This window comes from Acetobacteroides hydrogenigenes, assembly GCF_004340205.1.
GTDB classification, from domain to species: Bacteria; Bacteroidota; Bacteroidia; order Bacteroidales; family ZOR0009; genus Acetobacteroides; species Acetobacteroides hydrogenigenes.
In genome coordinates this window covers 1-84149 of record NZ_SLWB01000018.1, presented here as the reverse complement: position 1 = coordinate 84149, position 84149 = coordinate 1, and the positions used below count along the sequence as shown (strand labels likewise).

At 42.9% G+C, this 84149-nt stretch carries 69 protein-coding genes, 1 tRNA gene, 1 CRISPR repeat array and 1 riboswitch; of the genes, 64 read left to right on the top strand and 6 right to left on the bottom strand.

The features are described from left to right. Positions 1–330 precede the first annotated feature (330 nt). Positions 331–684 carry a DUF488 domain-containing protein gene (locus CLV25_RS14610; RefSeq protein WP_131840403.1) on the top strand — a complete coding sequence of 118 codons (354 nt, stop codon included), beginning with the start codon at positions 331–333 and terminating at the stop codon, positions 682–684. A 47-nt stretch (positions 685–731) separates the two neighbouring features. Beyond that, positions 732–1070 carry a carboxymuconolactone decarboxylase family protein gene (locus CLV25_RS14605; protein ID WP_131840402.1) on the top strand — a complete coding sequence of 113 codons (339 nt, stop codon included), beginning with the start codon at positions 732–734 and terminating at the stop codon, positions 1068–1070. A 97-nt stretch (positions 1071–1167) separates the two neighbouring features. Here CLV25_RS14605 and CLV25_RS15970 read toward each other — a convergent pair whose 3' ends face one another. Further along, entirely contained in the window at positions 1168–1323 is a 156-nt protein-coding gene (locus tag CLV25_RS15970) for a hypothetical protein (RefSeq protein ID WP_165877099.1), read from the bottom strand. Positions 1324–1924: 601 nt separating this feature from the next. Here CLV25_RS15970 and CLV25_RS14600 point away from each other — a divergent pair. The 11 genes from CLV25_RS14600 to CLV25_RS14550 all read left to right on the top strand — a co-directional run bounded on the left by CLV25_RS14600 (position 1925) and on the right by CLV25_RS14550 (position 12628). Then, complete coding sequence (locus CLV25_RS14600; protein ID WP_131840401.1) at positions 1925–4084, top strand: ATP-dependent nuclease; 2160 nt, start codon at positions 1925–1927, stop codon at positions 4082–4084. Further along, on the top strand, positions 4069–5760 hold the full coding sequence (locus tag CLV25_RS14595) for a UvrD-helicase domain-containing protein (RefSeq protein WP_207895695.1): 1692 nt from the start codon (positions 4069–4071) through the stop codon (positions 5758–5760). Before CLV25_RS14600 ends, CLV25_RS14595 begins: the two co-directional genes overlap by 16 nt. Positions 5761–5866: 106 nt before the next feature. Further along, positions 5867–6436 carry a 3'-5' exonuclease gene (locus tag CLV25_RS14590; RefSeq protein ID WP_131840400.1) on the top strand — a complete coding sequence of 190 codons (570 nt, stop codon included), beginning with the start codon at positions 5867–5869 and terminating at the stop codon, positions 6434–6436. A gap of 28 nt (positions 6437–6464) precedes the next feature. Next, complete coding sequence (locus tag CLV25_RS14585; protein ID WP_131840399.1) at positions 6465–6926, top strand: DUF3761 domain-containing protein; 462 nt, start codon at positions 6465–6467, stop codon at positions 6924–6926. A gap of 119 nt (positions 6927–7045) precedes the next feature. After that, positions 7046–7186 (top strand): zinc ribbon-containing protein, encoded by a 141-nt coding sequence (locus CLV25_RS16195; RefSeq protein WP_131840398.1) that lies wholly within the window; start codon positions 7046–7048, stop codon positions 7184–7186. Between the two features lie 81 nt (positions 7187–7267). Further along, positions 7268–8374 (top strand): PD-(D/E)XK nuclease family protein, encoded by a 1107-nt coding sequence (locus CLV25_RS14575; protein WP_131840397.1) that lies wholly within the window; start codon positions 7268–7270, stop codon positions 8372–8374. A 157-nt stretch (positions 8375–8531) separates the two neighbouring features. Beyond that, positions 8532–9293 carry a transposase gene (locus CLV25_RS14570; protein ID WP_131840396.1) on the top strand — a complete coding sequence of 254 codons (762 nt, stop codon included), beginning with the start codon at positions 8532–8534 and terminating at the stop codon, positions 9291–9293. A 96-nt stretch (positions 9294–9389) separates the two neighbouring features. Beyond that, positions 9390–9941: a DUF2867 domain-containing protein gene (locus CLV25_RS14565; protein WP_131840395.1), complete on the top strand. Its 552-nt coding sequence runs from the start codon at positions 9390–9392 to the stop codon at positions 9939–9941. Between the two features lie 18 nt (positions 9942–9959). Beyond that, positions 9960–10541 (top strand): hypothetical protein, encoded by a 582-nt coding sequence (locus CLV25_RS14560; RefSeq protein ID WP_131840394.1) that lies wholly within the window; start codon positions 9960–9962, stop codon positions 10539–10541. A gap of 362 nt (positions 10542–10903) precedes the next feature. Next, positions 10904–11989, top strand: a complete 1086-nt coding sequence (locus CLV25_RS14555; RefSeq protein WP_131840393.1) for a DUF362 domain-containing protein — start codon at positions 10904–10906, stop codon at positions 11987–11989. Between the two features lie 66 nt (positions 11990–12055). Next, on the top strand, positions 12056–12628 hold the full coding sequence (locus CLV25_RS14550) for a hypothetical protein (protein WP_131840392.1): 573 nt from the start codon (positions 12056–12058) through the stop codon (positions 12626–12628). A gap of 61 nt (positions 12629–12689) precedes the next feature. On the opposite strand, the gene CLV25_RS14545 is transcribed toward CLV25_RS14550, so the two are convergent. Then, positions 12690–13463: a class I SAM-dependent methyltransferase gene (locus CLV25_RS14545; RefSeq protein WP_131840391.1), complete on the bottom strand. Its 774-nt coding sequence runs from the start codon at positions 13461–13463 to the stop codon at positions 12690–12692. A gap of 288 nt (positions 13464–13751) precedes the next feature. After that, entirely contained in the window at positions 13752–14549 is a 798-nt protein-coding gene (gene truA / locus CLV25_RS14540; protein ID WP_131840390.1) for a tRNA pseudouridine(38-40) synthase TruA, read from the bottom strand. 200 nt (positions 14550–14749) lie between these two features. Here truA and CLV25_RS14535 point away from each other — a divergent pair, with 200 nt between their 5' ends. The 19 genes from CLV25_RS14535 (at position 14750) to CLV25_RS14445 (ending at position 33608) form a co-directional block, all read left to right on the top strand. After that, positions 14750–15745: an AAA family ATPase gene (locus CLV25_RS14535; RefSeq protein WP_131840389.1), complete on the top strand. Its 996-nt coding sequence runs from the start codon at positions 14750–14752 to the stop codon at positions 15743–15745. A 145-nt stretch (positions 15746–15890) separates the two neighbouring features. After that, entirely contained in the window at positions 15891–16775 is an 885-nt protein-coding gene (locus CLV25_RS14530) for a DUF58 domain-containing protein (protein ID WP_131840388.1), read from the top strand. A 3-nt stretch (positions 16776–16778) separates the two neighbouring features. Further along, the gene (locus tag CLV25_RS14525; RefSeq protein WP_131840387.1) at positions 16779–17762 is read left to right on the top strand and encodes a hypothetical protein; all 984 of its coding nucleotides are present in this window, start codon (positions 16779–16781) and stop codon (positions 17760–17762) included. 15 nt (positions 17763–17777) lie between these two features. Beyond that, positions 17778–18761 carry a vWA domain-containing protein gene (locus CLV25_RS14520; RefSeq protein WP_131840407.1) on the top strand — a complete coding sequence of 328 codons (984 nt, stop codon included), beginning with the start codon at positions 17778–17780 and terminating at the stop codon, positions 18759–18761. Positions 18762–18773: 12 nt separating this feature from the next. Then, a complete protein-coding gene (locus tag CLV25_RS14515; RefSeq protein WP_131840386.1) occupies positions 18774–19793 on the top strand; it encodes a VWA domain-containing protein in 1020 nt (339 codons plus the stop codon). Between the two features lie 4 nt (positions 19794–19797). Further along, positions 19798–20520: a tetratricopeptide repeat protein gene (locus tag CLV25_RS14510; RefSeq protein ID WP_131840385.1), complete on the top strand. Its 723-nt coding sequence runs from the start codon at positions 19798–19800 to the stop codon at positions 20518–20520. Positions 20521–20540: 20 nt separating this feature from the next. Beyond that, positions 20541–22346 (top strand): BatD family protein, encoded by a 1806-nt coding sequence (locus CLV25_RS14505; RefSeq protein WP_131840384.1) that lies wholly within the window; start codon positions 20541–20543, stop codon positions 22344–22346. 1 nt (position 22347) lies between these two features. Next, complete coding sequence (locus CLV25_RS14500) at positions 22348–22920, top strand: tetratricopeptide repeat protein (RefSeq protein ID WP_131840383.1); 573 nt, start codon at positions 22348–22350, stop codon at positions 22918–22920. Positions 22921–22930: 10 nt separating this feature from the next. After that, positions 22931–23110, top strand: a complete 180-nt coding sequence (locus tag CLV25_RS15965) for an SH3 domain-containing protein (RefSeq protein ID WP_165877098.1) — start codon at positions 22931–22933, stop codon at positions 23108–23110. A 104-nt stretch (positions 23111–23214) separates the two neighbouring features. Beyond that, positions 23215–23754, top strand: coding sequence for a glutathione peroxidase (locus CLV25_RS14490; protein WP_131840381.1), 540 nt, complete (start codon positions 23215–23217; stop codon positions 23752–23754). A gap of 113 nt (positions 23755–23867) precedes the next feature. Beyond that, positions 23868–24458 (top strand): DUF2179 domain-containing protein, encoded by a 591-nt coding sequence (locus CLV25_RS14485; RefSeq protein WP_131840380.1) that lies wholly within the window; start codon positions 23868–23870, stop codon positions 24456–24458. Between the two features lie 236 nt (positions 24459–24694). Next, positions 24695–25312: a hypothetical protein gene (locus CLV25_RS14480; RefSeq protein ID WP_131840379.1), complete on the top strand. Its 618-nt coding sequence runs from the start codon at positions 24695–24697 to the stop codon at positions 25310–25312. 6 nt (positions 25313–25318) lie between these two features. Continuing rightward, positions 25319–26173 (top strand): DUF2764 family protein, encoded by an 855-nt coding sequence (locus CLV25_RS14475; RefSeq protein WP_131840378.1) that lies wholly within the window; start codon positions 25319–25321, stop codon positions 26171–26173. Positions 26174–26197: 24 nt separating this feature from the next. Beyond that, complete coding sequence (locus tag CLV25_RS14470) at positions 26198–27955, top strand: V-type ATP synthase subunit A (protein WP_131840377.1); 1758 nt, start codon at positions 26198–26200, stop codon at positions 27953–27955. Beyond that, positions 27955–29277: a V-type ATP synthase subunit B gene (locus tag CLV25_RS14465; protein WP_131840376.1), complete on the top strand. Its 1323-nt coding sequence runs from the start codon at positions 27955–27957 to the stop codon at positions 29275–29277. The genes CLV25_RS14470 and CLV25_RS14465 overlap by 1 nt, the downstream gene beginning before the upstream one ends. Before the next feature lie 18 nt (positions 29278–29295). Next, a complete protein-coding gene (locus CLV25_RS14460; RefSeq protein WP_131840375.1) occupies positions 29296–29892 on the top strand; it encodes a V-type ATP synthase subunit D in 597 nt (198 codons plus the stop codon). 8 nt (positions 29893–29900) lie between these two features. Next, positions 29901–31667, top strand: coding sequence for a V-type ATP synthase subunit I (locus tag CLV25_RS14455; protein WP_165877097.1), 1767 nt, complete (start codon positions 29901–29903; stop codon positions 31665–31667). A 40-nt stretch (positions 31668–31707) separates the two neighbouring features. Beyond that, a complete protein-coding gene (locus CLV25_RS14450) occupies positions 31708–32187 on the top strand; it encodes an ATPase (protein WP_131840406.1) in 480 nt (159 codons plus the stop codon). 224 nt (positions 32188–32411) lie between these two features. Continuing rightward, the gene (locus CLV25_RS14445) at positions 32412–33608 is read left to right on the top strand and encodes a hypothetical protein (RefSeq protein WP_131840373.1); all 1197 of its coding nucleotides are present in this window, start codon (positions 32412–32414) and stop codon (positions 33606–33608) included. A gap of 44 nt (positions 33609–33652) precedes the next feature. Here CLV25_RS14445 and CLV25_RS14440 read toward each other — a convergent pair whose 3' ends face one another. After that, positions 33653–34930: a DEAD/DEAH box helicase gene (locus CLV25_RS14440; RefSeq protein ID WP_131840372.1), complete on the bottom strand. Its 1278-nt coding sequence runs from the start codon at positions 34928–34930 to the stop codon at positions 33653–33655. 250 nt (positions 34931–35180) lie between these two features. Between CLV25_RS14440 and CLV25_RS14435 the strand changes: the two genes are divergently transcribed. The 20 genes from CLV25_RS14435 (at position 35181) to CLV25_RS14340 (ending at position 66453) form a co-directional block, all read left to right on the top strand. Next, positions 35181–35651 carry a CYTH domain-containing protein gene (locus CLV25_RS14435; RefSeq protein ID WP_131840371.1) on the top strand — a complete coding sequence of 157 codons (471 nt, stop codon included), beginning with the start codon at positions 35181–35183 and terminating at the stop codon, positions 35649–35651. A gap of 579 nt (positions 35652–36230) precedes the next feature. Next, a complete protein-coding gene (locus CLV25_RS14430; RefSeq protein WP_131840370.1) occupies positions 36231–36611 on the top strand; it encodes an HU family DNA-binding protein in 381 nt (126 codons plus the stop codon). A 651-nt stretch (positions 36612–37262) separates the two neighbouring features. Then, on the top strand, positions 37263–38198 hold the full coding sequence (locus CLV25_RS14425) for a helix-turn-helix transcriptional regulator (RefSeq protein WP_131840369.1): 936 nt from the start codon (positions 37263–37265) through the stop codon (positions 38196–38198). Positions 38199–38237: 39 nt separating this feature from the next. Next, on the top strand, positions 38238–38897 hold the full coding sequence (cas6, locus tag CLV25_RS14420; protein ID WP_131840368.1) for a CRISPR-associated endoribonuclease Cas6: 660 nt from the start codon (positions 38238–38240) through the stop codon (positions 38895–38897). A gap of 55 nt (positions 38898–38952) precedes the next feature. Continuing rightward, positions 38953–39549: a hypothetical protein gene (locus CLV25_RS14415; protein WP_131840367.1), complete on the top strand. Its 597-nt coding sequence runs from the start codon at positions 38953–38955 to the stop codon at positions 39547–39549. Next, a complete protein-coding gene (cas3, locus tag CLV25_RS14410) occupies positions 39546–41714 on the top strand; it encodes a CRISPR-associated helicase Cas3' (RefSeq protein WP_131840366.1) in 2169 nt (722 codons plus the stop codon). The genes CLV25_RS14415 and cas3 overlap by 4 nt, the downstream gene beginning before the upstream one ends. Before the next feature lie 2 nt (positions 41715–41716). Continuing rightward, positions 41717–43111 carry a hypothetical protein gene (locus CLV25_RS14405; protein WP_131840365.1) on the top strand — a complete coding sequence of 465 codons (1395 nt, stop codon included), beginning with the start codon at positions 41717–41719 and terminating at the stop codon, positions 43109–43111. Between the two features lie 17 nt (positions 43112–43128). After that, positions 43129–44190, top strand: coding sequence for a CRISPR-associated protein Cas7 (locus CLV25_RS14400; RefSeq protein WP_131840364.1), 1062 nt, complete (start codon positions 43129–43131; stop codon positions 44188–44190). A gap of 76 nt (positions 44191–44266) precedes the next feature. Then, positions 44267–44893 (top strand): hypothetical protein, encoded by a 627-nt coding sequence (locus CLV25_RS14395; protein ID WP_207895691.1) that lies wholly within the window; start codon positions 44267–44269, stop codon positions 44891–44893. Next, on the top strand, positions 44890–45399 hold the full coding sequence (cas4, locus tag CLV25_RS14390) for a CRISPR-associated protein Cas4 (protein WP_131840363.1): 510 nt from the start codon (positions 44890–44892) through the stop codon (positions 45397–45399). Before CLV25_RS14395 ends, cas4 begins: the two co-directional genes overlap by 4 nt. Before the next feature lie 12 nt (positions 45400–45411). Continuing rightward, on the top strand, positions 45412–46416 hold the full coding sequence (gene cas1b, locus CLV25_RS14385) for a type I-B CRISPR-associated endonuclease Cas1b (protein ID WP_131840362.1): 1005 nt from the start codon (positions 45412–45414) through the stop codon (positions 46414–46416). A gap of 17 nt (positions 46417–46433) precedes the next feature. Further along, positions 46434–46694: a CRISPR-associated endonuclease Cas2 gene (gene cas2, locus CLV25_RS14380; RefSeq protein ID WP_131840361.1), complete on the top strand. Its 261-nt coding sequence runs from the start codon at positions 46434–46436 to the stop codon at positions 46692–46694. 219 nt (positions 46695–46913) lie between these two features. Then, a CRISPR array of direct repeats spans positions 46914–53121; the repeat unit is 30 nt; unit sequence CTCTTAATCGCACCAATGTGGAATTGAAAT. 417 nt (positions 53122–53538) lie between these two features. Next, positions 53539–56247 (top strand): phosphoenolpyruvate carboxylase, encoded by a 2709-nt coding sequence (locus CLV25_RS14375; RefSeq protein WP_131840360.1) that lies wholly within the window; start codon positions 53539–53541, stop codon positions 56245–56247. 383 nt (positions 56248–56630) lie between these two features. Further along, entirely contained in the window at positions 56631–57212 is a 582-nt protein-coding gene (locus tag CLV25_RS14370) for a TetR/AcrR family transcriptional regulator (RefSeq protein ID WP_131840359.1), read from the top strand. 25 nt (positions 57213–57237) lie between these two features. Next, positions 57238–58230 carry an HlyD family secretion protein gene (locus CLV25_RS14365; protein WP_131840358.1) on the top strand — a complete coding sequence of 331 codons (993 nt, stop codon included), beginning with the start codon at positions 57238–57240 and terminating at the stop codon, positions 58228–58230. Positions 58231–58272: 42 nt separating this feature from the next. Next, positions 58273–59442 carry an ABC transporter permease gene (locus CLV25_RS14360; protein WP_165877096.1) on the top strand — a complete coding sequence of 390 codons (1170 nt, stop codon included), beginning with the start codon at positions 58273–58275 and terminating at the stop codon, positions 59440–59442. 1 nt (position 59443) lies between these two features. Continuing rightward, a complete protein-coding gene (locus CLV25_RS14355) occupies positions 59444–60670 on the top strand; it encodes an ABC transporter permease (protein WP_131840356.1) in 1227 nt (408 codons plus the stop codon). Between the two features lie 754 nt (positions 60671–61424). After that, positions 61425–63140: a bifunctional metallophosphatase/5'-nucleotidase gene (locus CLV25_RS14350; RefSeq protein ID WP_243649643.1), complete on the top strand. Its 1716-nt coding sequence runs from the start codon at positions 61425–61427 to the stop codon at positions 63138–63140. Between the two features lie 79 nt (positions 63141–63219). Next, on the top strand, positions 63220–65133 hold the full coding sequence (locus CLV25_RS14345; protein WP_131840355.1) for an OmpA family protein: 1914 nt from the start codon (positions 63220–63222) through the stop codon (positions 65131–65133). Between the two features lie 111 nt (positions 65134–65244). After that, positions 65245–66453 (top strand): C1 family peptidase, encoded by a 1209-nt coding sequence (locus tag CLV25_RS14340; RefSeq protein WP_131840354.1) that lies wholly within the window; start codon positions 65245–65247, stop codon positions 66451–66453. Between the two features lie 74 nt (positions 66454–66527). On the opposite strand, the gene CLV25_RS14335 is transcribed toward CLV25_RS14340, so the two are convergent. Together CLV25_RS14335 and CLV25_RS14330 are read right to left on the bottom strand one after the other, a co-directional pair. Further along, positions 66528–67520, bottom strand: a complete 993-nt coding sequence (locus CLV25_RS14335) for a hypothetical protein (protein WP_131840353.1) — start codon at positions 67518–67520, stop codon at positions 66528–66530. Positions 67521–67600: 80 nt separating this feature from the next. Further along, positions 67601–69922, bottom strand: a complete 2322-nt coding sequence (locus CLV25_RS14330; RefSeq protein WP_165877095.1) for a GAF domain-containing protein — start codon at positions 69920–69922, stop codon at positions 67601–67603. Positions 69923–70074: 152 nt separating this feature from the next. Between CLV25_RS14330 and fabG the strand changes: the two genes are divergently transcribed. The 12 genes from fabG to cobJ all read left to right on the top strand — a co-directional run bounded on the left by fabG (position 70075) and on the right by cobJ (position 83773). Beyond that, the gene (fabG, locus tag CLV25_RS14325; RefSeq protein ID WP_131840351.1) at positions 70075–70821 is read left to right on the top strand and encodes a 3-oxoacyl-[acyl-carrier-protein] reductase; all 747 of its coding nucleotides are present in this window, start codon (positions 70075–70077) and stop codon (positions 70819–70821) included. A gap of 94 nt (positions 70822–70915) precedes the next feature. Beyond that, positions 70916–71878: a DUF6340 family protein gene (locus tag CLV25_RS14320; RefSeq protein ID WP_131840350.1), complete on the top strand. Its 963-nt coding sequence runs from the start codon at positions 70916–70918 to the stop codon at positions 71876–71878. A gap of 27 nt (positions 71879–71905) precedes the next feature. Then, a tRNA-Thr gene (locus tag CLV25_RS14315) sits at positions 71906–71978 on the top strand. A gap of 189 nt (positions 71979–72167) precedes the next feature. Next, positions 72168–72467, top strand: a complete 300-nt coding sequence (locus CLV25_RS14310) for a sirohydrochlorin cobaltochelatase (RefSeq protein WP_131840349.1) — start codon at positions 72168–72170, stop codon at positions 72465–72467. Positions 72468–72575: 108 nt separating this feature from the next. Beyond that, positions 72576–72783: riboswitch (cobalamin riboswitch) on the top strand. A gap of 113 nt (positions 72784–72896) precedes the next feature. Then, the gene (locus CLV25_RS14305) at positions 72897–73781 is read left to right on the top strand and encodes a sirohydrochlorin cobaltochelatase (RefSeq protein ID WP_131840348.1); all 885 of its coding nucleotides are present in this window, start codon (positions 72897–72899) and stop codon (positions 73779–73781) included. Positions 73782–73925: 144 nt separating this feature from the next. Then, positions 73926–76130 (top strand): TonB-dependent receptor, encoded by a 2205-nt coding sequence (locus CLV25_RS14300; protein ID WP_131840347.1) that lies wholly within the window; start codon positions 73926–73928, stop codon positions 76128–76130. A gap of 61 nt (positions 76131–76191) precedes the next feature. Continuing rightward, on the top strand, positions 76192–77646 hold the full coding sequence (locus CLV25_RS14295) for a PepSY domain-containing protein (protein WP_165877094.1): 1455 nt from the start codon (positions 76192–76194) through the stop codon (positions 77644–77646). A gap of 60 nt (positions 77647–77706) precedes the next feature. Continuing rightward, positions 77707–78903, top strand: coding sequence for an ABC transporter substrate-binding protein (locus tag CLV25_RS14290; RefSeq protein WP_131840345.1), 1197 nt, complete (start codon positions 77707–77709; stop codon positions 78901–78903). Then, positions 78903–79961 carry an iron ABC transporter permease gene (locus CLV25_RS14285; protein ID WP_243649642.1) on the top strand — a complete coding sequence of 353 codons (1059 nt, stop codon included), beginning with the start codon at positions 78903–78905 and terminating at the stop codon, positions 79959–79961. Before CLV25_RS14290 ends, CLV25_RS14285 begins: the two co-directional genes overlap by 1 nt. After that, positions 79951–81030, top strand: a complete 1080-nt coding sequence (locus CLV25_RS14280) for an ABC transporter ATP-binding protein (RefSeq protein WP_165877093.1) — start codon at positions 79951–79953, stop codon at positions 81028–81030. Before CLV25_RS14285 ends, CLV25_RS14280 begins: the two co-directional genes overlap by 11 nt. Positions 81031–81227: 197 nt before the next feature. Beyond that, on the top strand, positions 81228–81929 hold the full coding sequence (locus CLV25_RS14275) for a precorrin-2 C(20)-methyltransferase (protein ID WP_131840343.1): 702 nt from the start codon (positions 81228–81230) through the stop codon (positions 81927–81929). Positions 81930–82366: 437 nt separating this feature from the next. Continuing rightward, positions 82367–83773, top strand: coding sequence for a precorrin-3B C(17)-methyltransferase (cobJ, locus tag CLV25_RS14270; protein ID WP_131840342.1), 1407 nt, complete (start codon positions 82367–82369; stop codon positions 83771–83773). The last annotated feature ends 376 nt before the right edge of the window (positions 83774–84149 follow it).

Here is an 84149-nt window from a genome sequence, read left to right as displayed (position 1 = left end):
GGACTTTCGTTCAACCAGTCGGCTGAAGTCCTCCTTCGTCGACCACAAGTTACGTAATTTTTACTCGAAATGCTTGCTTTTTATCACAGTACCTCTTGGGAGGGGTGTTGGGGTGGGTAATGTCTCTTCATCTTTGCCTTTCATTTCTTTGTGCCCAAAGAAACGAAACAAAGAAAGGCTGTCGTGGCTACCCTCGACTCCGCTCGGGTAGCGCTCCGTTTGGGTAGTGCATCATGAAAATGCACGTTGTATTCGAGGTGACCGCTGAGCGAAGTCGAAGAGGTAGGTTGCCTCTGCTTTCGCATAAAATACATGGTAGCATTATCCATTATGAACGAAGTAAAAATTAAGCGAGTGTACTATGCGCCGGATGGTGACGACGGTACCCGTATACTCGTTGATAGGCTTTGGCCACGAGGCTTAACCAAAGAGAGGGCCTGCGTGGATGTATGGCTAAAGGATATTGCGCCCAGTACCGAACTTCGTAAATGGTTTGGGCACGATCCTGCCAAGTGGGAGCAGTTCAGGGAGCGTTACCATCGCGAGCTCGAAGCAAACGTTAATCTGGTTTCCCTTTTAAAGGAAAAGCTGAAAGGGGGAGCGGTAACGCTGCTCTTTGCCGCAAAAGATGCGGAGCATAACGAGGCGGTTGCGCTTCAGGAATGGCTTAACCGCAGGTCCTAAGGTGCGCTTTGCATCGTATCTTACAACGAATAAAAAAATAGCATATCATGAAAAACGATCAGCTTTACCCCGAATCGTCAAGAGAGATGTCCGAAAAGAGAGCCGCCCTTGCGCCCGAGATCTCGGAAGCCTTTGTAGGCTTTAGCAAGGCGGCGTTTAAGGAGGGTGCGCTATCCGAAAAAACAAAACAGCTTATAGCCGTTGCGGTAGCGCATGTAACCCAATGCCCATACTGCATACGCTCGCATACGCGGTTGGCCATGCGTAAGGGTGCCACCAAGGAGGAGATTATGGAGGCCATTTGGGTGGCGGCCGAAATGAGAGCCGGTGCAGCCTTCGCCCACGCAGCCCTAGCCGTCGACGAAATGGATAAGGTGAAGCCTTAACCGCTAGCCTTCGGCTATTCCAACGAATTATGGAACGCAAAAAAGGCAGCCCTAGGGGCTGCCTTTTCGTATGTTTGCGAGCGGTTGGCTCGTGGTGTTACTCCTTGCTTTCGTGGCGTACGCCGATGTCAATAATCTTACGGGCCGACTGGTAGGCGTTGTAGAACTCGGGCTCGCGGCGGCGCATAAGCTCCATTTGATGGTCGATCTGATCGGTGAGCAGCTCCTTGGCCTTACGGATAATCTCGTTCATCGACATTTTAGCCGCAACGCGGGTAGACTCCTCGCTGCGAGGCGTTGCCTATTGGCTTAAATGCGCTGTTAACTAATGTTTTGGATTTAACTGGTAAAGCACATTTGTTTCTATCCGAACCAGCTACAGATGCATCTGAGCAATCTTTAGATGCATCTTTCGAAGTAACAGATGCATCTGAACGATCTTTAGATGCATCTTTCGAAGTAAAAGATGCATGCTTTAGCGGTTAATAGCTAGTCGAATAGCTGTTTTATATCCCCACGAAGCTGCGGGCCGACCCGTAGCCACGCCAAGGTAGCCCGTAGCGGTAGAACATCTACCCGTAAACGAAGGGGCGGCGCCCAGCACCCCATCATGGCTACCCGTTAACCTAACGGCTACAGTTACCGAAATATTTAACCTTTGCCGTACAACCGTAGCGTATTTTAGCTACATTTCGCCCATCTATTTTAAATCGTAAACCTTTAGGTAAATATTATGGTAACTGGTATTTCATTGGCATCCTATTCGGGATGGAGGTTTACGAATTATTAAAGAACGATTGCAAGCGTAACAAATAGAAGAATAGCACTCTTATCATTTCGTTAAACACAACACAATGTATATATCAAAAATTAAAATTGACTCATTCCGTAATTTTAAATCACAGGAGATTGAATTTAGAGAGGGAGTGAATGTGATTATTGGACACAATAATGCAGGAAAATCTAACCTTCTAAGGGCTATTTCTTTAGTCTTAGACAGCAATAGATCACGTAGATTAGATGTAGATGATTTTCATAAAAATGTAACATTTGATGAATTAAAGGCTAAACCCCCGAAAATTTCGATTCAACTTACAATAAGTAAAGGAGAAAAAGAGGAACCTGATGATCTTGCAACAATAGGAAACTGGCTGACAAAGTTAGATGCCTCCTATGAGGCACAGCTTACTTATGAATTCTTTCTTCCTGAACAGGAACGAGAGAAATATATTGAAGAACTGGAGAGAATAACAGAGACAAATAAAGGTAAAGCAAAAGAGTTAGCTTGGAAAACAATTCGAAGAAGTTTTATTCGCTTATATACTTATAAAATATTTGGAGGTGATCTAAAAAACAGAAGTCAGGCAGACGCAGAATCATTACAAAAATTCGATTTTCAATTCTTGGATGCAATTCGCGATGTAGAAAGAGATATGCTGACCGGAAAGAATACACTATTACGAAATGTATTCCAATTTTTTCTTGATTACGATTTAAAAGCAGATATTAATACACAAGGAAATGAAGAGCAACTAAGAAGAAAGGAAGAAATAAGAGCGAGACAAGAAAAATTTGCATGTATTGCTGGTAGTGCGATATCTGAACTGCAAGAACGTATGTCTGGCGGCAAGGATCAAATACTATCGTATGCTAAGGATACTGGTGCATCTTTCAACAATGCAGAGCCAGATTTTGATGGAAGTATTTCCGAGATAGAGATGTTTTCTTCTTTGCAGTTGATAATTAAGTATACTACGGGTATTGATTTAACCATACCTGCTACGCATAACGGATTGGGTTATAACAACCTTATTTTCATGTCGCTACTGCTGGCAAAAATGCAGGTTGATGCAGATGGAGCCTATATGGGAAGTAATGCTAAAGTATTTGCAACATTGGCTATTGAAGAGCCTGAAGCACATTTACATCCTGCAATGCAGTATAAGTTTTTAAAATTCTTAAAAGAAGATAGAAATAAAGCGAGACAGATTTTTGTAACTACACATTCCACGCATATTACTTCTGCTGTTTCTCTTGATGAAATAGTTTGTCTTCATCAAGAAAACGGAGAAACTCATGTAGGTTATCCTCGTCTTGTTTTTCCACCCGATAATAAAAGTAAAAAGTATGTCCAACGATTTTTGGATGCAACTAAGTCGGATATGCTTTTTGCCCAAAAGGTTATACTAGTGGAAGGATTAGCAGAGCAACTATTACTTTCAATCTTTGCAAGATATTATGATTTACAAAGAAAAAGTGAGTACGATCAAACATCCCATGACGCAAGTGAAGTTTATCAACCTGTTAACCTAGAAGATAATCATGTTGCTGTAATTAATGTAGGAGGTCGTTATTTTAATCATTTCCTCTACTTATTTGATTCAAATAATCAGCATACAATAAATAAGAAAATTGCATGTTTGACAGATCGTGATCCTGTCCGTAAATTGAAAAGTGGCAAAGGTTCAACAACTATGAAATGCTATACTTTTGAAACAAATCAGGATAATAGTTCCTACGAGTATAGTAATCATGCTTCATTGCTCATTGATTCTTATAATAAGCATCCTAATATAAGATTCTTTAGCCAAGATGAATTGAAAGGAAAAACCTTTGAATATGATTTGGTAACCTTTAATCCTACATTCAAAGGTTTAGTAACAGAATCAACATCTAATAGTAAAGAGATTAAAGAATTAATGGGATGGTTTGAAGATTCGACAAAATCTGTAGCAGACTTTCTTGATAAACTTCCGAAAGGAACAACAGAGAATCCCAATACACAAAATGTAAGAATTGAAGAAGGTGTAAAAATCTGTAACTGGGCATCTGACGATGATAAGAAAAAAGCAATCATCGCCTCTCGATACCTAAATTCAGTAGGAAAAGGAGAAAATGCCTTAGAATTGGCATTTGCTCTAGAAGAGAATTTAGATAACTATGGTAAGGAATCTTATATACCATTTGAAGTACCAACTTATATCAAGGAGGCTATAGAATGGATATGCAAATAGATTCAAATCATATAGTTTCTAACATAGAACAACATTTTAAGGTCTCTGCAGGGCCTGGTGCTGGGAAAACCCATTGGCTGGTGCAGCATATTAAAAATGTACTGCACAATTCAAAACGGCTGAGTAAAACAAGAAAGATAGCCTGTATAACATATACCAATGTAGCAGTAGAAACAATATTAGACAGATTGGGTAACTATTCCGATCATGTTGAAGTTTCAACTATACATAGTTTTCTTTACAAGCATATAGTAAAGCCTTATGCTGTATTTATTGCAGATGAGTATGGTTTGAATATTGAAATAATGGATGGACATGATGATACAATACTTTCAAATTATTCATTTTTAGAAGAATGGAAAAAGAAGACACGGCAGTTTACAATAAGTGAATACAATGTTGTTCATGATGCATTTAGCAATTTAAAATGGAAATATGATTCAAATATGGATCTGATTTGTAAAACTGATCGTCCATTTAAGGCTGGTAAATATTCAATAAAAAACGATTCATATTTTGAATACAAACTTATGACATGGGAAAGAGGAATTATTCATCATGATGATGTTCTCTTTTTTAGTTATAAGATTATTCATAAGTTTCCTTTTGTATTGGAAGTCTTAAGAGCCAAGTTTCCCTACTTCTTTATTGATGAATTTCAGGATAGTAATCCTATACAGGTTAATATTATACAAAAGATTGGAGAAAGAGAGACTACTATTGGCATTATAGGTGATATTGCTCAGTCAATTTATGGATTTCAAGGGGCTGATCCTTCTCAGTTCTCAAGTTTTACATTAAATGGAATGCAATCTTACGAAATGATTCAAAATCGTAGAAGTACAAATAGTATCATTAATGCATTGAAATTAGTGAGAAAAGATTTGGAGCAAAAACCGTTTAGGAATAAGCAAGGAGAATTACCAAAAATATTATGCGGCGATCGTATCGTTGCATATACACAAGCACAAGTTTATTCTTCGCAAGAGAATGTTATTACTTTATCTAGAAATAATATCACAGCCAATGCTATGAAGCAACATTACAATGGGGGGCAATTGAATAATAAATTGTTTAATGAACTTCAGACCCAAGATACCAATACCGAACGTCGGTTAGTCATAAGTTCTTGTGTAAAAGGTGTTGAAATGGCTAGAGAACGTAAATTCAAGGATGCTATCAAGGAATTGATGGCGATTTATAAAAGAAATGTTCGTGATAAGGAGGATAGGAAAAAGAAAGCATTAAACGATCTACACTTTTTGATGGAACGCTATGATGTGTTTAAAGGAATGTCATTGTTGAATTTTCATTCATTTTTAAAAAGAGAACGATTTAGTGATATTTCAAACTTATCAAAAGGTGGTGCAAAAACATTCTACGAAAACCATAGTTATCAGGACTTAGCATTATGTGTGCGCGTACATGAAGACTTGAGTTCTCATAGAACAATTCATAATGCAAAGGGTGATGAATTTAATAATGTGTTATTGCTCGTAAATGACGAAAAGGATTTGGACTTTCTTAATTCACCAAACTTACAAGTAGACGAAGAACATCGAATTGCCTATGTTGCTTTGAGTAGAGCGAGAGAACGTCTTTTTATTTCAACACCAAGTCTTGATCTAAAAACGAGAAAAAAATTAGAGGGCGTGTTTAGTATAGAGGATGTGTAAACATATCTTTCAAATACAAACTAAGAATACAGACCCACTTAAAGTAATATTATCAAACCCAAGTTTTGTACAATAACATTTCAACAACTAATAAAAAAGAAACACTATGTACCTTTTCTTCGACACAGAAACAACTGGATTACCAAGAAACTGGAAAGCACCTGTAACGGATTTGAACAATTGGCCTAGGCTCGTTCAGTTAGCATTTTTGCTTTACGATAAAGCAGGGAATAAAATTGAAGGCGGAGATTTTATAATAAAACCTGAAGGATTTACAATTCCTGTTGATGCATCGAGTATTCATCGAATCACTACAGAACGAGCACTTCGTGAAGGACAACCATTATCTTCTGTGCTGCTTACTTTTCAGGATCTAATCAGCCAATCTGAAGTACTTGTTGCACACAACATGAGTTTCGACGAAAAGATTGTAGGCGCAGAATTTTTAAGAGCGGGTATGCATAACTCTATACCAGCTAAACATAAAATCTGTACAATGCAAAGCACTACAAATTTTTGTGCTATTAATGGCCCTTATGGTTATAAGTGGCCTAAGCTGTCTGAACTACATTACAAGTTATTCCGAACAGAATTTGAAGAAGCACATAATGCAGCAGCCGATATAAATGCTACTGCAAAATGTTTCTGGGAACTTAAAAGAATTGGGAAGATATAGTCTCCTTTTAACTATTTAATAGACAAACATGAAAAGATTCATCCTTCTTTTAGGCTTACTTTTCTTGACCATCTGTTCGTTTGGTCAAATAATGGTAACAACTGGTAATGTAAATTTTAGGACAACACCTGGGGTAAGTGAAAATAAGATATGTATAATACCTAAGGGTATCACAGTAACTATTGTTCAAGATTCCATTGAATCTGAAAATTGGACTAAAATATCCTATAACGGTAATACGGGATACGTTAGTAATTCATTTTTAAAAAGCATATCCACTTCGTCAAAACGGTATAATTACAGCAATACCTATGGTAGTACAGAAGTAAAGTACTACAAGAATTCAAAGGGAAACAAGGTTCAATCGCCAACATACTATAATACTGTACCTGCAGGTGCAACTGCTGTTTGTAACGATGGAACCTACAGCTTTAGCAACAGCAGAAGAGGCACATGCTCTCATCATGGTGGAGTAAGAAAATGGCTATAAAATAATTTTTACTTTAATACATTCTTTAGATTCAGTTCTAAGGTGTGGAGATTTTGATAAGGATATGCTTTCAGTCCTTTAAGTTGAAAGCATGGTAATAATTACTAACCTATTAACTTATGCCATCAACAGGTCAAAAACCAGGGAAAGGTACTTATAAATGTACCAAATGTGGCGTAGTTATCACATTAGATGATAACACAGACACATTACCTCCATGTCCAAAGTGTCATGGTTCCAATTGGGTAAAAATTGGATAAACTATTGGGGTTGTTCCTCGTTCGACTGAGGCTATAGCCTCAGTCGAACACCATTATATGCCATTTTAAAAAGACGACAAAGTGCAAACAGACTATACTAAATTACTGCTCAATTTTAAATCAATTCCTCAGTATAAGCGAACTAAAACGTTTATGGAAATTTGTGGATATCCACATTATGAAAATGTCTGTAGTAACATTTTACAGTTTTATCTTAACCCAAACAACGACCACGGACTCAGAGATTTAGTTCTTAGTTCGCTTTTAAAACTAATAGACACCGATTTTAAATTCGATAATGACTTTGAAGAAATTAAAGTTTACAGAGAATATAAGACTATAAAAGATAACAGGCTTGACCTGCTTATATTAACCGAAAATTATGCAGTTGGTATTGAAAACAAAATATTTCACCATTTACATAATGACTTAAACGACTACATGAAAACTGTTGAATCATTCTGTTATAATTCAAGAAAACCTATTTGCATAGTTTTATCTTTAAACAAATTGACATCCAAAGAAGATATTGAAAAGTTAAAAATCAATGATTTTATAAATGTTACATATGAGCACCTTTTCAAAAATATCAAGCATAACATCGGAAAGTATCTATCAAACTCTAACATCAGTTATATAAACCACTTTACAGACTTTATAAAATCAATAGAAAACCTAACTCCTAAGACAATGGAAAATAAAGTATTATGGACATTCTTTAAAAACAATTCGGAAGCAATTCAAGATTTGACTGATAGTTTTATTGAATATAAAAATTCTCTAAATCAAAAAATATATCAACTTAACGACACAATATCAAAAAATGAATTTGCTCCATTGGCTGATAAACAATGGATTTATAAAGAACCAAAATTATTGGTATTAGTGCATGACTATACAATTAAATCAAAATATAAAGTATCTATTGACACATATATTGGAATCAATGGATGGGAAATTCAACTATTTGGTCGCAACAATCAATCAACAGACTTTATTTTTAATACGATGTGCAAAGTCAATGATTTTTTGCCAAAACCATTTGAAAATTATGAAAGAAATAACAGACTTATTTATGAAAGATTTGAAACAGATGTTGACCTTTCAGTTATAGCAAAATCATTAACGGACTTATTGACTAGGGTTGAGAATTATAAAAAGCGGACAGATGAGAATAATGACATATAATTGATTGGGTTGCTCTAGCTGTGCGTAGCGTCCTCGCTACGCTTGGTTTAACGAGGCTTTTAGCCTGATAAATACAAACAGTAGCGGAAAGCAATAGAACCATAGAAGAAGTATTCGCTTATGTAGACTAGTAATATATTGATAATAGCTGCAGCCAATGGCAGACCGATTTAGAGATAGCTATCGCATACCTTCAGCCCGCATGCAACGCTGGGACTATGGTTGGAATGCCGCCTACTTTGTCACCATTTGTACGGCGCATCGCGAGCGCTACTTTGGCGAGGTTGTCGCTGGTTTGGATAACGATCAACCGGCAGTGCAGCTATCGGAAATAGGAGAGATTGCCAAACGGTGCTGGCAGGAGATACCTAAACATTTCCCGTTTGTGCTATTGGACGAATACGTGGTAATGCCCAACCATGTGCATGGCATTATCGTTATTAATAGGCAGGAGGGTTCTGTAGAGACGCCCAACCTGGGCGTCTCTAGCAACCTGGGCGTCTCAAACGCGTCACCAAGCCCTAACAATATCGTAAGCGTTGCCGATAATTCCATCGCGGGCATTTTAAATAAAATGTCGAATTCGGATATTGCAAGGAGGGATGTAGATGCGCCCAAATTGGTTCCCGAGACGCCCAGGTTGGGCGTCTCTACACGAAACGTTTCCGTTGATAATGGAACGGGTAATTCCCATTCAGCGGGCGGCAAAAACGACAAATGGGAATCTGGAACGTTGGGGGTTATTATTAACCAGTATAAGCGGGCATGCACCATTAATGCCCGTAAGATCCATGCCGATTTTGCCTGGCAAACGCGCTTTCACGACCATATTATCCGTAACGAGGAATCGTTTCAGCAAATCCGCAGCTACATTGCTGGCAATCCTGCTAGCTGGGAGGTTGATACGCTGTACGGGTAGTTTTGGTTGAGCGTACCATTCTTGCTACACTCAGCTAATCAAGGATGGGCGAAGCCGAAAGGAATATAAAAGTAGAGAGAACTAAATAAAAAAAGAATGAGGGTAGCTAAAGCAAGAATTCCAGAGGAATCAGTACTATACCCCAACTGTAGCACCTACAGCTACACCGATAGCTACGAGGGGATGGTAACCGACGAGCACAATAGGGCGAGCATTGAAGCATTTGGCAGGCTATTCCTAAAGCCAGGTCCTAAATGGGTCGATTGGCTTTTTGTGTTGCGAAATAGAATAGTGTCGGTATTTGGCCTTAAAACGCCCTCGAATAGGATGGATGCAGACTCCCTAAACAAGCTGGAATTTGAGCCGGGTAAGCAGGCGGGGCTTTTTAGGGTGTTCAGCGTTGCCGAAAATGAAATAGTCTTAGGGGAGGATGATAAGCATTTAAAGTTTAGAGTCTCCCTATTTTTAGATGGCGGTAAAAGCAATCAGCAGCAAAAGGTGGTAACGGTAACAACGGCCGTAGTGTTTAACAGCTGGTTTGGGCGTTTATACTTTATTCCTGTTAAGCCATTCCATAAGCTTATAGTTAGGACAGGGCTAAAAAGTAGCCTTAAGCAGCTGGAAGCAGAAGTCGCAGCATACAATTAACCTAAATAGTCAGATAGCATGAATTTTAAAAAATTTAGAATTAACCAGACGTTGCTTATCGAATTTGTTTCGGTATTCCTTGCCGTATTTCTCGGCTTTATGGCCAATCAGTGGCGCGATAGCTACAACAATAGCAAGCTGGCAAAGCAGACCGTAGAGAACATTCAGTTCGAGATCCGCAACAACTCCAAAACGCTTACAGGGATGCTGGCAAATCATAAGGTGCAGCAAAAAAAGATAGACCGGCTAATGGAGATAATCGATGATCCCAAGGCAACGGAAAATATAACGTTAGATTTACAGTTCAAGCTGATTAGCTCCAACTCGTGGGAAACGGCCAAGCTAACACAGGCTGTTGCCTACATGGATGTAAAGCAGGTATCCGATATTGCTGCCGTATACGAAATCCAGGAGTACTACAAGAATTTGGTGGACGATTTTACCAGAAGTACCAATGTCATTTCATCGGATGATGTAAAGGAGGCGAAAATTTCGCTTTTAAAGATAAAGCGAGCCTTAGGTAAAATTGTCCCCATGGAGTCGGATCTGCTGGTATATTATAGGGAGCTGCAGAAGAAGATTGCAAAAAGCGAAGAGTAGTACGACATAGTTAACCTTTGGGGGTAAGCAATGGCCATTGGGTAGAAAATATTAAGCCCCCGTTGAGAGACCTCCAATGCTGCTTGTTCGTAAAATGGGTCAGCACTATTCGGGGCTGTTCGTTAGGAGGGCGTTCCGGTCCCTCGGATGAAATGCGCGAGTATTATGGCTTAGTAACTTTGTAGCATGTTTCTGTTTTTTGGGCTATGCCTCTTCGAGTCTAAAGCAATAGCTGCAGCCTTATTGATGTAGAATTTGTAGATGCAGGGCTTACACACTATCGGTTGATGGTGTATTGCATAATTATTTTTACCTTTAAAAGGTTTAGTAGCAGGTAATCCGTTAATCTAAAATGTGAATCTATGGCTATCAAAAAAGCGTATTTGCTGCTCCTTATTTTGGGGTTTATGCTTGTGGGGAACAAATCGTACTCGCAAGCCGATAAGGAATCGTCTGTAGTTTACTTTACCGAGGATATTTCGCCCGATGGAGTTATGAAAATTTTTCAGCATGTAAAGGATCATGTAAAGGGTAATGTGGGCATTAAGGTGCACTTCGGCGAAGATGGAAACGAGTACTTTGTTCCGGCAACAATGGTAGAGCCGCTTTGCAAGGCGCTAAATGCTACCCTTGTGGAAACAAACGTTGCCTATAGAGGTCGTCGTAGCCAAACGGCTACCCATATCGAGCTGGCGCGCGATCACGGTTTTACGTTTGCGCCAATCGACATCCTAGATGAAGGTGGAATCTTAAGCTTACCAATTAAGGGTGGAACCCACTTTAAAACTGCATTGATAGGGAAGAATATCGAGAAGTACGAAACCATAGTTTACTTTACCCACTTCAAGGGGCACGGTAGTGCTGGTTTTGGTGGTTGTATTAAGAATGTGTCGATGGGTATGGCTGTTCCCCAAGGAAAGCGCGCCATGCACTTCAACAACTTTCCCAAGCCCGATAGCAGCAAGTGTATAGCTTGCGGCGATTGCGTTCGCGACTGTCCTGCAAATGCCATTACGCTGAATCCGTTGAAGATTAATAAGGAGAAGTGTATAGGCTGCGGAAAGTGTATCTCTACGTGCCACAACGGGGCTATTAGTAAGCCCGATGACGAGGAGCAAACAAAGCGCTTCCTCGAAGGGCTGGTTGAGTACGCTAAACCAGTGGTGGAGCTAAAGAACTCGGTTTTCTTCAACATTGTCATCAACGTATCGCCCAGCTGCGATTGCTCCGGCAATCCTAAAACCCCATTTGTTCCGAATATTGGGATTTTGGCTTCTACGGACATAGTTGCCATCGAGGCCGCCGCTCACGATTTGGTAGATAAAGCTCATCACTGCAACGATGCATTCCTAAAGGTCAATTCGGTAAGCGGAAAGCGTCAAATTGAGTACGCTTACCAGCTAGGAATGGGCAATATGAAGTATAAGCTGGTAAATATCGATAAGTGAGATCGTATAACGAAGAGTAAACGATTATATGTGTATTACGTCTAGCCACGTTAAAAAATTATTCAGATGAAAAAGATCAGATTGTTGCTGTTTGTCCTAGTCCTATTCTGCATTAAGGCGCCAGCATTTGCCCAAGGTTTTACACCTCCAGCAGAGTCGAACGCAGTGGTTTACTTTGTGAGGGTCTCGAACTACGGTTATGCCGTTTCGTTTGAGTATTTCGATAACGATAAGTTTATTGGAATATTTAAGGGCAAAAACTACATGCGCTACGAGTGCCCAGCCGGCGAGCGTCTTCTTTGGGCGTCATCGGAGGATAAGGAGTTCTTAAAGTGTAACCTAAAGGCTGGCGAAACCTACATCGTTCTGGTAAATATCGAAATGGGTGCGTGGAAGGCCCGAATAGGCTTAGAGCCAATTACTGCCGACCATAAGGTGTTTGAGCGCGCTAAAGAGCTGGTGCTTGCACAAAAACCGGTAGAAACTCCCGACGATAAGATTCAATCGACACAAAAGAAGCTTGAAGAGAGAGGGTTTATTCAGGAAATACTAAAGCGCTACGAGAACGAATGGAAGAACGCTAAGAACACGAAGGTAATTAGCGAGGATATGTTTATTCCGAAGGATAAGCTGAAGTAAAGCCTTGCCAAACGAAGGGTCGTTCTGCTTATAGAACGACCCTTCTTGGTTAGTTAACTACCTATATCTTCTTTCCGATATAGAAAACGTAGCCGTAGTACTCTTTATACTTGGCGTACAGCAGAGCCTCGTGACGTTGGTTTGCCACGAGATCTTCTGCAGTTCTGTTGCCGGCATACTTTTTCAAAAAGGCTTCCTGCATGGCTGCTTGGTGAACGTAGAAATGTTCAGTCCAGCAGTTCTCTGGTAGAATAAACGTTGCAATAGGCATATATCCGGCCTTTTGCAGCTGTGCTACCTTGTTCGAAATCGTATCGATTTCGGGATAGGCATCCATCCAAAACTCGTTGATCTCGACAGGGCGCTCTTCGGTAAACCATGATGCTTCGGTAACGGCAATATAGCCTCCTGTTTTCAGGAATCTACGCCACTCGTTAAGCCCACGTTCGAATCCTATATTGTAGATTGCACCTTCCGACCATATCAGGTCGAATTCCTCATTCCGAAAAGGAAGGTTATCCATAGAGCCTACTATACCTTTAACTCTACTCTGAAGGTTCAGCTTATGGGCATTAGAGTTGAACCGGTCGATAAATAAGGGGAAAAGGTCGATGCCGGTAATAGTACCTGGCGCATGCTGGGCCAGCACCATTGTCTGTCCTCCAGTGCCGCAGCCAATATCGGCGATTCGTGACTCGTTGGTAAGGTTGTCAATAAAACTCAATGCCTTAATGGTAACCTCTGGGCTACCGGGACCTTGTCGTTCAACGCTCGAAAAGTATTCGCAGATTAGGTTGAAGTCAAACTCGTGAATTGATTTATTTTCGTTACTCATGATGTTTAAAACTAAATTGTTGGAAGTTTGGCAAAAGAATATAGCTTATTCTTCACCATCCCTAAAGTTGAATAATATATAGACATGAAAATAACTCCGACATGCATATGTCTGAGTTGAATTAGGGGATAACCAAAGGCAGAATACCTAAGGTTATTTACTTCACAATATCCGTATTTGGTTTAAACATCCAAAGATTTTAGAGCGGTAAAGGTAGGCAATAGTTTGTATCAATGCTATGCAATCCGTTTATTTATTGTAATAGCGTTGAGTTACTACACCTAAATGCTAAAGCACAAACCTCGGGAAGCACTCCTCGATGTTTACATCCTCCTCGTAAACGCCTTTGGGGTAGTCTATCTTTGCTAGGAATAGCCCTTGCGATGGGGCAGATGTACCCGCCAAAGCCCTATCCTTACCGCAAATAATATCGTGCACCTGTTCGGGGGTAATCTTTCCTTTCCCAACCTCCAGAAGCGTGCCTACAATGGCACGAACCATGTTTCGGAGAAACCTGTCGGCTTGGATGACGAATACGTACTGATTAGGGGCGTATTCTATCCATTCGGCACGAGTAATGGTGCAATTGTTCGTTTTTACATCGGTATGCAGCTTGCTAAAACTGGTAAAATCGGTGTGGTCGAAAAGAATGGGCAGAGCCTCTTTAATTCGCTCTACATTTAGTTGTCCTTTAAAGTGGTAGGAGTAGTCGTTTATGTAGCTGTTTTTTGTGGTATGTAAAAAGTAGTTATATGTGCGCGATATGGCATCGAAGCGTGCATTTGCGCTATCGTCTACCCTTTTAATGCTATAGGCGGTGATGTCGGCAGGAAGAATGCAGTTAATCTTGTGAATGAGGTTCGAATTCGATTGTAGATCGTCTTTTACCGAGTCGAAATGGGCAACGAAGTAGGAGGCATGCACTCCCGTATCGGTTCGTCCAGCACCAATACTTTCAATGGGTTCGCGAAGAAAGGTAGATAGCGCATAGTTTAGCTTCTCCTGAACCGATGTGGCGTTTGGCTGAACTTGCCAGCCATGGTAGCTGGTTCCCTTATACGAAATGCGAATGAAGTAGCGAGGCATTACAATTTTTTTGGTAAAGATAGCGATAATGCTAAATTTGCATACCCTACTAAAATTCAAACAAATTGGTAGGATAATTAAACGAACCTTAGAGGTTAACCATATTTAACGCCATTTCTAAGGGCTTATAGAATAATGTGGAAAGTAAAGCCGTTAATTTGGTACTATAATCGAAATAAGAAACAAAAGATAATTCTTATATGAGTGAAGTTGTGAATATCAAGGAGCTAAACGAAAGGATTCAGCAGGAAAGTGCGTTTGTTGACATCATTAGCATGGAAATGAACAAGGTTATTGTTGGACAGAAACACCTTGTAGAAAGCTTAATGATTGGGCTTCTTTCTAATGGACACGTACTTTTGGAGGGGGTTCCAGGCCTTGCAAAAACGCTTGCCATTAACACTATGGCTAACATTATTGATGCTAAGTTTAGCCGTATACAGTTTACCCCCGACTTATTGCCTGCCGACCTTATTGGTACGATGATATACAGCCAAAAGAACGAGGAGTTCTCGGTAAAGAAGGGACCGGTTTTTGCCAACTTTATTCTTGCCGACGAAATTAACCGTTCGCCCGCCAAGGTGCAGAGTGCGCTACTCGAGGCTATGCAGGAGCATCAGGTTACCATCGGCGATTCATCGTTTAAGCTACCAGAGCCATTCCTTGTACTTGCTACTCAAAACCCATTGGAGCAGGAGGGAACCTATCCGCTTCCAGAAGCACAGGTAGACCGTTTTATGCTAAAGGTAATAATCAGCTACCCTAAGAAAGAGGAAGAAAAGCAGATTATTCGTCAAAACATTGTTGGCGAATTCCCTAAGGCAAACCGAGTGCTAAAGCCCGAGGATATTGTAAAGGCACGTCAGGTTGTTCGCGATGTTTATCTCGACGAGAAAATTGAGCGTTACATTGTCGATATTGTATTTGCAACCCGTGATCCTAAGAGCTACGGCCTAGGCAAGTTCGAAAATATGATCTCGTACGGGGGATCGCCACGTGCAAGCATATGCTTGGCACTAGCCGCAAAGGCATACGCATTTATAAAGCGTAGAGGATACGTTATTCCAGAAGATATTCGCGCCGTAGCATACGATGTTCTTCGTCACCGTATTGGATTAACCTACGAGGCCGAAGCCGAAAATATCACTACCGTAGATATTATTACCGAAATCCTTAATGCTGTTGAAGTTCCATAGTCCTAGAAGATACATTTTAGACACAAGATTTTAGAAGCAAGACACAAGGTACAGGATAAAAGATGCATGAATTACTACGAAAGGTTTAGATCATGCAGACACAAGTCTTGACACTTGATTCTTGATACTTGATACTTGAAAGCTTATGGAAACATCAGAACTGCTTAAGAAGGTTCGGAAAATAGAGATTAAGTCGCGCGGCCTTACAAATCAAATATTTGCGGGAGAGTACCATAGTGCTTTTAAGGGGCGAGGTATGGCTTTCAGCGAGGTTCGCGAGTACCAGTATGGAGACGATATTCGTAATATCGACTGGAACGTATCGGCGAGGTTTAACGATCCGTATGTCAAAATTTTTGAGGAGGAGAGAGAACTTACCGTTATGCTCCTAATCGATGTTAGCGGATCGAGCCATTTTGGAACACAAAAGATGTTTAAGAATGAGCTGATTGCCGAAATTGCTGCTGTGCTCTCTTTCTCATCCATTCAGAACAATGATAAGGTCGGAGTTATCTTTTTTAGTGATAAGGTGGAAAAGTTTATTCCTCCTAAAAAAGGTCGATCGCACATCCTTCGTATTATTCGTGAGATTATTGAGCTGCAGCCCGAAAGCAATAAAACCAATATTGCCGAAGCACTTCGCTACTTAACCAATGCCGTAAAAAAGCGTTGTACCGCATTTGTGCTTTCCGACTTTAACGATTTTGGCGATTTGCCCTCGGATATAAAGTTTGAGGAAGCGCTTAGGATTGCAGGGAATAAGCACGATTTGGGTGCCATCAAGATCTTCGACCCTCGTGAAGTAGAGCTGCCCAATGTTGGTTTGCTGGAGGCAGTTGATGCTGAAACAGGTGAGGTAATTTGGGTGGATACATCATCGGCTGCGGTACGTAAAACCTACAATCAATGGTGGAGCGATGCTCAAAATTCGCTTGCTACAGCTTTTGCCAAAGCCCGTGTGGACTGGGTAAGCGTTGCTACGAACGAAGATTATGTAAAACCATTAATAAAACTCTTTAAGCATCGATAGGTAATGGGAGTATTACGAAAATTTGTCGGCATTCTATCGCTTTTGCTTTTTGTTGGCTCGGCTGTAATTGCGCAGGATTTTAAGGTACGCCTCGATTCTTCTAAAATACTTATAGGGAATCAAACCGCGCTTACGCTGCAGGTTAAGCTTACGGATGGGAAGAAGGTGCGTTTCCCAAACTTGCCTGATACGCTTTCTTCGGGACTTGAGGTTGTTAGCCAGTTTGCAACCGACACTTCGGAGGTTGATAATGGGCTGCTTTTAACCAAGCGCTACCTTATTACATCGTTCGATTCTGGAAGCTACGTCGTGCCTCAAATTCCTGTGCTGTATTTTGATGGATCTAAAGTCGATACGCTTTACACACAACCTCTAAAGTTAAGGGTAAATACAGTAGCCGTAGATAGCACCAAGGTTCCCTTATACGGAATAAAGGAGAACATAAGGGCTCCCTATACATTTCAGGAAATAGCCTTGGCTATTCTGTCAATTCTTCTGTTAGTAGGAATCATCATTGCCATATACCGCTACTTTAGGAGAAGTAAGGATGAGCCCATATTTACCTTTAAGAAGAAGGTTATAGAGCCTCCTCATGTAATAGCATTTCGAGAATTAGAGCTGCTTAAGCAGAAGAAACTTTGGCAAAATGGGCATGTTAAGGAATACTATTCGGAGCTAACCGACATTCTTCGTGTATATATAGAGGAGCGTATGGGAATCAACGCAATGGAGATGACCTCTTTCGAAATCCTTGTTGCTCTTAATTCGAATGGCTATTCCAATAAGGCTATTTACGATAGGCTTATGGTTATGCTTAATACGTCGGACCTAGTGAAGTTTGCAAAGTATGGCGCAGACCCTATCGAAAATGATAGCGCAGCGAACTGCGTATACGACTTTATTGATGATACCAAAGAAGTTGCTTTTGCTGTAGAAGCATCCAGCAGCAGCGAAGCTAAGGAGCCATCATCAAACGAAAACATCTAGAATTTTATGAGTGGCATAATATTACATAATCCGAATTATCTATACTTGCTGTTGTTGCTTGTACCTCTAGTAGTTTGGTATATAATCAGGAATAAGCACTTTACGCCAAAATTGAAGGTGTCGTCGGTAGCGCAGCTCAAAAATGTTAAGTCATCAACTCGCCGTAGGCTTCGCCACATACCTTTTATATTAAGGTGCTTGGCTATTGCCTTGATTATATTTGCGCTTGCACGACCTCAATCGACCCATAGCAAGAACGATATAACGACAGAAGGTATTGATATTGTTTTGGCAATGGATATTTCGAGCAGCATGCTTGCCCAAGATTTTAAGCCAGATAGAATATCAGCGGCAAAAAATGTCGCAATTCAGTTTATAACCGATAGGCCGAACGATAGAATTGGGATGGTTGTTTTTTCGGGCGAAAGCTTTACCCAGTCTCCACTTACTACAGACCATGCTGCGCTCATAAATCTTACCAAAGAGATAAAAAGCGGCATGCTCGAAGATGGTACAGCGATAGGGAATGGCTTGGCAACATCGGTTGCTCGCCTAAAGGAGAGCAAAACAAAAAGCAAGGTGGTTATTCTTATGACTGATGGCGAGAACAACCTTGGGGAAGTCGCACCTCTTACAGCAGCCGAAATCGCAAAAACCTTTGGCGTTCGTGTTTACACCATAGGGGTGGGTACGCGCGGCAGGGCACTAACACCAATGGCCACCGATTTTGGAGTGCAAATGGGCTATGCCGATGTTAAAATAGATGAGAATTTGCTTAGAAAGATATCTCAGATTACCGGAGGCGAATACTTTAGAGCCACCGATAATACAAAGCTTGCTGAAATCTACAATAAGATTAACGAGCTTGAGCGCACTAAGTTTCAAGTTGACAGGTATACTAAAAGGAGCGAGGAGTTTGGTCTTTTTGCGCTTCTTGCCGTTGCTATACTATTGCTAGAAGTTCTATTTAGATATTTGATTCTTAAGAGAATTCCTTAAAACTGTTGGTTCATGTTTAGATTTGCACAACCAGTATACTTTTATTTGCTGCTAGTAATCCCAGTCTTGGTGGTGCTATACTACTACTTTGTACGTACTCGCCGTAGGAATATGGAGCAGTACGGGCAACTTCCGATTATTAGTCTGCTTGCGCCAAATGTATCATACAAGCGCTTAAACCTGAAATTTATACTTTTCTGTATCGCATATGCAATTGTTGTACTCGCATTAGCACGACCACAGTTTGGGTCTCGAATAAAGGAGGTTAAAAATAGAGGCGTAGAAATTGTGGTAGCGCTTGATGTTTCGAATAGTATGCTTGCCGACGATTTTAAGCCTGATAGATTATCGACAGCAAAGCTGGCCCTATCGCGTTTGGTTGATAAACTTCGAGACGACAGGCTTGGTTTGGTAGTATTTGCAGGTGATGCCTATACACAGCTACCGATTACCTCAGATTTTGATGCCGCAAGAATGTTCTTCAATACCATTAATCCAAACATGGTTCCCCAGCAAGGAACGTCGTTAGGTAAGGCTATTAATTTGGCGACAAAATCTTTCTCAAGTGCTTCCAAAACGTCTCGTGTGCTTATTGTAATCTCGGATGGCGAAAACCATGAGGACGATCCAATAGCAGCTGCCGAAGAGGCAAAAAAGAATGGCGTAAAGATTTATACGGTTGGCGTTGGGCAGCCACAGGGGGCACCAATACCTGTAAGCGGAGGCTTTCTAAAGGATAAGGATGGAAACATTGTGATTACACGTTTAGACGAGAAAACGCTACAACAGATTGCCACTGCAACCGGAGGTAAGTACATTAGGGCTACCGGTAGCAACTTCGGGTTAACGGATATCCTTAGCGATGTCAGAAAAATGGATAAGATGGAAATGAAGTCGTATGTCTATGAAGACTACGACGACCAGTTTCAGGTATTGCTGCTAATGGCGCTTTTCGTCTTACTTCTCGATTCTATTATAGTGCAAACCAAGAATATTTGGTTAAGCAAAGTTGATATATTTAAAAGTAGGTAAAGCCATGATGAGGTATTGCATTTTTGTTGCACTTTTATTTGTTTCTTTATCTTCGCTTGGACAAGCACGCAAACTTATCCGAAAGGGGAACAAGGAGTTTGATAAGGGCAACTATTCGCAGGCAGAGCTAAGCTTCAGACAAGCGCAGGCTGTTGATACTGCATCGGGTGATATTACCTATAATATAGGTAATTCGCTTTACATGCAGAAGAAGTACGATAAGGCATTAGGGGAATACCAGAAAAGCTTACAGCAAACAAAAGATCCAGGTCGTTTAGCAACGAACCTTCATAATGCCGGAAACGCTTTGTTTAAGTTGAATAAGTACCAAGAAAGTGTTGAAGCTTATAAGAAGGCGCTTCGACTTAACCCTAGCGACAATCAAACTCGATACAACCTTGCTCTTGCACAGCAGAAGTTAAAGGATCAGCAGAAAAACAACAATCAAAACAACAAGAACAACAAGGATCAAAATAAGGATAAGAACAAGCAAAATAAGAACGACAATAAGGATAAGAAGAACGATCAGAAGAAGGATAACAAGGATAATAAACAAAACCAGAACCAGAACCAAAAGCAGCAGCAACAACAACAGCAACCCAAAATTTCGAAGCAGGATGCTCAACGGATGCTGGATGCGCTGCAAACAGGTGAAAATAAGGCACAAGAACGAGTAAAGGCTCAGAAGATGAAAGCACAAACTCGTAAGCCAGAGAAAAATTGGTAGTGTAGTAATTACATAACGATATGAAACGAATATTAGCGATAGTTGCTTTACTTACAGTTGCGTTAGGTGCTTTGGCTGATAATGTTACCTTCGTGGCGCGTGCACCTCGTGTGGTTGCTGTTGGCGAACAATTTCAGCTCAAGTTTGATGTGAACGTAATGCCCGACGATTTTTACAATCCCGACATTAAAAACTTTGAGGTTTTGGCAGGACCTAATATGTCGCAGTTTCAGAGTACTACTATAGTTAATGGGCAAGTTTCCTCAAAAAATTCGATCTCGTATACCTATATACTAGAGGCAACCCGAGAAGGTAAATTCTCAATTCCTGCTGCTGTTGTAAAAATTAATGGCAGAACCTATACCTCGAATAGCTTAGTTATTGAGGTTGTGAAAGGAGACGCATCGGCATCTAGCCGTGGATCAGCAGGTAGTGTACGTGCACCAAAGGGGGCTAGCAATGGTTCGGTATTTCTTAGAATGGAGGTAAACAAATCATCTTTGTACCGAGGTGAGTACCTAATTGCAACGCTAAAGTTGTACACTAGGGCCGATTTGGAAGGTCTTGGCGAACCAAAATTCCCATCATTTAATGGATTCTGGAACCAGGTAGTGGAGGATAACGACCTTCGTCTAAATTTTGTTCGAGAAAAGTATAACAACAAGGTTTACGATGCTGCTGTAATACGTCGCTACGTGCTATTTCCTCAGCAGGTTGGTAAGTTAGTTGTTGATCCATTCGAGCTTACCGCATCAATAGTAGAGCACACTGCTCCTCAAAGTGCTTTTGATGCTTTCTTTGGAGGTGGAGGAACACGTGCACGCAAAAGACTGGCTAGTGCACCTATTTCCATTAATGTAAAAGAACTTCCAACTGGTGCACCTTCTTCGTTTAATGGTGCCGTTGGTTCGTTTACGGTTACAGCTTCTCTCTCTAAAAATAAGGTAAGGGCAAATGATGCGGTCAATTTGGTGGTAAAGGTTTCGGGTTCTGGCAATGTGAAACTGGTTGAAGCACTCAAGGTTAACTTCCCTGCCGATTTTGATACTTTTGATCCAAAGGTTAGCGATAACGTAAAAACAACTGCGGCTGGATCGTATGGGGTTAAAGTCTTCGAGTATTCGTTTATTCCTAGAAGCCAAGGCAAGTACACAATTCCTGCTTTAGAATTCTCGTATTTTGACACAAAAACAAACAGATACAAAACAGTAAAGACACAGAGCCAGACTATTGACGTTGCTCCCGATCCAACAGGAGGGGCACGTAATGGCTTACAAGGCGGTGCCGATAAGGAGAGTATTAAACTATTAGGACAGGATATAAAGTACATTAAGGTTGGCTCTACAATCTTAACTCCTAAGGGCGACTACTTCTTTAATACAGCAACTTACTGGTTAGTGCTTCTATTGGCATTTGTCGCTATTGTTGCTTCGTTTATGTTTTTGGCTAAACGAGAACGCGAAAATGCAGATGTGGCTTTCATAAAGAATAAGCGCGCTAATAAAGTAGCCTACCAAAGGCTCAAAAAGGCAGAGGTGCTGATAAAATCGGGTGATACTCATGGTTTTTACGAGGAAATGCTAAAAGCACTTTGGGGATATCTTAGCGATAAGCTGGCAATTCCGGTTTCCGATCTTTCAAAAGAACGTGCAGCACAGCTGTTGGTTTCTAAAGGTGCCGATGGAGAAACCATTAAAACCCTTACCCAAATTATAGAAGAGTGCGAATTTGCTCGTTATGCACCAGGTGGTCAGGGTGAAGAGAAGTCGGACCGATTTAACCATGCAGTTGAAATTATTAGCAAACTTGAACAATTGAAGAAGTAGCATGAAAAAGATATTTACCATAGTTGTTGCGTTGTTTGGTCTTTTAGGCTTAGCAAACGCTCAAAATCTTGAAGAAGCATTTGAGCAAGGCAATAAGCTATATGCCGAAGGTAATTTTAAGGCTGCTGCCGCTCAATACCAAAAGGTTATTGATGGAGGATACTCGTCGAGTAAGCTGTACTACAATGCGGGCAATGCATACTATAAGCAGAAAATGTATGCAAAGGCCATTCTTAACTACGAACGAGCCTATAAGCTAAATCCCTCCGATGGAGATATAAATCACAACTTAAAGCTGGCACGACTCCAGATTAGGGATAACGTTGATTCTATTCCTACCTTCTTTTTGGTAAACTGGTTTAACGGCATTCGTAATCTTTTAGGTGCAAATGGCTGGGCATGGCTAAGCCTGATCTCTTTTGTGCTTGCTGGTGTTTTATTCATTTGCTACTATTTTACAGGGACTCTTTTAGTTAAAGATAACCTTCGGATCTTCGGCACTATTTCTTTGCATTTTCTTTTTTGCAGTATGGACAGCGCAAGTAAAGACAAAGCAGGTAAAGCATCCTGCTGATGCCATTGTATTGTCGCCAGTGGTTGTTGTTCGAAGTTCTCCTGATCAGAATGGGAAAGATTTATTCATTGTACACGAGGGTATTAAGGTTACGTTTACCGAAACGCCACCAGTACCCGGTTGGCGCGAAATAAAAATTGCAGATGGAAATACAGGTTGGGTAGAGGCCAACACTTTTGAGGTGATCTAAAACTAAAACGATGCATAAAAAGGAGGGAGGTAACTGCGGTTGCTTCCCTCTATCTTTTATAAACAAATCCGTTAATGCTGTGTTTGTACACAAAAAATAGTGTCATGAAGAAATTGCTCGTGTTTGGATTGTTTTTGTTGCCATTTATAGTAACGGCACAGACAAAAACGTTTTACGACTTTAAGGTACTTACCATTGATGGAGAGGAGATTAGTCTCACTTCTTTTAAAGGAAAGAAGGTGCTGGTTGTAAATGTTGCCTCAAAATGTGGTTTAACCCCTCAGTATGAAGATCTCGAAGAGCTCTACCAGAAGTATAAAGATCAGAATTTTGTGGTGATCGGTTTCCCTGCAAACAATTTTTTGGGACAAGAACCCGGTACTAATGAGGAGATAAAACAATTTTGCACATCAAAGTACGACGTTACTTTTCCTATGATGGCTAAAATATCGGTAAAGGGGGATGATATTCACCCACTATACAGGTGGCTTACTGAAAAGGAGCAAAATGGAGTACTTGATGCTAAGGTAAAGTGGAACTTTCAAAAGTTTATGGTTGATGAAAATGGGAAACTTGTAGGATTTGCAGCGCCTAGCGAAAAGCCCAATAGCGAAAAGATTATAAAATGGATTAACAATCAATAAATGAGAGCTGGTTAACAGCTCTCTTCTTTTTATAAGCAGGAAAAAGGTATCTCAATAATTTTAACTCTCAATTTATTTGCCTACATTTCGGTAAATGTACCAATGTTTGAGATATGGAATTCTTGCTAAACAGCCCATACTTTACCTATCTGGTTCTGCCTATTCTGATATTTTGTGCTCGAATATGCGATGTGACTTTTGGTACAATTCGAATTATTCTGGTTTCCAAGGGTATAAAGAGCATAGCGCCAATTCTAGGCTTTATAGAAGTGTTTATTTGGATATTGGCCATCAGCCAAATTATGGCAAACCTTAATAACTGGGTTTGCTATTTTGCGTATGCGGCAGGATTTGCTACAGGTAACTATGTAGGCATGATTCTGGAAGAACGACTTGCAATGGGAACCTTGATTCTTAGAATTATGATTTCTGAAAATGCAGAGCAACTTGTTAAGGCACTAAACAAGGAAAATTTTGGATCTACTACGGTGCATGCAGATGGGGCACAGGGCAAGGTTGATTTAATTTACACCATTGTAAATAGGAAAGATTTGGGGAAAGTAGAAGATATTATCAAGCAGTTTAACCCAAACGCCTTTTATTCTATAGAGGAAGTTAAGAAGGTAAATAAAGGCGTTTTTCCTCGAAATTCAAGAACACGTAATGCCCTAATAGAAAGTTTCTGGAAGAGAGGCTATAAATAGCCACATCTTCGATGTATCGCTTATACCTTTAGATAGGATAAGTGAGCATAATTTGAAGCAATCGCACTGAGATTGAAGCATATTTAACAATGTAATCGGATGGATTGATTGGTAAAATAGTATTTTTGGCTACCTGGTAAATGCTAATTTTCTTTACTGAGAAAGGTCCGTTCTTTTAAATTGAAGATAGAAGTTTAACAAAATAAGTGTCCTTCGGGAAGAAATGGAGGTTTAATATGCAAAATAAGCTTCAAGAGCTAACAGATAAGCTCTATAAAGAAGGCTTAAGCAAAGGGACTGCAGAGGCTGAGCAAGTTTTAGCGAAAGCTAAGGCCGAAGCTCAACAGATTATTCAGCAAGCCCAGAAAGAGGCTGATCTAATAATTTCGAATGCCAAGCATTCTTCTGCAGAAATTGCAAAAAACACAGAGGCTGAACTTAAGATGGCCGCACGTCAAACCGTTAATTCGGTTAAGCAACAGGTAGAAGAAACTATCGCTGCAAAGGCAATTACACCATCGGTTAACGCTGCTTTTGCAAGTCCTGACTTTATTCAGGCAATTGTTAAGGAGGCTGTGGCTCGATTCAATCCTTCTAGCGAAGAGGAAAATGTATTAACTGTTTTGCTACCAAAAGATAAGCAAGAACAGCTTCAGGATTACTTCTTTAGTAAGGCTGGCGAAGCTCTAAGTGTATACCTTGACGTTCAGTTTAGCAAGACGGTTAAATCTGGCTTTAAGATTGCGCCTAAGGATGGTGGGTACCAGATTAGCTTTACCGAGCAGGATTTCGACAACCTATTTAAGTCATTCCTTCGCCCACGTCTTGTAGAACTTCTCTTCGGAGGTAAATAAGGTGCTATGATCCAAAACCAATACTACTATTTGGTTGCCGGATTGCCGGAGTTGTTTTTTGAAGCAGATAACAGAAAACTCGACTTCGTAAGCATTAGGGATTGGTTAAAGCAGAATTTGGAAGGCAATGACCTAGAACTGATAGATACGCTTTCCCTGCATTACGACAACGATAATGTGTTGTCCTTCATCAATAATCGTAACACCTTTTCGGAACGAGGTCTTGTTCCTAGGGATGTTTACGATGATGTAAAGTCAAATCTTAAGCAATTCCCTTCGTATATCGCCGATTTCTTTACCGAACTCTACACAGAGAGGGATGAAGAGGTATTGGCAAACGAAGACGAAGAAGAGCTCCAGAAATCGGTTGAAGTTGGCCTTTATAATCGTTTCTACGATTATGTGGCTAGCTATAACAACGAGTTTCTGCAAAAGTGGTTCTGCTTTGATAGGCAGCTGCGCAATATACTCGCCGCAACCAATGCACGAAAGTTAGGTAAGGAAGTGGCTCCAATCCTAGTGGGCAACGATTCCATCAACGTAGCGCTTTCGCATAGCCAGGCTCTTGATTTTGGCATGCGAGGCGAGCTCCCTCTTATGGATAAGCTGATGCCAATTCTCGAGATCTCCAATCTCTTCGAGCGCGAGAAGAAAATCGATATGCTTCGCTGGGATTTCATTGATGAAGCAAACATCTTTAACTACTTCAATATTGATAAGGTTATGGGGTATTTGCTTAAGGCTGAAATTATTGACAGATGGGTGAAGTTTGACCCTGTGTTAGGAGATGCGCTTCTAAAGAAGTACTTCAACGAGCTCAAAGGAACATTCGATCTGAATGCTGCCTTCGAAGAACAGTAAGTGAAATAGGATAAAGAACCAAATATGAGAACTAAAGGAAGAGTTACAGGAATTATTTCAAACCTTGTAATTGTTCAAGTTGATGGTCCTGTTGCCCAAAACGAGATCGGGTTTATTAAGCTTGGCGATGTAGCTCTTATGTCGGAGGTAATTAAAATCAACGGCGATAAGGCTTTTGTTCAGGTGTTCGAAAGTACCCGTGGTCTTAAGGTGGGTAACGAGGTGGAGTTTATGGGGCATATGCTCGAGGCAACTCTCGGACCAGGTCTTCTGCAGCGCAACTACGATGGTTTGCAGAACGACCTAGAAGAACTTGACGGCGTTTTTCTTAAGCGCGGAATTTACACCAAGCCTCTTAACGAGGATAAGCTTTGGGAATTCACTCCTACCGCAGCAATTGGCGAGGAGGTTGAAGCTGGCGATTGGCTTGGAGAGGTACAAGAGAACTGGGTGAACCACAAAATTATGGTCCCCTTTAAATTCGAAGGAAAGTATACGGTTAAATCGTTGGCTACTGCAGGTCAGTATCGCATTAACGATCAGATTGCCGTGCTTACCGACGAGAATGGGGAAGACAAAGTGGTTACCATGGTCCAAAAGTGGCCCGTTAAGCTTGCCATTAAGGCTTATAAGGAAAAACCACGTCCATTTAAGGTGATGGAAACCGGAGTACGTTGTATTGATACTCTAAATCCTATGGCCGAAGGCGGTACTGGTTTTATCCCTGGACCATTTGGTGCTGGAAAAACTGTGCTACAGCATGCTCTTTCGCAACATGCTGAGGCCGATATTATTATATTTGCGGCTTGTGGTGAGCGTGCAAATGAGGTAGTGGAAATGTTCGTTGAGTTCCCTCACCTTGAGGACCCACGTACAGGTAGAAAGCTTATTGAGCGTACCACAATTATTTGTAACACGTCGAACATGCCAGTAGCAGCTCGCGAGGCTTCGGTTTACATCGCCATGACAATTGGTGAGTACTATCGAGCAATGGGCTATAAGGTGCTGCTGCTTGCTGACTCTACCTCTCGTTGGGCTCAGGCGCTACGCGAGATGTCTAACCGCTTGGAAGAGCTTCCTGGAGCCGATGCGTTCCCAATGGACCTTCCTGCAATTATCTCTAACTTCTACGCTCGCGCTGGTTTTGTTTACCTAAACAACGGGAAAACCGGTTCGGTAACCTTTATCGGAACGGTATCTCCTGCAGGTGGTAACCTTAAAGAACCAGTAACCGAGTCTACCAAAAAGGCGGCTCGATGCTTCTATGCGCTATCTCAGCAGCGTGCCGACTCGAAGCGCTATCCGGCAGTAGACCCTATTGAATCGTACTCTAAGTACTTGGAGTATCCCGAAATTGTGGAATATCTAAAGGAGAAAATTTCGGAAGATTGGGTTAGCACCGTACTAGAGGTTAAGAATATTGTGCTTCGTGGACGTGAGGCCTTCGAACAAATTAACATTCTTGGTGATGATGGTGTGCCTGTTGAATATCACGACCGATTCTGGAAATCGGAGCTCGTCGATTTTGTAATTCTTCAGCAAGATGCTTTCGATAAGATTGACCAATCGACACCTCTTGTGCGCCAGCACTACATGCTAAACCTAGTTTCGCATATCATCAAGTCGAAGTTCAACTTCGAATCGTTTGATGTGGTAGGTAACTACTATAAGCGTATTATCAACGTTCTTAAGCAAATGAACTACTCGGAATTTGAAAGTGATAAGTTTAACGAGTACGAGAACGAGCTTAACAATATTCTAGCAGAAAGGAGGGTTGCTTAATGGAGACTACTGCTTTTAAGAAAATCTATACAAAGATTGAGAATATCACCAAAGCAACCGTTACCCTTCGTGCTGATGGCGTGATGAACGAGGAACTCGCACAGGTGGGCGAAAAGTTGGCTCAGGTGGTAAAGATTAGCGGTAACCTTGTTACCCTTCAGGTTTTTGCCGGTACCGAAGGTATTTCAACCGATACGGAAGTTGTTTTCTTTGGACATGCGCCAAAGCTTACCGTAAGCGACGATCTTGCAGGCCGCTTCTTTAACGCCTACGGAAAGCCAATTTATGGTGGTCCAGAGGTTCAGGGCGAAGAGCGTGAGATTGGAGGACCTTCGGTTAATCCATTTCGTCGCCAGCAGCCTTCGGAGCTTATTGCAACCGGTATCGCAGGTATCGACCTAAATAATACCCTTGTTTCTGGACAAAAGATTCCTTTCTTTGCCGATCCAGACCAACCATTTAACCAGGTAATGGCAATGGTTGCGCTTCGTGCAAAGGCCGATAAGATTATTCTAGGAGGTATGGGACTGTCAAATGACGACTTCCTATTCTTCAAGAATGTGTTCGATAATGCTGGTGCACTCGATCGTATCATCTCTTTCGTGAATACAACCGAGCAACCTCCTGTTGAGCGTCTGCTTATTCCGGATATGGCGCTTACTGCTGCCGAATACTTTGCAGTGGATAAGGGCGAGAAGGTACTTGTGCTGCTTACTGACATGACCCTTTACGCCGATGCGCTTGCCATCGTTTCGAACCGTATGGATCAGATTCCTTCGAAGGACTCTATGCCAGGGTCGCTCTACTCCGATTTGGCTAAGATCTACGAAAAGGCTGTTCAGCTTCCCAATGGTGGTTCCATCACCATTATTGCGGTAACAACACTTTCGGGTGGCGACATTACCCACGCTATTCCAGACAATACGGGTTATATCACCGAAGGTCAGCTTTTCCTTCGTGCCGATTCGGATACAGGAAAGGTTATTATCGACCCATTCCGAAGCCTATCGCGCCTAAAACAGCTGGTAATTGGCAAGAAAACACGCGAAGACCATCCTCAGGTTATGAATGCGGCTGTTCGTCTTTACGCCGATGCGGCTAACGCAAAAACGAAGCTGGAGAATGGTTTCGATCTTACCGACTACGATGAGCGTACGCTTAAGTTTGCCCACGACTACTCTAAGTTCCTGCTAGCAATCGACGTAAATATCGATGCTACCAAGATGCTTGACACAGCGTGGAATCTGTTTGCTAAGTACTTCAACCAAACTGAAGTTGCTATTAAGCAAGAGTTAGTTGAAAAATACTGGCCCAAAAACTAACATAAGAAGCGTATTGCTATGGGAGTAAAGTACCAAATAAACAAAACTGCGCTGAACGAGCTAAACAAACAGCTTCGTGTCAGAAAGCGTGCGCTCCCAACCATTAAGAATAAGGAATCGGCATTGCGACTCGAAGTGAAAAAGGCTAAGAATTTGGCCGACGAGGTAGAAGCAAGGCAGGCAGAACTTACGCAAAAGCTGCAGTACATGAGTGGGCTCTGGACTGAGTTTAGACCCGAACTTATTACTGTAGAAGATGTAAAGGTATCGCTAACCAAGATTGCCGGAGTAAAAATTCCGGTTCTCAAGGAAGTGATATTTACGGTTCACGATTTCGATCTTTTTAGCAGCCCATTTTGGATAGTGGAGGGCTTGCAGATTCTAAAAGAGCTTACAACGCTAGGAATAGAACGCGAGTTCTACCTACAGAAGATGCGACTTTTAGACCATGCTCGTAAAAAAACAACCCAAAAGGTTAACCTTTACGAGAAGGTGCAAATACCCGACTACGAATCTGCTATACGAAAGATTAAACGATTCTTAGAGGATGAGGAGAACCTTTCTAAGTCGGCGCAGAAGATTGTGAAAAAAAGATACGAGGAGGTGGCAGAATGATAGTAAAGATGCAAAAATATGCCTTCCTTGTTCATCATGAAGACTTCCCTAATTTTCTGGAAGATGTTCAGCGCATTGGAGTTCTGGATATCACCACAGAAAAAAGGAGCATGAATGAGGAGGAAAAGGCTCTTCTCGATTTAGCTTCTAGGTATAATGTTGCAATCAAAGCTCTTCTACGAAAGAAAGAAGGCTTAGAGCAGCTAACCAACCAAATGCCTCAAGATGTATTGGAGCGTTTTGAAGCTATCGTTAAAGATAGGGAAGCCTTGGATTCCGATCTTAAAAAGCTAAGAAAGGAGCATGCGGAGCATTATCCATGGGGTGATTTTAATCCTGAGGCAATTAAGGATTTAGAGAGTAAAGGCCTTAAGGTTAAGTTTTTCACCACACCTTCTAAACGATACGATTTGGAGTGGGAAAACAAATTTCCTCTGCAAGTAATAAACGAACAGAATGGGGTAATCTATTTTGTTTGTATCCAACCAGAAGGCGAAAACTTTGCAATTCCTGCAACTGAGGTTAAGGCTCCAGTTCACGCAAGTTCAACGCTAAGCAAGGATATTGCGGCTGTTAACTCTAAAATAGAATCTCTAGAAGAAGAACTAGCAGGGCTTTCTCACTATGTAGATATGCTTAGCAAGGCTCGTGCTGAACTTCTTGAGAATATCGATATAAAATCGATATTCTATGGCGCTAAACGTGAGGTTGAAGGAAGCGTTGTTTTAGTAACCGGATTTGCGCCACACGACTCTATTGGTGAGTTAAATGCATATCTTGAATCTAAATCAATTGTTTACCTAACCGAGGAGGCAACGGAACAGGACAATCCACCAATAAAGCTAAAGAATGGGAAGTTTGCTTCGCTATTCGAATGGATTGGAGAACTGTATGTGCCACCATCATACAATGAGCTAGATCTAACCGCATTCTTTGCACCATTCTTTGTCCTTTTCTTTGGACTTTGCATGGGAGATATTGGGTATGGATTTGTATTCCTTATAGCAGGCCTTTTGCTAAAGAATAGGACTTCGCTGAGTAAGTTTCGTCCATTCCTTATTCTTATGATGTGGCTAGGGGCAGGAACTATTATTATGGGATCGCTCTCGGGTGGTGTTTTTGGAACCGAAATGGCTACGTGGCCTTTCCTTCCTCAAAATATTCAAAAGCTATTCCTTAATAGGAATCAAATGATGCTATTTGCAGTTGGTATCGGTTTTGTTCAGATACTCTTTGGACTATCCTTAAAAGCCTATAACAGGGCCAACAAGAATGGCAACTGGAAGTTTGCGCTAGGGCCTATTGCATGGATCATTATTCTGCTTGGAGCTGCGGCATCGTTTGTAGATCCTATTAAACCATTTACATGGCATATAATACTAACTGGCGTAGGTATTTTATTGCTTTTCGGTAATCCCGATAAGAATATTTTTGCCCGCGTTGGATTGGGGATGGCCGAGCTGTATGATATTACAGGGTTCTTTGGAGACCTGCTGTCGTACATTCGTTTATTCGCGCTGGGCCTATCTGGGTCAATTTTGGGATTGGTTGTTAATCAAATTGCCGCCCTAACGCTAGGTTCATTACCATTTGGCTTAGACTATGTGATTTTTGGCTTAGTGCTTGTTCTTGGACATGGTGCCAACATTGCATTAGCTTCGTTAGGCTCATTTGTACATCCGCTTCGTCTTACCTTTGTTGAGTTTTATAAGAACTCTGGTTTTGAAGGGAATGGTAGGTACTATAGGCCCTTTGCAAAAAAAGTAAAACAGTAAAAGAAGAATAATAACAAAGTAAATTTTGGAGGATAATAACATGTTTGTATCTGTAATGCTCGCTTATGCAGGACTAGCTATCATGGTTGGTTTAGCATGTATTGGTAGTACCATTGGAGTATCTATTTCTGGTAATGCTACTATTGGTGGCTTAAAGAAGAATCCTGATATTTTCGGCAAGAGTATGCTTTTAACAGCTCTTCCATCAACTCAGGGTTTGTATGGTTTTGCTGCATTCTTCCTTTTCAACGGAATTATGCCTGCCTTTATTGCTAAAGGGGCTCCTATTGACATTGCTTTTGCAATTCTTGCAGCCGGACTAGCTATGGGATTTGTAGGCTACTTCTCTTCTGTTCAGCAGTCAAAGGTTGTTGCCAATGGTATTAACGAAATGGCAAACGGTAACGATGTATTCGGTAAGACTATGATTTTGGCCGTATACCCAGAGCTTTATGCAATTATTGCTCTTATTGCAGCGGTTCTTATTCAAATCAGCGTTGGACAAAGCTTAGGCGCTTAGTAAGCGTAAAATCAAAAATAAAAAAGGCGAATCTTCCTACGAAGATTCGCCTTTTTTGTAGCCCTACTCATCTGTTCTGCCATCTTTGCATCCCTCTTATTGTGCCTTATTCGACAAATATTTATACTTGATTTCAAAACATCTCTTTATTTTAGTTGTTTTTAAGGCGTACATCTTAACGTTTTGTTTGCTTTCCGCTCACTTTACATTCAAAAAAATAAGGCATGAAAAAGCATCCATACTTATATTTCACTATTCTTGTTTTAGTGGCAACTCCATTTGTACTAAGATACCTTTGGAATAGCAAGGAACCCTATCAACTAAACGTGCTGGTTATCGATAAGACTGTTTTAGAACCGAATAGACAGGAACACACCCCTCTGTTTTGGATATTAGAAAATGAGAAGTTTGTAAAGAAGGGTAATCTGCCTTACGATAAAAACTCTGACTATTACGGTTTCTTCCCCGATGGAAAGGGAAACTTTACGGTGAAAGATTTTGCCAACTACTCAGATTCGGCCTTAAGCGTATTGGCCAACAAGTACGATATGGCTTACTATACTGATTTGTATGGCGTTTATACAGGAGAGTGGTACGAACTTTATCCTAATGAAGAAAGGCATAATCCTAAAATGAGCTCGCTTGAACCATCTGACCTCATTTATGGGGGGATGAGTATGGCAGAAGTAAGGTTGTTGAAGAAGATGAAGGAGCAAGGAAAACTCATTATTACAGAGTTTAATGTAATAGGTACTCCAACCCCTACTTCGGTGGCCCGCGAGTTTGAGAAAGAGTTTAAAATGAGCTGGCAGGGGTGGGTTGGCCGGTACTACTCTTCGTTGGATACCAACGAAAATAAGGAGCTGCCAATATGGTTAAAGAAGAACTACACCAAGCAAAATGGCGGTAAATGGCCGTTCAAAGAACCGGGAATAATATTTGTGCGAACCGATGAAAAAATTGTAATTCTTGAGAAAAAAACTCATCTAAATCTGGATGTTCCTCTTATTGAAACAAACCCGAAATTTAGGGATAGATACGATTTGCCTAAAAATATGAAATTCCATTACTGGTTTGATATAATTAGCGCATCGGATAGCTTGGATGTTTTGGCTACCTACAAAATCGATGTAAATGCTGAAGGTCAAAAAATCCTAGAGAAAAACTTTATTCCAACTCACTTTCCTGCTGCTGTAAAAACAAAGAATCGCAACTTTGATTTCTACTACTTTGCGGGCGATTTTTCGGATATAGATATTTCTATGTACAATACAAAGTTTGCAGGAGTTGCCTCGTTCAACCAGTCTGTAGTAAGAATAGAAGGAGAGGGGCGCTCAGCTTTCTTTTGGCGATTCTATAGGCCATTGGTTGGTTCTATTCTAGACGAATACAACGCCAAAATTGCAGCGAAGAAGAATTAAATAAGGAGTCAATTTATTGACTCCTTATTTAATATCGAAAATGTTTATCCCCTTTTAGGCGAGCGCTTGCTGTCGCGATTTTTTCGCCTCCAGTAGTCGCCATTGGTTTTGCTTCCTTTATAGCCTTTAGGTTTGGCCGGGGCTGCTTTGGCGTTGTCAATGGCTTGGCTAGCGCCTATTGCCGATGCAATACTTACAAACGGATGGTCGTAAACCACCCTAATGTTTTTCTTGATAAGATGCTCTATATCCCTCAATAGCTTAACCTCCTCGGGATCGACAAGCGATATTGCTACGCCTTTATTGCCAGCACGTCCAGTTCTTCCAATTCTATGCACATAGGTCTCGGGAACCTCGGGTAGCTCGTAGTTGATCACGTGCGAAAGCATATCGACATCAATACCTCTGGCGGCAATATCGGTAGCAATTAGCACCTTTGTTTTCCTATCCTTAAAGTTGTTAAGGGCGTTTTGGCGGGCATTCTGCGACTTATTCCCGTGGATTGCCTCCGCTTGTATGCCATCTTTAACCAACGATTTTACCAGCTTATCGGAGCCGTGCTTGGTTCGGGCAAATACAAGGGCCGATTCGACAGTTTCGTTGCTGAGAAGGCTTATCAGAAGATCCTTTTTCTGCTTTTTCTCGACAAAGTAAACCAGCTGGTTTATGATGTCAACAGTAGAAGAAACAGGGGTTACCTCCACCTTAAGCGGCTTATACAGCATCGAATTTGCCAGCTTTTGAATTTCTGGTGGCATGGTTGCCGAAAATAGCAGCGTCTGACGTTTAGATGGAATGATTTGGAGTATTCGCTTTATATCGTGAATAAAGCCCATGTCGAGCATCCTGTCAGCCTCGTCGAGTACAAAGAAATCGAGAGAGGGAACTTTAATAAAACCTTGGTTGTAGAGATCGAGTAAACGACCCGGTGTGGCTATTAGGATATCCACACCCGAACGTATGAGATTTACCTGTGGAACCTGCGAAACGCCACCAAAGATGACGGCATGCTTTAAACTGGTAAACCTACCATAAGCCGTGAAACTCTCGCCAATTTGAATGGCAAGTTCCCTCGTTGGGGTAATGATTAGGGCTTTAATAGCCTTATGCTTGCGCGATTCTGAATTTTCGGTGAGCTTTTGGATAATTGGGATGCTAAATGCTGCGGTTTTTCCAGTTCCGGTTTGCGCACACCCTATTAAGTCGTTTCCCTCTAAAATCTTAGGTATTGCCTGGGCTTGTATTGGGGTTGGGGTAGAATACTCTTCGTGCTTTAGCGCCTCTATAATAGGCGTAATTAAGTTTAGCTGTTCAAATGTCATGTATTACGAGTTAACCGTCGCGGTTATTTATACTAAGGCTGCAAAGGTAAGAACTTTAATGAAATATCCTTAGGGTTTTGCAAGGCTTTGGGATCTATGCTTCGGAGGAGGTTAAACGGTAGTTATTCTGAAGCTATAAAGAAGGGTAAGAAAGGGGGCTTTATTTTAACAGGTTGTTGATCTTTCCCAACAGATCAAGTTTCGGCGAACCATCTTCTGCTAAATTTGCATTTATAATACTCAACGAAATATGGCACTAGAGATTGAACGGAAATTCTTGGTTAAATCTGAAGATTACAAGAAGCTTGCACGTGGGCATTACCGAATTGTTCAGGGCTACCTATCGTCGAACCCGGAGCGAACGGTGCGCGTGAGGGTAAAGGGCGAAAAGGGCTACCTTACCATTAAAGGTATTGCCAATAATTCGGGGCTCTCCCGCTTTGAGTGGGAGAAGGAAATCGCCGTCGCCGATGCCGATGAGCTGCTTAAGATCTGCGAACCCGGGGTAATTGACAAGATCCGCTATGAGGTGAATTTGGGCAGCCACACATACGAGGTGGACGAGTTTAGTGGGGATAATAGGGGCCTGGTTATTGCCGAAATTGAGCTATCTGACGAGAACGAGGCTTTCGAGAAACCCAATTGGCTAGGAGAGGAGGTCTCCGGAGATGAGCGGTACTACAACTCGATGCTAAGCCTGAAGCCTTTTTGTAGGTGGTAACTCAATTTTCACGTTAAAACATCGTAGGATGATGGTTGCTTGCGAGATTTAAGATTTGATCTCAATGTTAATGTCTTTACTCTAATCTATAAGGATGGTCGAAAATATATTTGCATTATTCTTAATTGGAAAGAGTGGAATGTTAATTGCATATTAATAAAATACCATTACAGATGATATGACAACATAATCAGTTATGCTTGGATATCAAATTTATATCAAGTAATGCAATTTATCATAATACATGGTTGGCTATACTTGTAATACATGGTGTCTTAATTATGATTACTTTATTATCTATAATCTATGCATCAATTAAGTATGCAAATATGGGAAAAATGCTAAATTGTCTATAAAACACTGGATATTAGGATTGTTGATAACTTTTATGTCTTGTTGATATCTTTGAATGAAAATTGTTTTTTCCAATTAACAATGTTGGTAAATTTGTATAAGAGCTCATTAAAAACTCAACATAGACTCAGGCGTTGCTGAAAACCTGAAAGAGTAGGCGGAATATAAGGGGATACCGAAAACCTTGAACAGAGTAGGTCAAAATCATCATAATAAAAAGGACGTATGATAGATTTTAAACCGGTGGCCTGCCCGGATCTGAAGAATCCGGAGGCCCCCAACAAGTACCGGGCATCGATAACCAACAGCAAGGAGATTGGCGTTGATAAGATTTCGAGCATGATATCGAACTCGTGCACGCTCAACAAAACGGATGTGCTGGCAGTGCTATCGTCGCTTTCGTTAATTGTTCCCGAGATGCTCTCGTTGGGGCATACCGTTAACCTGGGTAATCTGGGCAGCTTTCAGCTAACGCTGAGCAGCGACACCAAGGATAAGGCTGAGGATATCTCGGTTGATGCCATAAAAAACGCCCGTATACGTTTCCGTCCGGGCGCTTCGATGAAGAGAAATCTAGGTGAACTAAACTTTCGTAAGGTAGAGTAGCCTACATTTCGCATCCTTCATTATTAGGGGTGCACCTGTTACAGCAGGTGCACCTTTTTTTTGTAAATCTAATAATTCCAGAATTCACGGTAAGCTAAATTCAAAATTAATTTAAGATGGCGACTCCTTGCTATTGCCTAAATCGGCTGATTTTCTGGGAAAAGCCCGCCACAAATCCGATTTAGCCCGCCACTTTTGAGCTACTCCCCGCCACACTTCCCCCTAAAGCCCGCCACTCCGGCAAAAGCGCCCGCCACAAAATGGAATCTGCCCGCCACTCTAGGCGGTTTTTAGGGCTACTTCTTGGGAGTTTTTTCGTTGTATTTGTACAGCTTTCTCATTTAAAATGTATTACTAATAAGCCTTTTATAGTTTTAAATTGAAACTATTCAGACTATTGTTAGTTATACTTTTAATGCTGATGTGAAATTGTAACTTATTTGTGGCTATTACATGGTAATTCGTAGCTTTTTTAGTAAAAATCATCCAACTAATGCCCGTTTTACGTCCTGAAATGGGCTTGTTTTTGAAGAATTGTAGCTTGTTTTACTAGTTTGGATTTTGGCGTATTTTTAAATAATTAAAATTTATTTTTGAAATATGGGCCAAAGTTTATAGCTTAACGACAAATTATACATTATACCATATATCATGGAACAACCTAACCTTGAAGCGCTACTACGGCTGATGAAAATGCTTACCAACAACACCAGTCTAAGAATACCTCAAATTGCAGAAAGGCTTAGAATTTCGACACGAAGCGTGGAACGATACATTGAAACGCTTAGGCATTCTGGTTTCATTATTAACCATCCACGAGGTGGTGCTCCATATCTCGAAAAGCATTCCCCTTTCTTTAAAGAGATAAGCGAGCTGGTACACTTTACCGACGAGGAAACCGATGTTGTACGCCGTGTGGTAGATGCCATAGACGAGAACAATCCGCTAAAAGGACAGATTAGGCGTAAGCTGCATAACGCGCACCACCTGCCATATATGCCTGAAGTGGTAGTACGAGAGCAGGATTGCCGGAATATTCACCTTATAATAGAGGCAATAGAAACCGAAAAACAAGCAACGTTGCAGGCGTATCGATCGGCTAATAGCAACGAGGTGTCCAACAGGCTTGTTGAGCCTTTCGCCTTTACCACCAACTACCAGCAGGTATGGTGCTACGAGTTGGCATCGAGCTGCTGCAAACTCTTTAAGGTTGCCCGAATAGGGAATGTAAGCATTCTTGAAACTCCTTGGCAGCACGAAAACCTACACCGCGAAGGCTTTATAGATCTATTCAGGATGACAGGTAATAACCGTTATTCGGTAGAACTACATCTAAACGTAAGAGCCTACAACCTGCTCATCGAAGAATATCCGCTTGCACAAAAGAATACGGCGGTAAATGCCGATGGCAGCTACCAGTTTAGGGCAGAGGTTACCCGACTCGAAGGGGTTGGCCGATTTGTAATGGGGCTTTTGCCCGACATTACCATCGTAAATAGCCCCGAACTGGCAGAATTCGTAGGAAAAAGGCTTGAAGAGCTGAAAAATAATTTCTCAACGACCGTCGCTGTCGGTGAGGGTAGGTAGCTTTGTGAAATGAAAGATAATTCTTGAAAAATTACATAAATGAGATTACACATCAAAACATCACCTAGTACATCAATTGTACCATTCGATCATTTACCCGTAATTGTTGGTACTGTTCATAAATGGTTGGGTGAAAACAATAACCTTCATGGAACGCTTTCTCTTTACTCTTTCTCATGGTTAAGGGGGGGTAAAAGAAAAGATAATGGTCTTGAATTTAAAAATGGGGCTAGCTTTTTTATAAGCTTCTTTGATGATGAATACGCACGAAAAACGATTAAAACTATTCTTGATCAGCCTTATATAAATTGGGGAATGTCTGTAGTGGAGGTTATGATTGAGGAGACCCCCGCAGAAATGTATGGAGAATGCTTCTTTGCCGCAAGCCCAATTCTGATCAAAAGACAGGTTGATGGGAAAGTCAAGCATTTAATCTATAGTGATATGGAGGCTAACTCATGTCTGGAAGAAACATTAAGGCATAAAATGGAAGTGGCAGGTTTAGAAGATGACACGCTAAAGATAGGTTTCGATACAGATTATGCAAAGGCTACAACAAAGCTTGTGCGATATAAGGGAATAGACAACCGAGCCAACTTATGTCCAATTAAAATCATTGCTAAACCTGAAACCAAGGTTTTTGCATGGTTGGTTGGCCTTGGTAACTCCACAGGAATAGGGTTTGGTGCAATAAAGTAGTAACCAAACCTGACTGGTTTTTATAACCTGTCAGGTTTAAAGACAATGAAGAAGCATGTTATACGTCGTAAAATATTCTGGACCGTTTGGTTTTATTAAGCCTTGGACGGCAGTAAGGGATAGCGAAACATATAGCCAGCAGTTTTTGACGCCTTCTATGATTGCAGGGATAGAGCGAAAGCTGTTTCCAGAACTACTTGCTGCCGATTTTGGGATATATAAGATTAAGCGGCATCGGCTAACTTATCAGCAAATATCGCAGCAGCAGGAGCAAACACAGCCGCGCGGATGGAATGCAAAAGGGACTGCCCGTAATCGAACTTACGAACGACCATACGCGATTTTGATGCGAGGTGTTATGGTAAACCCCATCCTGTTTCTTGCTTTTGAAACGATGGAGGATGCAGAAGAAGCAGCAAAGCAGCACATCTGCTTAGCCCGCAACGAAGATATTCTATATCCGCAAGATGGAATCATCAAAGTTTCGGAGGAAGAATTTGACCTCAACGAGGAGCTCTTTTATGGGTTTGAGCTAATTGCAGAGAAATGTGAGCAATCCTTTTTGGTCGGTTACAACCGCATGGATGGAAATAAGCCCATGTATGGTTGGCTTAAGATTGTCGGCAACCCCGTTAAAAACGAATTCAAATGATCTGTCCTGAAATTAGAGCAAAAGGGAAGCCCGACTTTACCCCGTTAGTAACCCATCTGCAGCAGGTTGCCGTTGTTGCAGAGAAGGTTGCGACTGGTGTGGGGGCCGACCCTATTTTGGCTCGCTATGGTGCCATTCTGCATGATATTGGGAAGGCTCATCCCGAATTTCAACGAAGGTTGGATGAAGAGTCCCGTACTGGAGATTTAACATTTCGCCATGAAATTAGCTCTTGCCTGTTTCTTTCGTTGTTCCCCGATCATATGCAGCCAGACCTTATAGACATGGTGATAGCCCATCATAAGTCCATTCGAAAAGATGCGCGAGAAAAGGGATTGCTCGATTTGACGGAGGAGCGCGAGCCTGATGAGATATTTGAGTTTCATGCTGGGGATTGGAGCAGCTGGGCTCCCAAAGCGTTGGATATCCTTTCCAAATTAGGGATTGTTGTACGACCAATTGTAAAAACAGAAGCAGAAGTGACCTTTTTTCGGGTATATGACTACTGTCGAAAGGCATTTAAGCAGAAGGGATATTCCAGCAATCGCGGGTTGTTGCAGGCTGCCGATCATTTTGCTTCGGCATTAATTGACAGATCAGAGGCTTGTTCCAAACGTCTGTTTCAAAAGCCCAACCTGAAATTCTTCAACCGGACGCATCCGTTTTATCCGCTTTCGTTAAAATCGGCAGATTCGGTGAAGTCGCATACCATTGTGGTAGCCTGCACGGGGGCAGGAAAAACCGATTTCCTTTTCCGACGATGTGCTGGAAGAGTCTTTTATACGCTTCCATTTCAGGCTTCCATCAATGCGATGTTTCATCGGGTTTCAGCTGATTTGGCAAGTGATAATCCGGAGCTCGATATTCGGCTGCTGCATTCAGCATCTTCCATCGCAGTCAAAGGAAAGGCAATTGAAGAAAAAATTATACAGAGCCATGTCGGCTCCTCCATTAAGATATTAACACCGCATCAAATTGCCGGAATCATTTTCGGGACCAATGGATACGAAGCAACTTTGATTGACATCAAAGGTTGTGATGTTATTTTGGATGAAATACATACCTACACTGATATCACCCGAGCTATTGTTCTCAAAATCGTTCATGTACTGAAAGATTTGGGCTGCCGCATTCATATTGGGACAGCCACCATGCCTACTTTTCTATACAATCAGATTTTGGAGCTGCTGGGAAAAGAAAATGTATTTGAAGTGCAGCTTGACGATGAAGAGCTGGATCAATTTGACAGGCATATGGTTCATAAAATTGATTCATGGGTGTCAGCCTTACCTTTAATCAGTAGGGCAATTGATGAGGACAAAAAGGTGCTGCTTGTTTGCAACCGAGTACAGTCGGCACAGCAGGTTTTTGATACCGTCAGGCAGCTGCATCCTCATACACCGGTCATGCTTTTGCATAGCCGCTTTAAACGAGGGGTACGAGAGCAGAAGGAAAAGCAGCTTATAGGAAAAGATAAGTATGGGAATCCAACAGGGCAATTCAATACTTCTACCAAAGCCTGCATCGTGATTTCAACACAGGTGGTTGAAGTAAGTTTGGATATCAGCTTCGATTTAATGGTTACTGAATGCGCTCCGCTTGATGCATTGATTCAGCGCTTTGGTCGAATAAATCGTAGTAGAACCGAGCAGTCAATTGGCAAATATAAGCCGGTGTATGTCGTTGTTCCGCCCGAAACCATCGATGAAGCCAAGCCTTACGAGTTGGAAATACTCCGAAAGAGCTTTGAGCAGCTGCCTGACGGAGATGTTCTTCATGAGCGCAACATTCAGCAGATGATTGACAATGTGTTTCCAGTTGTTGATATGCCCGAGATTGAAGAGCATGCCATTTTTAAGAGGACGGGAGAGTGGACCATCAATCGTCTGACCCATAGGCCTAAATCGTTCCTGCTCGAACGATTAGAAATTGACAGCGTAACCTGCATTGTGGAGGCCGATGAACAGCGCTACCATACAGCCAACTTCGAGGAGCGGATGCAAATGGAAATTCCAGTTCGATACTGGTCGGTACATCGTTTCAACCAAATGCGGGAAGGAAGTAAACCATTTATAGTACCCGACTCTGCCTATTCGGACGAAGAAGGGCTAAATATGGATACGTTGAAAACCGCTAAATCAGATATAACCTATCAAATGCTATAGCTATGATTGCAGCAACCGTCGGGCGAACATTTCTGAACGCCTGGAATGATAAATATCAGAAAGAATACTCTGCCAAAGAGTTTTTTGAAAAGGAGTATTTCTCGCTGTTTTTCGATCATCCAAAGTATATGCAGTGGGTTACCAACTCGCCTTTTGTACAGATGAAGAAAGGACAGAAACCAGAATTTTTAACACACGACGAACGAATAGAGAAGTTAAATGATTTGCATGCAAAAATTGATGCAGGTTTGCGCGATGCCAGTATTGCGATTGGATTTCCCGCATCTGAGGAAAAGGAGTTTGCAACAACATCAGGATTGGTTACGGATTTAGGGATAAAATATGAAGCAGAGGAGGTTTATCTATCATGGATTGGAGGCGGTTTAGGTGTTGGTGTAGCTGGAGGCTATTCCATATTTTTTGACCATGCACAAATCCTCCTTACTCTCTATGAAGGATGGAAAGTCTACCGCCGTTTACTAAATGAGCCAACACTTGACCGACTAAGAGGCAATCAAATTAATACATGGAACGGACAATGGCTCAACTTTGCCTTTAGTATGGATTATGAAGAAAATCCAGATTTTGGATACCTGTCGAATTACGACATCTTCTTTCAGGACGAAAAGTTGATCGAGGTAAGCACCATTTTCTGGGCAAGATTCTACTTCAACCTTTCTGAAAAGTTAGCCGAAGAAACGGTAACTGCCTATATATATAGCTTAGGTCAAACGAATAAAACGATGGGGTTCATCCCTTTTCGATTTCATCAGGGACGATCCATTTTAAGCATATACAAAATCTTGTTTGGAGAAAACGATGCACTTACCCAAAAGAAGGATTACGAAGGCATGTTTGGAATTCACATAAAGAGGGCCTGCGAGTTTGGGGCTATTGGATTGCAGGCTTTGGAGCCACAGGGGTTACGCGAGTACTTTGACAAGGCAAAGATGCCCAACTTTACGGCGACCGCTGTAGCTGCCAAAAATGGGGAAACGCCCGAAGCATTCGAAGAGCGCAAGAAAAAGGCGAATAAAAAAGATTACGAGAATATCATTTCATTTCGAACTTATAAAACCTGGTTAATAGCGATGATTACAAAAAACAAACAGGAAGATCTCCATTATTCCGAGGAGGTGGCAAAAGCTCTGAAAGAGTATAGAGCAGATGCAAAAAAACGAGATCGGGCTAACTTGTTAGAAAACGAGCTGCTTCAGGCAAAAACAAAAAAACAGTTTTTAGATGGTTTGGCAACATTAGTAAAGGATGTTGATCCCAAGCTGTTGGAGACTTTCAAAATTTTGCGAGATAAAGTTCATTTGATGACTACCGAAGAGTTTGGCTACTTCGTTGTATTGCTAAAGTTTGATTACGCATATCTGGAAAGTAAATCATAAACCAAAAAATAAATACCATGAGAACTGTTTATATCAGAACGCTCAAAAGAGCAGAACATACCGTTTTTTGTGTTCAAGACGGACAAAAGTACTACTACGACTCACTGTTCAATCGTCGTATTCCCTATTCGAGTGGTCAGCAGATTAAGCGGTCAGTTTTTGATAAACTGAGCAATGTGATTAACGAGCAGCCTGCTCCAACAACTTTTCTGTTCGATGTGAATAGCAAAGATGAACTGAAGGAAGGAGAGGTTTTTGCGACATGTGATCCAGCATATCCCGATCAGCTATTTGGAGGCTGGATGAAGGCCTCAAAAGGAGGAAATGAAAAAACAGTCAAACGTAGAAGTCCCCTTTCAATTTCGGCTATGCGCGGATTGCATCCTCTTTTGGCTGGCGTTGATAATGAAAATATCTCCTTTGATCGTAGCGATCGTCCCAATAATCAGGTGGTTGTTCGAAATGAAAAGGGTGAAGCCCTAACAACAGCGCAAATTGAAGCTTTGCTAGCAGGAAAAGATCGAAGCCTGAGCCGCAAATGGATTCCAGACAACCGACGTGCCGGAGGTTTGTTCGTTCAAGACATTGCTATTGACTTACGTCGTTTGTTTTCTGTAACCTTAAATTCGTTTGAGCCCGAAATCTCTTCTGAAACAGAATCTCGTTTGAGAAAAGATGGTTGGGTTGAGTCTACTAATGTATTTGGTCCATGCTTGGTTGCACCCCTTGCTGTTCGTGAAATGCTGATCCCTGCTTTAGCAGAGGCAATTATAGAATGGAGCATTACCTCAAATCAGGCACGTACCTTCAGTTTAATGGAAACGTTGGCCGTTAGCATCAGCGATAACGCTAACAAAATTGCCGCTAGTATACGTGCGAAACTCTCGGACGAAGAGGACAACAAAGCTTATCCAATCGTTGAAGAAGAGTTGGACGGGGTTTCTACCTATGTTTCACTTGCTGCAGGAGGCTACATCAGAACAAAATCAGAAACATACGATGCACTAGATCGTGCCAAGCAAAAGCTGATAGACATAATGATGGCCTTCGACTACGAAAACCAGCTAATGAAAGCATAAAATATCTACACCTGACAGGTTTTTAAAACCTCTCAGGTGTACCATAAAAGGTATTCTAAAGCATGACACATAGCCTATGCAGCACTATGAGCCATTAGAATCCGGAAAGCTGTACCATATCTACAACCATGGTGTGGGAAACCGCGATCTATTTCGTGAGCCCGATAACTACGAATACTTTCTTCGCAAGTATAACGAATATATCTCGCCTGTTGCCGATACGTATGCATGGGTACTAATGCCTAACCATTTCCACCTGCTGGTAAAGATTTTGGATTTTTCAGACCTGACAGGTTTTCAAAACCTGTCAGGTCTTGAAGATCGAAGAAACTCAAAACCACCTCATCAGCATTTCTCCAACCTATTCAACGCCTATACCAAAGCGTTTAACACCCGATTTGGTCATCGCGGTGCGCTATTCGAACGGCCGTTTAAACGGCGCTTAATAGATGATGATAACTACCTGAAACAGGTGACGCTTTACATTCATAACAATCCTGTTCATCATGGATTTTGCAGCCATCCGGTTGAATACCCGTGGAGCAGCTACCTGTCGTGTGTTTCTGAAAAACCAACTAAGCTAAAACGAGATCAGCTGGTGGGTTGGTTCGGTAACGAAGCAAATTTTATATTTATGCACAACCGTAAATTTGAGATTGAAGCAATCGAAAGTTGGCTAGAGATGCAACCGCTTAACGTATGAACATTATTGCTACCCATATTAACTACTACTTTGTTTGCAAGCGTAAGCTTTGGCTATTTGCCAACGGCATCAACATGGAGCACACCTCCGATACCGTTGGCGAGGGCAAGCTGATCCACGAGACGAGCTACCCCGACCGTTCGGAACGCTACGAGGAGGTTAGCGTTGGCGGCAGTAAGATAGACTTCTTTGATGCTCGGGGAAAGGTGATCCACGAGATAAAGAAGTCCGATTCGATGGAGGATGCCCATATCTGGCAGGTAAAGTACTACATCTGGCTTTTGGAGAGGGAGGGGGTAGACGGCGTTACGGGAATCATCGAATACCCCACCATGCGGCATCGTGAGCATGTAATGCTTAGCGATAATGACCGGCAGCAGCTGGAAAATATAGTGACCGAGATAGAGACGATAATATCCAACGATGCCTGTCCGCCAAAGATCAACCGAAAGCTTTGCAGCAAGTGCTCGTACTACGAGTTTTGCTATGCCACAGAAGAAGAGTAAACCAACCGAACTATGAAGCGCACCTACTACCTATTTAATCCGGGACGGCTAAGCCGTAAGGACAATACGCTAAAGTTTACCCCAATAAATGAGGATGGGGGTGAAGGTCAACCCCGGTACATTCCTATAGAGACAGTAGATAACCTTTTTGCCTTTGGAAGCCTAGATGCCAACAGCGCCATGTACAACTTTCTTGGTAAGAATCAGGTTAGCGTTCACTTTTTCGACTACTACGAGCACTACACAGGATCGTTTATGCCAAAGGATTACCTGCTATCGGGAAAAATGCTCCTAAAGCAGTGCGAGCATAACCAGAAGAAGAAAAAGAGAATGGCCATTGCGCAGCAGCTGATCTCGGGGGCTGCGCATAACATCCTTAAGAATATTAGGTACTACAATACCCGTGGGCGTAGCTTTGATGAAGCAATTCAGCAGATTGAGGGCTATGCCGCTCAGATTGCTTCGACAACAGAGGTTGACGAGCTGATGGGAATAGAAGGAAACATCAGAATGACCTACTACACCACCTTCGATGGTATTATTGATGGGTTTGAGATGGGGAATAGGGCCAAGCGTCCGCCATCGAACGAGGTTAACGCCATGATTTCGTTCGTAAACACTCTTTGCTACAGCGTATGTCTAGATGCCATATACCATACCCAGCTAAATCCTACGATCAGTTTTCTGCATCAGCCCGGCGAACGACGTTACTCGCTAGCTCTTGATTTGGCCGAGATATTTAAGCCACTTTTGGCCGACAGGCTGATCTTTGCGATGTTCAACCGCAAGCAGCTGCAGAAATCAGACTTCGAGCATACCCTTAACGGGTGCCTACTAAGGCCAAACTCTCGCAAAAAAGTTGTAGAAGAATGGGAAAAGCGGTTAAGCGAAACCATCAAGCACCGTACCTTAAACCGAAGCGTTAGCTACAAGCAGCTGATTAGGCTGGAATGCTACAAGCTAGCCAAGCATGTTTTGGAAATAGAAGAATACCGTCCGTTTAAAATTTGGTGGTAATCCTAAAATGCAATACAATGTATGTAATTTTGGTGTACGATGTTGGAGAGAAAAGGGTAGGGAAGATGCTAAAGCTCTGCCGCAAATATCTCTCGTGGATACAGAATAGCGTTTTTGAAGGAGAACTCAGCGAACTACAGGTAAAGGATCTCAAGGCAAAAGCGGATCGAATAATGAAAGAAAACGACAGCTTAATACTGTTTTCGAGCCGCCACGAGCGATGGCTTGAAAAAGAGATTGTTGGATGCGAAAAAGCCAGCACCGACAACTTTATTTGAGCGTCGATCTCAAGAAAAGCCAATCGGCGAGAAGGAGTAAACGATGAGCTATCTCCATAAACGTTCTTTGACGTACTGAAAAACAAATAAGTAGAATTGTCAGTCGACTTACTAGGGAAACGTTACCATTACAGGTCGACTGAAAAACAGGCTGAAAATCCGCAGTATTTCTATTTTAACATTCGGATTTTCAGCCTACTTTTATCACGAGCCTAACGGCTCTTAATCGCACCAATGTGGAATTGAAATGTAACCGCTACCACATTGTTTAGATGTGCCGCTCTGACTCTTAATCGCACCAATGTGGAATTGAAATGCGTACTTCAGCAAAAAGTACGTGATATGGAAGCAGCTCTTAATCGCACCAATGTGGAATTGAAATCGAGAAAAGTATAGTAAAAAAGATACATGTAAGGAACTCTTAATCGCACCAATGTGGAATTGAAATATGTATTACGTGGGGTGAAACGCACGCGCTATACCTCTTAATCGCACCAATGTGGAATTGAAATGTACTCGAGTGGGTAGTGGTTGGTTATCTGCCCCGCTCTTAATCGCACCAATGTGGAATTGAAATAAGATAAACGTGGGCACGTGGCAACCAGCCTCGGGGCTCTTAATCGCACCAATGTGGAATTGAAATTTGTTTTAGAAAATTTTGTCGTAAGCCGCGTAGTACTCTTAATCGCACCAATGTGGAATTGAAATAATTAAATTCTTCATCACCCCTGCACCTCCTTCCACTCTTAATCGCACCAATGTGGAATTGAAATGTGTGTAGGAATTTGGTTTTCGGCTTTATAATCAGAACTCTTAATCGCACCAATGTGGAATTGAAATCGGTTAGCCGCTTGTGCTTGTACAGCTCTTTTGTCTCTTAATCGCACCAATGTGGAATTGAAATTTTGCTCGTTAAACTCCTCCGAGTTCTGCACGGTATCTCTTAATCGCACCAATGTGGAATTGAAATCGGTAAAGACGGCACTAACCCCGATAGCAGGGGTTCTCTTAATCGCACCAATGTGGAATTGAAATCTCTTTGAAGTGTGAAAGATCCACACCCTCGAGGTACTCTTAATCGCACCAATGTGGAATTGAAATACAACAAGCGCTCGCGCGGTGTTGTGGGGCTTTTGCTCTTAATCGCACCAATGTGGAATTGAAATACGACGGAGGGCGTGGTCAGGCGTACTGCCTAAAGTCTCTTAATCGCACCAATGTGGAATTGAAATTTCCAAACACCACCAGGGTTGGTGTATCGGATAGCACTCTTAATCGCACCAATGTGGAATTGAAATTTCACTATTTCGAACAACCCTGAGCAATCATGTACCTCTTAATCGCACCAATGTGGAATTGAAATATTCAGAATAAATCTGGGAAATGGTTTGTTGGCTTCCTCTTAATCGCACCAATGTGGAATTGAAATTACGAGGGGGTTTTGTCATTTTTTGACGTTCTAAACTCTTAATCGCACCAATGTGGAATTGAAATGCTCCTCCCATCTTCCAACCCCGGAATCAACAAATCTCTTAATCGCACCAATGTGGAATTGAAATGTGTTACAACCTGTGGCTATTGGATACCTTAAGGGACTCTTAATCGCACCAATGTGGAATTGAAATTTTCTTTTGATTTATTAAAGTATTCTGTTTCGGCTCTCTTAATCGCACCAATGTGGAATTGAAATAAAAGTCTAAGTATTCTTTTTCTTGATTTTTTGTGTCTCTTAATCGCACCAATGTGGAATTGAAATGTTGGATTATTATTAAACACATCTACTGTAGGGAGCTCTTAATCGCACCAATGTGGAATTGAAATAATTCCCTGAAACTCATAGAAGTTACACCACTTTACTCTTAATCGCACCAATGTGGAATTGAAATCAATCTTTCGATTGGGTTAAGGTAATTTTTTCGACTCTTAATCGCACCAATGTGGAATTGAAATATATTGTTGTTTATACAGATGCAGTTGTTAATCTACTCTTAATCGCACCAATGTGGAATTGAAATTTGGTTTTTCTATGCAGGTGACGAAACTTTTGAAACCTCTTAATCGCACCAATGTGGAATTGAAATCGAAGTTCGGGGGGTATTTGAAAAAACTTTGCAATCTTCTCTTAATCGCACCAATGTGGAATTGAAATTCGGGTTATGATGTTGTAGAATGGCGCCCAATTGAACGCTCTTAATCGCACCAATGTGGAATTGAAATGTATGAGCAAGCTTACTAAGCGCGAAGCCGAGGTAGCTCTTAATCGCACCAATGTGGAATTGAAATATGTTTAGTATCGTAGTTTAGCGTTGCACTTCCAACTCTTAATCGCACCAATGTGGAATTGAAATTGTGAAAACAGAGATAGAGGGCAATATAACACACTCTCTTAATCGCACCAATGTGGAATTGAAATTTCATTGAAATTGCTTGGTTCAAAAATGAAAAAACGCTCTTAATCGCACCAATGTGGAATTGAAATTCGTCTACCATTTCGTCAATGCTCTGTAACCTGCTGCTCTTAATCGCACCAATGTGGAATTGAAATCATAACCACGCCCATGCGCTTAAGGCTCTCAGTCTCTCTTAATCGCACCAATGTGGAATTGAAATGCTTAAGTATAGCTGGTGTTAAATGCAGGTTTTTCGCTCTTAATCGCACCAATGTGGAATTGAAATCATTGGGACACGTTGGCTCAAATAGGACTTTCTGCTCTTAATCGCACCAATGTGGAATTGAAATTTAGGTATTAGTGGGTAGTAACCGTTGAATGTATTCCTCTTAATCGCACCAATGTGGAATTGAAATTGAATAAGCCGCTGCACTAAAATAGCCTTTTTCGTGCTCTTAATCGCACCAATGTGGAATTGAAATCATCTTAAGCTTGGCGTAATGCGTGACTTTGACACTCTCTTAATCGCACCAATGTGGAATTGAAATATAGCGCAGCTGTATGTAAAATTAATTAGTCGGCGCTCTTAATCGCACCAATGTGGAATTGAAATATGATGCCAGCCGTTATGATACCATCTGACAAAATACTCTTAATCGCACCAATGTGGAATTGAAATCTTTTAAAAGTTGCCTCAACTGTATTTGGTAGATTACTCTTAATCGCACCAATGTGGAATTGAAATAGCAATGCGCTTTAATTGCTGTTGATGAAATGATAACTCTTAATCGCACCAATGTGGAATTGAAATTTAGCGCACGTGCATTGTTGATCTAAGCACAGTGTCTCTTAATCGCACCAATGTGGAATTGAAATTTAATTGTCGATGATACACTAGGGAGTATTACTGCTCTTAATCGCACCAATGTGGAATTGAAATAGATTAGACTTAGTAGTTAGCAGAATACGGTGAGGGCTCTTAATCGCACCAATGTGGAATTGAAATAGATCATCCATCAGCTGCTCCACGGCCACGGTAGCGCTCTTAATCGCACCAATGTGGAATTGAAATAAGTATTTGGTATCGGCGCCATACACAAATATATCCTCTTAATCGCACCAATGTGGAATTGAAATGCAGCTGCAATAGGGCCAAGCACCCAGCCTACAACACTCTTAATCGCACCAATGTGGAATTGAAATCAAACTCACAGATATTTACTTTAAAACTTAGAAAGCTCTTAATCGCACCAATGTGGAATTGAAATATATTTAATTGCAAGTTCCGGAGCCTCGCGCTTGCTCTTAATCGCACCAATGTGGAATTGAAATACGACGATCGAACAGAGTACAACATTCTTCTTTATCTCTTAATCGCACCAATGTGGAATTGAAATAATTCCCTGAAACTCATAGAAGTTGCACCGCTTTAGCTCTTAATCGCACCAATGTGGAATTGAAATAGCGGTAAAAGGGGTAATCTGGTGGTGTGTTCAAACTCTTAATCGCACCAATGTGGAATTGAAATAAGGTTTACGTTTGGTGTAACGTTGGGAAAAAAAACCTCTTAATCGCACCAATGTGGAATTGAAATAGGGTTTTGCAACAGCGACTCGCGACCGTTTATTGACCTCTTAATCGCACCAATGTGGAATTGAAATTCAAGAATAAGATCAAGTCGATGGATAAGGTGGCACTCTTAATCGCACCAATGTGGAATTGAAATTGGAGTTCCTACTGGATAATAACGATATCAGAGCGCAACTCTTAATCGCACCAATGTGGAATTGAAATAGGACGAACTTTACGATTTGTATCCAGATTCGATACTCTTAATCGCACCAATGTGGAATTGAAATATCTTCGAAATCAATGAAAAAAGTAGCGTTTACGGTCTCTTAATCGCACCAATGTGGAATTGAAATAGTGTTACCACGATGGCCCACCCCCTCGCCCATTATCCTCTTAATCGCACCAATGTGGAATTGAAATCATTATTCCTAAAAAAGCCGTCAGGTGCACTAGCCACTCTTAATCGCACCAATGTGGAATTGAAATTTTAAAACAGGGGTCGGCTGAGCTAACAGTCTGGCGCTCTTAATCGCACCAATGTGGAATTGAAATTTAGCATCTTTCCCTCTAAAAAGTATTTCTCTCATCTCTTAATCGCACCAATGTGGAATTGAAATATATTTATAATTTCTTTATTTCTGTTAACGTATGCTCTCTTAATCGCACCAATGTGGAATTGAAATGTAGCACCGATGCCGTACTCCTTTGCAAAGTCAAGCTCTTAATCGCACCAATGTGGAATTGAAATACCTATAAGTCTGGCATGTGGATATTGGATAAGGAACTCTTAATCGCACCAATGTGGAATTGAAATAGGATAATACGGTAACGCTTAAGAGTAGGCTTATCTCCTCTTAATCGCACCAATGTGGAATTGAAATACGTACAGACGGATTTCAAACCCATCTAACATCTCACTCTTAATCGCACCAATGTGGAATTGAAATGCACCTACAGTCACAACAAAGGATCGGCTTGCATTGCTCTTAATCGCACCAATGTGGAATTGAAATTCACCTTCCTACGTTGGTAGTTTGGGCTGCTAACGTCTCTTAATCGCACCAATGTGGAATTGAAATATGATGCTGGAGGATGATCTTGCTAACGTTGTGAAACTCTTAATCGCACCAATGTGGAATTGAAATCCGTACAAACGACTTGATGTGCTTAAACTGAACGCCCTCTTAATCGCACCAATGTGGAATTGAAATGTTAAAGTATCTGCTACTATCTCCTATTTATAGCGCTCTTAATCGCACCAATGTGGAATTGAAATGAAGATACGCCATTTCCAGCCGTGGCGTTCGAAAACTCTTAATCGCACCAATGTGGAATTGAAATAGCACTGCCGACAATCGACTTATCGATATATTAGGACTCTTAATCGCACCAATGTGGAATTGAAATTACATTAGTAATTTATTAGGCTCTGTTAGCGAATTTCTCTTAATCGCACCAATGTGGAATTGAAATTAATGTGCGAAAGAGGAATATTTGGGAGCACAGTTTTCTCTTAATCGCACCAATGTGGAATTGAAATACGGCTTGCACGAAGCTAACTTTAGCTATTGGCTCACTCTTAATCGCACCAATGTGGAATTGAAATTAAATTCACTTTTCCTACCGCTTGCGTAGACAAATTCTCTTAATCGCACCAATGTGGAATTGAAATTGGGAATAGCGTGGAATATTCTGCAGTCGCTTAAGAACTCTTAATCGCACCAATGTGGAATTGAAATGAGGGTGCAGCATCCGACTTGGTAAACATGCGCCTCACTCTTAATCGCACCAATGTGGAATTGAAATAAGTCGGACAGCGCCTACACGCGAGAAATGACCGAGCTCTTAATCGCACCAATGTGGAATTGAAATAACCTTATGGAAATGGGTTATAAGATAACCTTGCTTCTCTTAATCGCACCAATGTGGAATTGAAATGTAGTACAGGTCGATAACAGCCTTGCCATCCTGCACTCTTAATCGCACCAATGTGGAATTGAAATCAATATTCCCGGGTGTTATGGGGTACACCACGTTGTCTCTTAATCGCACCAATGTGGAATTGAAATGAAACTCAAGAGATAGAAGTAAAAACTAGACGAATTCTCTTAATCGCACCAATGTGGAATTGAAATTTTTTCCCATGTGGGCGTATTTTTAGACGGTTCAACTCTTAATCGCACCAATGTGGAATTGAAATGGGGTATCTCCATTCCCATCTACTATTACTTATGTTGCTCTTAATCGCACCAATGTGGAATTGAAATTTACCGCTAAGAATCGTTACCTATTCGGCAATAACACTCTTAATCGCACCAATGTGGAATTGAAATTTTTTACCTACTTCCGTTCGCTGCGTTGACCCATCAAACTCTTAATCGCACCAATGTGGAATTGAAATAAGCATTACCTCCGCTTGCCTGTATTGTTACAGACTCTTAATCGCACCAATGTGGAATTGAAATTTAGTAGCAATAAGATCAACAAGTAACCGGAACTTAGCTCTTAATCGACCAATGTGGAATTGAAATATCGAAGTCACCCCCGATAACGACTTCATCATCTGGGCTCTTAATCGCACCAATGTGGAATTGAAATACGAGTTGAGTACTTCGCATCGCAAGGCTGCTAAGGCTCTTAATCGCACCAATGTGGAATTGAGATGGGGATTGTCGGCGGTGTAGCGGATGTAAATGAACCTTTGTAAAATTGAACCGCCGTTTCGTACTGCAACCTCCAACCGTTTTAAGCTATATTTGCGCAACAAATCGGAGAGCAAAAAGCACAATTAACACTTCTGTATAAGTTTTCCTTGATTAAAAGGGTAGTGGAGTGTATGTTTACTCTGGTTGAGTTTTGTCAGACAATAAAAGGTGCTATATATGAACAGCAGTCAGAGTCCATTTCAAAAAATTACCAACGACAGGAATTTCATACTTGATTGTTATATGGAAATGTTGTCGAGAATCAATGAGCATGAGGTAGTTTCTTTGATAAAAAGCAAGCCACAAGATTTATCTGTTCTAAGTCACGACTTCATTTCCAGCGATAAGGTTATTCAATCGCTAAGCATCTACTTTCAGCTGATGACGCTGGTAGAGGAAAACGGTGCTACGCAGTACAGAAGAAGAATGGAAAACCAGGAGAATATATTCTCCATTAGAGGCTCTTGGGCCGAAGCGCTTAAAATTTGGAAGGACGAAGGGATCGATGAGGAAGAAATGCTCGATGCCATTGCGCAAACCCATGTAATACCCGTTCTTACGGCACACCCTACAGAGGCAAAAAGAGTAACGGTAATCGAGATTCATCGCGAGCTGTATCTTCTTTTGGTGCAGCGCGAAAATGTATCGCTAAGCACCCTCGAGCAATACGTTATTAAAGAAAAAATCATCAACCTTCTGGAAAGATGGTGGCGAACGGGCGAAATATACCTGGAGAAACCTGATGTTAGAGACGAAAGAGCAAATACGATATACTATTTAAGCAAGGTTTTTCCAACCGTTTTGGAGAAAAGCGACCAGCAGCTTAAAGGCTCGTGGATTGAGATGGGGTTAAACCCGAATAAGATAAAGAATCCTGATCTCTTTCCTAAGATCACATTTGGAAGTTGGGTAGGTGGTGATAGGGATGGTCATCCATTGGTGACACCTAGCATTACGCAGGAAACTTTACTTCTGCATAGGAGTAAGGCCCTTGCACTCATACGATCGCAGCTAACAACGTTGGCTAAAAGGCTTTCGATATCGGCAACCAACACCCCCGTTCCTTACTTACTGTCGGAGGCCATAGAAAAGAAGCTGAAGGCGCTTGGCGAGGTTGGCGAAAAAGCAGTTCGCAGAAATTCGTATGAACCCTGGCGTCAATACGTAAACCTAATGCTGCTGCTGCTCGACAATACCATTGCAGGAAATAATGCCGATGCTAATGCGCTATACCGATCGAGCAAGGTGCTTGCCGAAGATCTGAAATATTTGAGGGATATTTTAATTGAAAATGGGCTAAAGGGGATTGCCGAGGATTTGCTCTTCCCAATTGAAAGAACCGTTAGCTGCTTTGGGTTTCACTTGGCTAAGCTGGATATACGCCAAAATAGCACATTTCATGATAAGGCCATCTCGCAAATCTTAAAGACGAACGGCGTGAATGATTTCGACTTCGAGAATTGGGATGAAGAAAAACGTGTAAGCTTTTTAAACAGGGCTTTAGAAAATAATTCCCCAATTACAGATATTACCGTATCTTACGGTCCTGAGGCCGACAATGTATTAGATTGCTATAGGGTAGTTCGTCATCACATTAACCAATATGGTTCGGATGGCATTGGATCTTTTATTATTAGCATGACCAGAAATCTTAGCGATTTACTGGTGGTTTACCTTTTGATGCGAGAAACCCAGCTGCTTAACACCAGCATAAGGGTAGTTCCGCTGTTAGAAACCATTGAAGACCTGCATCATGGTCCTGCTATATTGGAAAAATTCTTGCAGCATCCTGTAACACGGCAACGGTCATCGATTATTTCGAACAAGCAGGAAATTATGCTGGGTTACAGCGACAGCAATAAAGATGGGGGAACAATTGCTAGTAAATGGAACCTTTTTAAGGCCGAAAAAGAGCTTGCAGCTGTTGGACGACAAAATGGTACAGATGTTTACTTTTTCCATGGTACTGGAGGTACCATAAGTAGAGGAGGAGGTAAATATCACCGCTTTTTGGAGAGTATGCCTCTTAATACGGTTAATGGTACCGTTAAGATTACGGTACAAGGAGAGTCGGTTGCACAGCAGTTTGGGAACCCCCTTACGGCTACCTACAACATAAATTCGTTGGCTTCGGGGGTGGCCAAACAAAACATACTAAGCAAGGCAAATGCCATCGAAGAGGCTTATCCTTATGATACGATGGAGTTCTTAGCGCAAAAATCGTTTGAGCATTACCGACGTTTGATCGAAGCTCCGGGTTTTATCAATTTTTATAGCAACGTAACTTGTATTGATGTACTAGAGCGAAGCAAAATTGGATCAAGGCCTGCAAGACGAACTGGTACTAGAACGCTAAATGACCTAAGAGCCATCCCATGGGTGTTTAGTTGGAACCTTTCGAGAATTACGATAACCGGTTGGTATGGACTGGGTGAGGCTCTGAAACAGCTAAAAGAAGAGCAACCTGATGCGTTCAATCAGCTGAAAAAGACGATAAACGATTGGGCTTTCTTCAAGTTTTTGATGATTCAAACAGAAAGCAACCTAATTCTTTCCAATGTAGAGATGATGCAGCTTTATGCCAATCTTGACGCCAATGTAGAGGAAAGAGAAGTGTTTATGAAGAAAATACTTACTGACTACGAGAATGGCTTTAAGATGGTTGAAGAGCTGTTTGACGAACCTGCATCCATAAGAAGAGATGGTCAGTATGACAGCCTGACGTGGAGGGAGGATAAGCTGAAAGTGCTGCACAATCTTCACTTCAAATATCTGAAGCAATGGAGAAGCATAGCAGATGAAGATAGCTTGGACAAAGAAAAGCTGTTAACCAAATTACTTAGTCTAATAAATTCGCTATCGAGTGGCTTAAAAAAGACTGGTTGAGAAGTACTCCCGTTAGACAATTTTTTTGACTACCACATTTCGAAGGACAAATGCTTGCTACCATCAAGATAGGGTAGGATATACGGCATTTTTGGTGCTTCTTTATTACCCCGGGATTATTCCCCGGGGTAATTTATATTACGCCCTTTCATGTCTTTAACATTCTATTGCATTGAACTCTTACAACCTATTCTCGTAGAGTATGCTTTAGGGGTTATGCGCCTATCGATTCCCTATTCTCCACTAGCCAATCCCTGCTCCCTCTATGGTTTTCTTCTAATTTATTTAAAAACACTTTCGATTAAATATTACTAATATCAAACAATTGGAAATGAATGGAAGTATATTTGCGCGATAAATGAATGAGCATTCAATCATAACGAATGGCAAAAAGCATTGATACCTCAAAACTCGAACGGATAAAGGATGCAACGGTAGAGCTGGTGGTTAGCCACGGCTACAATTCGGCATCCGTATCGCTTATAGCCAAGCAGGCAGGTGTCGCCGATGGCTATCTCTACCGCTTTTATCAAAGTAAGTACGATTTAGTATCCGATATATTTAAGGCTAAGGTAGAGCAACTTGCCGATGTGCTCGACGACCTTTACTCCCAAAAAAGCACCGTACGTGAGGTTGTTTACAAATTTGTTGCGCATATCATTAATCGAGCAAAAGAAGCCCCTATACAAACCAAGTTTCTGTTTATGCTAATACACGATTACACCTTTGAGATTGACAAAGGTGTTGCCTTGCGCTTAAAGGAAACCTTCGAGAAATTGGTGCTAAAGGGACAGCAAAACGGGGAGATTAATGCAGATGTTACATCGGAAGACCTATACGTGCTGGTGATTGGACAGTCGTTGCTGTATATCGACTCTAGATTCCGGAAGCATTTCGGAAATGAGGTTCTTGAGAGCAATATGGCCGAACGTGTAGCAAATGTATGCCTAAAGGCAATTAACTAAAAAACAATATAACGATTAACGAAATATGAAGAACAACAAGTTTTTTACCCTTGCAGTTGGAACCATTGGATTGCTAACGCTTATTATCCTTGTTGGATGGTACGTGCTTAAGCCACAACCAAACATTATTCAGGGTGAAATTGAGGCAACACAGGTAAAAGTAGCCTCTAAGTTGGCTGGGCGAATAGATAGCCTTTACGTTCACGAAGGTGATGAGGTTAGTATAGGGCAAATGCTCTACACCATAACTAGCCCCGAGGTTCATGCAAAGTACGAGCAGGCAAATGCCGTAAAAGATGCGGCAATGGCGCAACGTCTTAAGGCAAACAACGGGGCTCGTGCAGAAGAAATTCAGGCTGCGTATACCACTTGGCAAAAAGCCGAGGCTGCAGCCGACTTTGCCGAGAAGAGCTACCGCCGTATTCAAAACCTTTTTGATAAGGGGGTGGTGCCTGCACAAAAGCGCGATGAGGTTGAAACCCAGTACAAGGCTGCCAAGTACACCGCCGAGTCGGCAAAGGCCGTTTACGATATGGCTAAGAAGGGGGCTCGTAACGAGGATAAGCTGGCTGCCGGTGCTCTTGTAAACCAGGCTAGCGGCGTTGTTAGCGAGGTTTCATCGTACCTTAATGAGACTCACCTAAAATCGCCAATTAATGGTGAGGTTGCCTCTGTTATTGCAGAGCGTGGTGAGCTTATCGGAACAGGGTATCCTGTAATTACCCTTGTCGATTTATCGGATGTTTGGGTTTCGTTTAACCTGCGCGAGGATCTACTTGCCAAGATAAAAAAGGGCAAATCATTTACAGGAACAATACCAGCCCTTGGCAACAAGGAGGTAGAGTTTACGGTTACCTATATTGCGGTTCAAGGAGCCTATGCAACCTGGACTGCAACCAAGACTTCGGGCGATTTCGACCGCAAAACATTTGAGATTAAGGCAAAACCAACAGCAAAGAACATAGGATTACGCCCAGGAATGAGCGTATTGGTTGACTGGAATAAGATTAAGGAATAACCCGAAAATCAGAATCTAATGCGCAATAAAATAAAGCATTCGATGCGAGAAGGAATTCTTTGCGTGCTTTTACGGGAGCTCAGGCGGATGTCGTCGAGTTCGATCTACCTTTTTGTGCTGATCGTATTCCCTTTGGCATGCTTCTTCCTTTTCACCGAGATTTTCAAAAATGGAGTCCCCCATAAGATACCTATTGCGGTATGCGATGCTGATGCCTCGGTAATGTCGCGAAAGGCTGCACGTATGGTAAATGCAACGCCTTCGGTTGATGCATGCTACCGTGTAACCAGCTTTAACGAGGGCAAAGAGCTGATGATGCGTGGAAAAATCAGCGCCTTTGTTCTAATTTCAAAGGATTTCGAAAGGGACATTTATAGAGGTAATCCTACTAAAATAGCGCTCTACGTTAATAACCTAAACATCCTTAAGGGCGGCTTGCTGGACAGGGATATCCGTACGGCACTTGCAACGCTCAATGCAGGCGTCGACTTGCAGGGAAGGATGAAGAAGGGGGAGAGCGCTAAGCTTGCCGTGGCACAGGTTATGCCAGTTGTTCTGGAAAAGAAGATGCTCTATAATCCTTTCGGGAGCTATGCATACTACCTTCTTACCGCATTACTTCCTGTTATGCTTCAGATGTTTATTATTACAGCATCAGTCTATGCTGTAAACGTCGAGATGAAGGATGGAACGGCAAGAGAGTGGCTAAAAGCATCGGGATTTGATGTTATAAGCGCGATAACCGGCAAGATGATACCATATTCGGTGATCTTCTTTATTATTAGCCTTTTTATGAGTACGCTGCTCTACCGATTTATAGGGGTGCCCCTTCGCGGTAGCAGGCTAATCCTTATTCTATCGAACCTATTCTTTGTTCTAGCCTATCAAGGTGTTGGCATCTTTATTACATGCCTGATAAGCAACCTTAGGTTGTCGCTTTCGATGTCGAGTGCTTATGCCATATGTGCATTTACGTTTTCGGGCTTAACCTTTCCGTTTATTGGCATGCCGTCTGTTATTGCTATTCTGGGGCAGTTTTTCCCATTTACGCAATACCTCGACATCTATATAAGCCAAGGATTACGTGGAGCTCCAATTTACACCGCGCTCTTTCCTTTAGGAATGCTGGGGCTGTTTATTCTTTTCCCGCTTTTGCTATTGCCCAAGCTGCAGAAGCACATGATGTATACGAAATACTGGGGAGGAGTATAGCATGGCACTAAACAGATTAAAAAAGTCGTACGAGGTATTTTCGAATACCTACCTATACGAGCTAAAGCTGCTGCTTAAGGACTCGGGGGTGCTCTTCATTCTATTTGGAGCATCAATATTCTACTCCTTAATATATACGTACTCCTATTCGCGCGAGGTGGTAAACGATATCTCGGTGGCGGTTGTCGACTTAAATGGTACCAAGTCAAGTAGAGATGTGGTACGCATGCTCGATGCTACGCCTCAAATGAATATAACCTACCATACGCAGAACTTTAAGGAGGCAAAGGCGCTATTTTACGACGATAAAGTTCATGGCGTTATCGTAATCCCCGAGGATTTCGAGCGAAAGATCTATAGGGGAGAGCAGGCTGCAATTACGGCCTATGCCGATGCTACCTTCTTTATGGTATACAAGCAGATTTTATCGGGAGCTGCTCAGGTGTCGGGTACAATGAGCGCTAAAATTGAGATCGGGAGGCTGATGCAAAAGGGGAATGACAAGTATAAGGCAGTAGCGCAAAGCCAGCCGGTATCCGTAACAACCAGCTACCTGTATAATCCGGCTTCGGGTTACGCCTCGTATGCGATGCCAGGAGTTATCCTGATGATCCTTCAGCAAACGCTGCTGCTCGGCATCGGGATGCTTGGAGGTACGCTGCGGGAGAAGAAGCGCAAGTACTTCTACGTGGATGGAGATGTTGATCCTCGTCATGCCATTTCGGCATTGTTGGGTAAGGCTTTTGCGTTCATAACGCTGCACCTGTTCAACATCTTCTTTATGCTGGTGATCGTTTATAAGCTCTTTGACCTACCGCAAAAGGGGAATCCTTTAGAGGTATTTATCTTCTTAATGCCCTACCTATTTGCGGTCATATTTCTAGGTATTGCTATTGCGACCCTGTTTAAGAAGCGCGAAAATTCGCTGATATTTATGTTCTTCACCTCTATTCCGTTTATCTTCCTAAGCGGATTCTCGTGGCCTGCAAACGAAATGCCGTTACTACTGCAGAAGCTATCCCTGCTAATCCCTAGTACAATGGCAATTCAGGGCTATTTACGATTGAATACGATGGGGGCATCGCTGGCTCAGGTATCAAGTGAGCTGGCGTTTCTAGCTATGCTGATGGTTGTTTACTTTGTAGTTGCTCTGCTGATAACGAAGTATCGCATCCACCAAAACAATAGGGAAATGCAGGAACCCTCGGATGAAGCCCTAGAACCGTAGTGACGATTGATCAAGGTATACAAGCTCCACCAACAGCCTACTACTGTTGGTGGAGCTTTATTTATTCCAGAGGAAGGTGGAGCTCATCTAATATTGGCCTCGAGGCACGAATATTGCGTTTCGGAGGCGCACCGTTGGGCTGCCGAGTCTCGGAGAGGCGTCCCAAAGCCGATCCGGAGCGTCGCCGAGGCGGTAGCAACCGACGTTTTGCCGGAACGATTCGGTTCGGAGGCGCTTGCTTCCGATGGCTGAGCCCGACCGATAGGTTCGCCGACGAAGCTTTTCGCCATTTTATAGATCCGTTTAGGTCTTTTATCGCGCCGTTTCGGTTCCGAGACGCGAGGTTTGGGTTCCGGAATGGTTCGTCGCGATCCCATACTGTTCCGTTTGGCTTCCGAACCGAAAAATATCGTCGTTTGATCGAAACAAACCTCCGATTGACCGAAACGGATCGACGATTAACCCCACCGAACCGTCGATGAACCTAAACGGATCGACGTTTAACCCCGACGGACCGATAGCTGACCCCAACGCCGGGATTTCGGACGTATTCGATTAGGTCCCGAACCTAATAGGAGGGGCTGTACGGGCGAATCGGCGATGCCATCAACCCAAACGAGCGCTACAACCCCGAAACCATTAGAGGCTAAGCAAAAAAGATAAGGTTCAACTAATACCGCGAAAAGTAATCGTTGCTATATTTACAGGCTATTCAAAATCTATTTACGTACAATTTTTAAAGTCTCACTGCTACATGAAAGTCAGAATCTCAACAATAAAGGCCCTTTTGCTGGTATTGCTTTTTGCAATGCCGCTTTCAATGCTTGCATCAAAGGGTAAGGAGGTTAAGATCGTTTTTACCACTGATGTGCATGGCGCCATCTTCCCCTACGATTTTATCGAGCAAAAGGCCCGGCCCGGTAGCCTTGCACAGGTATACAGCTATGTAAAGGAGCAGCGAAAGCAGCATCCTAATTTGCTGCTCCTCGATAACGGCGATATGCTGCAGGGGCAGCCAACGGTTTACTTCTACAACTTTGTAGACACGGTAAGCCAGCACCTCCAGGCAAGGGTTATGAGCTATATGGGGTATAATGCCCTAACCGTAGGCAACCATGATCTCGAACCCGGGCATCCGGTGTACGACAGAGTTCGTCAACAGTCGAAGCTTGCATGGCTAGCCGCAAATGCCGTTACGCCTTCGGGAAAACCCTACTTCGAGCCGTATAGGGTATTTAAGGTAGATGGCAAAAGGGTTGCAGTGCTTGGGCTCATTACACCTGCAATTCCGTCTTGGCTTCCCGAGGATATCTGGAGAGGAATGACGTTTAACGATATGGTCGAAAGCGCCAAGTATTGGGTTGATGTGATTCAGAAGAAGGAAAAGCCTGATGCCATCGTGGGCATGCTGCACTCCGGCGTAAACTTTAACTACAACAACCAAAACGAGAATACCTACAAGAATGAGAATGCGGCCATGCTTGTTGCAAAGCGAGTTAAAGGGTTTGATGCCATACTATGCGGGCACGACCACGAAATCTTCAACAAGAAGGTGGCAACCGACTTTGGCGATTCCGTTCAGGTTCTTAATCCATCCGCTTTTGCCCGTAATGTAGGCGTTCTAAGCATCGTTTTTCAGGGCAAAAGCAAGCAGGTAAGCGGTAGCGTTGTTGATGTTCGGCCATTCCCTGCCGAAAAAACTTTTGAAGAACAGTTCAAAAATGATTTTGATAAGGTTAAAGATTTTTCTTCGAAGAAAATAGGTACGCTCGATGAGCCAATTGCCTCTGCCGATGCCTTTTTTGGCAGCTCCTCATTTGTAGACCTGATTCATCGTAATATGCTAAAGGTTACCGATGCCGACATCAGCTTTGCTTCGCCGCTAACCTTAAATGCGAATATCCCTGCTGGCGAAATCACCGTTGGCGATATGTTTAGCCTTTACAAGTACGAAAACCTTCTTTACGTGCTTAACCTGACAGGGCAGGAGGTAAAGGACTACCTCGAATACTCCTATGGCTTATGGGTAAAGAGCAGCGATACCTTTGACGATGGTATGCTTCTGCTTAACGAAAAGGGAAAGCTGAAAAATCAGTACTACAATTTTGATTCTGGAGCGGGTATTAGGTATCAGGTGGATATTACAAAGCCTGCTGGAAGTAAAATTACCATATTTTCAATGGCCGATGGCACTCCATTCGATTTGGGTAAAATGTACAAGGTAGCCATGAGCAGCTACCGTGGAAATGGCGGTGGTGGACACCTTACCCTTGGAGCTAAAATTCAACCATCGGAGATTGGCAAACGGCTGGTTACAAGCACAACCAAGGATATGCGCTACCTAATTATGATGGACCTGATAAAAACCGGAATACTCGATTACAAGCCGTTGAGCTCATGGACGTTTATTCCTGAAGATGCTGTAGCAAAGGCTCGGAAAGCAGACGAATCGCGCATTTTTAGAAAGTGATTTTGTGAAGATCAATAAACTAGCTACATTCGAAGACCTATCTCAACCTTTTTGAGATAGGTCTTTTATTAAGGGTGTAATGGGACACATTTTTAAATCAGCCTTCATTCTACTATTTGTTTCTTTGCTGTGTCAAAGTGCTGTTGGCGAAGATTATTCTTCGAAGAATAAACGGGCCGTAAAGGCATATCAAGAGGCCTTAGAGCTATTTAAATCTCGTCAATACGAGGATTTTTTTGATAAAATTGATAAAACGATAGACGAGGACACAGCATTTACTGAGGCATACCTGTTGGCCATGCAGGCATCAGTAGAAAAACTATACGAGAAAAGAGCCATATACTATGGAGAAAAGGCCTTTCGCCTTAATCCAACCCTGCATCCTTCGCTAGCATCAATTCTTGGTAAGCTTTATCTCCGCGATGGGCAATACGATAAGTCTATTGAATGTTTCAACTTTTTTATAGCGAAATTCCCTAACCAACGGAGTAAGGTTGACGAAAACTTGGGTAAGGCACAGGTGGCAAGAGAGCTTAAGAGCAAACCCGTTAGCTTTGTTCCCCAAAATATGGGTGATAGCATTAACTCAAAGTTTGACGACTACTGGCCTAGCATATCGGGAGATGGAAATGTCTTTGTTAAAACGAGCAATATTCCCAGATTAGATAGCTCACATATCTTTCAGGAAGATTTTTTTGTTTCAAAAAAGGATAGTCTTGGAGGTTGGTGTAAAGCCGCACCTCTTGCTGGATCAATAAACACAGCAGCAAATGAAGGCGCCCAATCGCTTACTGCAGATGGAAAAGGAATGTTCTTTACAATGTGCATCAACGAATGTAATATCTACTATTCTAAGCTTAAGGATGGAATATGGGGCAATCCGGAAAAGTTGCCAACGCCTGTAAATTCTCCGTTATCTTCGGATAAGCAGCCTTCTATAAGCGCAGACGGTCGTTACCTGTTCTTTACAAGCAATAGGGGAGGTGGCTATGGAGGCTACGACCTATATGTTGCAATTCGGGATATGGAAACCGGAGAGTGGATTGAGGTTAGGAATCTTGGTCCAAAGATAAATACGTCTAAAAACGATGTTGCTCCCTTCATTCACTTTGATGGACAAACGCTATATTTTGCCTCAGATGGTCATGATGGACTTGGCGGGCTAGATCTCTTTATGTCGAGGCTAGATGCCAATGGTGAATGGACAACGCCTGTAAATCTAGGTTATCCTGTTAATACACATGGCGAAGAGCAAGGAATAGTAGTTTCGGCTGATACCAGAAATACCTTTATTGCCTCGAATAGAGAAGAAGGAAAAGGATTAGACATCTACTTTTTCGAAATGTCTGAGGCGTTAAAACCCCAGGTAACATCGTACTTAAAAGGCTCGGTAGTTGATGCAAAAACGAAGAAACCTCTTGCCGCAGAAATCATCCTAGCCAATCTAAAGACAGGGAAGGATGAATTTGTAAGTAGTTCTGATCCCGACAATGGATCTTTCTTTACCTCTCTTCCTGCAGCAACCAGTTACGCTCTTCAGGTTACCAAAAAGGGGTATCTGTTTAATTCGCAAAGCTTCATGCTCGATTCTACCAAAACTCTCCAAAATCCATTGGAAATTAAGGTAGAGTTGGAGCCAATAAGTGTTGGAAGTACAACCGTTCTGCGCAATATCTACTTTGAGGTGAACTCCTACATGCTTAGACCGGAGTCGGAAGTTGAGCTAAATACCTTAATCAAGCTGCTTAACAGTAACCCAACGCTATGGATTGAAATTTCAGGGCATACAGACAGTTCGGGATCGCAGGTGTTTAATAATGTATTGAGCTCAAATAGAGCAAAAGAAGTTGTACAGTACTTGGTTGCTAAAGGTATCGATAAAAATAGGCTGCGTGCAGTTGGTTATGGTTCATCGAACCCCATAGCTCCAAATGATAGTATTGAGAATAAGGCTAAGAATAGAAGAACCGAATTCAAGGTTCTTTATAAGTAGCAATAAGCCTGTTTAGGATATAAGCTAAAAAGGTGTGTTAATTTTAGTAGTGATGCACAAGGTTACGGCATTTGCTGCATCTAAACTCTATAATTTAAATAACAATTGTCAATGAAAAAATTAGTTGTGCTTGCTGTCGCTGCACTTTTTGCTCTTGGAGCAAATGCGCAGAAGGACAAAAAAAAGGAAGAAGCTAAACCTGAAGGATACAAGTTTACAGTGGTTAAGCAAGTTCCTGGAACTCCTGTGAAGGATCAATTTCGTTCGGGAACCTGCTGGAGCTTTTCAGGATTAGGGTTTGTTGAAAATGAGCTGCTTCGTTTGGGTAAGGGAGAGTTCGACTTGTCGGAAATGTGGTTGGTAAGAAACTGCTATGCTGGAAAGGCCGAAAAGTTTGTGCGTTTGCAAGGAAACTTCAACTTTGGAGGTGGCGGTGGAACCTTCGATATCTTCTGGGTTATGAATAACTTCGGCTTTATCCCCGAAGAAGCTTACCCTGGTCTTCAGTATGGAGAACCAAAGCATGTTCATGGAGAACTAGATGCATTAACAAAGGCGTATGTTGACGTAATCGTAAAGAACCCCAATAAAAAGCTGTCTACAGCTTGGAAAAAAGGGTTTGATGGCATTCTTGATGCTTATCTAGGTCCTAAACCAGAAAAGTTTACCTACAAAGGGGTTGAGTATACTCCTGAGTCTTTTGCCAAGAGCCTAGGTATTAACTCAGACGATTATGTTTCGTTTACCTCATACACTCATCATCCTTTCTATAGCAAATTTGTCCTCGAAATTCCAGACAACTGGCTTTGGGAAGAATCCTATAACATTCCAATGGAAGATATGGAGCAGGTTATAGATAATGCCATTAATAATGGTTACTCTGTAGCTTGGGGGGCCGACGTTAGCGAAAAAGGATTCCAGTACAACAAGGGAGTTGCAGTAATACCTCAAACTGATGTAGCTGTTCTTAATAACTCTGAAAAGGCAAAGTGGACTGAACTTACTCCAAAAGAAAGAGAGTCTATGTTCTACAACCTTGACCGTCCTGTTGTTGAACAAACCATTACACAAAAGATGCGTCAGGAGGCTTTTGACAACTATCAAACAACTGATGATCATGGTATGGTTATAGAAGGTATTGCTAAAGACCAACGTGGAGAGAAATTCTACATTATTAAGAATTCTTGGAATACAGACAATGTATATAAAGGATACTTCTACGCTTCTCGTCCATTTGTTCAGTATAAAACTATGAACATTATGGTTCACAAGAGCGCTATTCCTGCTGAAATCTTAAAAAAGATAGGGTTGTCGAAGTAGAATAATACGAAAAGTAATAATAAAAGAGCGGCTCAAAAAATGAGCCGCTCTTTTATTATGGTAAAGTTGGGTGTTTACTTCACTAAATCAATATAGTAGATGTTGTACTTGTTTGATTTTGCACTAAAATATATTCTATTATGAGTATAGGAGATCGCGGTTATGTCACCATACTTAAAATTTTTAATGATTGATGTCTTGTCGCTGTTCCGAACAAGGTAAATAGAGCTTTTTGTGGCAATTAAGGGCCTTGATTTATTGTCGAAATCAATGTCTACTATTTCTTCTAAACCGCTTTCTTTTAGGCTTATTTGAGATTGAATGTCCTGGCTGTAAAAATGTTTATTTATAAGATATTCTTCTTTAACTGAATATAAACTTCCTTCATTTGTGTCAACTATATAAAGGATAGATTGGCTGCTATTTAGCGCCATTTTGAAAGTTATATTATGTATAGAAGAATCCTTCTTTCCCAAATTCATGGCCGAAAGAATAGGGTTGGTTGTTGCAACTCCCGAAAAAGAAAAGGATTTCATTGTACCATCAACCATATTAATTGATACAAAGTCATTCTTTTCATTATCGATGTAAAACATCATCTCCTTGCCTTCATCAATTTGTAGCTCGGATACATTAGAAAAACTTCGACCTCTAATAGGGAGAATAAAGTAGGTTTTAAGCGTTGTTCTGCTCAGCAGATCATACTTTATGAGCTTATACCGTTTGGGGGAATCCTTCTTTTGAGATGTTTTATCAAAAAGCATCCAGCTTTCGCCTTCTTTCCCTACGAGGGTGTAGATCAAGTTGGAAGAAAACAATGAATCGCGTAGCGATAATGGGAATACGGGCTGCAAAGGTTGTTTACTCTCTCCTGCCTTTAAAGAAAGCATAAAGTTTTTCGCATTTTTGCTGTAGTTTTTGAAGGTAAGAAGATAGCCGTTATTTGTGTAAACAAAATCGTCGAATTCTGCATTGCCAATTGTTGTACATAAGGCGGGTAGGGGTGCTTCTTTATCTCTGCATCCAACCAGCAAAACTCCAATTGCAAGTAAAATATTAATTTTCATTATCCAACAGAAAATAGGAACATCAAGAAAAAGGCCTAATGTAACTATACATTAGGCCTTTAAATATAGGTAACTTTGGTTTAGTTCAAAGAGGTTGTTACGTTCTTTTCCGAAAGGCTTACAAACTCATCAAGGTTTTGGCCTATTAGCATAACCTTGTAAACCTTATCATCTTCATCAGCAATAGGGATGAAGGTTTCGTAAAGAATTGCTGATGTATTAACTCCCGTAAGCTCCGATTTAACTTTGGCAGGAATTCCTCTCTTTATGCTATTCCAGAATTCGTTGAAATGCTTATTTGCATAGCTGTCTATTTCGCGAATGTTCAAGCCTATAAGGTTTTCACGTCGCATTCCTAACAGATTTAGAATGGAATCGTTTGCTACAATTACGTACCCTTCTATATCGTACTCTATAATGTAGCTTGCGGTTCCTAGCGATTCGAGCAGATTCTCAATTTCTTTTGATTTTCTGGCCGCCTCTTCTTGAGTTGCAAGCAGCTCTTCCATGTTTTGGCGCATTTCCTCTTCCTGAGCCGAAAGCTCTTCGGCTTGGAACTTCGAAGCTTCTAGGAGCTGTTGCGTTTTAATGTTGATACGTGTAGTAGAAATAGTCGATGCTATGGTAACTCCAATTTTCTCTACAAAATCAATAACGTGCTTTTCGAATACCTCAAATGAGGCCAACTCTAATACTCCATATACTTCATCGTTGAGCTTTAGAGGTACTATTAGGATACAAGATGGCCTATCTTCTCCCAATCCGGAACCTATGGTAAGGTACGATTTAGGAACATCAGTTATAAATATTGTCTCATTTTCCTGAACGCATCGTCCCACAAGCCCCTCTCCAATTAATAGGCGTCTTTCTTCATACTTGCGTCTGTCATATGCGTAGCATGCCATGAGGTCTATGGTACGCTCGCCATTCTCATGATCATTAATCAAGAATAATCCCCCAACATCGGCCTTAATGTACTCGATTAAATTGCTGATTATATGGTAAGAGAAATCCTCAAGGTTAGTTTCTTGGTGTCTGAGCAACTCTCCAAAAAGGGCAACGCCATGAGTGGCCCAGCTTATTTTTTCATCTTCTACTTTTCTTATTGCCTCCAGCCTTTTTGCTTCATCAAGGTTTTGTTTCATATTGAGGAGAGAGATGCCCAATACGTCGTTTTCGTTTCTTGGCTTAAAGTCGATATTTGTATTGCCTTTCCCCACTTCAGTTGTAAACTCTACGGTTCGCATCATGCTATCAATAAGCTCGTTTGTAGAAATTGCAATATCGTGAAGCTCATCATTCGTATCAACTTTTATCTTGCTCGATTCGTCAATTTTACCTTCTGCAAGATTCTTTAGCGCTCTATTTACTCGGTAAAGAGGTTTCGTGATTTTGAAGGAGATATACCAAATAACACCCATGATTACCAGCATAGAAATGATGGCTAATAGCCAGAGCTTATCGGTTGTGTTGTCTGCGCTTCCTAGCAGCTCGCGCGAGGGTACTGCAAATCCAAATGCCCAGCTGGTTTTTGCTGATTTATAGTTCACAGGTAGAACAGCATAGTGGTATGGTTCTCCAATCTTTACCTCAAAGCCAAAAGGCTTATTTTGAGCAATTTTTTCAGTTAAGAGCGCTTCAGATGCTTCGTTGTAAACGTCTTGAAGCTTCTTTCCTCTAAGTTTAGAGTCGTTGGCGGCAATTACAGATCCATTGGACGAAAGTACAAACGATCGTGCTCCTTTAATAGGCCTTATGCTATCTACCATAGTTTGGAAGGCCTCCAATGAGATGTCGAAACCTACAATTCCTAGAAAACGAGATCCTTCAAGTAATGGGGTTCCAATGCTTGTTTCAAGTATACTATCCTTCTTGTTGTAGCTAAACCAGTAGGGATCAGAAAGAAGATCAGCCTTTTTTACCTTACAGTTATAGTATAACGATGTTTTGTTGTCACCATCCAGTTCTACAGTGTCCTGCATGTACTTTAAAACGCCATTTTCTCTAAAGTAGGTAAATCGAACTCGTCCGTAATCCTTTGTGTATGACGAACTCATATTTCGTAACTCTACAGATGCCCAAACCGATGTTAGGTTAGGATTTGCATCTGCTACAGAATTAAGAATTGTCTTTATGGCATTGGGTCTTTCCCCTTCTGGATTAGTAAGTTGCATACCTATCTGTTTTGCCAGATTAGAGGTTTCCAACAGTTTTGAGTTGATCTCATTTTGCATCTTCAAGGAGTAATCCTTACCAACACGAAGTGCAATTTCCTCAGCATATCTGCTTTTAAGCGTGTTAAGCCCTTTGATTTGCTCATAAATGCTTATAGAGTAAGCCAAAAACACAACAGCCAAAATGCCTAGAATGAGCTTCCAGCGGATATTCAGTCTTATTTTCATTACAAAATGAATTACTTTAGAAAAAGGACGCTTTTGCTGAAACAAAAATATCAACATTCTTTTATTATCCGTGGCTCTCCTAACATTTTTTCGTGAAGAGATATTTTTTGTACATTTGCTCACAGTCATAAACCTAATTAATTTCAATTTCAATGAATTTATTAGCAGGGAAAGTAGCCATCATTACAGGGGCAGCACGAGGTATTGGTAAAGCAATTGCGCTACGTTTTGCAGCCGAAGGTTGCAATGTCGCTTTTACTGACCTTGAGTATAACGAAGCTGCTCAGGCTACAGAAAAAGAGATCGCCGCATTGGGTGTTAAGGTTAAAGGATACGCATCAAATGCTGCCAACTTTGAAGACACCCACCGTGTTGTAGATGAGATTGTAAAAGATTTTGGACGCGTAGATATTTTGGTAAACAATGCTGGTATTACCAAAGACGGTGCACTAAAACGTATGACCGAAGCCCAATGGGATGCTGTTATTGCAGTAAACCTAAAATCGGTATTTAACTTTACCAAAGCTGTTCAGCCAGTTATGTGGAAACAGGGCAATGGTAGCGTTATAAATATGAGTTCGGTAGTAGGCGTTTCTGGAAATGCAAACCAATGTAACTACGCTGCATCAAAGGCTGGTATTATAGGTTTTACCCAATCAGCAGCAAAGGAAATGGGTATGCGTAATATTCGTCATAATGCAATTGCTCCAGGTTTTATCATGACAGAGATGACCGATCAACTTCCTGATGATGTAAAAGCAGAGTGGGCTTCAAAGATTCCACTTCGTCGTGGAGGTACTCCTGAAGATGTTGCTAACGCGTGCGTTTTCTTTGCATCCGATCTTTCATCGTATGTTACAGGTCAGGTTCTGACCGTATGTGGAGGTATGAATATTTAGTAGAATTTTATCTGTTCATTTTTTTGCCACTCCTTGGATAGGGGTGGCTTTTTTCTGCTATATTAGGGGCACCAATTCTACTATAAAAATCGCTATGCGAAAAATTATTGCTTATTTGTTTTTGATATTTACAGCATCCTCATGTGCTGTAACAACCAAAACTGTAAATGTTGATGTTCTTATACCAAGTGCCGAGCGGATATCGCTGAAGGATGACGAGCGTATTGTACTTGTTGCCAACTATCGTTTAAAAAGCAGGCTGGTAAACAAGCAAAAGTCAGCATTTGTAGATGATTCTCTTCAGGTTGTTAATACCATAGAAAATTTTAAGGCGTATTTTCAATCGTTAGGGACATTCTCGCAGAGTTACGTGCGGGTTAACTATCACCCAATCTCAGAAAGTGATCCAGAACTCCTCACCTCAGAAGAAATAAAAAGTTTTTCGCAGTTGGAAAAGCCTAAGTATATCGTAGTACTTTCTCTATTACGAACTCTTATTGAAAGAGAAACTCCTACTTCCTATAAAGTAGTTTATGCGTCGTTGTGGCATGTCTACAATGCTAAAGAGGGGGTGTTAGAGAGAGAACTACTCGATAAAGATTCCTTATATTACGACCAATATGAAAAAGTTTCACGATCGGAACTTGACTCTATAATATCTAATGATGTTTCATATCGAGTTGCCCAAAAGATTGGTTTTTCCATACTACCATTTTGGCAAGAGCAGTACAGATATTATCTTACCGTTCCAGATTTAAAGTTTCAGAAAGTTAGCCAATTAGTGCAAGATTTTAAGTGGAAAGAAGTTATATCGTTAATGCAAACTTTCTTGACATCTCCCGAAAAAAATGACGTGTATGCGGCAACTTTTAATATCGCGCTTGCCTGTGAAATGATGGGTAATATTGATCTTGCCAAGAAGTGGCTGGAAAAATGTCAAAAGATAAAGAATTCCTATGTAGTGCAGCAATATTGGACTGCCTTAATAAAACGAGAAATGCAGGAAAAGGGTGCATCCGTAGAAAATGGCACATTGGAAGACCAACAACAGGAATAATTACTACCTTTGCATAAGTGAAAACAAGCCTCTTTAGCTCAGTCGGTAGAGCGGCGCATTCGTAATGCGTAGGTCGCCGGTTCAAGTCCGGTGAGAGGCTCTTATAGAATACCATTTCGTTTGAGATGGTATTTTTTATTTTCAACAGAATACAAAACGCGATTTTTGATCGTAGTGGTATGATTTATACCTTCTCTTAATAGTATCAGATATAAGTGATAGAGCGTTAAAAATATGGTTATAAAAGTTAATTGTCTATAATGCCTACTGTAAGTAGCTTCAAGAGGACATTAATAAAAAATACCCTACTTACAAACTTTATATTGGAACGGTTGAAGGAGAACCGGGCATTGCCGATATCGTAGCATCGCTAAAATCGCAAACTATTGCGAATAAAAAAGTAATCATTGCCCCTCTTACGTCAATTGCTGGCGATTATGCTAATAACGATATGGCTAGCGAAGAATCTGATAGATGGAAATCAGTACTCGAAAAGGCGGACTATACCGTTGAACCCAAACTTGTTGGAATTGAAGTCTACAAGGAAATCGTAAACGTTTGGGTAGAGCATAAGAGTCAAGCAAAGTAACCAATACTTCGCTTTTTAAGCGGAATAAATCAATTGATATTAGAAAATCCTAGAGTACAATTTCCCGGAAACCCTCGAATTTTCTTTGGTTGCTTAATATTTTACCCTAATTTTACACCCGAATAAGGTGACTGGTTGGGAATCCTTCTCAGCCAGTAAAAGGGAATCCGGTGTGAATCCGGAACAGTACCCGCTACTGTATGCCAATAGCTGCGTTGCAGCTGGTATTGCAAGTCTACGCCACTGCCTTCGAAAGAGGGTGGGAAGGCCGCAATACTAGGTAAGTCAGGAGACCTGCCTCATTCAACAAACACATGTATTGCTTCCGGGTAAGAAGTAGCTGTTGAATATGAACCTAGGCGTATTCTTCACTTTTATTTTCCTGCATTTAGCAAAGGGCATGTTGTATTAATTTTAATTTTTAATACAATGATGATTACGAGGTTAAAGTTGCTTATGGGTTGGCTTATATGCCTTCCGCTGTTGCTCCACACCACCACGTTGGCGGCAGCCGGTAGCGAGGCCGAACCCAAAAGGGCAATTCTGCTGGTGGCTTTTGGTACATCCTTATCCGACTCTAAAGGAGCCATCGACAGGGTAGGCGAGAAGGTGGCTAAGGCATTTCCGAACACCGAGATTCGCTGGGCCTACACATCTAAAATTATTCGAAAGATTTTAAGGAAGCGTGGCGAGGAGATTCTTTCGCCAGCAGAGGCGCTAGCTAAGCTGGGCGAAGATGGTTACAGCAACGTTTACGTGCAGTCGCTGCATATAATTCCAGGCGACGAGTACGACGATTTGGTGCAAACGGCCAACGCCTTTACCAAGATGCCTAAGGGGATTAGGCAGGTAACGGTGGGTACTCCGCTGCTATGGAGCGATTCCGATATGAGCGAGGTGGCATCGGCCCTGATAGCCAATGTTCCTGCCGAGCGAAAGGGAAAGGAGGCGGTTGTATTTATGGGGCATGGCTCTAAGCACACCTCCAACGTCTACTATCCAGCCATGCAGTACTACTTTGCCAAGGTCGATGCCAACACCTACATAGGAACGGTAGAGGGTACGCCCACGCTCGACGATGTGGTGGCCTCCCTTAAAGCTAAAGGCGTAAAGAAGGTATGGCTAATGCCCTTTATGCTGGTTGCTGGCGATCATGCGGTAAACGACATGGCTGGTAGCGAACCTACCAGCTGGAAGTCGCTGCTTACCAAGGAGGGATTTACCGTAGAGGTTGTCCTAAAGGGGATGGGCGAGCTAGATGCCATAGGTAGCATTTGGGTGAAGCATCTTCAGCAGATAGCAGGAGGGAAGTAGAGAGCTTCCCGAGATATAATGACGCACATATCAGGTATCACGAAAATTTGGGAATAAACCGCTAAGTGTTTTAGAGCGCTTTTTCGCGCTACGTATATCGTGATACTTGGTGCCATCAGTTAACAAACCAACCAAAAAAAGAGAATGAATAAGATATTGGCAACGCTGTTAGCGCTGATGCTAGCAGTAGCTGCAGGCGCACAGTCGTACACCATTAAGGGAACCGTAACTGAGAAGTCTAACGGAAAGCTAATTGTTGGCGCCAACGTAATGGTAAAGGGACTAACAGTTGGTGCGGCCACCAACGTCAACGGAGAGTTTACTATTAAGGTACCTAAGGCGGGTGATTATACGCTGGTGGCAACCTATACGGGCATGCAGCGTCTGGCTCAGCGCGTAAGCGTTCGTGGCGATGTGTCGGACCTAGCCTTTAGGATGGAGGAGTCGGTTGGCGCTATAGACGAGGTGGTGGTTACCGGAACAGGAACGCACCACAGCCTAAAGACAGCACCCGTACAAACCGAGGTTTTCTCGAATAAGACCATTGCCAAGCTGGCTCCCCGCTCGTTCGAGGAGATGGCCACCTCCATTAGCCCCTCATTTGATTTTACGCCTGGTACCATGGGCTCGTTTCTACGTGTCAATGGCTTGGGTAACGATTTTGTTGTGCTTATGGTAAACGGCAAGCGCGTGTATGGCGATGTAGGCGGACAAACCGATCTAAACAGAATCTCGCCCGATAATATCGAGCGCGTAGAGGTAGTTAAGGGTGCCTCGTCGGCCCTATATGGTTCTGATGCCATTGGTGCAGTTATCAACGTTATTACCAAAAAGAGTAAGAGTACCGTTAGCTTCGACAATACTACCCGCTTTGGAGCGTATGGCGATTTTCAGCAGGCCAACACGCTCGATTTGAATATTGGTAAGCTGTCGTCGAATACCCAGTTTGCCCATAAGCAGATTGATGGCTACCAGCTAAGCCCTTTTGAAATTGATGCTAAGAGTAAGGCTTTAAGTTTGACGGAAGCCAAGGCGGTAAACCGCTTTTATGACAATACGGTTAGCCAGCGCCTATCCTACGGCATAACCTCTAACCTCGATGTTTATGCACAAGGCTCTTGGTACGAAAAGGACTATTTTCGTCCAAAGTCGGTGGCTGATTTTGGTTTCTACTATAAGGATGTAAGCAGTGCTGCTGGCGTTAAGTATAAAATAAACGGTAAAAGCACCATCACCTTCGATGCGGCTACCGATAACTTCTGGTACTACTACCACTACAATAAGGATGTGGTAGATAGCAAAACAAAGAAGCTACTCTTCTCGGATGGACAAAAGACGCTAAACACCAAGCAGGTGCGCAATAAGTACAATCTAAAGAGCGTAACGGCTATTGGCGATAAAAATCTGCTTACAGCAGGGCTTGATTATGTTAATGAAAACATCGACTCTCCGGCACGCTTTAAGGGCGGCAGCGCCGATGCCTACACTGCCGGTGTTTATCTGCAGGACGAGTATACACCTATAAAGAGCTTAAGCATTGTTGCTGGTGCTCGCTTTGTAGATCATAAAGCTTTTGGTAGCCGACTTACCCCCAAGATTTCGGCGTTATACTCCTTAGGCGATTTCAACTTACGTGCATCGTATGGTAGCGGGTTTAAGGCGCCAACTCTTAAGGAACTCTACTTCGAGTACTTTAAGACAGGAACCTTATACTTAGGGAACGAAAATCTTAAACCTCAATCGTCCGATTTCTACTCTGCATCTGTAGAGTATAATAAAAAGGGCGTATCGCTTTCGGTTACTGGCTACCGTAACGACTTAAGAAATCTAATCGATTATGGTCCCGAACAGGTGCCTACACCCGAGCAGGCTGCTCAAGGTGCGAAGAAGGTAAAAGTGCACCAGAACATTTCGGAGGCACGTTCTCAGGGGGTGGACTTTTTGGCAAATGCCTACGTGGGCTATGGCTTTACCGTGGGTGGCGGCTACTCGTTGGTAGAGGCTAAGAACTTAACCTCCAATACAACACTTGAAGGGGCGGCTAAGCATTACGGAACGGTAATGGCCAGCTACCGATACTCATACAAGAGGTATGTGCTAAACGCTTCGATTAATGGTCGTCTGCAGGACGAAAAGTTCTACGCTAAGGGTAATGCTCGTGGATACAACATCTGGAAGTTTACCACAACTCATACCTTTAAAGTTTGCGCAGGTGTAACCATCGATGCTATTGCTGGTATCGATAATATTTTCGACTACGTGGACGATGCTCCGTACGGGATGCCTTACGGAACGCTATCGCCGGGGCGTACCGTATTTGGTGGACTGAATTTTAAGATTTCAAAGTAGCTTATACTGGAGGGGTAGGTAGCCGATGTTGGTTAGCCTATCCCTTTTACAGCATATTGGTATGGTAAAACTTTTTGTAAAGATTCATAAGGTTCTGGGAATGCTGCTTAGCATTCTATTCTGTGTTTGGTTTCTGTCTGGGATGGTGCTGGTTTTCGTCGGATTTCCGCACTATAGCCAGACAGAAGCTTTTAGATCTCTGGCAGCGGTTGATTCCTCTGCTGCCCGTTCGCTTCTCTTCCCTGCCGAGCTGGGTAAGGGTACCATTACCTTGGAGATGCAGGAGGGGAGGGCGGTTTACCGTGTTGGTAAGATGGCTCGCACGGCCAAAACGTACTATGCCGATAGCCTTACCAAGGTGGCTAAACCTACCCGAAAGGATTGCATTGCTGCAGCTCAGCGGGTGGTTTCGGCCGATACGGCTAGGGTTACCGAAATATCAACGCTTGATATCTGGCTTCCTTGGGAGCAGTACCAGTCATCATTGCCCATATATAAGGTTTACTTTGCCGATAAGGATAGGTCGGTGGTGTATGTAGCAGCTAAGAGCGGCACCATTGTGCAGCTAACCACGCGCAGCGAACGCTTTTGGGCGCTGGTTGGTGCCATTCCTCACTACATAATTTTTAAATACCTCTCCATCAACCATCCGTTCTGGAACTCGTTGCTGCTTGCCCTACTGGTGCTGGGTGCGGTGATGTGCCTCTGCGGTGTGGTTGTGGGGATTATACGAATGAGGCGGGGAAGCCGAGGCTTTTCTTCGCCATATACAAAGGCTTGGATACGATGGCACCATGTGGTGGGCTTCTACTTCGGCATCTTCACCCTAACCTTCTGCCTTAGCGCCTACATCTCGGTGGCGGGAGTCCCCAGCTGGATTGCCAAAAGCGACGAGTCGGTGGATTACCAGAAGGAGTGGAACCAGCCCAAGGTGAAGCGCGATGCTTACAGGCAGAGCTTCCCTGCGCTACAGGGGCTGCTGGCCTCTCGGGGTGATGTAAAGCGGGTGGTATTTGCCTCCTCGTTGGGCAAACCGTGCTACCAGCTCTTTAGCAAGGGCACCTACGAGCCAGAGGTTTTCCTAATCAAGGGCGACTCTGTTGCACCTTTAGAAGGATATAAGGTTGCCGATGTGGTAGGCTATGCGAAAAAGGTGTTTGGCTACGTGCCTCAGAGGCGCGAGCTGCTTCAGAAGTTCGACAACTACTACCAGCTTACCCGAATGGGGGCCCGACCGTTGCCCGTGCTGAAGATGGAGCTGACGGATGCCAACCGCTCGTGGGTGTATGTATCCACCCAAACTGGCGAGCTGGTCACGGTGTACGATGCCTCGCGCCGAGCCGAACGTTGGCTCTACAGGGCGCTGCACACATTTAATATACAGTGGCTAAAGGAGCACGAGTGGCTGCGTAAGACGCTGCTGCTGCTGGTTTGCCTATCCGGACTGGTGGTTAGCGTGAGCGGTGCTGTGCTTACTAGTAAGTGGGTAAAAAGAAAAGTAGAAAGATATATGTAATGGGTGGCCGTGGCTTGCTGGTAGCAGGTTGCGGCTTATCCTGTTTAAAATAGTTGAGCTATGAATACTAAACGAGCAGTCCGATTGCGGTATATCCTAATGGAGATGGCGGTGCTAATGCTACTTCCTTGGGTGGAGTCGTGTGTTGGCGAGGTTAACACGGCCAAGCGCATTGCCGATGAGTTTGGCGGTAAGCTACAACCTATGAGGTATGCCAAGGGCTTTAAGGTTTACGAGAAGAAGGGGGTAAAGCGTATCCTTATCCTCAACCCGATTGATTCGACCGAGGTGCTGGGTGATATTATTGTGGAGCCTAGAAGCAAAAGGGGCGTAGCGCAATATCCCAACTCCATAAAGGTGCCGCTCGAGCGTACCATCTGCCTATCATCAACCCAAATAGCCTACTTTACCGAGCTTAATGCCATTGGTAGTTTGGTGGGTATTAACAGCAGCGACTATCTTTTTAATAAGGACATTAAGGCACGAATTGCCGATGGTAAGATCTTGAGGCTGGGCAAGGAGGGTAACTTCGATGTGGAGAAGATTGCTGGACTAAATCCCGATGTGGTTTTTGTGTCGCCCATAAAGGCTGGCGGCTACGAGGCTATTGTAGGACTGGGGCTGCATCTTGTTCCCATTACCGCCTACGACGAGACAACGCCGTTGGCACGTGCCGAGTGGATTAAGCTGATTGCCATATTTACGGGACAGGAGGCTGAGGCCAACCGTATTTTTGCCCATGCCGAAAAGGAGTATTTAAGGCTAAAGGCGTTGGCGGCTAACGTAAAGAGTAGGCCAACCGTTTTTTCGGGGAAGATGAAGGGCGACAGCTGGTATGTGCCCGGTGGCGAGAGCTTCTACGCCATCTACTTTAAGGATGCCGGTGCCGATTATATAATAAAGGATAAGAATAAGGGCGGCTCTACAGTCGACTTTGAAACCATTTACCAGAAGGCCGCTCACTGCGACTTTTGGAGGTTACGCACCAGCAGTCCAGCTGGGTTTAATAGCGCCTCGCTATTGGCCGAGGATGCCCGCTACGGCTACTTCGATGCCTTTAAGAACCGTAAGGTAATGCTGATAAACCTTCGCGAAACACCTTACGACGAGATAAACCCTGTTCGTCCGCATCAGATGCTGGCCGACTACATCTCCTTTTTCCACCCCGAGCTGCTACCCAAGTATAGGCGCGTATTTTACGATACGCTTACCTACAGCAACGAGGTGGTGGCACCTAAGGAAAGGAGGAAACGGTAGTGGAGGAGGTACGCGTATCGGGTAAGCGATGGGTGTTGGTGGCTCTTCTGGGGCTGGCCGCCTCGTTGGTGCTTTTTGGTTTAAACCTAGCATTGGGATCGGTGTATATTCCATTCAGAAACGTGGTCGAAGTTTTCACAGGTGGTGCTTCATCCAACCCAGTTTGGGAGAATATCCTGCTACGTACGCGCCTGCCTCAGGCTATTACCGCTGCGGCAGCGGGCATGGGGCTGGGTATTGCAGGGCTGATGATGCAGACCCTTTTCCGCAATCCGCTGGCTGGTCCATCGGTGCTGGGGATATCCTCAGGGGCGAGCTTAGGGGTTGCCGTGGTGGTTATGGCTACGGGGCAGCTGCTCAACATCTCGCTAAGCATGCTAGGCTTTTGGGGCGATTTCACCATCATCCTATCGTCGTTGGCGGGCTCCCTGGCGGTGCTGCTGGTAATCCTGTCAATCTCTAAACGGATTGGCGGCACGCTGGGGGTGCTAATCTTGGGGGTGATGTTTGGCTATCTGGCCAACTCGATGGTGGGCATCCTTAAGTATTTTAGCCGCGAGGCCGATGTGCACAGCTACGTGATTTGGGGGTTAGGCAGCTTTAGCCGCCTATCGCTTGGCAAGTCGATGATGTTTGCCGCCATTACCGTGCTCTTCTCGCTGGTTGCCTTTTTTCTGTCAAAGCAGCTTAACCTTATTTCGTTGGGCGACCGTTACGCCAGCAACCTAGGCGTAAGGGTAGGCCGAGCGCGGGTGCTGATAATTTTGGTGTCGGGTATACTCACGGCCATCGTAACAGCCTTTTGTGGACCGATTATATTTATAGGATTGGCCGTTCCCCATTTAGCAAAGTATCTGGTTCGGACATCCAACCATGTTTACCTGGTGGTATTTACGGCTCTGTTTGGAGTGGCCACCGCGCTGCTGTGTAACCTTATTGCCCGCATGCCCGGTTTCGAAACGGCTCTACCCGTAAACTCGGTTACCGCTTTTGTGGGTGCACCTGTTGTCATATCCGTTATACTACGTCGAAGAAAATCTAATGCCGATGGAGAGTAAGCATCATACTTCTAAACAAAAGATGGCGCCTATGTTGGACATCAGCGACCTTACCATAGGTTACTCCGGTGGTAAGGTGGTTGCTCCCAACCTAAACGCCACGCTCGAAAGGGGGAACTTGGTATGCCTCCTTGGTGCCAACGGTACGGGGAAGAGCACGCTCATCCGTACGCTGTGCGGCTTTCAGCCTGCGCTAAGCGGCAGCGTTACCATTGGCGGGCGCGAGGTGGCAACGCTTAACGCCCACGATTTGGCTAAGGAACTAAGCGTTGTGCTTACCGATAGGCTTTCGGTACCCAACGCAACGGTAGAGGAGCTGGTGGGCTACGGCCGCAGCCCCTACACCGGCTTTTTGGGTAGGATGTCGAAGGAGGATAGGGCAATGGTTGCTGAGGCTATGGAGTGCTGCCAGATTGCCCATAAGCGCAAGGAGCTGCTGAGCAACCTAAGCGACGGCGAGCGGCAAAAGGCCGTTATCGCTAAGGCTATGGCGCAGGATACGCCGCTGATTGTGCTCGACGAGCCAACGGCATTCCTCGACCTTCCTACACGCGTGGAGATAATGCAGCTGCTGAGAACGCTGGCCTCCAAGTCGCAGAAGTCTATCCTAATGTCGACCCACGATATGGAGCTGGCGCTACAGATGGCCGATAAGCTGTGGATACTGCACCGTAATGGTCCGCTGGATGTGGGCAGTCCCGAAGACCTGTTGCTGTCGGGCGTCTTTAACAACCTCTTTGGACAAACCAACGTGCAGTTCGATGTGCGTACAGGCCTATTTAAGGTGGCCTACGAGTATCACGCTACGCTGCCTGTTGCGGGGCATGGCTTTCACTTTACCCTGCTGCGTAGAGCCTTTGCCCGCCGTGGGATAAAGCTCGAGCACTCGGCCAACCGCGACTCCTTTTGGCTACAGATAGCTACCCATGCCGAGAAGCCCTACACCCTTTTCTTCGAGGAGGTGCCCGTGTCGCACCATAAGTCGATAGACGAGCTGGTGGACAAGGTGGAGCAGTGCCAGGCAAAGCAGAAGGTAGAGGCAGTTGCAAGTGAACCTGGAAGAAGTTAAAGAAGTCAGAGAAGTCAGAGAAGTTGAACGGAAGTTTAGATGAAGTTAAACGGAGGTAAACGGAAGTTAGAAGAAGTTGAAGAAGTCAGAGAAGGCATCGCATATCGCACATCGCATATCTCATATCACACATCTAAATTCCTGTGCCCTCTGTGTCTCCGTGTCTCTGTGTTGAAAAAAGAAATAAAATAAACCCAATGAATACGCTATATCCAATAACAGGCGTCGGCCTTGGTCCTGGCGACCCCGACCTGATAACCGTAAAGGGGCTACGCATGCTCCAGCTGGCCGATGTAATATTCTACCCGGCAACCAGCATGGCCGATGGTAGGGCTAGCAGCTTTTCGCTACCTATCCTACAAAAGCTCGACATGGCGCATAAGGCCATTCCGCTAAGCCTTCCAATGGGGGCCGAGGATCGCGAGCGCAACTACCTTGAGGCCTACTCCATCATCCGAAAGGAGTACGAAAAGGGGCTTAAGGTGGTGGTGGTAAGCGAAGGCGATATCCTCTTCTACAGCACCTTTGGCTACATCCTAAAGCTCATACGGCAGGATAGGATACCCTTTTACCTTATCCCGGGGATGCCCGCCTTTGTGCACGGCGCATCGGAGATGGGGCTACCGCTGGTTGAGGGTAACGGACGCTTTTCGGTTATCGCCCTGCCCAGCTCCTTTACCGAGATAGAGCAGAAGCTAACAGGCAATGAGGCGCTGGTGGTGATGAAGCCAAAGGTGCTGGATGGCTGGTACAATTTCCTAAAGGGGATTGAGCGACCATTCTTCTATGCCGAATATCTGGGTACAGGTAAGCAGTTCGTAACCTCCTGTGCCGACGACCTGAAGGAACGAGCCATACCCTACTTCGCCGTGGTGATATTCCCGTATTTCGGCGATTAAGGAAGGTCTAGAATGGTATATATGCCAAGGCAAACTTGTCTGGTCTTACAGACTTGACAGATTTAGACAATCCGACCTCTCGGGTAGATATTTCACTAAGGGAAAAGTTCAATCGGAGTGCTCGGGTAGATGTTTTACCAAGGGAAAAGCTCAATCGGAGTGCTCGGGTAGATGTTTTACCAAGGGAAAAGCTCAATCGGAGTGCTCGGGTAGATGTTTCACCAAGGGAAAAGCTCAATCGGAGTGCTCGGGTAGATGTTTCACCAAGGGAAAAACTCAATCGGAGCCCTCGGGTAGATGTTTTACCAAGGGAAAAGCTCAATCCGACCTCTCAGGTAGATGTTTTGCTAAGGGAAAAGCAGCCCCAAAGCTCTCGGAACTATTATTCACTATTGTCAGTTGAAACCGACGGAGAAAGAGAAGAAAATAATTATGCTATGGCAAGTAAAATATATGTAGTTGGGATTGGTCCCGGCTCTAGCGAGCAAATCACGCCACAGGCGGTGGCGGCCATCGGTGCTTCCGATGTTATTGTGGGGTACAAGCTGTACCTAAAGCTGATATCCTCCCTAATAGGGGAGAAGGAGACCTGCGGCACGGGCATGAAAAAGGAGCGCGAGCGCGCCGTGGCAGCCTTCGATATGGCTAGGCTTGGGAAGACGGTTGCCGTGGTTAGCAGCGGCGACTCGGGCGTGTACGGCATGGCCTCGCTGATGTGGGAGATGAAGCTGCAGAACGCCGCCGACGATGTGGAGATTGAGGTGGTGCCCGGTATCAGCGCCATGTTTGCAGGCGCTGCCCTGCTGGGGGCGCCGCTTGGCCACGATTTCTGCTCCATCTCCCTAAGCGATCTGCTCACCCCTTGGCAAACCATCGAGCGCAGGATTGAGGCTGCCGCATCTGCCGACTTTGTGACGGCCGTTTACAACCCCTACAGCCACGACCGCTACTGGCAGCTCAGCCGCCTAAAGGAAATCTTCCTGCAGCATCGCTCGCCCGACACCCCCGTAGGGTTGGCCCACCATGTGGGTAGGGAGCATCAGAGTACCGAGGTGGTGCGCTTGGCCGACTTACGCGCCGACATGGCCGATATGTTCACGGTGGTGATTATTGGCAACAGCCAATCTAAATATAAGGATAACATTATTGTAACCCCTAGGGGCTACTATTCCGAGGAGCAAAAGTCGGAGGATAACGTTGGTAGGATGATTATGAACGAGAGCTTCAGAACGATTCTTTCGGAGCTGGATGCTACGGGCATGAGCCTAGAGCACCTGTGGGCATCGCTGCACTGCATCCATACCACGGCCGACTTCGGCGTTGCCAAGATGCTTTACCTCACCGATGGGGTTATCGCGTCGCTGCATAAAAAGTTTTTCTCGGGTAGGCCGCCTGTGGTGGTTACCGACGTGCGCATGGTAACAAGCGGTATCCGCAAGGCAATGGTCGATAAGCTGGGGATAGAGGTAAAGTGCTACCTCGACGATCCCCGCGTAGCGGTGATGGCCGCACAGGGCAACATCACCCGCACGCAGGCAGGGGTACAGCTGGCCGTGGAGGAGCATCCCGATGCGCTTTACGCCTTTGGTAACGCGCCTACAGCGCTTATCGAGCTCACCAAGCATATCCGGAGGGGCACCGCACAGCCCTGTGGCGTAGTGGCGGCACCCGTTGGCTTTGTCAACGTTAAGGAGTCGAAGTGGAGGTTGAAGTACGGCTGCAGCCAAATCCCTGCTATAATTGTAGAGGGACGAAAGGGCGGAAGCAACGTGGCGGCCACCATCATCAACGCCATCCTCTCGTGGGACGAGGCCGAGGCCATGCATCCCGGCGAGGGAGTGTAGTGGCAGAAGAGAATTCAGAAGAGACTACAGTAGTTAAACGGAGGTATGCGGAAGTTAGAAGAAGTTACAGGATAAGCACAGCGGTTATTAAACGCCAGTCCCCCTTGGATAAAGGGGCAGGGGGATGGACGCTGATGAGAAACTCAGAAGAGGAAGTTAAACGGAGATAGATGGAAGTTAGATAAGTCAAAGAAGTCAAAAGAATGGCTATCTCATATCTCATATCTCACATCTCATATCTCACATCTCATATCTCATATCTCACATCTAAATCCCTGTGCCCTCGTATGTTTGCATGCCCAAAAAAGAGAGGACCAATTGTACTCTGAGAGTTGTATTTTCGGAAGACGATTGGAGAAGGATAGAGAGCAACTGT

Bases quoted from the DNA above. Each gene is read 5' to 3' on its own strand.
- CLV25_RS14535 (WP_131840389.1), top strand. From the start codon at position 14,750: ATGAGTGAAGTTGTGAATATCAAGGAGCTAAACGAAAGGATTCAGCAG.
- CLV25_RS14600 (WP_131840401.1), top strand. From the start codon at position 1,925: ATGTATATATCAAAAATTAAAATTGACTCATTCCGTAATTTTAAATCA.
- CLV25_RS14305 (WP_131840348.1), top strand. From the start codon at position 72,897: ATGATGATTACGAGGTTAAAGTTGCTTATGGGTTGGCTTATATGCCTT.
- truA (WP_131840390.1), bottom strand. From the start codon at position 14,549: ATGCCTCGCTACTTCATTCGCATTTCGTATAAGGGAACCAGCTACCAT.
- CLV25_RS14320 (WP_131840350.1), top strand. From the start codon at position 70,916: ATGCGAAAAATTATTGCTTATTTGTTTTTGATATTTACAGCATCCTCA.
- CLV25_RS14350 (WP_243649643.1), top strand. From the start codon at position 61,425: ATGAAAGTCAGAATCTCAACAATAAAGGCCCTTTTGCTGGTATTGCTT.
- CLV25_RS14405 (WP_131840365.1), top strand. From the start codon at position 41,717: ATGATTGCAGCAACCGTCGGGCGAACATTTCTGAACGCCTGGAATGAT.
- CLV25_RS14595 (WP_207895695.1), top strand. From the start codon at position 4,069: ATGGATATGCAAATAGATTCAAATCATATAGTTTCTAACATAGAACAA.
- fabG (WP_131840351.1), top strand. From the start codon at position 70,075: ATGAATTTATTAGCAGGGAAAGTAGCCATCATTACAGGGGCAGCACGA.
- cas3 (WP_131840366.1), top strand. From the start codon at position 39,546: ATGATCTGTCCTGAAATTAGAGCAAAAGGGAAGCCCGACTTTACCCCG.
- CLV25_RS14430 (WP_131840370.1), top strand. From the start codon at position 36,231: ATGATAGATTTTAAACCGGTGGCCTGCCCGGATCTGAAGAATCCGGAG.
- CLV25_RS14280 (WP_165877093.1), top strand. From the start codon at position 79,951: ATGGAGAGTAAGCATCATACTTCTAAACAAAAGATGGCGCCTATGTTG.
- CLV25_RS14515 (WP_131840386.1), top strand. From the start codon at position 18,774: ATGTTTAGATTTGCACAACCAGTATACTTTTATTTGCTGCTAGTAATC.
- CLV25_RS15970 (WP_165877099.1), bottom strand. From the start codon at position 1,323: ATGAACGAGATTATCCGTAAGGCCAAGGAGCTGCTCACCGATCAGATC.
- CLV25_RS14560 (WP_131840394.1), top strand. From the start codon at position 9,960: ATGAATTTTAAAAAATTTAGAATTAACCAGACGTTGCTTATCGAATTT.
- CLV25_RS14400 (WP_131840364.1), top strand. From the start codon at position 43,129: ATGAGAACTGTTTATATCAGAACGCTCAAAAGAGCAGAACATACCGTT.
- CLV25_RS14465 (WP_131840376.1), top strand. From the start codon at position 27,955: ATGGAGACTACTGCTTTTAAGAAAATCTATACAAAGATTGAGAATATC.
- CLV25_RS14460 (WP_131840375.1), top strand. From the start codon at position 29,296: ATGGGAGTAAAGTACCAAATAAACAAAACTGCGCTGAACGAGCTAAAC.
- CLV25_RS14295 (WP_165877094.1), top strand. From the start codon at position 76,192: ATGGTAAAACTTTTTGTAAAGATTCATAAGGTTCTGGGAATGCTGCTT.
- CLV25_RS16195 (WP_131840398.1), top strand. From the start codon at position 7,046: ATGCCATCAACAGGTCAAAAACCAGGGAAAGGTACTTATAAATGTACC.
- CLV25_RS14570 (WP_131840396.1), top strand. From the start codon at position 8,532: ATGGCAGACCGATTTAGAGATAGCTATCGCATACCTTCAGCCCGCATG.
- CLV25_RS14550 (WP_131840392.1), top strand. From the start codon at position 12,056: ATGAAAAAGATCAGATTGTTGCTGTTTGTCCTAGTCCTATTCTGCATT.
- CLV25_RS14480 (WP_131840379.1), top strand. From the start codon at position 24,695: ATGCAAAATAAGCTTCAAGAGCTAACAGATAAGCTCTATAAAGAAGGC.
- CLV25_RS14470 (WP_131840377.1), top strand. From the start codon at position 26,198: ATGAGAACTAAAGGAAGAGTTACAGGAATTATTTCAAACCTTGTAATT.
- cas1b (WP_131840362.1), top strand. From the start codon at position 45,412: ATGAAGCGCACCTACTACCTATTTAATCCGGGACGGCTAAGCCGTAAG.
- CLV25_RS14355 (WP_131840356.1), top strand. From the start codon at position 59,444: ATGGCACTAAACAGATTAAAAAAGTCGTACGAGGTATTTTCGAATACC.
- CLV25_RS14500 (WP_131840383.1), top strand. From the start codon at position 22,348: ATGAAAAAGATATTTACCATAGTTGTTGCGTTGTTTGGTCTTTTAGGC.
- CLV25_RS14565 (WP_131840395.1), top strand. From the start codon at position 9,390: ATGAGGGTAGCTAAAGCAAGAATTCCAGAGGAATCAGTACTATACCCC.
- CLV25_RS14345 (WP_131840355.1), top strand. From the start codon at position 63,220: ATGGGACACATTTTTAAATCAGCCTTCATTCTACTATTTGTTTCTTTG.
- cas2 (WP_131840361.1), top strand. From the start codon at position 46,434: ATGTATGTAATTTTGGTGTACGATGTTGGAGAGAAAAGGGTAGGGAAG.
- CLV25_RS14335 (WP_131840353.1), bottom strand. From the start codon at position 67,520: ATGAAAATTAATATTTTACTTGCAATTGGAGTTTTGCTGGTTGGATGC.
- cobJ (WP_131840342.1), top strand. From the start codon at position 82,367: ATGGCAAGTAAAATATATGTAGTTGGGATTGGTCCCGGCTCTAGCGAG.
- CLV25_RS14445 (WP_131840373.1), top strand. From the start codon at position 32,412: ATGAAAAAGCATCCATACTTATATTTCACTATTCTTGTTTTAGTGGCA.
- CLV25_RS14545 (WP_131840391.1), bottom strand. From the start codon at position 13,463: ATGAGTAACGAAAATAAATCAATTCACGAGTTTGACTTCAACCTAATC.
- CLV25_RS14530 (WP_131840388.1), top strand. From the start codon at position 15,891: ATGGAAACATCAGAACTGCTTAAGAAGGTTCGGAAAATAGAGATTAAG.
- CLV25_RS14360 (WP_165877096.1), top strand. From the start codon at position 58,273: ATGCGAGAAGGAATTCTTTGCGTGCTTTTACGGGAGCTCAGGCGGATG.
- CLV25_RS14290 (WP_131840345.1), top strand. From the start codon at position 77,707: ATGAATACTAAACGAGCAGTCCGATTGCGGTATATCCTAATGGAGATG.
- CLV25_RS14440 (WP_131840372.1), bottom strand. From the start codon at position 34,930: ATGACATTTGAACAGCTAAACTTAATTACGCCTATTATAGAGGCGCTA.
- CLV25_RS14485 (WP_131840380.1), top strand. From the start codon at position 23,868: ATGGAATTCTTGCTAAACAGCCCATACTTTACCTATCTGGTTCTGCCT.
- CLV25_RS14585 (WP_131840399.1), top strand. From the start codon at position 6,465: ATGAAAAGATTCATCCTTCTTTTAGGCTTACTTTTCTTGACCATCTGT.
- CLV25_RS14370 (WP_131840359.1), top strand. From the start codon at position 56,631: ATGGCAAAAAGCATTGATACCTCAAAACTCGAACGGATAAAGGATGCA.
- CLV25_RS14375 (WP_131840360.1), top strand. From the start codon at position 53,539: ATGAACAGCAGTCAGAGTCCATTTCAAAAAATTACCAACGACAGGAAT.
- CLV25_RS14555 (WP_131840393.1), top strand. From the start codon at position 10,904: ATGGCTATCAAAAAAGCGTATTTGCTGCTCCTTATTTTGGGGTTTATG.
- CLV25_RS14525 (WP_131840387.1), top strand. From the start codon at position 16,779: ATGGGAGTATTACGAAAATTTGTCGGCATTCTATCGCTTTTGCTTTTT.
- CLV25_RS14610 (WP_131840403.1), top strand. From the start codon at position 331: ATGAACGAAGTAAAAATTAAGCGAGTGTACTATGCGCCGGATGGTGAC.
- CLV25_RS14490 (WP_131840381.1), top strand. From the start codon at position 23,215: ATGAAGAAATTGCTCGTGTTTGGATTGTTTTTGTTGCCATTTATAGTA.
- CLV25_RS14340 (WP_131840354.1), top strand. From the start codon at position 65,245: ATGAAAAAATTAGTTGTGCTTGCTGTCGCTGCACTTTTTGCTCTTGGA.
- CLV25_RS14510 (WP_131840385.1), top strand. From the start codon at position 19,798: ATGATGAGGTATTGCATTTTTGTTGCACTTTTATTTGTTTCTTTATCT.
- CLV25_RS14365 (WP_131840358.1), top strand. From the start codon at position 57,238: ATGAAGAACAACAAGTTTTTTACCCTTGCAGTTGGAACCATTGGATTG.
- CLV25_RS14455 (WP_165877097.1), top strand. From the start codon at position 29,901: ATGCAAAAATATGCCTTCCTTGTTCATCATGAAGACTTCCCTAATTTT.
- CLV25_RS14505 (WP_131840384.1), top strand. From the start codon at position 20,541: ATGAAACGAATATTAGCGATAGTTGCTTTACTTACAGTTGCGTTAGGT.
- cas6 (WP_131840368.1), top strand. From the start codon at position 38,238: ATGAGATTACACATCAAAACATCACCTAGTACATCAATTGTACCATTC.
- CLV25_RS14605 (WP_131840402.1), top strand. From the start codon at position 732: ATGAAAAACGATCAGCTTTACCCCGAATCGTCAAGAGAGATGTCCGAA.
- CLV25_RS14330 (WP_165877095.1), bottom strand. From the start codon at position 69,922: ATGAAAATAAGACTGAATATCCGCTGGAAGCTCATTCTAGGCATTTTG.
- CLV25_RS14300 (WP_131840347.1), top strand. From the start codon at position 73,926: ATGAATAAGATATTGGCAACGCTGTTAGCGCTGATGCTAGCAGTAGCT.
- CLV25_RS14450 (WP_131840406.1), top strand. From the start codon at position 31,708: ATGTTTGTATCTGTAATGCTCGCTTATGCAGGACTAGCTATCATGGTT.
- CLV25_RS14425 (WP_131840369.1), top strand. From the start codon at position 37,263: ATGGAACAACCTAACCTTGAAGCGCTACTACGGCTGATGAAAATGCTT.
- CLV25_RS14590 (WP_131840400.1), top strand. From the start codon at position 5,867: ATGTACCTTTTCTTCGACACAGAAACAACTGGATTACCAAGAAACTGG.
- CLV25_RS14415 (WP_131840367.1), top strand. From the start codon at position 38,953: ATGTTATACGTCGTAAAATATTCTGGACCGTTTGGTTTTATTAAGCCT.
- cas4 (WP_131840363.1), top strand. From the start codon at position 44,890: ATGAACATTATTGCTACCCATATTAACTACTACTTTGTTTGCAAGCGT.
- CLV25_RS14475 (WP_131840378.1), top strand. From the start codon at position 25,319: ATGATCCAAAACCAATACTACTATTTGGTTGCCGGATTGCCGGAGTTG.
- CLV25_RS14275 (WP_131840343.1), top strand. From the start codon at position 81,228: ATGAATACGCTATATCCAATAACAGGCGTCGGCCTTGGTCCTGGCGAC.
- CLV25_RS14395 (WP_207895691.1), top strand. From the start codon at position 44,267: ATGCAGCACTATGAGCCATTAGAATCCGGAAAGCTGTACCATATCTAC.
- CLV25_RS14435 (WP_131840371.1), top strand. From the start codon at position 35,181: ATGGCACTAGAGATTGAACGGAAATTCTTGGTTAAATCTGAAGATTAC.